At 71.8% G+C, this 90,179-nt stretch carries 76 protein-coding genes and 5 pseudogenes; 38 read left to right on the plus strand and 43 right to left on the minus strand.

Features of this window, described 5'->3' with window-relative positions:
• Window positions 1–178: 178 nt before the first annotated feature.
• The 10 genes from GTY47_RS32920 to GTY47_RS32965 all read right to left on the minus strand — a co-directional run bounded on the left by GTY47_RS32920 (window position 179) and on the right by GTY47_RS32965 (window position 9,699).
• Window positions 179–448, minus strand: a complete 270-nt coding sequence (locus GTY47_RS32920) for a hypothetical protein (RefSeq protein ID WP_029181376.1) — start codon at window positions 446–448, stop codon at window positions 179–181.
• A complete protein-coding gene (gene hpnD, locus GTY47_RS32925; RefSeq protein WP_010042801.1) occupies window positions 445–1,395 on the minus strand; it encodes a presqualene diphosphate synthase HpnD in 951 nt (316 codons plus the stop codon). The genes GTY47_RS32920 and hpnD overlap by 4 nt, the downstream gene beginning before the upstream one ends.
• A complete protein-coding gene (gene hpnC / locus GTY47_RS32930; RefSeq protein ID WP_010042802.1) occupies window positions 1,392–2,294 on the minus strand; it encodes a squalene synthase HpnC in 903 nt (300 codons plus the stop codon). Before hpnC ends, hpnD begins: the two co-directional genes overlap by 4 nt.
• A 359-nt stretch (window positions 2,295–2,653) precedes the next feature.
• Window positions 2,654–3,433: an ABC transporter ATP-binding protein gene (locus tag GTY47_RS32935; protein ID WP_010042803.1), complete on the minus strand. Its 780-nt coding sequence runs from the start codon at window positions 3,431–3,433 to the stop codon at window positions 2,654–2,656.
• Window positions 3,426–4,355: an ABC transporter permease gene (locus tag GTY47_RS32940; protein ID WP_010042804.1), complete on the minus strand. Its 930-nt coding sequence runs from the start codon at window positions 4,353–4,355 to the stop codon at window positions 3,426–3,428. The genes GTY47_RS32935 and GTY47_RS32940 overlap by 8 nt, the downstream gene beginning before the upstream one ends.
• Before the next feature lie 105 nt (window positions 4,356–4,460).
• Window positions 4,461–5,333: a glycosyltransferase gene (locus tag GTY47_RS32945; RefSeq protein WP_010042805.1), complete on the minus strand. Its 873-nt coding sequence runs from the start codon at window positions 5,331–5,333 to the stop codon at window positions 4,461–4,463.
• A 5-nt stretch (window positions 5,334–5,338) separates the two neighbouring features.
• A complete protein-coding gene (locus GTY47_RS32950; protein ID WP_078602895.1) occupies window positions 5,339–6,118 on the minus strand; it encodes a CDP-alcohol phosphatidyltransferase family protein in 780 nt (259 codons plus the stop codon).
• Window positions 6,096–7,157 carry an iron-containing alcohol dehydrogenase family protein gene (locus GTY47_RS32955; protein ID WP_010042808.1) on the minus strand — a complete coding sequence of 354 codons (1,062 nt, stop codon included), beginning with the start codon at window positions 7,155–7,157 and terminating at the stop codon, window positions 6,096–6,098. The genes GTY47_RS32950 and GTY47_RS32955 overlap by 23 nt, the downstream gene beginning before the upstream one ends.
• The gene (locus GTY47_RS32960; RefSeq protein WP_010042810.1) at window positions 7,145–7,897 is read right to left on the minus strand and encodes a phosphocholine cytidylyltransferase family protein; all 753 of its coding nucleotides are present in this window, start codon (window positions 7,895–7,897) and stop codon (window positions 7,145–7,147) included. The genes GTY47_RS32955 and GTY47_RS32960 overlap by 13 nt, the downstream gene beginning before the upstream one ends.
• Window positions 7,894–9,699: a DUF5941 domain-containing protein gene (locus GTY47_RS32965; RefSeq protein ID WP_010042812.1), complete on the minus strand. Its 1,806-nt coding sequence runs from the start codon at window positions 9,697–9,699 to the stop codon at window positions 7,894–7,896. The genes GTY47_RS32960 and GTY47_RS32965 overlap by 4 nt, the downstream gene beginning before the upstream one ends.
• A 278-nt stretch (window positions 9,700–9,977) precedes the next feature.
• Here GTY47_RS32965 and galE point away from each other — a divergent pair, with 278 nt between their 5' ends.
• The 3 genes from galE to idi all read left to right on the plus strand — a co-directional run bounded on the left by galE (window position 9,978) and on the right by idi (window position 12,951).
• Window positions 9,978–10,949, plus strand: a complete 972-nt coding sequence (gene galE / locus GTY47_RS32970) for a UDP-glucose 4-epimerase GalE (protein WP_010042815.1) — start codon at window positions 9,978–9,980, stop codon at window positions 10,947–10,949.
• A 158-nt stretch (window positions 10,950–11,107) separates the two neighbouring features.
• Window positions 11,108–12,046: a cation diffusion facilitator family transporter gene (locus GTY47_RS32975; RefSeq protein ID WP_010042816.1), complete on the plus strand. Its 939-nt coding sequence runs from the start codon at window positions 11,108–11,110 to the stop codon at window positions 12,044–12,046.
• A 311-nt stretch (window positions 12,047–12,357) separates the two neighbouring features.
• Window positions 12,358–12,951, plus strand: coding sequence for an isopentenyl-diphosphate Delta-isomerase (gene idi, locus GTY47_RS32980; RefSeq protein ID WP_010042819.1), 594 nt, complete (start codon window positions 12,358–12,360; stop codon window positions 12,949–12,951).
• 21 nt (window positions 12,952–12,972) lie between these two features.
• Here idi and GTY47_RS32985 read toward each other — a convergent pair whose 3' ends face one another.
• On the minus strand, window positions 12,973–13,479 hold the full coding sequence (locus tag GTY47_RS32985) for an ATP-binding protein (RefSeq protein WP_010042821.1): 507 nt from the start codon (window positions 13,477–13,479) through the stop codon (window positions 12,973–12,975).
• A 218-nt stretch (window positions 13,480–13,697) separates the two neighbouring features.
• Between GTY47_RS32985 and GTY47_RS32990 the strand changes: the two genes are divergently transcribed.
• Complete coding sequence (locus GTY47_RS32990) at window positions 13,698–14,456, plus strand: enoyl-CoA hydratase/isomerase family protein (protein ID WP_010042822.1); 759 nt, start codon at window positions 13,698–13,700, stop codon at window positions 14,454–14,456.
• A 147-nt stretch (window positions 14,457–14,603) separates the two neighbouring features.
• On the opposite strand, the pseudogene GTY47_RS41410 reads toward GTY47_RS32990, so the two are convergent.
• Window positions 14,604–14,771, minus strand: a pseudogene (locus GTY47_RS41410) (GlxA family transcriptional regulator); the annotation flags it as partial.
• A gap of 21 nt (window positions 14,772–14,792) precedes the next feature.
• Between GTY47_RS41410 and GTY47_RS32995 the strand changes: the two are divergent.
• From GTY47_RS32995 to GTY47_RS33005, 4 genes are all read left to right on the plus strand, one after another.
• Complete coding sequence (locus GTY47_RS32995) at window positions 14,793–15,662, plus strand: hypothetical protein (protein WP_029181380.1); 870 nt, start codon at window positions 14,793–14,795, stop codon at window positions 15,660–15,662.
• Between the two features lie 163 nt (window positions 15,663–15,825).
• Window positions 15,826–15,957, plus strand: coding sequence for an LPFR motif small protein (locus GTY47_RS41740; protein WP_010042827.1), 132 nt, complete (start codon window positions 15,826–15,828; stop codon window positions 15,955–15,957).
• Window positions 15,958–16,072: 115 nt separating this feature from the next.
• The gene (locus tag GTY47_RS33000; protein WP_010042829.1) at window positions 16,073–18,457 is read left to right on the plus strand and encodes a Tex family protein; all 2,385 of its coding nucleotides are present in this window, start codon (window positions 16,073–16,075) and stop codon (window positions 18,455–18,457) included.
• Between the two features lie 133 nt (window positions 18,458–18,590).
• Window positions 18,591–19,118: a putative glycolipid-binding domain-containing protein gene (locus GTY47_RS33005; protein ID WP_231911099.1), complete on the plus strand. Its 528-nt coding sequence runs from the start codon at window positions 18,591–18,593 to the stop codon at window positions 19,116–19,118.
• On the opposite strand, the gene GTY47_RS33010 is transcribed toward GTY47_RS33005, so the two are convergent.
• Window positions 19,115–20,755, minus strand: a complete 1,641-nt coding sequence (locus tag GTY47_RS33010) for an ABC-F family ATP-binding cassette domain-containing protein (protein ID WP_010042834.1) — start codon at window positions 20,753–20,755, stop codon at window positions 19,115–19,117. The two genes, GTY47_RS33005 and GTY47_RS33010, sit on opposite strands and share 4 nt — an antisense overlap.
• A 61-nt stretch (window positions 20,756–20,816) precedes the next feature.
• Window positions 20,817–21,839 carry a hypothetical protein gene (locus tag GTY47_RS33015; RefSeq protein ID WP_010042836.1) on the minus strand — a complete coding sequence of 341 codons (1,023 nt, stop codon included), beginning with the start codon at window positions 21,837–21,839 and terminating at the stop codon, window positions 20,817–20,819.
• Between the two features lie 66 nt (window positions 21,840–21,905).
• Between GTY47_RS33015 and GTY47_RS33020 the strand changes: the two genes are divergently transcribed.
• Window positions 21,906–22,853 (plus strand): FAD-dependent oxidoreductase, encoded by a 948-nt coding sequence (locus GTY47_RS33020; RefSeq protein WP_010042838.1) that lies wholly within the window; start codon window positions 21,906–21,908, stop codon window positions 22,851–22,853.
• 108 nt (window positions 22,854–22,961) lie between these two features.
• Here GTY47_RS33020 and GTY47_RS33025 read toward each other — a convergent pair whose 3' ends face one another.
• The 3 genes from GTY47_RS33025 to GTY47_RS33035 form a co-directional block, all read right to left on the minus strand.
• Window positions 22,962–24,686, minus strand: coding sequence for a BCCT family transporter (locus GTY47_RS33025; RefSeq protein ID WP_029181382.1), 1,725 nt, complete (start codon window positions 24,684–24,686; stop codon window positions 22,962–22,964).
• An 82-nt stretch (window positions 24,687–24,768) separates the two neighbouring features.
• Window positions 24,769–26,055, minus strand: a complete 1,287-nt coding sequence (locus GTY47_RS33030) for a M14 family metallocarboxypeptidase (protein ID WP_010042842.1) — start codon at window positions 26,053–26,055, stop codon at window positions 24,769–24,771.
• Complete coding sequence (locus GTY47_RS33035; RefSeq protein WP_010042845.1) at window positions 26,052–28,007, minus strand: Xaa-Pro dipeptidyl-peptidase; 1,956 nt, start codon at window positions 28,005–28,007, stop codon at window positions 26,052–26,054. Before GTY47_RS33035 ends, GTY47_RS33030 begins: the two co-directional genes overlap by 4 nt.
• A 202-nt stretch (window positions 28,008–28,209) precedes the next feature.
• On the opposite strand from GTY47_RS33035, the gene GTY47_RS33040 reads away from it, so the two are divergent.
• Both GTY47_RS33040 and GTY47_RS33045 read left to right on the plus strand, forming a co-directional pair.
• Window positions 28,210–29,733 carry a M1 family metallopeptidase gene (locus GTY47_RS33040; RefSeq protein WP_010042847.1) on the plus strand — a complete coding sequence of 508 codons (1,524 nt, stop codon included), beginning with the start codon at window positions 28,210–28,212 and terminating at the stop codon, window positions 29,731–29,733.
• 94 nt (window positions 29,734–29,827) lie between these two features.
• Window positions 29,828–30,721 (plus strand): arginase family protein, encoded by an 894-nt coding sequence (locus GTY47_RS33045; protein WP_010042848.1) that lies wholly within the window; start codon window positions 29,828–29,830, stop codon window positions 30,719–30,721.
• An 11-nt stretch (window positions 30,722–30,732) separates the two neighbouring features.
• Here the strand turns inward: GTY47_RS33045 and GTY47_RS33050 are convergent, their stop codons facing one another.
• On the minus strand, window positions 30,733–31,212 hold the full coding sequence (locus GTY47_RS33050) for a macro domain-containing protein (RefSeq protein ID WP_010042849.1): 480 nt from the start codon (window positions 31,210–31,212) through the stop codon (window positions 30,733–30,735).
• Window positions 31,213–31,254: 42 nt separating this feature from the next.
• The gene (locus tag GTY47_RS33055) at window positions 31,255–32,721 is read right to left on the minus strand and encodes an amino acid permease (RefSeq protein ID WP_010042850.1); all 1,467 of its coding nucleotides are present in this window, start codon (window positions 32,719–32,721) and stop codon (window positions 31,255–31,257) included.
• A 220-nt stretch (window positions 32,722–32,941) separates the two neighbouring features.
• Here GTY47_RS33055 and GTY47_RS33060 point away from each other — a divergent pair, with 220 nt between their 5' ends.
• Window positions 32,942–33,652: a MerR family transcriptional regulator gene (locus GTY47_RS33060; protein WP_010042851.1), complete on the plus strand. Its 711-nt coding sequence runs from the start codon at window positions 32,942–32,944 to the stop codon at window positions 33,650–33,652.
• Here the strand turns inward: GTY47_RS33060 and GTY47_RS33065 are convergent.
• Genes GTY47_RS33065 through GTY47_RS33075 form a run of 3 tightly spaced genes read right to left on the minus strand, consistent with a single transcriptional unit; the run spans window position 33,644 to window position 38,229 of the window.
• Window positions 33,644–35,824, minus strand: a complete 2,181-nt coding sequence (locus GTY47_RS33065) for a 3-hydroxyacyl-CoA dehydrogenase NAD-binding domain-containing protein (protein WP_010042852.1) — start codon at window positions 35,822–35,824, stop codon at window positions 33,644–33,646. The two genes, GTY47_RS33060 and GTY47_RS33065, sit on opposite strands and share 9 nt — an antisense overlap.
• A 33-nt stretch (window positions 35,825–35,857) precedes the next feature.
• On the minus strand, window positions 35,858–37,072 hold the full coding sequence (locus GTY47_RS33070; RefSeq protein WP_010042854.1) for an acetyl-CoA C-acetyltransferase: 1,215 nt from the start codon (window positions 37,070–37,072) through the stop codon (window positions 35,858–35,860).
• Window positions 37,073–37,083: 11 nt separating this feature from the next.
• On the minus strand, window positions 37,084–38,229 hold the full coding sequence (locus GTY47_RS33075) for a CaiB/BaiF CoA-transferase family protein (protein WP_029181383.1): 1,146 nt from the start codon (window positions 38,227–38,229) through the stop codon (window positions 37,084–37,086).
• 183 nt (window positions 38,230–38,412) lie between these two features.
• Between GTY47_RS33075 and GTY47_RS33080 the strand changes: the two genes are divergently transcribed.
• Window positions 38,413–39,591 (plus strand): saccharopine dehydrogenase NADP-binding domain-containing protein, encoded by a 1,179-nt coding sequence (locus tag GTY47_RS33080; protein ID WP_010042859.1) that lies wholly within the window; start codon window positions 38,413–38,415, stop codon window positions 39,589–39,591.
• Window positions 39,592–39,596: 5 nt separating this feature from the next.
• On the opposite strand, the gene GTY47_RS40500 is transcribed toward GTY47_RS33080, so the two are convergent.
• On the minus strand, window positions 39,597–39,743 hold the full coding sequence (locus GTY47_RS40500) for a hypothetical protein (protein WP_010042861.1): 147 nt from the start codon (window positions 39,741–39,743) through the stop codon (window positions 39,597–39,599).
• Between the two features lie 179 nt (window positions 39,744–39,922).
• On the opposite strand from GTY47_RS40500, the gene GTY47_RS33085 reads away from it, so the two are divergent.
• Entirely contained in the window at window positions 39,923–40,117 is a 195-nt protein-coding gene (locus GTY47_RS33085) for a hypothetical protein (protein WP_010042863.1), read from the plus strand.
• Here GTY47_RS33085 and GTY47_RS33090 read toward each other — a convergent pair.
• From GTY47_RS33090 to GTY47_RS33100, 3 genes are all read right to left on the minus strand, one after another.
• A complete protein-coding gene (locus GTY47_RS33090; RefSeq protein ID WP_010042865.1) occupies window positions 40,105–40,797 on the minus strand; it encodes an endonuclease V in 693 nt (230 codons plus the stop codon). The genes GTY47_RS33085 and GTY47_RS33090 overlap by 13 nt on opposite strands.
• A gap of 102 nt (window positions 40,798–40,899) precedes the next feature.
• A complete protein-coding gene (locus tag GTY47_RS33095; protein WP_010042867.1) occupies window positions 40,900–41,223 on the minus strand; it encodes a hypothetical protein in 324 nt (107 codons plus the stop codon).
• A gap of 70 nt (window positions 41,224–41,293) precedes the next feature.
• On the minus strand, window positions 41,294–42,406 hold the full coding sequence (locus tag GTY47_RS33100; protein ID WP_324604461.1) for an oxidoreductase: 1,113 nt from the start codon (window positions 42,404–42,406) through the stop codon (window positions 41,294–41,296).
• A gap of 251 nt (window positions 42,407–42,657) precedes the next feature.
• On the opposite strand from GTY47_RS33100, the gene GTY47_RS33105 reads away from it, so the two are divergent.
• Window positions 42,658–43,074, plus strand: a complete 417-nt coding sequence (locus tag GTY47_RS33105) for an SsgA family sporulation/cell division regulator (protein WP_010042872.1) — start codon at window positions 42,658–42,660, stop codon at window positions 43,072–43,074.
• Between the two features lie 15 nt (window positions 43,075–43,089).
• Here GTY47_RS33105 and GTY47_RS33110 read toward each other — a convergent pair whose 3' ends face one another.
• Both GTY47_RS33110 and GTY47_RS33115 read right to left on the minus strand, forming a co-directional pair.
• Window positions 43,090–43,920, minus strand: a complete 831-nt coding sequence (locus GTY47_RS33110; RefSeq protein ID WP_010042874.1) for an isocitrate lyase/phosphoenolpyruvate mutase family protein — start codon at window positions 43,918–43,920, stop codon at window positions 43,090–43,092.
• A gap of 61 nt (window positions 43,921–43,981) precedes the next feature.
• Window positions 43,982–44,635: a GPP34 family phosphoprotein gene (locus tag GTY47_RS33115; RefSeq protein ID WP_010042876.1), complete on the minus strand. Its 654-nt coding sequence runs from the start codon at window positions 44,633–44,635 to the stop codon at window positions 43,982–43,984.
• Between the two features lie 298 nt (window positions 44,636–44,933).
• Between GTY47_RS33115 and GTY47_RS33120 the strand changes: the two genes are divergently transcribed.
• Window positions 44,934–46,559 carry an ABC-F family ATP-binding cassette domain-containing protein gene (locus GTY47_RS33120; RefSeq protein WP_010042878.1) on the plus strand — a complete coding sequence of 542 codons (1,626 nt, stop codon included), beginning with the start codon at window positions 44,934–44,936 and terminating at the stop codon, window positions 46,557–46,559.
• Window positions 46,560–46,569: 10 nt separating this feature from the next.
• Window positions 46,570–48,876, plus strand: a complete 2,307-nt coding sequence (locus tag GTY47_RS33125; protein ID WP_010042880.1) for an excinuclease ABC subunit UvrA — start codon at window positions 46,570–46,572, stop codon at window positions 48,874–48,876.
• Here GTY47_RS33125 and GTY47_RS33130 read toward each other — a convergent pair.
• Together GTY47_RS33130 and GTY47_RS33135 are read right to left on the minus strand one after the other, a co-directional pair.
• Window positions 48,860–50,056, minus strand: a complete 1,197-nt coding sequence (locus tag GTY47_RS33130) for an ABC transporter substrate-binding protein (RefSeq protein WP_029181384.1) — start codon at window positions 50,054–50,056, stop codon at window positions 48,860–48,862. The genes GTY47_RS33125 and GTY47_RS33130 overlap by 17 nt on opposite strands.
• A gap of 34 nt (window positions 50,057–50,090) precedes the next feature.
• Window positions 50,091–50,468 carry a hypothetical protein gene (locus GTY47_RS33135; protein ID WP_010042885.1) on the minus strand — a complete coding sequence of 126 codons (378 nt, stop codon included), beginning with the start codon at window positions 50,466–50,468 and terminating at the stop codon, window positions 50,091–50,093.
• Window positions 50,469–50,752: 284 nt separating this feature from the next.
• On the opposite strand from GTY47_RS33135, the gene GTY47_RS33140 reads away from it, so the two are divergent.
• The 3 genes from GTY47_RS33140 (at window position 50,753) to GTY47_RS33150 (ending at window position 55,678) form a co-directional block, all read left to right on the plus strand.
• Complete coding sequence (locus tag GTY47_RS33140) at window positions 50,753–53,137, plus strand: Orn/Lys/Arg decarboxylase N-terminal domain-containing protein (protein WP_010042888.1); 2,385 nt, start codon at window positions 50,753–50,755, stop codon at window positions 53,135–53,137.
• A gap of 587 nt (window positions 53,138–53,724) precedes the next feature.
• Window positions 53,725–54,501 carry a dimethylargininase gene (ddaH, locus tag GTY47_RS33145; protein WP_010042890.1) on the plus strand — a complete coding sequence of 259 codons (777 nt, stop codon included), beginning with the start codon at window positions 53,725–53,727 and terminating at the stop codon, window positions 54,499–54,501.
• Window positions 54,502–54,691: 190 nt separating this feature from the next.
• On the plus strand, window positions 54,692–55,678 hold the full coding sequence (locus GTY47_RS33150) for an acyl-ACP desaturase (protein ID WP_010042891.1): 987 nt from the start codon (window positions 54,692–54,694) through the stop codon (window positions 55,676–55,678).
• 112 nt (window positions 55,679–55,790) lie between these two features.
• Here the strand turns inward: GTY47_RS33150 and GTY47_RS33155 are convergent, their stop codons facing one another.
• The gene (locus GTY47_RS33155; protein ID WP_010042893.1) at window positions 55,791–56,036 is read right to left on the minus strand and encodes a WhiB family transcriptional regulator; all 246 of its coding nucleotides are present in this window, start codon (window positions 56,034–56,036) and stop codon (window positions 55,791–55,793) included.
• A 222-nt stretch (window positions 56,037–56,258) separates the two neighbouring features.
• On the opposite strand from GTY47_RS33155, the gene GTY47_RS33160 reads away from it, so the two are divergent.
• Window positions 56,259–57,044: a VOC family protein gene (locus tag GTY47_RS33160; RefSeq protein ID WP_010042895.1), complete on the plus strand. Its 786-nt coding sequence runs from the start codon at window positions 56,259–56,261 to the stop codon at window positions 57,042–57,044.
• 23 nt (window positions 57,045–57,067) lie between these two features.
• Here the strand turns inward: GTY47_RS33160 and GTY47_RS33165 are convergent, their stop codons facing one another.
• Together GTY47_RS33165 and GTY47_RS33170 are read right to left on the minus strand one after the other, a co-directional pair.
• A complete protein-coding gene (locus tag GTY47_RS33165) occupies window positions 57,068–58,105 on the minus strand; it encodes a LacI family DNA-binding transcriptional regulator (RefSeq protein WP_010042903.1) in 1,038 nt (345 codons plus the stop codon).
• Window positions 58,106–58,189: 84 nt separating this feature from the next.
• On the minus strand, window positions 58,190–59,176 hold the full coding sequence (locus GTY47_RS33170) for a multicopper oxidase domain-containing protein (RefSeq protein WP_010042904.1): 987 nt from the start codon (window positions 59,174–59,176) through the stop codon (window positions 58,190–58,192).
• Window positions 59,177–59,366: 190 nt separating this feature from the next.
• Here GTY47_RS33170 and GTY47_RS33175 point away from each other — a divergent pair, with 190 nt between their 5' ends.
• Both GTY47_RS33175 and GTY47_RS33180 read left to right on the plus strand, forming a co-directional pair.
• Window positions 59,367–61,844, plus strand: a complete 2,478-nt coding sequence (locus tag GTY47_RS33175) for a ThuA domain-containing protein (RefSeq protein ID WP_173937225.1) — start codon at window positions 59,367–59,369, stop codon at window positions 61,842–61,844.
• Window positions 61,845–61,891: 47 nt separating this feature from the next.
• Window positions 61,892–64,033 carry a family 16 glycoside hydrolase gene (locus GTY47_RS33180; RefSeq protein ID WP_102514970.1) on the plus strand — a complete coding sequence of 714 codons (2,142 nt, stop codon included), beginning with the start codon at window positions 61,892–61,894 and terminating at the stop codon, window positions 64,031–64,033.
• Between the two features lie 3 nt (window positions 64,034–64,036).
• Here the strand turns inward: GTY47_RS33180 and ligD are convergent, their stop codons facing one another.
• Window positions 64,037–65,065, minus strand: a complete 1,029-nt coding sequence (gene ligD, locus GTY47_RS33185; protein WP_010042909.1) for a non-homologous end-joining DNA ligase — start codon at window positions 65,063–65,065, stop codon at window positions 64,037–64,039.
• A gap of 74 nt (window positions 65,066–65,139) precedes the next feature.
• Between ligD and GTY47_RS33190 the strand changes: the two genes are divergently transcribed.
• A complete protein-coding gene (locus GTY47_RS33190; RefSeq protein ID WP_010042910.1) occupies window positions 65,140–66,204 on the plus strand; it encodes an ATP-dependent DNA ligase in 1,065 nt (354 codons plus the stop codon).
• 6 nt (window positions 66,205–66,210) lie between these two features.
• On the opposite strand, the gene GTY47_RS33195 is transcribed toward GTY47_RS33190, so the two are convergent.
• Window positions 66,211–67,401, minus strand: coding sequence for a zinc-dependent alcohol dehydrogenase (locus GTY47_RS33195; protein WP_010042911.1), 1,191 nt, complete (start codon window positions 67,399–67,401; stop codon window positions 66,211–66,213).
• 180 nt (window positions 67,402–67,581) lie between these two features.
• Here GTY47_RS33195 and GTY47_RS33200 point away from each other — a divergent pair, with 180 nt between their 5' ends.
• A complete protein-coding gene (locus GTY47_RS33200; RefSeq protein ID WP_010042913.1) occupies window positions 67,582–68,586 on the plus strand; it encodes a DUF3048 domain-containing protein in 1,005 nt (334 codons plus the stop codon).
• Between the two features lie 17 nt (window positions 68,587–68,603).
• Here the strand turns inward: GTY47_RS33200 and GTY47_RS33205 are convergent, their stop codons facing one another.
• The gene (locus tag GTY47_RS33205) at window positions 68,604–69,068 is read right to left on the minus strand and encodes a MarR family transcriptional regulator (RefSeq protein ID WP_010042914.1); all 465 of its coding nucleotides are present in this window, start codon (window positions 69,066–69,068) and stop codon (window positions 68,604–68,606) included.
• Between the two features lie 207 nt (window positions 69,069–69,275).
• On the opposite strand from GTY47_RS33205, the gene GTY47_RS33210 reads away from it, so the two are divergent.
• The 8 genes from GTY47_RS33210 (at window position 69,276) to GTY47_RS33245 (ending at window position 76,638) form a co-directional block, all read left to right on the plus strand.
• Complete coding sequence (locus GTY47_RS33210; RefSeq protein WP_010042915.1) at window positions 69,276–70,031, plus strand: CoA transferase subunit A; 756 nt, start codon at window positions 69,276–69,278, stop codon at window positions 70,029–70,031.
• Window positions 70,031–70,675, plus strand: coding sequence for a CoA transferase subunit B (locus GTY47_RS33215; protein WP_010042916.1), 645 nt, complete (start codon window positions 70,031–70,033; stop codon window positions 70,673–70,675). The genes GTY47_RS33210 and GTY47_RS33215 overlap by 1 nt, the downstream gene beginning before the upstream one ends.
• Window positions 70,672–71,874 (plus strand): thiolase family protein, encoded by a 1,203-nt coding sequence (locus GTY47_RS33220; RefSeq protein WP_010042918.1) that lies wholly within the window; start codon window positions 70,672–70,674, stop codon window positions 71,872–71,874. The genes GTY47_RS33215 and GTY47_RS33220 overlap by 4 nt, the downstream gene beginning before the upstream one ends.
• 112 nt (window positions 71,875–71,986) lie before the next feature.
• On the plus strand, window positions 71,987–72,760 hold the full coding sequence (pcaH, locus tag GTY47_RS33225) for a protocatechuate 3,4-dioxygenase subunit beta (RefSeq protein ID WP_010042920.1): 774 nt from the start codon (window positions 71,987–71,989) through the stop codon (window positions 72,758–72,760).
• A gap of 6 nt (window positions 72,761–72,766) precedes the next feature.
• Window positions 72,767–73,372, plus strand: a complete 606-nt coding sequence (gene pcaG, locus GTY47_RS33230; RefSeq protein WP_010042922.1) for a protocatechuate 3,4-dioxygenase subunit alpha — start codon at window positions 72,767–72,769, stop codon at window positions 73,370–73,372.
• Window positions 73,369–74,664, plus strand: coding sequence for a 3-carboxy-cis,cis-muconate cycloisomerase (pcaB, locus tag GTY47_RS33235; protein WP_010042924.1), 1,296 nt, complete (start codon window positions 73,369–73,371; stop codon window positions 74,662–74,664). Before pcaG ends, pcaB begins: the two co-directional genes overlap by 4 nt.
• Complete coding sequence (gene pcaD, locus GTY47_RS33240) at window positions 74,661–75,782, plus strand: 3-oxoadipate enol-lactonase (protein WP_010042927.1); 1,122 nt, start codon at window positions 74,661–74,663, stop codon at window positions 75,780–75,782. The genes pcaB and pcaD overlap by 4 nt, the downstream gene beginning before the upstream one ends.
• A gap of 64 nt (window positions 75,783–75,846) precedes the next feature.
• Window positions 75,847–76,638 (plus strand): SDR family NAD(P)-dependent oxidoreductase, encoded by a 792-nt coding sequence (locus GTY47_RS33245; RefSeq protein WP_010042929.1) that lies wholly within the window; start codon window positions 75,847–75,849, stop codon window positions 76,636–76,638.
• Between the two features lies 1 nt (window position 76,639).
• On the opposite strand, the gene GTY47_RS33250 is transcribed toward GTY47_RS33245, so the two are convergent.
• A complete protein-coding gene (locus tag GTY47_RS33250; protein WP_010042931.1) occupies window positions 76,640–79,324 on the minus strand; it encodes an AAA family ATPase in 2,685 nt (894 codons plus the stop codon).
• 318 nt (window positions 79,325–79,642) lie between these two features.
• On the opposite strand from GTY47_RS33250, the pseudogene GTY47_RS41415 reads away from it, so the two are divergent.
• Window positions 79,643–79,759 (plus strand): annotated as a pseudogene (locus GTY47_RS41415) (DUF2510 domain-containing protein); the annotation flags it as partial.
• 579 nt (window positions 79,760–80,338) lie between these two features.
• Window positions 80,339–81,223: pseudogene (locus GTY47_RS33260) on the plus strand (hypothetical protein); the annotation flags it as partial.
• Window positions 81,224–81,392: 169 nt separating this feature from the next.
• On the opposite strand, the gene GTY47_RS33265 reads toward GTY47_RS33260, so the two are convergent.
• On the minus strand, window positions 81,393–82,007 hold the full coding sequence (locus GTY47_RS33265; protein ID WP_010042935.1) for a TetR/AcrR family transcriptional regulator: 615 nt from the start codon (window positions 82,005–82,007) through the stop codon (window positions 81,393–81,395).
• Between the two features lie 167 nt (window positions 82,008–82,174).
• On the opposite strand from GTY47_RS33265, the gene GTY47_RS33270 reads away from it, so the two are divergent.
• On the plus strand, window positions 82,175–83,029 hold the full coding sequence (locus GTY47_RS33270; RefSeq protein WP_010042937.1) for a phosphatase PAP2 family protein: 855 nt from the start codon (window positions 82,175–82,177) through the stop codon (window positions 83,027–83,029).
• Window positions 83,026–83,973 carry a hypothetical protein gene (locus tag GTY47_RS33275; RefSeq protein ID WP_010042939.1) on the plus strand — a complete coding sequence of 316 codons (948 nt, stop codon included), beginning with the start codon at window positions 83,026–83,028 and terminating at the stop codon, window positions 83,971–83,973. The genes GTY47_RS33270 and GTY47_RS33275 overlap by 4 nt, the downstream gene beginning before the upstream one ends.
• Here GTY47_RS33275 and GTY47_RS33280 read toward each other — a convergent pair.
• Window positions 83,963–86,014, minus strand: coding sequence for a phospholipase C, phosphocholine-specific (locus tag GTY47_RS33280; protein ID WP_010042943.1), 2,052 nt, complete (start codon window positions 86,012–86,014; stop codon window positions 83,963–83,965). The genes GTY47_RS33275 and GTY47_RS33280 overlap by 11 nt on opposite strands.
• Window positions 86,015–86,183: 169 nt before the next feature.
• Here GTY47_RS33280 and GTY47_RS33285 point away from each other — a divergent pair, with 169 nt between their 5' ends.
• A complete protein-coding gene (locus GTY47_RS33285) occupies window positions 86,184–87,467 on the plus strand; it encodes an MFS transporter (protein ID WP_010042945.1) in 1,284 nt (427 codons plus the stop codon).
• Between the two features lie 20 nt (window positions 87,468–87,487).
• Here GTY47_RS33285 and GTY47_RS33290 read toward each other — a convergent pair whose 3' ends face one another.
• The 4 genes and pseudogenes from GTY47_RS33290 to GTY47_RS33300 all read right to left on the minus strand — a co-directional run bounded on the left by GTY47_RS33290 (window position 87,488) and on the right by GTY47_RS33300 (window position 89,474).
• Entirely contained in the window at window positions 87,488–88,555 is a 1,068-nt protein-coding gene (locus tag GTY47_RS33290; RefSeq protein ID WP_010042947.1) for a hypothetical protein, read from the minus strand.
• A gap of 137 nt (window positions 88,556–88,692) precedes the next feature.
• Window positions 88,693–88,944, minus strand: a pseudogene (locus GTY47_RS41420) (peptidoglycan-binding protein); the annotation flags it as partial.
• A gap of 36 nt (window positions 88,945–88,980) precedes the next feature.
• Window positions 88,981–89,121: pseudogene (locus GTY47_RS41745) on the minus strand (LysM domain-containing protein); the annotation flags it as partial.
• Window positions 89,122–89,216: 95 nt separating this feature from the next.
• Complete coding sequence (locus tag GTY47_RS33300; RefSeq protein WP_010042951.1) at window positions 89,217–89,474, minus strand: SpoIIE family protein phosphatase; 258 nt, start codon at window positions 89,472–89,474, stop codon at window positions 89,217–89,219.
• Window positions 89,475–90,179 lie beyond the last annotated feature (705 nt).

The following is a 90,179-nucleotide window of genomic DNA, read 5'->3' on the forward strand; positions in this document are numbered from 1 at the left end:
GGACAACACCGGTTCACTCACGTGGCAAGCCTGCCAAGCGCCGCAGCCACGCTCCGACGGGGTCACGCAGGCGGAAGCGCCCGGCCCGCCGCCAGCGACCACGCCGCACCCCCGGCGGCGGGCCAGGGACAACAGCGGCTCGGCCTCATGACGAGCCTGCGAAGCGCCGTGGACGCACTCAGCCGGGGTCACGCACGCGCGACCGCCCGGCCCGGCGCCCACGACCGCGCCACGGGGTCACGCAGGCGGAAGCGCCCGGTCCGGCGCCGGCGGCCGCGACGCGCTCTCGGCGGCGGACCGGGGGCAGCACCCGTTCGTTCTCGCGGCGGGCCCGCGGGGCGCGCGGCGTCGCGCTCTCCGGCGCTGTCTGGCGGTGCAGGACCGTACCCGCGCGGCGGGCGTGAGCCCGGTCGCCGGTGGTCTCCGCTGGGACCGGTCCGTTCGTCACGCACGCCTCCTGACGGCCCGTCGGGTCACATGGCGGGCGTCGAGGCCGGACAGCCCGCGCACGGCGACAAAGGCCTTCTCCCGGCCGGGCAGGGAGACGCGGCCGCGCAACACGGCCTCCGGGTCGCGCTCGATGCGGTCGAGGAGGCGGCGGTAGATGCCGGCCATGGCCGCGACACAGGCGCCGCTGCGCCGGTCGAGCATGGGGAGCAGCCGGTAGCCCTCGGCGAAAAGAGCGCGGGCCCGTCGCACTTCGAAGTGCACGAGGCCCGCGAAGTCGGAGCCCTCCGGTGGCCTTGGCCCGCTGAAGCCGGCCGAGCAGCCGAATTTGGCGAGGTCGTCGGCGGGCAGATAGGTGCGCCCGCCCACGGCGTCCTCGCGGACGTCCCTGAGGATGTTGGTGAGCTGGAGCGCGAGCCCCAGCGTGTCGGCATACTCCGGCGCACGCTCGACGCCGCGCGCCCCCGGCTCGGTGCCGAACACACCCAGCGAGAGCCGCCCGATGGCCCCCGCCACACAGCGGCAGTACACCTTCAGGTCGTCCCAGGTCTCGTAGGTCTCGCCGCGTACGTCCATCAGGACGCCGTCGATGAGCTCGTCCAGGCCGCCGAGCGGGATCGGGAAGTGCCCGGCGGCGTGCGTGAGGGCGACGGCGACCGGGTCGATGTCGTCCTCCGCCACCTCGCCCTCGCGGATCCGGGTCAGCAGGGACCGGGTCTCCTCCAGCCTGGCCACCTTGACGTCGTCGGCGAGCGCACCGTCACCGATGTCGTCGACCCGCCGCGAGAACGCGTACAGCGCCGACATCGCACGGCGCTGGGGCGTCGGCAGCAGCCGGATGCCGTAGGCGAAGTTACGGGCCTGCCGCCCGGTGACGGCCTCGCAGTAGCTGTAGGCGGCGAGTACCGGTGGGGACGCGTGTGGTTCCGACTCCACGGTCCGGATCACCCCTCTCCTCGCAGAGTCACGCCCACCTCACGCAGCAACCGGATCTTGCCGGGCTTGGGCGGGCCGGGAAGTACGTCGTAGTCGGCGGCGGCGATCGCGCGGACGGCCGCCCTTCCCCCCGCCACGAACCCTGCGAGCAGCAGCTTCAACCTGCCGTGGACGCTACCCACCAGGGAGGCGCCTTCATTCAGGAGATCCCGGGCCCTTTGCGCTTCGTACGCAATCAACGCACGGACCGACGCTCCGGCGGATTTCGTGGCGAGGTCCGCCTCTTCGACGTGAAAGCGCTTCATGTCGGCGGCGGGCAGGTAGATGCGGTCGCGCCCGAGGTCCTCGGCCACGTCCTGGAGGTGCTCGACGATCTGGAGAGCCGTACAGATCATGTCGGAGCGGCGGATCCGCTCGGGCGTCGAGGTGCCGGTGACGGCGAGGACGAGACGGCCGACGGGGTTGGCGGAGAGCTCGCAGTAGGCGAGGAGGTCGTCGTAGGTCTCGTACCGGCCGACCAGCTGGTCCTGGCGGTTCGCGGCGATCAGGCCGAGGAACGGCTCGGGGGTCAGGGAGCGGCGGCGCACGGTCGGCTGGAGACGGCGCAGCAGGGGGTGACGCGGGGTGGAGTCGAAGACCCTGCGCAGGTCGGCCTCGAAGGCGTCCAGCAGGACCAGCCGGTCCTCGGCCTCCTGCGGGGAGACACCGAGCAGGCGGGCATCGGCGCCGCCGGGGGCCAGGTCGCCGTCGCCGATGTCGTCGACCAGGCGGGCGAAGCCGTAGACGGCCATGAGGTCGGTGCGCCAGGCCCGGGGCAGGAAGAACGGGGCCACCGGGAAGTTCTCGCCCGCGGCCTTGGCGAGGGTGTCGCGCTCCGGGTCGAGGACGCGCGCCGTGCCGGTTCCCGTCACCGCCGGCTGCCCGGCGCGAGGACGGCACGTGCTGCGTGGAGCTGGGGAGTTTCCGTAGCCATCGCCGTCACATCTCCCGTTCTACACTGCCGACCCAATACACACTATTTCGGACACGCCGCCCAGCCGTCCGCACGGCGGTCCGGCGAGCGATGTCGCGCATTATCGCCCTGATTGCCGTGTTTCGGGACCGGTACAGCTTACGTTGTACAACGCATCGAGGTTCGCCAGGGTGTCCTGCACATCACGAGAACACACCGATTGGCCCCAAGATTCCTAAGAAGGGCCGGAGTTGACGCTTCTTTTGCAGACGCAGGGCCCCGCCGGAACAGTTCCGGCGGGGCCCTGGCCGGGCCGGGCTACTTGCCGGTGAACTTCTCGTACTCCTTGAGCACCTCGTCGGTCGGGCCGTCCATGCGCAGCTCGCCGCGCTCCAGCCACAGGACGCGGTTGCAGGTGTCGCGGATGGACTTGTTGTTGTGGCTGACCAGAAACACCGTGCCGGCTTCCTTGCGCAGCTCCCGGATGCGGTCCTCGGAGCGCTTCTGGAACTTGCGGTCACCGGTGGCCAGGGCTTCGTCGATCATCAGGACGTCGTGGTCCTTGGCCGCGGCGATGGAGAAGCGGAGACGGGCCGCCATGCCGGAGGAGTAGGTGCGCATGGGCAGGGTGATGAAGTCGCCCTTCTCGTTGATGCCGGAGAAGTCGACGATGTCCTGGTAGCGCTCCTTGATCTCCTCCCGGGACATGCCCATGGCGAGCCCGCCCAATATGACGTTCCGCTCACCGGTGAGGTCGTTCATGAGGGCCGCGTTGACGCCGAGCAGCGAGGGCTGGCCGTCGGTGTAGACCTTGCCCTGCTCGGCGGGGAGCAGACCGGCGATGGCACGCAGCAGGGTCGACTTGCCGGAGCCGTTGGAGCCGATCAGGCCGATGGCCTCACCGCGGTAGGCGACGAAGGAGACGCCGCGCACCGCGTGCACCTTGCGCACCCCGCGCTCCTCGCCGCGCTTGAGGATGCGGCTGAGGGCGGCGGTGGCGCTCCCCTTGCCGCTCTTGGCGCCGTTGACGCGGTAGACGATGTGCAGATCGTCCGCGATGACCGTGGGGACCCGCGCGTCCTGCTTCTGCTCAGCCACGGCCGTACCTCTCCTCCGCCTTCCAGAAGTACACGAAGCCCCCCAGGGCGAACAGCACGGCCCAGCCGCCCGCGGCCGCCCACACGTGGTCGGGGAGGTACTCGGAGCCGTAGTCGTCGATGAGGGCGAAGCGCATCAGGTCCATGTAGATCGCGGCCGGGTTCCACTGCAGGACGTTCGCCATCCAGGCCGGCTTGTCCGCGAGGAAGATCGGGATGGAGAACATCACCCCGGACGCGTACATCCAGGTCCGCATCACGAACGGCATCAGCTGCGCGAGGTCCGGGGTCTTGGCACCCGCCCGGGCCATGATCAGCGCGAGGCCGGTGTTGAAGCAGAACTGGAGGACGAGCACCGGCACGATCAGCACCCAGGACAGGTCCGGGTAATGACCGAAACCGACCGCGACGGCGAACAGCACGATCATCGAGAACAGCAGCTGCTGGAGCTGCTGCAGCGCGAAGGAGACCGGCAGTGAGGCGCGCGGGAAGTGCAGGGCGCGGACCAGGCCGAGGTTGCCGGAGATCGCGCGCACGCCCGCCATCACCGAGCTCTGCGTGAAGGTGAACACGAACACGCCCGTGACCAGGAACGGGATGTACACCTCGCGGGACATGCCCCGGTCGGCCTCCAGGAGCAGGCCGAAGATGAAGAAGTACACGGCCGCGTTCAGCAGCGGTGTGGCCACCTGCCACAGCTGGCCGAGCTTGGCCTGGCTGTACTGGGCGGTCAGCTTCGCGCGGGAGAAGGCGAGGATGAAGTGCCGCCGGTCCCAGAGCTGACGGACGTACTCGATGAGGGACGGCCGGGCGCCGCTCACGCTCAGCCCGTACTTGGCGGCGAGCTCGCTCGCCGTGAGTCCCTCGTCGGGCGCCACGGCCGCGCTCACCGCGACCGTGGCGTCGTGCGTTGTCTCACTCACTAGTGGAAACTTTCGTCTTCGAGATGCGCGGCCTGTCCGGGCCTGCATGAGCCGGGGGCCAGGGTACGGCCCGGGTGCTCCCGGATGCTCACGGGTACGAGCTTGTCAGATGACGGGGGGCCGGCCCAGCCGGGTCAGCCGCCACACCGTACGCCACTTCATGGGACGGCGGGGCCCGCACGGGGTGGTCCAGCCCTCGCGGAATCCGCCGAACCAGGCCCGCAGGGCGGAGCCGGAGGGACGGCGCAGGAGGGTGAGCAGCAGCCACACCCCGAGGTAGACGGGGACGATCAGCGCCGGGAGGTTGCGGCGGGCGAGCCAGACGCGGTTGCGGGCGACCATGCGGTGGTAGACCGCGTGCCGCGAGGGAGCGGTCGTCGGGTGGTACAGCACCATGTCGGACCGGTAGTCGATCATCCAGCCCGCGTCGAGGGCCCGCCATGCCAGGTCGGTTTCCTCGTGGGCGTAGAAGAACTCGTCCGGGAGTCCGCCGACGTCGGCGAAGACCCGGGTGCGGACGGCGTTGGCGCCGCCGAGGAAGGTGGTGACCCGGGAGGAGCGCATCGGGTCGGCGGCGCGCAGCCGGGGCACGTGGCGGCGCTGGGTGACGCCGGTGTCGGGGTCGGCTATGCGGAAGCTGATGATGCCGAGCTTCGGGTCGGCCTCGAAGGCCTTCCGGCACAGCTCGGCGGTGTCGTGCCCGGCCAGCAGGCCGTCGTCGTCGAGGAACAGCAGGATGTCGACGTCCCGGCCGGCCGGGCCGAAGGCCTCGATGCCGACGTTGCGGCCGCCGGGGATGCCGAGGTTCTCGGGCAGTTCGATCGTGCGGACGCCCTCGGGGACGTCCGGGACGGGCGAGCCGTTGCCGACGACGACCACCTCGACCGGGTCGCCGTCCTGCTTGGCGACCGAGTCGAGCAGGGCGCGCAGCTCGTCGGGGCGGTTGCCCATGGTGATGATGACGGCGCCGACCTTCATACCGCTCACTTCAGCCTGCTCGAAGCGAGGATGGACACGAGGTGCAGCAGGGTCTGGACCAGCGCGATGCCGGCCAGCACGGCCACGCCGAGCCGGGAGAAGAACAGGTCGCCGCGGACCTGGTCGACGATGGCCAGGAGCAGGATCAGCAAGGACGCCTCGATGCCGAGGATGAGGCGGTGGAACTTGAGCGCGGCGGCGGCCTTGCGGGCCAGCGCCATGCCGGAGGAGCGCATCTCGGCGGCGGCCTCCTTGACCGGCGGCTTCCCGGCCTGGTGCCGTGCGACGCCGACGAGGTCGGTCTCGGCCTTGATCAGGATGGCGCCGAGGGCGGCCAGGGTGCCGAGGAAGGCCCACAGCCAGTCGATACGGCCGCTGCCCCACAGGTCGGCGGCGCGCAGGCCGAAACCGACGAGCACCGCGGCGTCGGTGAGGTAGGCGCCGACGCGGTCCAGGTAGACGCCGTTGAGTGAGTACTGCTTCTTCCAGCGCGCGATCTCGCCGTCGACGCAGTCCAGCAGGAGGTACATCTGGACCATGACGACGCCGAGCACGGCGCCCGGGATCCCCGGCACGAGGAGTGCCGGGGCCGCGAGCACACCGAAGACGGTCATCAGGTACGTGAGCTGGTTGGGCGTGACCCGGGTGTTGACCAGGTAACGGTCGACCCGCAGGGACACCTCACGCATGTAGAGGCGTCCCATCCAGTGCTCACCGCTGCGCCGGTCCTTCACCCCCGCGGGGTGAACGACGGGGCGTAGTTCAGCTACCGATGGCCTTGACATAGTCGGTGTAGGTGTCCTTGATCTGTTCGGTGTTCAGGTCGAGGTGTTCGAGGATGGTGTAACGGCCGGGCCGGGTCTCCGGGGCGAACTCGACGGCCTTGACGAACTCGTCCGTCGTGAAGCCGATCTCGTCCGGCAGCACGGGCAGCCCGTGCCGGCGCAGCACCTCGGCCATGTACGCCGACTCCTCGTGCGCCCCGCGCAGCCACATCGCGAAGGCCGCGCCGAGACCGCATTGCTCGCCGTGGGCGGCGGCCCGCTTCGGGTAGAGCAGGTCGAAGGCGTGGTTGATCTCGTGGCACGCCCCGGAGGACGGCCGCGAGTCGCCCGACACGGACATCGCGATGCCGCTGAGGACCAGCGCCTCGGCGAGCACCTGGAGGAAGCCGTTGTCCCCGATGCCGCCCGGGTGCCGCAGGACGGCCTCGCCGGCCTGCCGGGCCATGGCCGCGGCGAGTCCGTCGATCCGCTCGCCCTTGACGCGGTTGGCGAGCTCCCAGTCGGCGATCGCCGAGATGTTGGAGACGGCGTCGCCGATGCCGGCGCGGACGAAACGGACCGGGGCCTCGCGGATGACGTCCAGGTCGATGACGACCGCGATCGGGTTCGGCACGCCGTAGGAGCCGCGGCCCGCGTCGTTGTCGAGGGTGGCGACCGGGGAGCACAGGCCGTCGTGCGCGAGGTTCGTCGGCACGGCGACCAGGGGCAGGCCCACGCGGGCCGCGGCGAACTTGGCGCAGTCGATGATCTTGCCGCCGCCGAGGCCGACGACCGCGTCGTAGTGGCCGGCCTTTATGTCGCTCGCCAGCCGGACCGCGTCGTCGAGGGTGCCGCCGCCGACCTCGTACCAGGTGGCGCCGGGCATGCTCGGCGAGATGCGCTCGCGCAGCTTCGCGCCGGAGCCACCGCTGACGGCGACGGCGAGGCGGCCGGAGTGCGAGATGCGCTCGTCGGCGAGGACGCACGCCAGGTCGTCGAGGGCACCCGGGCGGATGTCCACGACCAGCGGCGAGGGGATGAGCCGGGTCAGTACTGGCATGCGATCTCCCGTCCACGGGCGAGATCGTCATGGTTGTCGATCTCCACCCACTTGACGTCGCCGATCGGCGCCACGTCGATACGGAAGCCGCGGTTCACCAGCTCCTGGTAGCCGTGCTCGTAGAACTGCTGGGGGTCGGTCTCCCACACGGTCTTGAGCGCGTCGGCCAGTTCGGGGGCCGCGTCGCCCTCGATGAGGGTGACGCCGATGTACTCGCCGGTGGCCTCGGCGGGGTCCATCAGCTTGGTGATCTTCGTCATGCCCTTCTCGGGGTCGACGACGACCTTCATCTCCTCGTCGGCCAGGTCCTTCACCGTGTCCAGGGCGAGGATGATCTTCTTGCCGTCGCCGCGGGCGGCGAGCAGCGTCTTCTCGACGGAGACCGGGTGGACGGTGTCGCCGTTGGCGAGGATCACACCGTCCTTGAGGGCGTCACGACCGCACCACAGGGAGTAGGCGTTGTTCCACTCCTCGGCCTTGTCGTTGTCGATGAGGGTGAGCTTGAGGCCGTACTTCGCCTCCAGCGCTTCCTTGCGCTCGTACACGGCTTCCTTGCGGTAGCCGACGATGATCGCGGCCTCGGTCAGGCCGACCTCGGCGAAGTTGGCGAGGGTCAGGTCGAGAACCGTCGGTTCGCCCTCTATGCCCGCGGGCCCCACCGGCACCAGCGCCTTGGGAAGGCTGTCGGTGTAGGGGCGCAGACGCCGTCCGGCGCCGGCCGCCAGCACGAGGCCGATCATGCGGGTTCTCCTTCATCGTGTACGGCGGGCGCCCCTGCGGACACCCAGAAGCGGATGCTCTCGACGAGCACCACCAGGGCCACGGCCACGGCGAGCACCATGAGCGCGACCTTGAACTGCGAGGCGGTGAGCAGCGCGGCGAGGACGGTGACGAGCAGCGTCCGTCCTTCGTGCCCCCCGATGGAACGCACCAGCCATGCCGGGGGCGCTCCGGCGTTGCCGCGGATGCGGTACACCGTGTCGTAGTGATGGTAGGCGACCGCGGACACCAGCCCGAAAGCCGCAGGAAGGGCTCCGTTCACGTCCGCTCGGGCCGCCAGGACCAGGACGGTGCCGTACTCGGCGGCGCGGAGGAACGGCGGGACCAGCCAGTCGAGGGCGCCCTTGAGGGGGCGGGCGACGGCCAGGCCCGAGGTCAGGGCGTACGCGAGAGCGGCGACGACCGGCCAGGGCCCGCCGAAGCCGGTGAGCGCGGCCACGGCGACGACGGTGGCACCGCCGAGGAGGGCGACGGCGGGGGCCGTGAAGCCCGGCAGCCCGCGGGCGGGGGTCTTGAGCGCCTGCGCCAAGCCCTGGGCGAGCGGGCCGCTGTCCGCGAGGTCGGCGAGCGCCCCGGCCGCCCGGTCGGTCCGCTTTGCCTTGCGGGTCAGTGAGCGCAGCACGCGGCCCGCCGTGGTGTACGTCGCCGCGAAGGCGCAGCCGATGAGCAGCGCGTAGAAGGTGATACGGGGAGTGGTGACCGCGGTGAGCACCGCGATCATGGCCCAGCGCTCGCCGATCGGCAGGACGATCATGCGGCGCACCCAGACCGTCCAGCCGACGCTGTCGAGCTTGTCGGAGAGGGCGGCGGTGGGGCTGGTGTTGGCGGTGGCGTCGTGGTTGGCCTCGTTGAAGGAGAAGTCCACGACGTGCCGGCAGGTCTGCAGGACCATGGCGCCGAGGGCGAGGGCCCAGACGTCGTCTCCGCCTCGGGCGGCTCCGAGGGCGAGACCGGCGTAGTAGGCGTACTCCTTGGCCCGGTCGAAGGTGGCGTCCAGCCAGGCGCCGAGCGTGGAGTACTGGAGGGAGTAGCGGGCGAGCTGGCCGTCGGTGCAGTCCAGCACGAAGGACGCGATCAGCAGGACGCCGGCCGCGACGAAGCCGCCGCGGGTGCCGGTGGCCGCGCAGGCGGCCGCTATGAGGGCGGTGAGCAGCGAGGCGGTGGTGACCTGGTTCGGGGTCAGGCCGCGGCGGGCGCACCAGCGGGCGATGTAGCGGGAGTACGGGCTGATGCAGTAGGTGGTGAAGAAGCCGTCGCGGGACTTCACGGCCGACTTCAGGCGTACCGCCTCTTCGTCGACGTTCGTCACCGCTTGCCGTGCCTCGTTGCGGGCCTGCGGGTCGGCGGGGACGGCGGCGACGAGGCTGCCCAGCTCGGGGCGGTGCACGTCGGCGCCGTCGGCGTCCAGGGCGGTGAGGATGCGGTCGGCGAGGCTGTCGACGAGGGTGGTGCCACCGCCCGCGGAGTTCTCGCGGGCCATCGCCCGGGTCAGGGCCTGGCGGCCGGCCGGCTGGGCCGTGACGGCGCCGGGGATCGCCGCGAGCGGGAAGCGGGGGTCGGTGAGGCCGAGGCGCAGCGCGTGCACGTGCCCCACGAACCGGGCGTCGACCAGGGCGACCCGCTCCTCGCCCGGCACCCCGGCGAGCAGGGTCTCGGCCTCGGCGGCGTCGGCCGCGACCCGCACGTCGAAGCCGAGGGACCGCAGATCGCCCTCGATCGACGATCCGGGGACCGGCTGACCGGTGAGGATGGCGGTCGACAACCGAATTCACTCCCTGGGTACCGACGCGTCCGCGCCAGTGCTGTACATGGTGGGGGCGCCCGCGCCGGAAGCTCCCGGGTGGCATGTCGGCAGAGGCTATCGGATGCCGGGAGGGCCGCGTTCACCGCCTGTTCGGCAGATCGATCGACGTGGTTCGCACAGGCCTTTGCCGCGATCATCATCATCGATCCGGGGCCCGCCCCACAAACCGCGCCCCCCAGACCGGACATCGAGGACATCGGGCGGGGTCCGGCCACGGCCGCATAGGGTGGGCGACCATGACTTGGCTGATCACCGGCGGGGCCGGCTACATCGGGGCCCACGTGGCCAGGGCCATGACCGGGGCCGGGGAGCGCGTCCTCGCCCTGGACGACCTCTCAGCCGGGGTGCCCGCGCGGCTCCCGGCGGACGTACCGCTCGTCGAGGGCTCGTCGCTCGACGGTGACCTGCTGAAACGGGTGTTCGCCGAGCACGGCGTGACGGGTGTGGTGCATCTCGCGGCGCGCAAGCAGGTCGCCGAGTCGGTCGCGCAGCCGACGCGGTACTACCGGGAGAACCTCGGAGGTCTGGTGACCCTCCTGGACGCGGTCGCCGAGGCCGGGATCGAGCGTTTCGTGTTCTCGTCGTCGGCGGCGGTGTACGGCGACCCGGGTGTGGACCTCATCACGGAGGACACGCCCTGCGCGCCGGTGAACCCGTACGGCGAGACCAAGCTCGCCGGGGAGTGGCTGGTGCGGGCGGCGGGCCGGGCGCACGGGATCTCCACCGTATGTCTGCGCTATTTCAACGTCGCGGGCGCGGCCGCGCCCGAACTGGCCGACACGGGCGTCTTCAACATCGTCCCGATGGTCTTCGACCGGCTGACGCGTGACGAGGCGCCGAGGATCTTCGGTGACGACCACCCGACCCCGGACGGCACCTGCATCCGTGACTACATTCACGTCGCCGATCTGGCCGAGGCGCATCTCGCGGCGGCCCGGCGGCTCGCCGGCGGGGGCGCCACGGGCGATCTGACCGTCAACATCGGCCGGGGCGAGGGCGTCTCGGTGCGCGAACTCATCACGGTCATCGGCGAGGTCACCGGCGACCGCCGGCCACCGCTCGTCGAGGGCCGCCGCCCCGGGGACGCCCCGCGGGCGGTCGCCTCTGCGGCCCGGGCGGCCCGGGAACTGGGATGGACCGCACGGCGCGGGGTGCGTGAGATGGCCGAGTCGGCCTGGCGGGGCTGGCTCCTGCACCACGGCTCCTGACCCGCTGAGGGTGCCTTGACCTGCGCATCGTTTCCGCAGGTCAGGGCACATGACAACGGTGTTCAGTGCCGCGTTGCGCATACCCCCTCCCCGTAGTTCACTGGGGTGCCCGAGCACGATCGGACCGACAATCGGACGAACACCGGAGGGCGACTTTCATGGGGGCTGGGCACGATCACGGGCACGCGCACGGCGCACCGTCCGGCGGTACGGCGACCTCGGCGTACCGCGGCAGGCTGCGGGTCGCGCTGGCGATCACGCTCGGCATCGTGGTCGTGCAGATCGTCGGCGGGCTGCTCGCCGACTCGCTCGCGCTCGTCGCGGACTCGGCGCACATGGCGACGGACGCGGTGGGCCTGGGCATGGCGCTGCTCGCGATCCACTTCGCGAACCGCCCGCCCAGCGACCAGGCGACCTTCGGCTACGCCCGCGCCGAGATACTCGCCGCCCTGGCCAACTGTCTGCTGCTGCTCGGGGTCGGCGGGTACGTCCTGTACGAGTCGGTCCAGCGCTTCGTCACTCCGGCGGACACCGAGGGCCACCTCGCTGTCGTGTTCGGTGTCATCGGCCTGGTCGCGAACATGGTGTCGTTGGCCCTGCTGATGCGCGGCCAGAAGGAGAGCCTGAACGTGCGCGGCGCCTTCCTGGAGGTGGCGGCGGACGCCCTGGGTTCGGTCACGGTGATCGTCTCGGCCCTGGTGATCATGCTGACCGGCTGGCAGGCAGCCGACCCGATCGCCTCGCTCGTCATCGCGCTGATGATCGTGCCGCGGACGGTGAAGCTGCTGCGCGAGACTCTGAACGTCCTGCTGGAGGCGGCGCCCAAGGGCGTCGACATGGCTCAGGTGCGGGCCCACATCCTGGCGACCGACGGGGTGGAGGACGTCCACGACCTGCACGCCTGGACCATCACCTCCGGCATGCCGGTGCTGTCGGCGCACGTGGTCGTCAGCTCGGACGTGCTGAGCGCGATAGGCCACGAGAAGATGCTCCACGAGCTCCAGGACTGTCTCGGCGGCCACTTCGACGTGGAGCACTGCACCTTCCAGCTGGAGCCGGGCGGGCACGCGGAGCACGAGGCGCACCTCTGTCACTGACGCGCCCGCTTCTGAGGCCTCCGGGGCGGATGGCATCGATGGCGCTGGTGGGGCGCGTTCGGCTGGGCGTGCGCCGGGGAACGCGGCCCTCCGGCGCGCGCCCGCGCCCTTGGCTCTCACCGCACAGGCGGGGACGATTTTCGGCCCACCGGGCCGGGCACGATCCCCTACTGGGTCCCTCTTCCGGTGCCCGAGCGGCGCCGTCCGCGCTCCGCGCCACCGCGCAGGACATGCGGGCACGTCGCGAAGTGCCGGGAGTGCCGGATTCGTACGGCAGACTTGGGGCGCGAAGACCGATGTGAAGGATGGGTATGCCGATCACACCTGCCACCGCGACGCACAACCCGTCGAACGGCACCGCAGACGCGATTTTGCTGGAACTGGTCGACGAGGACGGCGTGACGATCGGCACCGCGGAGAAGCTCGCCGCCCATCAGCCACCCGGGCAGCTGCACCGCGCGTTCTCCGTGTTCCTCTTCGACGAGTACGGCCGGCTGCTGCTCCAGCAGCGGGCGCTGGGCAAGTACCACTCCCCCGGCGTGTGGTCGAACACCTGCTGCGGCCACCCCTACCCCGGTGAGGCGCCCTTCGCGGCGGCGGCGCGGCGGACCTTCGAGGAGCTCGGCGCCTCCCCGTCCCTGCTGGCCGAGGCGGGCACGGTCCGCTACAACCACCCGGACCCGGAGTCCGGTCTGGTGGAGCAGGAGTACAACCACCTCTTCGTCGGGATGGTGCAGGCCGTGCTGCGGCCGGATCCGGAGGAGGTGGCGTCGACGGCGTTCGTGACCCCGCCCGAGCTGGCGGAGCGGCACGCCAAGGACACCTTCTCGTCCTGGTTCATGACCGTCCTGGACGCGGCCCGGCCGGCGATCAGGGAGCTGACCGGCACGTCGGCCGGCTGGTGACGACGGCCCTGAGGACCGGGCCTACGGGAAGCGCGCGGGTTTGAGCGGCAGGGTGACCCAGATCACCTTGCCGCCGCTCGCGGTGTAGTCGACCTCGCACACACCGCCCGCCTCCCGGGCGATCTCGCGCACCAGCAGCAGTCCGCGACCGCCGGTCCGGCCGTGGTCGGTCTCCAGTGCGGTCGGCCGGTACGGGTGGTTGTCCTCCACGGACACGCGCAGCCACTCGGCACCGACGGCCAGCTCGACGGCGATGGTCGGGGAGAGCACCGCCGCGTGCTTCACGGCGTTCGTCACCAGCTCCGAGACGATCAGCAGCAGCCCCTGGGCCAGGTCGTCGGAGACCGGCACCCCCTGACGCAGCAGCAGATCCCGTACGGCGTGCCGCGCCTGCGGCACCGAGGCGTCGACCGCCGGTGCGGTGAACCGCCAGACCCCTTCGTACGGCAGCGGATCCTCGGGCCCGGGCCCGAGGGGCGCCGCACCGCCCTCTGGACGTGGGCCGAACCCACGCCCGTCGTTGTCCATCGTCCGGTCGCCACCCTCGCGCTCGATTGTCGCCACACCTCGAGTGTTGGTAACGATGCGTTCCCCACCCCGGGGCTGAACAGAAGTCAGCAACTATCGAGCACTTATGACCGTTGGCGTATGACACGGTCAGTTGTGGGACTGGTCCTGTCCCTGTTGTACCGTCTCGGCGAACTATTCGGGTTGTACGGGTTTGACATCCGGATAGCATCCGGCGCATGGAGCCGCAGTTGCTGTACAGCGTGACCGACTCGGTCGCGACGGTCGTCATACGTCATCCCGAGAAGCGCAACGCCATGACGGCCGCCATGTGGCGCTCCCTGCCGCCGCTGCTGGAGCGGCTCGCGGGCGATCCGGCCGTGCGGGCGCTGGTGCTCACCGGCGAGGGCGGGACGTTCTGCGCCGGGGCCGACATCTCGACGCTGCGGGGCTCGCCGGAGGAGGCGCAGCGGCTGGCCGTGGCGGCCGAGGAGGCGCTCGCCGCGTTCCCCAAGCCGACGCTGGCGGCGGTGCGCGGGCATTGTGTGGGCGGCGGATCACAGTTGGCGGCGGCCTGCGATCTGCGGTTCGCCGAGGAGGGGGCGCTGTTCGGGGTGACGCCGGCGAAGCTCGGCATCGTGTATCCGGCGTCCTCGACCAGGCGGCTGGTGTCCCTGGTCGGGCCGGCCACCGCCAAGTACCTGCTGTTCTCCGGCGAACTGATCGACGCGGAGCGGGCGCTGCGCACCGGGCTGGCCGACGAGGTGCTGCCCGAGGGCGAACTGGGCAAGCGGGTCGCCGAGTTCACCCGGATCCTGGTGTCCCGTTCGCAGTTGACACAGGCCGCGGCCAAGGAGTTCGCGAACGGGCGCACGGACCGCGACGCCCACTGGGCCGCGCGGGCACGCGAGAGCGGCGACACCGCGGAGGGTGTCGCCGCGTTCCTGGAGCGCAGGCAGCCGCGGTTCGACTGGAGCGTGCCGAGGGGGTGTCCGTAAAGTCCCGTCGTCCGCCCGGAGGGCGTGCCGGGCGTCGCGGGGCAGGCGGGACTTTGCGGACATTCCCTACGTCAGGATGAGGCCGCGTGCCATCGGAGCAGTTCGGCCACGTACGCGGGGGCCTTCTCGGGTGATCCGGCGTCGTAGGGCGGCTGGCAGGGGCACGTCGGGCACGAGGGTCAGCCCGCTGGTGGTCCGTACGGGCGCGCCGTCCAGGCACGTCGTGCGGATCCGGTACGCGCCCGGAGTGCGGCCGCGATGACGAGTGCCCCACCCTTCCTGCCATGAGGCGCGCGGGCCTAGAGGGCATACCAAGCGGTTGGTAACCTGCCGGACATGACGACTGCCGCCCTTGAGCCGCGCGCCGGCCGACGCTGCCACAACGTGCTCAACTCCCTGCACTCCACGCACTACTTCTCGCCGGATCTGGGCCGGGAACTGGGTGCCGCCGGGGTCACCGACCCGCGGGCCGTGAACTTCGCCGTGCGCGCCGCCGCCCTCGGGCCGGTCGGGGCCGGAGCGGTGGCCGCGGCCTTCTACAACTACAAGTACGAGCTCGTGGCCCGGCACGTGCCGGCGGTGTGGGAGACCGCGACGCCCGGCCAGGTGCTGGCCGCACGCGCGCGTGCCGTCGACGCGACGCTGCGCCGCCTGCTGGGCGACGAGGCCCTGGCGTCCTCCGAGATGGCCGAGGCCGCCCGGCTCGCGCTGCGCGCCGCCGAGGCCTGTTCGCGCGGGGCGCGGCCGCTGTACGCCGCCCATGCCGACCTGCCCGTCCCCGAGGAGCCGCACCTCGCGTACTGGCATGCGGCGACCCTGCTGCGCGAGCACCGGGGCGACGGGCACCTGGCCGTGCTGATGTCCGCGGGGCTGGACGGGCTGGAGGCCATGGTGACCCACACGGCGACGGGCAAGGGCATGACACCGAAGTGGGTCCTCAGCACCCGGGGCTGGAGCCGGGAGGACTGGGACGCGGCCACGGGCCGGCTGCGGGAGCGCGGGCTGCTGGACGCGGCCGGCGAGCTCACTGAGCGGGGTGTCGCCCTGCGCGAGGAGATAGAGCAGGAGACGGACCGCCTGGACCGGGCCCCGTACGAGCACCTGGGGCCGGAGGGGGTGGCCCGGCTGACCGAGCTGGGGGCGGCGTTCACGCGGGCGGCGCTCACGGCCGGGGCGTATCCGGCGGATCTGCTCGGCAAGCGCTGACCGTGCTCGGGGAAGCGCGCTGCCGGGCCCCGGGAAACGGCCGTCCGTCCCGGTCGCACGCCGGGCCGCGCCCATGTGTTCGGCCGTGACGCATGGTGAGGCTTTGGTGAGGTACCCGGTCTTCCCCGGCCGCCGCGGTCGGGAGAGGAGAAAGGGGAATTACGTGTTCCGTGCCATTGCAGACGTGCTGCGCCAGATCGGCGGTGCCATCGCCACCGTCGTCACGCTGCCCTTCCGGGCCCTGGCCCGTCTCTTCGGCGGCGCTTCGTCCTCCACCCGCAGCCGCAGGGTCTGAGCCGCGGGGTCCGACGAGACCGTCCCGACCTGCCGGGTGCCGCCCTGACCCCCGAATGTCGGTGTCACCTGCCACAATTGCCGCGCAACCTCAGTGGAGAAGGCGGTACGGGATCGTGACGACACCCGGGTCCCTCGAAGTAGGGTCCATCGAAGGCAGGATCGCCGAGGAACTCGGCGTACGGGAGCGGCAGGTCAGGGCTGCCGTGGAGCTGCTCGACAGCGGTTCTACGGTGCCCTTCATCGCCCGCTACCGCAAGGAAGCGACCGAGATGCTCGACGATGCGCAGCTGCGCACCGTCGAGGAGCGGCTGCGCTATCTGCGGGAGCTGGAGGAGCGGCGGACGGCGATCCTGGAGTCGGTGCGCGAGCAGGGCAAGCTCACCGAAGAGCTTCAAGCACGGATCCGGGGCGCGGAGACCAAGGCGCGCCTGGAGGACATCTACCTCCCCTACAAGCCCAAGCGGCGCACCAAGGCGCAGATCGCGCGCGAGGCCGGTCTCGAGCCGCTGGCGGAGGGGCTGCTCGGCGATCCGTCCGTCGAGCCCCTCGCCGCGGCCGCCGCGTTCGTCGACGCCGACAAGGGCGTGGCCGATCCGCAGGCGGCCCTCGACGGCGCCCGGGCGATCCTCACCGAGCGGTTCTCGGAGGACGCCGACCTGATCGGCGAGCTGCGCGAGCGCATGTGGGTGCGCGGGCGGCTGGCCGCCAAGGTGCGGGAGGGCAAGGAGGAGGCGGGCGCGAAGTTCGCCGACTACTTCGACTTCGCCGAGCCGTTCACGGAGCTCCCCTCGCACCGCATCCTGGCGATGCTGCGCGGCGAGAAGGAGGAGGTCCTCGACCTCGTCCTGGAGCCCGAGGAGCCCACGGACGGCCCGTCGTCGTACGAGGGGATCGTCGCCCACCGCTTCGGGATCGCCGACCGGGGCCGCCCCGGCGACAAGTGGCTGGCGGACACGGTCCGCTGGGCCTGGCGCACCCGCATCCTCGTCCACCTCGGCATCGACCTGCGGCTGCGGCTGCGCACGGCCGCCGAGGACGAGGCGGTGCGGGTCTTCGCGGCGAACCTGCGCGACCTGCTGCTCGCCGCCCCGGCGGGCACGCGCGCGACGCTCGGCCTGGACCCCGGTTTCCGTACGGGCGTGAAGGTCGCCGTGGTCGACGCGACCGGCAAGGTCGTCGCCACGGACGTCATCCACCCCCACGTCCCGGCCAACCGGTGGGACGAGGCCATCGCCAAGCTGGCCCGGCTCGCCAAGGAGCACGCGGTCGAGCTGGTCGCCATCGGCAACGGCACGGCGTCCCGCGAGACCGACAAGCTCGCCGGGGAACTGATCGCCAGGCACCCGGAGCTGAATCTCACGAAGGTGATGGTGTCCGAGGCCGGCGCGTCCGTGTACTCGGCGTCCGCCTTCGCCTCCCAGGAGCTGCCCGACATGGACGTGTCGCTGCGCGGTGCCGTGTCGATCGCCCGCCGCCTCCAGGACCCGCTGGCCGAGCTGGTGAAGATCGACCCGAAGTCGATCGGTGTCGGCCAGTACCAGCACGACCTGTCCGAGGTGAAGCTGTCGCGTTCGCTGGACGCGGTGGTGGAGGACTGTGTGAACGGCGTGGGCGTGGACGTCAACACGGCGTCGGCGCCGCTGCTCGCCCGGGTCTCCGGCATCACCTCCGGGCTCGCCGAGAACATCGTGGCGCACCGGGACGCGAACGGGCCGTTCAAGTCCCGCAGCGAGCTGAAGAAGGTGGCGCGCCTCGGCCCGAAGGCGTACGAGCAGTGCGCGGGCTTCCTGCGGATCCGCGGCGGTGACGACCCGCTGGACGCGTCCAGTGTGCACCCGGAGGCGTACCCGGTGGTCCGGCGCATGGTGAAGACCACCGGGCAGGAGGTCGCCGGCCTCATCGGCAACACGGCGGTGCTGCGTTCGCTGAAGCCGCAGGAGTTCGTGGACGAGACGTTCGGTCTGCCGACCGTCACCGACATCCTCAAAGAGCTGGAGAAGCCCGGCCGCGACCCGCGTCCGGCGTTCAAGACGGCCGCCTTCAAGGAGGGCGTGGAGAAGATCTCCGACCTGTCGGCCGGGATGGTCCTGGAGGGCGTCGTGACGAACGTCGCCGCGTTCGGCGCGTTCGTGGACGTCGGGGTCCATCAGGACGGCCTGGTGCACGTGTCCGCGATGTCGAAGACGTTCGTCAAGGACCCGCGCGACGTGGTGAAGCCCGGGGACATCGTCAAGGTGAAGGTCCTCGACGTCGACATTCCGCGCAAGCGGATCTCGCTGACGCTGCGCCTGGACGACGAGGCCGCACCCCAGGGCCAGGGCGACGGCTCCGGCGAGCGCCGGCGCGGCGGGCGTCCGCCGCAGCAGCGGCAGGGCGGGGGCGCCGCGCGCCGTGGCGGTGGCGCCGGTTCGCGCCAGGCGGCTGCGCCGGCCAACAGCGCGATGGCGGATGCGCTGCGTCGCGCGGGCCTGGTCGATCCCAAGAACGGCAGGCGTTGACGGTTCGGCTCCGGGGAGCTGCGGGTCCGTCGTGGCTGGTCGCGCAGTTCCCCGCGCCCCTGACAGGGACACCTTGCTACCTGTCGGACATAGAGTGAGCGGTATGTCTGCTACGCGCACTATCACCTGGTCCGTGTCCGCGAGCCGAGGGTTCGAGACCGCCTGGGTCCAGCTCGCAGGCGGCGTGCTGCGGGCACACGGCCGGGCCGTCGGGACCGATCCGGAGCCGTACTGGGTCACGTACGAACTCGACACCACCGAGGGCGTCGTGACCCGCCGGCTGCGGGTGACGACCGAGTCCGCCGAGGGCAGCCGCACGCTCGATCTGCGGCACGACGGCGGCGGCGGATGGACCGCGAACGGCGAGCGGCTGCCGGACGTCGACGGCGCCCTCGACTGCGACCTGGGGCTGTGCCCGCTCACCAACACCATGCCGGTGCTCCGGCACGGGCTGCATCAGGCGCCCGGCGAACGGGAGTTCCTGATGGCCTGGGTGTCGGTGCCGGACCTGGCGGTGCGGCCGTCCCGGCAGACCTACACGCATCTCGGCCCCGGGCGGGTCCGGTTCGCCTCCGGCGACTTCCGCAGCGATCTGGAGTTCGACGAGGAGGGGTACGTCGTGGAGTACCCCTCGCTGGCCACTCGGCTGACGGCCCGTTAGCGCTCGGTCACCTTGCCGTCCGCCACCTCCAGGCGGCGTGTGACGCGTACGGCGTCGAGCATGCGGCGGTCGTGGGTGACCAGCAGGAGGGTTCCCGCGTAGGAGTCGAGGGCCGACTCCAACTGCTCGATGGCCGGCAGGTCGAGGTGGTTGGTCGGCTCGTCGAGGACCAGGAGGTTGACGCCCCGGCCCTGGAGCAGCGCCAGGGCGGCTCTGGTGCGCTCGCCCGGGGAGAGTGTCGCCGCGGGACGCAGGACGTGGTCCGACTTGAGGCCGAACTTGGCCAGGAGGGTGCGGACCTCGGCCGGTTCGGTGTCCGGGACGGCCGCGCGGAAGGCGTCGATCAGGGGCTCCCGGCCGTGGAACAGCTTGCGGGCCTGGTCGACCTCGCCGAGCAGGACGCCCGAGCCGAGAGCCGCGTGCCCGGCGTCGAGCGGGACACGGCCGAGCAGGGCGGCGAGCAGGGTGGACTTGCCGGCGCCGTTCGCGCCCGTCACCGCCACCCGGTCCGCCCAGTCGATCTGGAGGGACACCGGGCCGAGGACGAAACCGCCGCGGCGCACCTCGGCATCCCGCAGGGTCGCGACGACGGCGCCCGAGCGCGGGGCCGATGCGATCTCCATGCGCAGTTCCCACTCCTTGCGGGGCTCCTCGACGACGTCCAGCCGCTCGATCATGCGCTGGGTCTGCCGGGCCTTCGCGGCCTGCTTCTCGCTGGCCTCGCTGCGGAACTTGCGGCCGATCTTGTCGTTGTCGTTGCCCGCCTTGCGACGCGCGTTCTTCACGCCCTTGTCCATCCAGGAGCGCTGCATCTGCGCGCGGTCCTGGAGGGCCGCCTTCTTGTCGGCGTACTCCTCGAACTCGTCGCGGGCATGCCTGCGCGCGACCTCCCGCTCCTCCAGGTAGGCCTCGTAGCCACCGCCGTAGAGGTTGATCTGCCGCTGGGCGAGGTCGAGTTCGAGGACCTTGGTGACGGTGCGGGTGAGGAACTCGCGGTCGTGGCTGACGACCACCGTCCCGGCGCGCAGGCCGCTCACGAAGCGTTCGAGGCGCTCCAGGCCGTCCAGGTCGAGGTCGTTGGTGGGCTCGTCGAGGAGGAAGACGTCGTAGCGGGACAGGAGCAGGGAGGCGAGGCCGGCGCGTGCGGCCTGGCCGCCGGACAGGGACGTCATCAGCTGGTCCAGGCCGACCGCGAGGCCCAGGGAGTCGGCGACTTCCTCGGCGCGTTCGTCGAGGTCGGCGCCGCCGAGTCCGAGCCAGCGCTCCAGGCTCGTGGCATAGGCGTCGTCGGCGCCGGGCGCCCCGTCGACCAGGGCCCGGGTCGCCTCGTCCATGAGCCGCTGGGCCTCGGCGACGCCGGTGCGGCGGGCCAGGAACGCCCGTACGGTCTCGCCGGGGCGGCGGTCCGGCTCCTGGGGCAGGTGGCCGACGGTGGCGGTCGGCGGCGACAGGCGCAGCCCGCCCTGCTCGGGGGCGGTGAGTCCGGCGAGCATCCTGAGCAGGGTGGACTTGCCGGCGCCGTTGGCTCCGACCAGGCCGATCACGTCGCCGGGCGCGACGACGAGGTCGAGTCCGGCGAAGAGGGAGCGGTCGCCGTGGCCGGCGGCGAGGTTCTTGGCGACGAGGGTGGCAGTCATCAGGCCGCCGATCCTAATGGCCGTCGCGGGCGGTCCGCGTACCGGTTTCCCGTGCCGGTTCTCAGCGGGGTACGGCCGCCACCAGCACGCTCGTGGAGGTGCGCGCCACCAGGAAGGACTGCCCCTTCACCGCCTTGGTGTCGAGGGCGATGCGGTGGCGGCCCGGTTCCAGGACGCCGTCGAAGATCTCGTGGGTGTGGGTGCGGGAGAGCCGGTCGAGGCGGTACGCGGTGAGGGTGACCCGGCAGGCGGAGGTGACCTCGATGCCGGCCTCGCCGCCGGTGGCGGTCAGGCCGGTGAGGCGGCGCTGCTCCGACGGGCTGCGGTCCAGGGCGTGTTCGATCTGGGCGACGAGGAGGGGGACGATCGGGGCGAGGCCGTCGACGCAGGCGACGGGGACCTGGGCGCGTTCGAAGGCGCGGCGGACGGCGGCACGTTCCCGCTCGCCGGTTCCGTGGCCGAAGGCGACGGCGCCGTAGCCGCGCAGTTCGTCGGCGGGCACGCCGTCGGCGTCGTGGGCGATGTCGGCGCCCACGCCGATGGTGCGTAACGCCGCGGCGAGCTTGGCCAGGACGGCGACGCGGGCGCCGATCAGCAGGACGCGGCGGCGGCTGTCCGGGACGGAGTCGTTCAGCAGGGCGCTGAGCGCCGCGCCGTACTCGGCGCCGCGGAAGCGGAACGGGCCGATGCCGTGGTAGCCGTTGAGCTCCAGGTCGGCGTGTTCGTCGGTCTGCCAGGCGAAGTCCCGCCAGACGAAGTCCTCGCCGTCCCGCTGGATCACCGCGGTGACGGCGCCGCAGGCCAGGTCCTCGCACTCGGGGCAGCCGTAGACGACGTACCGGCCGCCGGGCAGCGGTGCCGGGCTCTCCAGCAGCAGGCTGCGGACCTGCGCGGTGAAGATCGCGGGTGGTACGTCGGAGGCGAGCGGGGAGACCGCGTCGAGGTCGGAGAGCCGGAACAGCAGCGGGCGTCCGTCGACGATGAAGTCCACGAAGTCCCGGTGGACCTGGTAACCACCGTCTGTGAGGACTCCGCCGGCCCGCATCGCGGGTGCCAGGCCGAAGGTCGTGTACTGGGCGCACATACGGTGAGTATCCCCACACCACGCGTGATGTGAGCACGGCATGGCACATTCCGCTACGGTCCGGGCATGGCTGGTGAGCGCAGTGACGAGATCGTGGTGGTCGGTGGCGGGGTGGTCGGGCTGACGACCGCGGTGGTTCTCGCCGAGCGGGGGCGGCGGGTGCGGGTGTGGACGCGGGACCGCGTGGAGGCGACCACCTCAGCGGTCGCGGGGGCGTTGTGGTGGCCGTACCGGATCGAGCCGCTCGCGCTGGCGCGGGTGTGGGCGCTGCGGTCGCTGGAGGTGTACGAGGAGCTGGCCTCGGGGTCCGGATCGAGCGGCGTACGCCTGGTCGAAGGGGTACTGGGCGAGACGCGCCTCGACGAGGTCGACGGGTGGCTGGCGGAGCGGGTGCCGGGACTGCGGGCGTCGACGCCCGAGGAGTACGCGGGGACGGGGATCCTGGCGCGGTTGCCGCTCATCGACATGCCGGTTCATCTGCCGTGGCTGCGGGAGCGGTTGGTGGCGGCGGGCGGTGTGGTCGAGGCCCGTGCGGTGTCCGGGTTCGCGGAGGCCGACGCGCCGGTCGTGATCAACTGCACGGGGCTCGCCGCGCGGGAGCTGGTGCCCGATCCGTCCGTGCGGCCCGTGCGCGGGCAGTTGGTCGTCGTGGAGAACCCGGGGATCGACACCTGGCTGGCCTCCACCGACGCGGCCGGGGAGCACGCGTACCTGTTCCCGCAGCCGGGCGGGCTCGTCCTCGGCGGTACGGCCGAGGAGGACGCGTGGTCGCTGGAACCCGACCCCGCGACGGCCGAGGCGATCATCCGCCGCTGCGCGGCGCTGCGGCCGGAGATCGCCGGGGCGCGCGTACTGGCACACCGGGTGGGACTGCGCCCCACCCGCTCCGCCGTCCGCCTGGAGCGCGACACCCTGCCGGACGGCCGCCTCCTGATCCACAACTACGGCCACGGCGGCGCGGGTGTGACGGTGGCGTGGGGGTGCGCGGAGGAGGCGGCCCGGCTGGTGGGCTGAGGAGGCCGGACTGAGAGCGCCCCCCTCCGACTCCGACGCCCCCGGCCGTTTCGTCGGCCGAGGGCGTCGAGGTCATGGGCCCGGCCGGCGGCAGCCGGGGCGGTCGGGTCAGTGTTTGCCGATGGGGTCGCCCTCGACGTCCGGGCCGCGGCCCGGGCCGACGCGGAACTCGAACTCGCCGTCGTACTTCTTGTGGCCTTCGATGACGGCCTGTTCCACCGCCTCGGAGCCCATCTGTTCGCGCACCATCACCGGGTCGCGGCGCAGGTCGCGCATGAGCGCCACGCACATGAAGGTCATCACGACGACGAAGGGGGCCGCCGCGAGGATCGTGAGGTTCTGCAGGCCCGTCAGCGCGTCGCCCTGGCCACTGCCGACCAGCAGCATGATCGCGGCCACCGCACCGGTGACGACGCCCCAGAACACCACGACCAGACGGCCCGGTTCGAGCGCGCCCTTCTGCGACAGGGTGCCCATGACGATAGACGCCGCGTCGGCGCCCGACACGAAGAAGATGCCGACGAGGATCATCACGAGCAGGCTCGTGGCGGTGGCGATGGGGAACTGCTGGAGCACGTCGAAGAGCTGACCCTCCGGGGTCGCCTCCTTGCCGAGCTTGCCCTGCTCCTGCATCTTCATCGCCGAGCCGCCGAAGACCGCGAACCAGATCAGGCTGACCGTGCTGGGCACGAGGATGACACCGCCGACGAACTGCCGGATCGTGCGGCCCCGGCTGATGCGGGCGATGAACATGCCCACGAACGGCGTCCAGGAGATCCACCACGCCCAGTAGAAGACGGTCCAGCTGCCCAGCCAGTCCGCGACACCCTCCCCGCCGCTGGCCTCCGTACGGCCGGCCAGCTGGGGCAGGTCGCCGAGGTAGGCGAACACGGACGTGGGCAGCAGGTCGAGGACGATGATGGTCGGACCCGCCACGAACACGAACAGGGCGAGCACCAGCGCCAGCACCATGTTCGTGTTGGACAGCCACTGGATGCCTCGCTCCACGCCCGAGACCGCGGACGCGACGAAGGCCAGGGTCAGCACCGCGATGATCGTGACGAGCAACCCGGTACTCACCTTGTCCATCCAGTCCAGCTCCTGCACACCGGAGCCGATCTGCAGCGCGCCGAGCCCCAGGGACGCGGCGGAACCGAAGACGGTCGCGACGATCGCGAGGATGTCGATGACACGGCCGACGGCGCCGTTCGCGTGCTTCTTGCCGATCAACGGCGTGAACACCGCGCTGATGGTCTGGCGGCGCCGCCTGCGGAAGGTGCTGTAGGCGATGGCGAGGCCCACCACGGCGTAGATCGCCCACGGGTGGAGCGTCCAGTGGAACAGGGTGGTGGCCATGGCCGTCTCCATGCGCTCACCGGAGTCGGCCGGGTCGGTGCCCGGCGGGGCCGTCGAGTAGTGCGACAACGGCTCGCTCACGCCGTAGAACATCAGGCCGATGCCCATGCCGGCGCTGAACATCATCGCGACCCAGGACACCGTGCGGAACTCGGGCTCCTCGCCCTCGGCCCCGAGGTGGATACGGCCGTAGCGGCTGGCCGCGAGCCACAGGGCGAACACGACGAAGGCGGAGGCCGCGAGCATGAACGCCCATCCGCCGTTGTGCATCAGCCCGCTGAGCATGCTGGTGGAGACGTCTTCGAGCGAGTCGGTCGCCGCCGCTCCCCAGACCACGAAGGCGAGGGTGAGCACGGCCGTGACCCCGAAGACAATACGGTCGGTTCCAGGACGTTCCTGACCGGGGAGGCCCGCTTCCGAACCCGGAAGCGCGGCCCCCTCTTGGTGGTCGCTCTCACTTGGTCGGTCGTGCGTCACAAGCGGCACCTTTCATCGGGACGTAGGGGGAACGTAAGTCCTCCGTAACGCCCCTACCACGTGTGGCGCAATTTCACCCCCCTCAACATTGCGTTTCCGGCTTCGCTGCTGTCAGGTGGTACGTTCCGCGCTCGTCGAGCAGCAGCGGCACGAGCGCCCGCAGGGGCTGGCGCAGGGGTACGAGCACGCCCTCCGCGTCCCGGCGTACGCGCACACCGTGCAGTGCGAGTTCGTCTCCCACCTCGGCGTACTGAGCGGCCGTGAGCCGGTAACCGCAGGGCGGGTTCTGAATCACCTCGGCGGGTTCGGGCGCGTCGTTGTCGGCGCCGCCGACGTAGACGGGGCCGGCGGTGGTGTAGCCCGCGAGCCGGGCCCTGCCCGTCGCTGCCTCGACCGCACCGCGGCGCTCGTCGGCATATCCGAACAGGCCCTTCAGCGCGTCGAGTTGAGAGGTGACACGGCGGCGGTTGTTCAGCGCCTCGTCCGCCTTCTCGGCATCGGTGAGCGGATCCACTCGGCTCTCGATGAGCAGTCCGATGCCATGTTTGATGCCGGACATATTGCGCAAAATGCGCTCCTGGCCGTCTCCCGCCACCTGTTTGACCGGCTCGCCGGTCCCGGGGTCGGTCCAGATGCCGTAGGTGCCGGTCGAGTGGCCGGCCCGCTGCGCCGCGGGGCGGAGGTAACGCTCGGAGAGGGTCTTCGCCTCGTCGTGGACCGCCTCGTGGGTGTTGAGGTTGCGCGGCCACAGGTCGAAGAGGTCCTTGTCGTAGTACGGGGGTGTGGCGCCGTACTCGTGCAGGTCGTAGACGAGGTCGGGGCGCTGGTCGCGGATGAGCCCGGCCAGCGCCCGGCCTTCGGCGGTCCGGAGCGCGAGGTGGTCGCGGTTGATGTCGACGCCGTCGCTGTTCCCCCGTGTGTCGGCGGCCCGGCCGTCGGGGTTGGCGGTGGGCACGACGAGGACCGTGGTGCGGTCCAGGAAGCGCCGGGTGCGGCTGTCGCGGGCGTACGCGAGGTCGCGGACGGTGGTCAGACAGGCCTCGCGGCCGGAGGGCTCGTCGCCGTGCTGGCTGCACACGAGCAGCACCTTGTTGGGGGTCGGGCGGGTGCCGATCCGCAGGAGTTGGAGCGGGCGGCCCTGTTTCGTCGTGCCGAAGCGGGTCATGGAGACGCGGCCGCTCGACCGGTCGACCGCGTTGAGGAAGTCCTGCTCCTCGGGCTGGGTGGTCCAGCGGGCACCGTTCGTCTGCTCGAAGCCGGTGCGGGGCGGGGCGCCGGTGGCGGCCTGGGCCGGGGCGGCGACCAGGGTCGCGGCGACGGCCGCGGCGGTCAGGGTCAGGGCGCCGGCTCGGGTCGTGCAGCGGGTCACTGGCTTCCCTCCGGGACGCGGTGAGCGGTGCGCGGATCCCGTACGCCGTCCAGCAGGGTGGCGTCGGGCGTGGCGGACGCGGCGCCCGTGGTGGCGCGGGCGAAGGCGGTTGCTCCGCCGACGAACGGGACGCGCGCCGAGGTGCGGGACAGGTCGACGGAGAGCTCGGGGGTGTCGGCGGGAGGGTCGATGAGGCCCTTGTCGGTGCCCGCGACGATCAGCGCCAGGCGGTGGCCCTCGGGGACGACGTGGTCGGTCGCCGCCAGGTCGAGGGTGATCGTGTACCGCTTGCCCGGGGTGAGCGGGGCGCCCGTCAGGCCGGAGGCGTGGTTGCCGAGGTCGGCCCAGCCGCGGCTGACGATCGTGTAGCCGACGTCGGCGGTCTTGGCCTTCGTCTCCTTGAAGCAGGAGCTGTCGCCGGCGGTGCTCGCACCCCAGCAGGTGCGGTCGGTGAGGGTGGTGATGCCCTCGCCCGCGTCGGCGTAGTCACGGATGGTGGCGGGGCCGATGTCCACGAGGACGGCGGAGAGGTGGGCCGTGGGGGTGGAGGGTGTCGCGGTGACGGTGACCTCGGAGGAGCCCGACAGGCGCAGGTCGCGGGTGAGCGGCCGGGTGACGAAACCGGCCTTCGCCGGTGTCGACTCGTCGATCTGCGCGGCCCAGTCGGTCTCGCTCAGCTGCGGGTCGTCCGTGAAGGTCTCGGTGCCGTGGCCGCGGTGCAGGCCGAGGGTGCCGACGCCCGCCTGGGTTCCCCGGCCGGGACGCAGGGTGGCGGCGCGGGTGCCGCTCGGCGGCCAGGTCTTCGAGGTGGTCCACTGGTCGGGGGCGCGTTCGATGTCGGCCACGGGCTCGCGGTCGATGCCGTTGTCGTAGCCCATGAGTTCGTGGTCGAACCAGCGGTGGAGGGTGTCGACCCATTCCGCACGCCGGAAGTCGAAGGGGTCGACGTGACCGGTCTGGGAGAGCCAGATCTTGCGCTCGACGCCGTTCTTCGCCAGGGCGTCCCACCACTGCCCTACGTGCTTCATCCGCACGTTGAGGTCCTGCATGCCGTGCACGAGGAAGACGCTGGCCTTGACCTTCCGCGCGGCCCTGACGTAGTCGCGCTCGGTCCACAGCGGGGTCCAGTCGCCGGTGCGCGGGGCGCCGTCGACGAGCTTCTGCTGGACGGCGGCGCACTTGGCGCGGGCGTCGGGGCTGTTGACGTAGTCGGACAGCCATTCGGGGCCGGAGTCGTACAGCGGGGCGCCCTGCTGGAAGTAGTAGTCGTACCAGGAGGAGATGGCGCTGATCGGAACGATGGTCTTCAGGCCCTCGACGCCGGTCGCGGCGACGCCGTTGGCGATGGTGCCGTCCCAGCTCTTGCCGATCATGCCGGTCCTGCCGTTGGTCCAGGCGGCCTTGGCGTGGGTGGTGCCGGTGCGGGTGGTGTAGGCCTTGGCACGCCCGTTCAGCCAGTCGACGACGGCCTTCGCGGACTGGATGTCGGAGCGGCCGCCGACGTCGACGCAACCGTCGGAGCGATTGGTTCCGGCCAGGTCGACGCCGACGAAGGCGTAGCCGCGCGGCACGAAGTAGTTGTCGTAGTACAGCGGCATCCGTGTGACGGCGCCGTTCGCGTCGTACGTCTTCTTCTGGCTCTCGTTGCCGCGCCCGCAGCAGGAGTAGTACGGGCTGGCGTCCATGATGACGGGGACCTTGCGGCCCTGTCGGGCGGGTTCGCGGGGGCGGACGATGTCCACGGCGACCCGGTCGGCCTTGCCGTCGCGGTCGCCGTCGAGTCCGGTGTCCACCCAGACGGCCTCGCGGATGGCGTTCTCGTACGAGTGGACGGGTTGGCTCTCACCCGGGGCGGCCTCCGCCGCTACCGGGGTGAGCAGTGTGGCCATCAGGGCGGCCGTGGCCGCCGTCGCGAGCGGTCTCCAGGTCGTGAAGCGCGTGCGTTTCGGCATGCGGCGGACGCTACATCGGTGAACTCCGGTTCAGAAGAGGGCAGCTGACGGACCGGCGTGTCCTGGATGGCCCCCTGGGGCCCGGTGTCGCATGTCGGCCGAATGGCGATCGTGTGACAGCAGGGGCCATGGACATGATCAGGGGCACAGGAGTCCCATAGGCTCCGGACAGACTTCGGGACCCTACGACTTGGAGTTTTGCGTGCACCGCAGAATCATCGCGCCGGGAGCCCTCGCCGCGGCCGTTCTCCTGCTGGCGATCCCGGCATCGGCCGCGCCCCGCTCCCCCGGCGCACCGGGTATCGGTGACCCCTACTACCCGGCCTACGGCAACGGCGGATACGACGTCTCCCACTACGACCTCAGGCTGAAGTACCAGCCGGCCACCGACGAACTCGAGGGCACGGCGACCCTCGTGGCCCGCACCACGCAGGACCTGTCCAGCTTCAACCTGGACTTCCTGCTGGACGTCGGCGAGGTGCGTGTCAACGGCGCGAAGGCGTCGTTCCGGACGTCGGGCGAGCACGAACTGGAGATCACGCCGAAGACCCCGCTGGCCAAGGGCGCGCCCGTCACGGTCGTCGTGCGCTACCGCGGCGTGCCGTCGTCGAAGAAGGCGTACGGCTTCACCAGCTGGCACCGCACACCGGACGGGGGCGTCGCGGCGAACGAGCCCGAGGCGGCGGCATGGTGGTTCCCGAGCAACGACCACCCGCTCGACAAGGCCACCTACGACGTGTCCGTGCAGGTCCCGGACGGCACGCAGGCCATCTCCAACGGCACGCTGCAGTCGACGAGTTCCCGCCTCGGCTGGACCCGCTGGAACTGGCGCTCCGACAAGCCGCAGACCACGTACCTCGCCACGCTCGCGGTCGGCAGGTTCGACATCACGACCGGCACGACCGAGAGCGGCATCCCGGTCCTCAACGCCTACAGCAAGGACCTGGGTGGCCACGCCGGCGCGGCGCGGGCGAGCATCGAACGGACCGGGGAGATCGCCGACTGGCTGACCGGCTACTTCGGGCCGTACCCCTACAACGCGCTCGGCGGATACGTGCCGAACACCACCACCGGGTACGCGCTGGAGACCCAGACCCGGCCGTACTACAGCCCGCGGCAGTTCGCGAACGGGTCGAACGTCTCCGTCGTCGTCCATGAGCTGGCGCACCAGTGGTACGGCGACGACGTGTCGCTCAAGCGCTGGAAGGACATCTGGATCAACGAGGGCTTCGCGCGGTACGCGCAGTGGCTGTGGTCCGAGCACGAGGGCGAGGGCACGGCACAGGAACTCGCCGACTACGTGTACGCCTCGCACCCCGCCGACGACCCGTTCTGGACGGTGAAACCCGGGGATCCGGGGCCGGAGAACCAGTTCGACATCGCGGTGTACGACCGGGGCGCGCTGGCCGTCCAGGCGCTGCGCAACGAGATCGGCGACGAGGCGTTCTTCGCGATCCTCAAAGGCTGGCCGCGGAAGTACGCCCACGGCAACGCGTCGGTGGCCGACTTCCAGCGGTACGCCGAGGAGGTGTCCGGCAAGCCCCTGGCGGCCCTGTTCGACACGTGGCTGTTCCAGCCGTCGAAGCCGGGGGCGCCGGCGGCCCGGGCCGCGGCGGTTGCGAAGGGCCCCCGGGCTGTCTCGCAGCCGAGGTCGTGGAAGAAGATCGCGGCGACCAACGGGGTGCACGGGCGTCCGGGTGCGGAGCACGGGGAGCACGGGCGCTGAGGTGCGTTGTCACGCTTGGCTGCGGGCAGTCGTGCCGGCCTGCTGAACGCCGTCCCTCGGTCTACGGTGGAGGCTGCTGACGAAGGAGCGGGACGTGCGGAACGTGGCCATAGTCGAGGCACCGTCCGTGCTCGGGCTGCGCCCGACCGGCGTCGAGGAACTGCCCGACGCGCTGCTCGACGCCGGTCTGGCTGAAGGTCTGCGCGCGGTACCGGCAGGCCGGATCGAGCCGCCCCCGTACGACCCGGAGCGGGACCCGGAGACCGGGGTCCTGAACCCCGACGGCATCGCCGCGTACTCCACCGCGCTGGCCGATGCCGTGGGCGGTGTCCTCGACGACGACCGGTTCCCCGTCGTGCTCGGCGGTGATTGCAGCGTGCTGCTGGGCAATCTGCTCGCGCTGCGCCGCCGCGGCCGGCACGGTCTGCTGTTCCTCGACGGGCACACCGACTTCTACCAGCCGTCGGCGGAACCGGCCGGTGAGGTGGCCTCCATGGAACTCGCCCTCGCCACCGGGCGCGGCCCGCGCGTGCTGGCCGACCTGGAGGGCCGGGGCCCACTGGTACGGGACGAGGACGTCGTCGCGCTGGGGTTCCGGGACGCGGAGGAGTCCGCGGCGTACGGGATGCAGCCGCTGCCGTCGGCGCTGCACGCGCTGGAGCTGGACACCGTGCGCGCCCTGGGGGCGGGCGAGGCGGCCCGGCGCGCGGTCGGGCTGCTGACCGGCGACGGCGCGGGCGCCGGCTTCTGGATCCACCTCGACGTCGACGTACTGGACGACGCGGTCATGCCCGCCGTCGACTACCGGCTGCCGGACGGGCTGACCTGGCAGGAGCTGGAGACCGTCCTGCGCACGGCCCTGGCCGGCGGCGGTGCCGTCGGTTTCACCGTCGCGATCTTCAATCCCCGTCTGGATCCCGGCGGGGGGATCGCGCGGCGCCTCGGCGACTGTCTGGTGCGGGCGTTCGACGGGGACGGCCAGGACTGAGCCTCGGCCGGTCAGTCCCCGTGGTCGTACACCGTCACCGGTATCCCCCGCCGTATCAGCCGCTCCTCGATCAGCGGCTCGACCCGGGACCACTTGCCGCCGGCGAGGCCGCAGCCGATGCGGGGCATGTGCACGGAAGCGCCCAGTTCACCGGCCCGCTCGGCCATGGCCTCCAGGGCCGTGTCGATCGCCTCGTAGCGGACGGGGACACCCTTGCTGCCGGTCCTGGTGCCGCGCTGGCCGATCATGTTGGCCACCCACACGTACGGCTCGACCTGCACGAACTGCGCCGCGCCCAGCCCGAAGTCGTTCGCCGCGCGGCCCCGGTGCCAGGCCCGGTACGCCGCCTCCGGTTCGGGCCAGCGGCGTGATATCGCCAGGACGAAGCCCTTGCCCCAGCCCCCGATGTCGTTGCAGACGTGGGCGATGACCTTGACGCCCTTCACCGACGGAACGGTGGCGTCACCCCGGACATACCTGATCCCCGACATGACGCCACCCTAGGTGCTGCCACTGACAGTGGCCCTGGCCTGCTACTTCGTGAGCTGCGACAGCTCCCGGTCGGCCGTCTGCGACACCCGGCGGCGGATGCCGAACCAGCCCGCGACCAGCATGGCCGCGATCACCGGGATGAGCAGGAGCGTCTTGCGGCCGACCTCGGGGTCGTTCCACATCATGCCGAGGCAGGCCAGCAGGAAGGCGATCGTGGTGATCTCCGTGACCGGGCTGCCGGGGAGGCGGAAGGAGGGCCGGGCGACCAGGCCCGCCCTGGCGCGGCGGACGAAGACCAGGTGGCAGATCATGATGATCACCCAGGTGCTGATGATGCCGAGCGAGGCGACGTTCAGCACGATCTCGAAGGCCTGGGCCGGCACGAGGAAGTTCAGGCCGACGCCGAGCACGCACACCGCGCAGGTCAGCAGGATGCCGCCGTAGGGGACCTGGCTGCGGTTCATGCGGGCGGTGAACTTGGGCGCGGAGCCGGCCATCGCCATCGAGCGCAGGATGCGGCCCGTGGAGTACAGGCCCGAGTTCAGCGAGGACATCGCGGCCGTCAGGACGACCAGGTTCATCACGTCGCCCGCCGCCGGGACGCCGATCTTCGACAGGACCGTGACGAAGGGGCTCTGGTCGGCCGAGTAGACCGAGCCGGGGAGCAGGAGGGCGAGGAGGACGACCGAACCGACGTAGAAGAGGCCGACCCGCCACATGATCGAGTTCACCGCGCGCGGGACGACCTTCTCCGGCTCGGCGGTCTCGCCCGCGGCGACACCGACCAGCTCCAGCGCGGCGTACGCGAAGATCACGCCCTGCATGACGAGGACGACGGGCATCATGCCGTGCGGGAAGACGCCGCCGTGGTCGGTGATCACGCCCAGGCCCGGGGTCTGGCCGCCCACCTCGGCTTGCGTGGCGAGCAGGAAGATGCCGATGAACATGAAGCCGACGAGCGTCGCGACCTTGATGATCGCGAACCAGAACTCCATCTCGCCGAAGATCTTCACGGAGATCAGGTTCACGGCCAGCACGACCGCGAGGGCGGCCAGCGCGAGCACCCACTGCGGGATGTCGGTGAACAGGCTCCAGTAGTGCGTGTAGAGCGCGATCGCGGTGATGTCGGCGATGCCGGTGGTCGACCAGTTCAGGAAGTACATCCAGCCGGCGACGTAGGCGCCCTTCTCGCCCAGGAACTCGCGCGCGTAGGACACGAAGGAACCCGACGAGGGGCGGTAGAGGACGAGCTCGCCGAGGGCTCTGACCACGAAGAAGGCGAAGATGCCGCAGACCAGGTAGGCGATCGCCAGCGCCGGGCCCGCGTTGTGGAGGCGGCCGCCGGCGCCGAGGAAGAGGCCGGTGCCGATGGCCCCGCCGATGGCGATCATGTTGACGTGGCGGGCCTTGAGGTCCTTGCTGTAGCCGGCGTCGCCCGCGTCCGCGGGCACCTGTGCCGCGTCGCTGCGGGATGCGGCTGCTGCCGTGTTCACGGCGTCCTTGCTCACGGGTGGATCCACTCTCTGGTGCGCCCGAGCGGGTCGCGCTCGGCTGTCCGGACGTACATAAGGTCTGCGCCCTCTGTAAAGGCACAGACCAAGGGCCCACCTTCCCCCGCCGTACGCGGCTCACGCGGTGGCGTACGTCACAGAGCGCTACTTCTCACACCGTCGTCCCCTCCGCCCCCGGAGGTTTCACAGCACTGGTGAGACAGCGATACTGCTGCACATGACGACCGACACCGGGGAACCGACCCTCACGATCGACGAACTGGCCGCCCGGGCCGGTGTCACGGTGCGTACGGTCCGTTTCTACGGCACGAAGGGGCTGCTGCCGCCGCCCGTGCTCGGTCCCCGGCGCGTGGGGCACTACGGGCGGGAGCACCTGGCCCGCCTGGCGCTGATCGAGGAGTTGCAGCAGCAGGGCATGACGCTGGCGGGCATCGAGCGCTATCTGCGCCGGTTGCCGCCGGACCTGAGCGCGCGCGACCTCGCCGTTCACCGGGCGGTGGTGGCCTCCTGGGCGCCGGACACCGTCGAGACGGTCACGCGGGAGGAGCTGGAGCGGCGCTCCGGGCGGCCGCTCGGCGACGAGGACGTCGAGCGGCTCGTGGCGATGGGTGTGGTCCGGCCCGCGGACGACGGGTACGAGGCCGACCTCGGTCTGCTCCGGCTGGGCGCCGGGCTGCTGGACGTGCCGCTCTCCCAGGAGGCGATCTTCGCGGCGCGCAAGGTCCTCATCGAACACGCGCGCGCCGCGGCCCGCGAACTCTCCCAGCTCTTCCGCGGCGAGGTGGCGGAGCGTGACGCGCGGGACGTGCGGTCCCTGTCGGCGCACATGCACCCCTTGGTGGTGCAGGCGCTCCTCACCGCCTTTCAGCGGTCGCTGAAGGAAGAGCTGGGCGAGTGGCTCACCGAGCCACCGCGAGAGTCAGGCTGAGTCGCTGAACCGCTCCCCCTGCGCCGCCTTCTCCACCAGCAGCGCGGGCGGCGTGAACCGGTCGCCGTAGCGCTCGGCGAGTTCCCGCGCGCGTGCCACGAAGCCGGGCAGTCCGCCCTCGTAGCCGTTGATGTACTGGAGCACACCACCGGTCCAGCCCGGGAAGCCGATGCCGAAGACGGAGCCGATGTTGGCGTCGGCGACGGAGGTCAGGACGCCCTCCTCCAGCAGCCGGACGGTGTCCAGCGCCTCGGAGAACAGCATTCGCTCCTGCATGTCCTCGAACGGGATCCGGTACCCGGGCTTCGTGAAGTGCTCGCGCAGGCCCGGCCACAGTCCGGTGCGCTTGCCGTCCTCCCCGTAGTCGTAGAAGCCGGCGCCGCCGCTGCGGCCCGTGCGGCCGAACTCGTCGACCATGCGGTCGACGACGGCCTCGGCGGGGTGGGCCGTCCAGGTGCCGCCCGCCTCCTCCACGGCGCGCTTCGTCTCGCTCCGGATCTTGCGGGGCAGCGTCAGCGTCAGCTCGTCCATCAGGGACAGCACCTTGGCCGGGTAGCCCGCCTGCGCGGCGGCCTGTTCGACGGACGCGGGCTCGATGCCCTCGCCGACCATGGCGACGCCCTCGTTGATGAAGTGTCCGATGACGCGGGAGGTGAAGAAGCCGCGCGAGTCGTTGACGACGATCGGCGTCTTGTTGATCTGCCGGACCAGGTCGAAGGCGCGGGCCAGGGCCTCCTGCCCCGTGCGCTCGCCCTTGATGATCTCGACGAGCGGCATCTTGTCGACCGGCGAGAAGAAGTGCAGTCCGATGAAGTCGGCCTGGCGCTCGACGCCCTCGGCGAGGGCGGTGATGGGCAGCGTGGAGGTGTTGGAGCACAGCAACGCGTCGGGGGCGACGACGTCCTGGATCTCCTGGAAGACCTTGTGCTTGAGGGACGTGTCCTCGAAGACGGCCTCGATGACGGCGTCGCAGCCGGCCAGGTCCTGCACCTCGGCGGTGGGCGTGATGCGGGCGAGCAGCGCGTCCGCCTTCTCCTGCGTCGTACGGCCCTTGGCCACGGCCTTGGCGCACAGCTTCTCGGAGTAGCCCTTGCCCTTGAGGGCCGCCTCCAGGGAGACGTCCTTCAGGACGACGTCGATGCCGGCGCGCGCACAGGAGTAGGCGATGCCGGCGCCCATCATCCCGGCGCCGAGGACGGCGACCTTGCGGACCTGGCGGGGCTCGATGCCCTGGGGGCGGTTGGCGCCGGAGTTGACGGCCTGGAGGTCGAAGAAGAAGGCCTGGATCATGTTCTTCGACGTCTGCCCGGCCGCGAGTTCCACGAAGTAGCGGGCCTCGATGACCTGGGCGGTCTCGAAGTCGACCTGGGAGCCCTCGACGGCCGCGGCGAGGATGCTCCGCGGGGCCGGGTAGGGGGCGCCGTTCGTCTGCTTGCGCAGGGTGGCCGGGAAGGCGGGCAGGTTCGCCGCGAACTTGGGGTTGGCCGGGGTGCCGCCCGGGATCTTGTACCCCGGCTTGTCCCAGGGCTGCTGCGACTCGGGGTTGGCGTCGATGAAGGCGCGGGCCTTTTCGAGGAGCTCCTCCTGGGTGGTGGCCACGTCGTCGACGAGGCCGTTCTCCAGGGCGCGGCGCGGGCTGTACTGGGTGCCCTGGAGGAGTACCTTCAGCAGGGCGTCGGCGATGCCGAGCAGACGGACGGTGCGCACGACGCCGCCGCCTCCGGGCAGCAGGCCGAGGGTGACCTCGGGGCAGCCGATCTTGGAGCCGGGCGCGTCGAGGGCGATGCGGTGGTGGCAGGCCAGGGCGATCTCGTAACCGCCTCCGAGGGCCGCGCCGTTGAGGGCGGCGACGACGGGCTTGCCGAGGGTCTCGATGCGGCGCAGGTTCCGCTTGATCGCCATGCCGCCGTCGAACAGCTCCTGGGCCGTCTCGGGGGTGACGCGGATCAGGTCGCGCAGGTCGCCGCCGGCGAAGAAGGTCTTCTTCGCGGAGGTGATGATGACGCCCCGGATGGAGTCCTGTTCGGCCTCCAGGCGGTCGGTGACGGCGGCGAGCGAGTCGCGGAACGCCTGGTTCATGGTGTTCGCGGACTGGTTCGGGTCGTCGATGACGAGGGTGACGAGGCCGGTGCGGTCCTGTTCCCAGCGGATGGTGGTGGACTCAGTGCTCATGTGGAGTGCTCCGTGTGATCCGTCGGGAGGGGGTCAGATGCGCTCGACGATGGTCGCGACGCCCATGCCGCCGCCGACGCACAGCGTGGCGAGGCCGTAGCGCTTGTCCTGGCGCTCGAGTTCGTCGACGAGGGTGCCGAGGATCATCGCGCCGGTCGCGCCGAGGGGGTGGCCGAGCGCGATCGCGCCGCCGTTGACGTTGACCTTGTCCAGGGACAGGCCCATGTCCCGCACGAAGCGCAGCACGACCGCCGCGAACGCCTCGTTGATCTCGACGAGGTCGATGTCGTCGATGGTCAGCTCGGCCTTGGCGAGGGCCTTGCGGGTGGCGGGGGCGGGGCCGGTGAGCATGATGGTGGGCTCGGAGCCGGACACGGCGGCGGCGACGATCCGCGCGCGGGGCGTGAGTCCGTAGCGTTCGCCGACCTCCTTGGAGCCGATCGCGACGAGCGAGGCGCCGTCGACGATGCCCGAGGAGTTGCCCGCGTGGTGGACGTGGTCGATCTTCTCCACCCAGTGGTACTGCTGGAGCGCGACCGCGTCGAAGCCGCCGAGTTCGCCGATGTCCGCGAAGGACGGCTTCAGCTTGGCCAGGGAGTCGGCGGTCGTGCCGGGGCGCATGTGCTCGTCGTGGTCGAGGACGACGAGGCCGCTGCGGTCCTTCACCGGGACGACGGACTTCTCGAAGCGGCCCTCCTTCCAGGCGGTGGCCGCTCGCTCCTGGGAGAGGGCCGCGTACTCGTCGACGTCCCGCCGTGAGAAGCCCTCGATGGTGGCGATCAGGTCGGCACCGATGCCCTGCGGCACGAAGTTGACCTGGAGGTTGGTCATCGGGTCGTTGAACCAGGCGCCGCCGTCGGAGGCCATCGGCACCCGGGACATCGACTCGACGCCGCCCGCGAGGACGAGGTCCTCCCAGCCGGAACGGACCTTGGCGGCGGCCAGGTTGACGGCCTCCAGACCCGAGGCACAGAAGCGGTTCTCCTGGACCCCGGCCACCGTGTCGGGCAGTCCCGCGGCGATGGCGGCGATCCGGGCGATGTCGGAGCCCTGGTCGCCGACCGGGCCGACGACGCCGAGCACGATGTCGTCGACGGCGGCCGGGTCGAGACCGGGGAAGCGGGCGCGGATCTCGTGGATGAGTCCGACGACCAGGTCGATGGGCTTGGTTCCGTGCAGGGCGCCATTGGCCTTGCCGCGCCCGCGCGGAGTGCGGATCGCGTCGTACACATACGCTTCGGTGCTCACGAGGAGGCCTTTCACTGAGGGTTGCGGGACGACGGTAGGAGCCCGGGGACGTCCCAGTCCCGGGCGACGTCCGCCGTGTCGGCGCCCGGCCGGGCCGGGCCGGTGCGGACGGAGGTCGGGGTCGCGGAGAAGCGGGGGGCCGGGGCGGGCTGGGTGATGCCGCCGTGGTCGGTGAAGGTGCCGCGGGCGGCCAGGTGCGGGTGGTGCGGGGCCTCGCGCAGTGACAGCACGGGCGCCACGCACGCGTCGGTGCCGTCGAAGACGGCCGTCCACTCGTCCCTGGTCCGGCTCTTGAAGCGGGCGGCGACCCGTTCGCGCAGCTCACCCCATCGGGTGACGTCCTTGCGGGCGGCGGCCTGGTCATCGATGCCGAGGAGGGCGAGGAACTCCTCGTAGAACCGGGGCTCCAGGGCGCCGACGGCGATGTACCTCCCGTCGGCCGTCTCGTACGTGCCGTAGTACGGGCAGCCGCCGTCCAGGAGGTTGACGCCGCGCCGGTCCTGCCAGCCGCCGGCGGCGAGCATGCCGTGGATCATCGTGGCGAGGTGGGACACGCCGTCGACGATGGCGGCGTCGACGACCTGGCCGGTGCCGGTCGCGCGCGCGTGGTGCAGGGCGGCGAGGACGCCCACGACGAGGTAGAGGGAGCCGCCCGCGTAGTCGCCGAGCAGGTTGGCCGGGACCGCCGGCGGCTCGTCGGGGCGGCCGATCATGCCGAGCGTGCCGGTGGGGGCGATGTACGCGATGTCGTGCCCGGCGCGGTCGGCGAGCGGGCCGTCCTGGCCCCAGCCGGTCATCCGGCCGTAGACGAGGGACGGATTGCGGGCGTGGCAGGGCTCGGGGCCGACGCCGAGCCGCTCGGCGACCCCGGGGCGGTAGCCCTCGACCAGGATGTCGGCGCGCGCGGCGAGGTCGAGCACACGGGCGGGGCCGTCCGGGGACTTCAGGTCGACGACCACCGAGCGCTTGTTGCGGTTGGTGACGTCGTACGCCGGGTCGATCGCGAGGCCGGGGCCGCCGGGGCGGTCCACGCGCACGACGTCGGCGCCGAGGTCGGCCAGGAGCATGGCGGCGAACGGGCCGGGCCCGATGCCGGCCAGCTCGACGACGCGCACGCCGGTGAGCGGGCCCTGTCCTGGCGTCCTTGCCGTGGCCATCCAGCCCCCAGTGCTGTGACACAACTGATGTAACACCAGCGATGCTAAGAACACGTTCCACTCGGCACAAGAGCTGAACGAGCAAGCGCTTAGCAATCTGCCGGGGCTCGTCGTCGGGTGCCGCACTCCTCACGCTAGCCTCGGCCACCGACAGCGGCACGGGCTGCACGACCGAGGGGTGTCATGAGCAGGCTGAAAACGACGGACCGTCCGTACGACATCGTGCTCTTCGGAGCCACGAGTTTCGCCGGGGCGCTCACCGCGGAGTACCTCGCCGCCCACGCGCCCGACGGGCTGCGGTGGGCGGTCGCGGGCCGCAGCGCGGAGAAGCTGGAGCGGCTGCGGGAGCGGCTGCCCGGCGGCGCGGAGGTCGGGGTGCTGCGGGCGGACGTCTCCGACCCGGCCTCGGTGCGCGCCCTCGCCGAGCACGCGCGCGTGGTGGCCACGACGGTCGGCCCGTACGTGACGTACGGCGAGGCACTCGTCGCCGCCTGCGCGGACACCGGGACCGACTACCTCGACCTCTGCGGCGAACCCGAGTTCGTGGACCTGACGTACGTGAAGCACGACGCCCGCGCGCGGGAGACCGGGGCCCGGCTGGTGCACGCCGCCGGCTTCGACTCGATCCCGCACGACCTGGGCGTGTACTTCACCGTGCAGCAGCTCCCGGAGGAGGTGCCGCTGACCGTGGAGGGCTTCGTGACCGCAGACGCGGCGTTCTCGGGCGGGACCTTCGCCTCCGCCCTCAACCAGTTCGCGCGGCAGCGGGAGATGGCGGCGGCCGCGCGGGACCGGCGGCGGCACGAGCCGCGGCTGGTGGGCCGGCGGGCGTCCGCGCCGGCGGGTGCGCCGCGGTTCGCCAAGGAGGTCGGCGCGTGGGCGCTGCCGATGCCGACGATCGACCCGCAGATCGTGCGGCGTTCGGCGTCGGCCCTCGACCGGTACGGACCCGACTTCCGCTACCGGCAGTACGCGGCCGTCCGGCACCTGCCCGTCGCGGTGGGCGGTGTCGCGGCCGTCGGCGCCCTGGTGGCGGCGGCCCAGGTGCCGCCGGCGCGGCGCTGGTTGTCCGGCCGGCTCAAGCCCGGGGACGGGCCGGGCCCCGAGAAGCGGGCGAAGAGCTGGTTCTCCCTGCGCTTCGTGGGCGAGGGCGGCGGCCGGCGGGTGTACACGGAGGTCTCGGGCGGCGATCCCGGCTACGACGAGACGGCGAAGATGCTCGCCGAGTCGGCACTGTGCCTGGCCTTCGACGACCTTCCGAAGACGGCGGGTCAGGTCACCACGGCAGTGGCGATGGGCGACGCGCTGATCGGCCGGCTGCGTGCGGCGGGCATCCGCTTCCGCGTCGCGTCGACCCGCTGAGGGTCCTACAGCGGCCACTCGGCGATGGTGTAGATCATCCCGGCGATCCAGCCGAGCCCCGCCAGCACGGCGAGGATCAGCCCTATGGTGACGGCCCGCTCGACGGTCTGGGTCGGGCCGGCAACAGGCTTGGGTGCGCGGTGCGTTGTCATGTGCCCCAGCCTGCCGACGGAGGCGGGGGCCAGGCATCCGTACAGGTACTCAGAGCCGGTACTCAGATCTGCCGCCCCGTTCCCCGCGGACCCGCCCCTCGGTTTGAGACTTTCCGCCCTCCGCTCCTGATGGCAGCTCGAAAAGTGCCAACAAGGAGTTCAATGAAACCATTGAAGGCATGAAATTCCTTCTCGAAGTCCGCATGGACGACGCGGCGTTGGCCGAGGACCCGGCGGGCGAGCTGGGCCGGATCCTCAGGTACTGGGGCGGCAATCTGCGCCACTACGCGCTCGGCCCCGGGGACGGGTCGGTGATCTACGACTCGGAGTACCGCGAGGTGGGCCGCTGGAGCGTGACCGATCAGGCGGAGTAGGTCTCCCGCAGCGCCTTCCGGCACAGCGCGTCCGCCCGGCGCGTGGTCTCCGGGAGGCGGTACTCGGGGGTCAGCGCGAGGGTGTGGGCGCAGGCGTTCGCGAGGGTCACACGGTGGCCGACGGAGACGAAGACCGGCTTGACGCCGTCGCGCGTGCGCAGGGCGCGGCCGACCTCCTCGGAGCCGGCGAGCAGCGCGGAGGTACTGCCGCGTGGGGCGTCCGGGTCGTCGTAGGTGAAGGTGAAGGGGTTCTTGGCGACGCCGATCGTGGGCAGGCCGGTCAGGACGCCGAGGTGGGCGGCGAGGCCGAAGCGGCGGGGGTGGGCGAGGCCGTAGCCGTCGCAGACCACCAGGCCGGGCGGGCAGGGCAGGGCGTCGAGGGCGGCGAGGACCGTGGGGAGCTCCCGGAAGGCGAGCAGCCCGGGCACGTAGGGGAAGGAGACCCGGCCCACCGCCGTGGCCTCGGCGACGATGTCGAGGGTCGCCGCGTCCAGGACGACCGCGGCCGCCGCGACGACATCGCGCTCGTCGTCGTAGGCGACGTCGACCCCCGTCACACGGCCCGTTCCGGGCGGCGGCCCCGGTTCGTCGAGGATCACGCGCTCGCGCAGTTCGTCCTGGACGGCGCGAGCCTGTTCCTCGGTGGCGGGCCAGTCCTCGGGGATGCGTACGGTCGTCATGGTGCCCCTGAGCCTATGGGCTGATCCTTTCGGATGCCGAGCCCGTGGGCAGCGCGAGGCCGGCGGGACTCGCGGGTCCCGCCGGCCTCGAGGGCGTGCCGCTCACTTGCCCAGCGCGCGCTGGAGCTGGCTCTTGTTCATGTTGGAACGGCCCTCGACGCCGCGGCGCTTGGCCTCCTGGTACAGCTGGTCGTAGGTGGGGCCCTGGGAGCCCTGGCCCGACCGCTGTCCGCCGCGCTTGCCGGACGACATGTCCTTGGTCGAGGTGCGGCTGGCCGTCTTCGACTCGCCGGAGCGGGCGCGTTCCTTGTTCACCGTCCGCGAGGCGATTTCCTTGGCGCGGCCGGTGCTCTCGCCCCGGTCCTGCGCGCTCTTCTTGATGTGCTCGTACTGGCGCTCCCGCTTGGAGCTCGAACCGCGTGGCATGACCGCTCACTTCCTTTCGCCTTCAGTGAACGAGTACCCACACTGCCAACAATCAGGGCATACCGCGCGCTCAATGCTCCAGGCGGGCAACCCGCCCCTTCTCGCCGGCCGCCCAGCACCCATGGTCCGGGGTGCAGTCGACGGTGTCGTAGGAGCCGGTGTCGACCGTGCGCCAGGTGCGGCCGCCGTCCGTGGTGAGGTCCGTGCCGGTGGGTCCGACGGCGAGGGCGGCGGTGCGGCTGTGCGGGAGCCAGGCGACGCCGGAGCGGTAGGCGGGCGGGGGCGTGGCGGCGGTGCGCCAGGTGCGGCCGCCGTCGCCGGTGTGCGCGGCGGCGTTCGGTGAGGGCCGGCCGGGGGTGAAGTCGCCGCCGACGGCGAGACCGTGGGTGCGGTCGCGGAAGGCCAGCGCGAAGACGCCGCGGGCCGGGTCGCCCGCCGGGAGGGGCGTGGCGGTGGCCGTCCAGGTGTGTCCCCGGTCGGCGGAGTGCAGCACGCGCGCGTGCGCGGCCCCGCCCGTGGCGAGCCAGACGTCCTTCGGCCCGGAGGCGACCAGGCACTGGCCGCTCGCGGCGAACCCGGCCTCGCCCTCCTGCGCGGCCGGCATGCCCTCGTCCGGCAGCACCTCCCAGGTGCTGCCGCCGTCGCGGGTCGACAGGATGCGGAACTTTCCGTCCACCGGGTCGCTCATCGCGAGGCCGTGGCGGTGGTCGAAGAAGGTCAGGCAGTCGTAGAAGGCCTTCGGGTCGGTGTTGCGGAAGGACTCCGTCCAGGTCATCCCGCCGTCGTCGGTGCGGTACACGCGGGACGCCTCGCCCTCGCCGATGGCCAGGACCACGGCCCGGCGCGCGTCGAACGCCTCGACGTCCCGGAACTGCAACTCCGCCGCGCCCGGGGGCGAGACGTTCCGCCAGGTGGCGCCGCCGTCGGTGGTGCGCAGGACGGTGCCGCCGGTCCCGGCGAGCCAGGCGGTGTTCCGGCTGACGGCGGCCAGGCCGCGGAACCGTACGTCCGGAGTGCCGGTGTCCTTGAGCTCCCAGTGCGGCATCCGGCGCTCCGGCTCGTGCGCCTGCGCCGGCACGGCGGTCAGGGCCGCGAGTGCGGCCAGTGCTGCCGCGCCCGCCGCCACTCCGGTCGCCCTGCTCCGTGTCCGTCCCGTCCGTCGCGTGCTCCCCAAGCGCCTCATGGCTGGCGAAGCTAGCCCGCCACCCCGGCGCCGTCCAGATGGCGTCGCCCGGGCCCGGGGGGTGTTCCGGTGGGCGCGACAAGTGCCGTGCGGGGCACACGAGGAGAGCCTCGTCACTCCCGTGCATGAACGCGGTGACAGAGGTCACTCGCACTTCGTGTGCACGGATTGGCTGATTCCGTCGTCTCTTCCAGTGCCCGGCCTCATCCGCCCGGAAGTGTCCCGTCCAGCCGTCACAAGGGAGCAAGGCGTTGTCCATCGTCATCGAGCAGCCCGTGGAGGCCCGCCTCGTCGCCGCCGCGCCGCGTATGCCGAGCATTCCCGCGACGCTCCACTACGACCGGCGTGATCCGTTCGCCGTCCGTATGACCTTCCCCGCCCCGGCCACGCTGGAGGGTGTCGAGGTCTGCTGGACCTTCTCCCGCGAGCTGCTCGCCGCGGGCCTCAGGAACGCCGAGGGCCACGGCGACGTGCGGGTGCGGCCGTACGGGTACGACCGCACGGTGCTGGAGTTCCACGCCCCCGAGGGCACCGCCGTGGTGCACGTCCGCTCCGGCGAGGTGCGCCGGTTCCTGGAGGCCACGAGCGAGCTGGTGCCGGTCGGCCTGGAGCACCTCCAGCTGGATCTGGACCACGACCTGGCGGAGCTGATGCGGGACGCGTGCTGAGCTGCGCGGGCCGGGCTAACGTTCCCGCTCCAGCAGGGCGTTGACCTCGCCGTAGTCGAGTCCGTCCGCCAGTGACCGGTACGTCCCCGTGTCCAGCAGCTCCCGCGCGGCCCGGCGGACCAGGGCGTGGGCGGCCTGGGCGATGCCCGAGCCCACGCTGACCCGGGCGGCGCCCAGGGCGGCCAGTTCGGCGACCGTCGGTGCGCCGGGTCCGGCCATGACGTTCAGCGGCCCGTCGACGCCGTCCGCCAGCTCCTTGACGATCCCCGGGTCGACGGCCCCGGGGACGAAGATCCCGTCGGCACCGGCGGCGCGGAAGGCGGCGGCCCGTTCCAGGGTGAGGTCGACTCCCCCGACGCCGCTCAGGAAGGTGTCCGTCCGGGCGTTGACGAACAACGGCACGCCCGCCGCGTCGGACGCCTCACGGACGGCGGCGATTCGCTCGGCCTGCTCGCCGACGTCCCGCAGCGGACCGCCCGTTCCGGCGCCGTAGCGCGCGTCCTCGATGTTCACGCCCACCGCTCCTGCGGCGATAACGGCGCGGACGGTGCCGGCGAGGCCCTCGGTGTCCTCGGCGTAGCCGCTTTCGATGTCCGCCGTCACGGGGACGGTCACGGCCTCGGCGATGCGGGCGACGGCGGCGAGGGCCGTGGGGCGGTCCACCCGCTCGCCGTCCGGCGCGCCGAGCGCCCAGACGAGCCCGGCGCTGGTCGTCGCCACCGCTGCGGCACCGGCGTCCTCGACGAGGCGGGCGCTCACCGCGTCCCAGGCATTGGGCAGGACCAGCGGGGATCCGGGGATGTGCAGGGCACGGAAGGCCAGGGCTCGGTCGGTCTGGTTCGTCATGCGGGCAACTCAACCAGCGGCTGACGGGCCGTGGCCGGCAGGAATCCGACGTGGACGTGGGTCAGGGCAGAGCGGTTGCCGTCACCGTCGCGGCCAGTGCCGTACGGATCTCGCGGACGATCTCCCCGAGCCCGGGCACCGACCACACCCCACGCTCCGCCAGCTCGCGCACGCGCTGCTCGTGGGCGCGGACGTCCTCTCCGGGGAGCAGTTCCGCCGAGGCGGCCAGCGTCGCCACGGCCGCGTCCCGCTCGGAGACGCCGGCGACCGGCAGCGGGCCCCGGAGGATCCCACGCGTCTCCTCCCGCAGCGCCTCCACGGCGGCGACGCGCTCCAGCGCGTACTCCACGGACGGGAACACCCCGAGGACCCGCTTCTTCTCCGCCCGCAGATACCCCTCGGCCACCAGCTGCGCCCGCACCGCGTCGAGGGTCACCCGCGACCGCAGCGTCACCCAGGTCCGCCAGGGGTGCGGGCACGACTCGCGGACGAGCTCCAGAAGCCCGTCGAGGACCGCGTCACCGGTGCGGGAGTCCAGGTCGACCGGCGTGGCGATGCCGTCCTCGTCGACGAGCAGGCCGTGCCGGGCCAACTCGGTGAGGGCACCGGCCCGCACCGGGCCGGACAGGTGGGCGCTGCCGGTGCCGGCCGGCCGCGCGGGGTCCCAGGCCAGCAGGCAGAGCCGGGCCGGCAGCGAGAGCGGGCCGTCGGGCACGGGGGGCCTCCTCGGGCGGGGAGATCGGGTCTCACGTTAATTCGTTGACAGCCCCGACGCCCCCTCGTACGTTGTACAGCGTCCTGTTGCCGCCGATTGGAGAAGGACGTTGCTCGTCTGAGGTCCTGAGACACCGCGTCACCCATGTCTGGTGTGTGCGCTGCGTGCGACCTCGGCGTTCGAGCCGTCCTCCGGTACAGGGCTTCATCTCTGCCCCCTGGAGCCCTCCTCCCTGGTCGCAGGTGTCTCGATACGCGTTTGCCCCTGACCGCATCAAGCAACCGCGAAAGAGGCCCGCATGCCTACTTCCATCACCGTCACCTCCCTCGCCTTCACCTGGCCCGACGGCACCCCCGTCTTCGAGGGCCTCGACGTGGCCTTCGGCCCGGGCCGGACCGGCCTGGTCGGCGTCAACGGGTCGGGGAAATCCACCCTGCTGAAGCTGATCGCCGGTGAACTCGCCCCGGCCGACGGCACCGTACGCGTGGCCGGCGAGGTCGGTTACCTCCCGCAGAACGTCACGCTCGACACCACCCTGCGCGTCGACGAGGCGCTCGGCATCGCCGACCGGCGGGCCGCCCTGCACGCCATCGAGGCGGGCGACGTCTCCGAGGCGCACTTCGAGACCGTCGGCGACGACTGGGACGTGGAGGAGCGCGCCCTGGCCACCCTCGGCGAACTCGGCCTGGGCCACGTCGGGTTGGACCGCACGATCGGCGAGGTGTCGGGCGGCGAGTCGGTGCTGCTGCGGCTGGCGTCGCTGCTGCTGCGCCGGCCCGACGTACTGCTGCTCGACGAGCCGACCAACAACCTCGACCTGTACGCCCGCAGGCGGCTGTACGCGGCCGTCGAGTCCTGGCCGGGCGTGATGGTCGTCGTCAGCCACGACCGGGAACTGCTGGACCTCGTCGACCAGATCGCGGATCTGCGCTCCGGCGAGATCACCTGGTACGGCGGCAACTACTCCGACTACGAGGAGGCCCTCGCGATCGAACAGGACGCGGCCGAGCGCATGGTGCGCGTCGCCGAGGCCGACTTCCGCAAGCAGAAGCGCGAACTGGCCGACGCCCAGATGAAGCTGGCCCGCCGCAAGAGGTACGGGCAGAAGATGTGGGACCAGAAGCGTGAGCCGAAGATCGTCATGGGGGCGCGCAAGCGCGCGGCGCAGGAGTCCGCGGGCAAGCACCGGATCATGCACGAGGAGAAGCTCGCCGAGGCCAGGGAGCGGCTGGACGAGGCGGCGGAGGCCGTACGGGACGACGACGAGATCCGTGTCGACCTGCCGTACACGGCCGTGCCGCCGGGCCGCAACGTCCTGACCCTCCTCGATCTCCGGCTCCGGTACGGCGCCCGCGTGGACGGCGGTTTCGACCTGCGCGGACCCGAGCGGGTCGCGCTGATCGGGCGCAACGGCGCGGGCAAGACGACACTGCTGCGCACGATCACCGGGGAGCTCGCTCCGGAGTCGGGGGAGGTGACGGCACACGTCCCGCTGCGGTTCCTGCCGCAGCGGCTCGACGTCCTCGACGGCGAGCTGACCGTGGCCGAGAACGTGGCCCGGTTCGCGCCCGGCGCCACCAACAACCGGGTGCGGGCGCGGCTGGCCCGCTTCCTGTTCCGGGGTGCCCGGGCCGACCAGAAGGCGGCGACGCTGTCCGGCGGCGAACGCTTCCGGGCGGCACTGGCCGCGCTGATGCTGGCCGAGCCCGCGCCGCAGCTGCTCATGCTGGACGAACCGACCAACAACCTGGACATGGCGAGCGTGCGGCAGCTGACCACGGCCCTGGAGTCGTACGAGGGGGCGCTGATCGTGGCCAGTCACGACCTGCCGTTCCTGGAGTCGATCGGCATCACGCGCTGGCTGCTGCTGGAGGACGGGGAACTGAAGGAAATCACGCCAGAGGCTGTCGGGTTTTCCGCCTAGCGTCGGTGGCATGACCGACTTCACGCACGATGTCACCCGCCACGATGTCATCACCCTGACCGGAGCCCGCGAGAACAACCTCAAGGACGTCACCCTCCGCATCCCGAAAGGCCGGCTGACCGTGTTCACCGGCGTTTCGGGGTCGGGGAAGTCGTCCGTCGTCTTCGACACGATCGCGGTGGAGTCGCAACGCCAGCTGAACGAGACGTACCCGTGGTTCGTCCGCAACCGGCTGCCCAAGTACGAGCGGCCGCACGCGGACGGCCTGGAGGACCTCTCCCCCGCGATCGTCGTCGACCAGCGGCCGGTCGGCGGCCACTCCCGGTCGACCGTCGGCACCATGACGGACATCTACTCGGTGATCCGGGTGCTGTTCTCCCGGCACGGCACCCCGAGCGCCGGACCGGCGACCGCGTACTCGTTCAACGACCCGTCGGGCATGTGCCCCGAGTGCGACGGCCTGGGCCGGACGGTACGGCCCGACTGGGACCGCATCCTGGATCCGGACCGCTCCCTCGCGGACGGGGCGGTCCGCTTCCCGCCGTTCGCCGCGAGCACCTGGCAGGGCCAGGCGTACACCAACAGCGCCGACCTGGACCCGGACAAGCCGGTGGGGCGGTTCACCGCCGCCGAGCGCGAGTTCCTGATGCGGGGACGGCCCGGCAGCAAGGTCACCGTCAACGGCAGCGGCGGCACCTGGACCACCGACTACGAGGGGCTGGCCGACCGCTTCGAGCGGCTTTACCTGAAGCGGGACCTGTCGGCCATGAGCCAGAAGACCCGCGACCTGGTGCGGGACTTCCTGGTGGAGGGCGCCTGCCCGGTCTGCCGGGGAGCCCGGCTCAACGCGGCGGCGCTCGCCACCCGGATCGGCGGCCGGAACATCGCCGACTGCACTCGGATGCAGATCACGGACCTGATCGCCGTACTGAAGGAGATCGACGACCCGGTGGCCGGGCCGATCGCGCGGGCGGCCGTGGCCGCGCTGGAGCGCGTCGAGGCGATCGGCCTCGGCTATCTCAGCCTCGACCGGGAGACGGCGACCCTCAGCGGCGGGGAGGGGCAGCGGCTGAAGACGGTGCGGCACCTCGGCTCCAGCCTGACCGGGATGACGTACATCTTCGACGAGCCGAGCGTCGGCCTGCACCCGCGCGACGTGGGCCGCCTCGGCGATCTGCTGCTGCGGCTGCGCGACAAGGGCAACACCGTGCTGGTCGTCGAGCACGACCCGGACGTCATCGCGCTGGCCGACCACGTCGTCGACATGGGGCCGGGCGCCGGCTCCGAGGGCGGCCGCGTGGTGTTCGAGGGCACACCGGCCGAACTGGCCGTCTCGGACACCCTCACCGGGCGCTGTCTGCGCCGCCGTACGGTGGTCAAGGAACAGGTACGGCAGGCCGACGGCGAGCTGTGGGTCAAGGGCGCCGACCGGCACAACCTGCGCGACGTGACCGTGCGGTTCCCGGCCGGTGTGCTCACCGCCGTGACCGGGGTGGCGGGGTCGGGGAAGAGCACCCTGGTCGGGGAGTTCACCGCCGCGCACCCCGACGCCGTGGTCGTCGACCAGTCGTCGATCGGGATCTCGGGACGGTCCACTCCGGCGACCTACCTGGGGATCATGGACACCGTACGGAAGATCTTCGCCCGCGAGACGGGGGCCGAGGCGGGCCTCTTCAGCTTCAACTCCGGCGGCGCCTGCGGCACCTGCGAGGGCCGGGGCATCATCTACACCGACCTCGCCTTCATGGACCCGGTGACGACGACCTGCCACGACTGCGAGGGGCGGCGCTTCAAGGAGGAGGTACTGCGGCTGACCGTGAACGGCAGCTCCATCGCCGACATCCTCGAGATGACGGCCGAGCAGGCCCTCGGCTTCTTCGACGACACGGGCGTACGGCGCCGGCTGCGCACCCTGCGGGACGTCGGACTGACGTATCTGACGCTCGGCCAGCCCCTCTCCACGCTCTCCGGCGGGGAGCGGCAGCGCATCAAGCTGGCCACGCGGCTGCACAGGACGGGCGCGGTCTACGTGCTCGACGAACCGACGACCGGGCTGCACATGGCGGACGTGGAGGGACTCGTCGCCCTGCTGGACCGGCTGGTCGACACGGGCAACACGGTCGTCGTCGTGGAGCACAACCTGGACGTGGTCGCCCGGGCCGACTGGGTGATCGACCTCGGCCCGGACGGCGGCCGGGACGGCGGCGAGATCGTGTTCGAGGGGACGCCGCGACAACTCCTGGACGCGCCGGGCTCGTTCACCGCGGAGCACCTGCGGCGGGCCGTGGCGGCATCGGCCGTCACCGTGCCGGGGTGAGCTCACCGGTGAGCGGGACGCCCGGGAGCGCCGTGTTGCTGACGACGGCGAGGAGCGGGCCGTCCGGGCCGTGCTGCCACTGCCCGCCGACCAGCGGCAGCAGGGCGATGTTCGGGGCCGGTCCGCGGGTCCAGTCGAGGGTGCCGGCGATGGTGTCGAGGCTCGTGCCGGCGAGGGCCTGCGCGACGGACGCCCGGTCGGTGGGATCGGCCGCGACGGTGAGGGCGTGGTGGGCGGTCTCCACCAGGGCGTGGGCGAGGCCGAGGGGCTGGAGCCAGCCGGCACCGGTGTCCTGCCGGTAGGCGTGGGCGAGTTCGGCGCAGGTGGTGCCGTCCAGGCCGGAGCGGTAGGGGTGGCCCGGACTCCAGTAGACGAGGGTGGCCACGCGCGCGTCGGCCAGTTCGCCGTGGACGTCGGGGGCGGGGGTGGTGTGCGTGTGCGGGTACGTCAGCCAGCGCGAGCAGGTGATCAGCCGCGGACGCAGCCCCGCCTTACGGGCCTGGCGGTGGAAGAGGGCGAGGTCGGTGGCGGTGGCGGCGCTGGTGACGAGGCCGGCACCGTGCTCCCGCAGCCGTCCGACCTGTGCGGGGAATCCGTCGGACGGTTCCCGGTAGGCGCCGAGGTCGACCAGGGTGTGCCCGCGCGGGGAGGTCACCGGCGCGAAGCCGTACCGGTCGTGCCGCAGCAGCCGCCCTTGCAGGTCGTCGTTCCACAGGCAGCCGACGGCGCCCGAGTCGTCGACGCGCTCCCACAGGTCGGCGAAGACGGCGGCGATGTCGTCCAGTCCCCAGGCGAAGTGGTACGTCCACCGGAAGCGGTGCCCCGGCTCGGCACCGCGCGCGTCGACGTACGCCTGCCAGGGGAACGTGGTCGACACACAGGGGACCCCGGCCTCCTCACAGGCGTCGGTGACGGCGGGCAGCACCCGGGTCCCGGCCATGGTGAGCACGAGGTTCGCGCCGTCGGCGCCGGCCAGGTCCCGAACGGCCTGCCGGGCCGCGTCGGGATCCGAGCGGCTGTCGCGCACGGCGACGGTCACCTCGTAGCGGCGGCCGCCGTTGCGGATGCGCGCGAGCCGGGGCGCCAGCCTGCGCAGCGCGTACGACAACGGTGACCCGAGAGGGGCCAGTCGACCCGTCAGCGGCGCCACCACGCCCACGCACAAGGAAGTCGACGACATCGAGGCCCCTCTCTTCACTGAGTCGGTGCGGCCGTCAGCGACCGGAGCGGTCCTTGGTCACGCAGGTGGTCTTGCTGAACACCGCCACCGTCACGTTGCCGCAGTTGTTGCTGTGGCCCGAGGCGTTCCGGGCGAAGAGCAGGTTGGACAGGACGCCGCCGCTGGGGCCGGCCTGGTCCCCGCCGCCCTTGCCGTCGTCCTCGGCCACACAGGTGCGCTCCTTGAACAGCGCCACCTTGCCCGTGCCGCAGAGGTTGGCGTGGCCGGAGGAGTTCCTGCCGGAGAGGTTGGACAGCACACCGCCCGCCCCCGCGTCGCCGTCCCCGGCATGGGCCGTGGCCATTCCGGCGGGAACAGCCATCAGCATCCCCACGATCGAGGCCACCACCGCGATACGCCGCGTGCCGTACATCTCTGTCGGTTTCCTTCCGCTGGTTCGGTCCTGGCCGGTTCGGCCGGGATCACTTCGTCCAACGACGCCTCGGGAGATCGGCACGGGCTGCGGCCAGGTGAATCATCTGCAAGACGGTTGATCAGGTACTCCGAAGGGACGCCGGTCGTGGGGGCGTTGACACGTCAAGGTCCGGCCCGGGTCATGGACCGATGGGGTGGTTTGACACCCCGTCGGCCGATCAGGCGTGCGGGCCCGCGAACACTGGGGTGCGGAGGTGGCGCGGGGCCACCGGAGGGGGCGAGATGACCGACAGCACGGTTCTGGTGGCGGTGGCGGAGCGTCCGGAGGACGGGGGTGCGGCCGCCGGGCAGCTGGCGAGGATCGCCGAGGCGATCCAGGGGCGCGGCTTACGGGTCCGGTGGGTGGTGAGCGTCGCCGACGCCGAGGCGGTGCTCAGGACCGAGGCCGGTCTCGCCGCCGCCGTGGTCGCCTGGGATCTTCCGCCGGGGCCGGGGGCCGACGGTGAACCGGGAGGTGCGGCGGTGCTGCGCAGGATCGGGCGCCGCTTCCAGAACCTGCCGGTGTTCCTGGTCATGGCGGACGAGGGGCTGCGCGATCTGCCGTTGTGGGTGTCGCAGTCGGTGGTGGGTTACGTGTGGCCGCTGGAGGACACGCCGGCGTTCATCGCGGGGCGGATCACCACCGCCGCTCGCGGCTACCAGGACGCCCTGCTGCCGCCGTTCTTCAAGGCGCTGCGCCGTTTCGACGACGCGCACGAGTACTCGTGGCACACCCCCGCGCACTCGGGCGGTGTCGCCTTCCTGAAGTCGCCCGTGGGCCGGGCGTTCCACGACTACTTCGGGGAGCGGCTGCTGCGCAGCGACCTGTCGATCTCGGTCGAGGAGCTCGGCTCACTGTTCGAGCACACCGGGCCCATCGGCGAGGCCGAGCGCAACGCCGCACGGGTCTTCGGCTCCGAGCACACGTATTTCGTGCTGCACGGCGACTCCACCTGCAACCGTCTGGTCGGCCACTTCAGCGTCACCCGCGACGAGATCGCCCTGGTGGACCGCAACTGCCACAAGTCGGTCCTGCACGGTCTGGTCGTCTCCGGCGCCCGGCCGGTGTACCTGGTCCCCACCCGCAACGGCTACGGCCTCGCCGGACCGCTGCCGCCGGCCGAGATCGCGGCGGACTCGGTGGCGGCACGGATCGCCGCGAGTCCGCTGACGAGGGACGCCGTGTCAGCGCGCGCGCAGTACGCGGTGTTCACCAACTCCACGTACGACGGGCTGTGTTGCGACGCGGTGGCGGCGGCCCGGGCCTTCTCCGCCGGCACGCCCCGGGTGCACTTCGACGAGGCGTGGTTCGCCTACGCCCGCTTCCACCCGTTGTACGCCGGGCGCTACGGCATGTCGGTGGACGAGGAGAGCTTCCCCGGGCCCGACCGGCCGACGGTCTTCGCGACGCAGTCCACGCACAAGCTGCTGGCGGCGCTGTCGCAGAGCGCGATGGTGCACGTCCGACCCGCGCCCAGGGCGCCGGTGGAGCACGAGCGGTTCAACGAGGCGCTGATGATGCACGGCACCACGTCGCCGCTGTACCCGATGATCGCCTCGCTGGACGTGGCCACGGCGATGATGGACGGTCCGCAGGGGCAGTGGCTGGTCGACGAGGCGGTGACCGAGGCGGTGCGGTTCCGCCAGGAGATGGTGCGCATCGGGCGGCGGATCGAGGCCGCCGGGGACCGGCCGCCCTGGTTCTTCGGCGTGTGGCAGCCGGCCGAGGTGACCGACCCGGAGAGCGGGGCGCGCCTGCCCTTCGACGAGGCCCCGGCTGATCTGCTGCGGACGGAACCGTCCTGCTGGCATCTCCGACCCGGGGCGGACTGGCACGGCTTCCCGGGGCTGACGGACGGCTACTGCATGCTCGACCCGATCAAGGTCACCCTGACCTGCCCGGGGATCAGCGCCGCGGGTGAGGTGTCCGACTGGGGCATTCCCGCGCGGGTGCTCACCGCGTATCTGGGGACGCGGAGCATCGTCGTGGAGAAGACCGACAGCTACACCACGCTGGTGCTGTTCTCCATGGGCATCACCAAGGGCAAGTGGGGCACGCTGCTGGACGCCCTGATGGACTTCAAGGACCTCTACGACGGTGGCGCGCCGCTGGACCGGGTGCTGCCCGCGCTGGTCGCCGAGCATCCGCGGCGCTACTCCGGGCGGAGCCTGCGCGAGCTGTGCCAGGAGATGCACGACCATCTGCGCGACCTCCGTCTGGTCGAGCTCCTCGACACCGCCTTCCGGGAGTTGCCGGAGCCCGTCGTCCCGCCCCAGCTGTGCTACCAGCGCCTGATCCGCGGCGGCACGGAGCGGATCCGTCTCACCGACGCGCCCGGCCGGGTCGCCGCGGCCATGGTCACGGTCACGCCGCCCGGCATCCCCGTCCTCATGCCGGGCGAGAGCGTCGGCGCCGCGGACGGTCCTCTGTTGCGGTACCTGACCGCGCTGGAGTCCTTCGACCGCCGCTTCCCCGGCTTCGGCAGCGAGACCCACGGGGTGGTCCGCGACCCCGACACCGGCGACTACCAGATCGAATGCCTCCGCCCGGACACGCCCGAGCGTGCCGACACCGCGACGACACCGGCCCAGCGAAGCGCCCCGGAGGGTGCCGAGCCGGTGGTGTGAGCCCGGGGCAGCGACGCCTTCACGCTCTGATACCCGGCCGGGCGCGAGTCTCGGCCGGGCCTGCCGACCCACGACGACTCTCATCGGACACGCCGGCGGCGCGGCGTACGGAGCGGCCGGGCACAGGCCCGGGCCGGGCCGGGCACAGGCGGCGTCGGCGGCGGACCGGGCTTGGAATCGGCGCTCGTCCGGATGCCCCCCTGAGGCACCGGTCGGACCACGTGCGGTCAGGCTCGCAGCGGACCGGCCTGGAATCGGCGTTCGCCCCCGAGTGTCCACTGAGGTGGCGGTCCGGAGCCGCCCGAGTCGGGAGCGGTGTCCGCCCCACTGATGCGCTGAGGCGCCGGGCCGGGGTGCAGGCCACGGCCAGGACACAGGCACTCACCCCCGCTGCCTGCCAAGGCCGGCCTCCCCCGCCCCCCTGCCCACTCACTCCCCTCCCCTCCCCTCCCCTCCCCTCCCCCAGGGGTGTCGTCTTCCGGGATCGCCCTGCATGATGGTCGGCCGACGCCCGATGGGTTCCGGTCGACCCCGGAGGCTCCGTCGGCGCCGTCCAGACACGTCCCATCCGATACGGAGTCACGCTCGTGCCCAGCAAGAAGGCCCTCGTCCGCCGCCCCAGCCCGCGTCTTGCCGAGGGGCTGGTGACCCACATCGAGCGGGAGAGGGTCGACGCCGACCTCGCGGTCGAGCAGTGGGAGGCGTACGTGGCGGCCCTGCGCACGCACGGCTGGGAGACCGTCGAGGTGGACCCGGCCGACGACTGCCCGGACTCGGTGTTCGTCGAGGACACGGTCGTGATGTACAAGAACGTGGCCCTGATCGCCCGCCCGGGCGCCGAGTCCCGGCGTGACGAGACCGCCGGGGTCGAGGAGGCCGTGGCCGGTCTGGGCTGCTCGGTGAACTGGATCTGGGAGCCGGGCACACTGGAGGGCGGCGACGTCCTGAAGATCGGCGACACGGTGTACGTGGGCCGGGGCGGACGCACCAACGCAGCCGGCGTCCAGCAGTTGCGGGCCGCTTTCGAACCGCTGGGCGCGCGGGTCGTCGCCGTACCGGTGACCAAGGTGCTGCACCTGAAGTCGGCCGTCACGGCGCTTCCCGACGGGACGGTCATCGGGCACATCCCGAAGATGGACGCGCCGTCGCTGTTCGCGCGCTTCCTGCCGGTGCCGGAGGAGGCCGGTTCGCACGTCGTGCTGCTCGGCGGTGACAAACTGCTGATGGCGGCCAGCGCGCCGAAGACCGCGGAGCTGTTCGCGGACCTCGGGTACGAACCGGTCGTCGTGGACATCAGCGAGTTCGAGAAGCTCGAGGGGTGTGTGACATGCCTCTCGGTGCGGCTGCGGGGGCTGTACGCCTGAGGAGGCGGGACGCCCCGTCCCAGCCTCTCGACCTGCGGCTCCCGGGGGCGGTGGGGCGCGGCTGAGCGCCCCCGCTGATCAGCGGCCTTTACAGCACCCTTAACCTACGGCATCGTAACCTACGGGAACGTAGCCTACGATGCCGTAGGTTACCGCTCACCGCTCGTACGCATGTCCCCCTGGAGAGTCCATGACGATCACCACTCCCCATCTCGGCAGCCCCGCCGGCGCCTGGACCGACGCTCAGCTGCTGTACGCACTGGAGGAAGTGGTCGAGCAGGAGCTCAACCGGCATCTGAAGGTCGCCAAGGACTGGATGCCGCACGAGTACGTGCCGTGGAGCGACGCGCGCAACTTCCCCGGCCTCTTCGAGGACGGCGAGGCCTGGGACAAGGAGCAGTCGAAGGTCACCGAGATCGGCCGCATCGCGCTCGTCGTGAACCTGCTGACCGAGGACAACCTGCCCAGCTACCACCACGAGATCGCCAGCCTCTTCGGCCGCGACGGCGCCTGGGGCACCTGGGTGCACCGCTGGACGGCCGAGGAGGGCCGGCACGGCATCGTGATGCGGGACTACCTGCTCGCCTCGCGCGCCGTGGACCCGGACAAGCTGGAGCAGTTCCGCATGTCGCACATGAGCGAGGGCTTCGAGTCGGACAACCGGCACTCGATGCTCCACTCGATCGCCTACGTCGCCTTCCAGGAGCTGGCCACCCGCATCTCGCACCGCAACACCGGCCACCAGTCCGGCGACCCGGTCTGCGACCGCATGCTGGCCCGCATCGCGACCGACGAGAACCTGCACATGGTCTTCTACCGCAACCTCCTGAAGTCGGCGTTCGAGCTCGCCCCCGACCTGACCATGCAGGCCGTACGGGACGTGGTCGTGAACTTCCGGATGCCCGGCCACGGCATCCCCGGCTTCGAGCGCGCCGCCGCGCAGATGGCGATCGGCGAGGTCTACAACCTGCGCATCCACCACGACGACGTACTCCAGCCGGTGCTGCGCTTCCTGAAGATCATGGAGATCGACGGCCTGGGTGCCGAGGGCCGCAAGGCACAGGAGGAACTCGGCCTGTACATGGGCGGCCTGGACAGCGAGGCGACGAAGTTCGACGAGAAGCTGGCCGCGCGCAAGGCCCGCATGGCGGCCCGGGCCGGCGCCACCGGCGCCTGACGGCCGACCCGGTCCGTCCGGCCGCACGACTCAAAGGCCCCGACCGCCACGAGCGGCCGGGGCCCCGGCGTTCCGCACGCCCTCCCGCCCCCCCCCGGGCAGGAGCACGCGGCTAGCGCGACGTACGCCGCAGTTCCAGCCGCTCCTTCTCCGACAGACCGCCCCAGACACCAAAGCGCTCGTCGTTGTCCATCGCGTACTCGAGGCAGGCGTCACGGATCGGGCACAGGCCGCAGATCCGCTTGGCCTCCCGTACCGAACTGCCGGGCTCGGGGAAGAAGAAGTCCGCCCCGGTCTGCGCGCACAACGCCTCCTGCTGCCAGGCGAGTTCGGGCGAGATCATGGTGTCGATGTGCATGGCCAGAAGCGTTCCGGACGGCGAAAAACGTTCGATCAACGCGGGATCAACACCGCATTGACGGGCCTCCGGCCACCTTGATGGTCGCCCGCCGGACGGGCCGACGCACGGCGGCGCGCGGAATCCCGGCATCACGCCCCGGCGGCGCTCCGGCGGCGCTTGTCAGTGGGCGGTGCGAGACTCGGCAGAGCAGACGACGGAACCTGTGCGAGGAGACCGACGATGCTCACCACCCGTTATGTGACCGGCGCTCCGAACTGGATCGATCTCGGCACCCCCGACATCGAGGGCGCCGCCGCCTTCTACGGCGCCCTGTTCGGCTGGCGGTTCCAGCCGGGTGGGCCCGAGGTCGGCGGATACGGCCTCTTCCAGCTCGACGGCAGGACCGCCGCCGGTGGCATGCAGACCACCCCGGAGCAGGGCCCGCCCTCCTGGACGGTGTACTTCCAGGCCCCGGACGCGGACGCCACGGCGCGGGCGGCCGGGCAGGCGCACGGCTCGGTGCGGATACAGCCGATGGACGTGCAGGACCTGGGCCGCATGGCGATCCTCGCCGACCAGGCCGGGGTGCCCTTCGGCCTGTGGCAGCCGGGCCGCAACAAGGGCCTGGACGTCGTCCGGGAGCCCGGCTCGCTGTGCTGGCTGGAGCTGTACACGGCGGACGTCCCGGCCGCTGCCGCCTTCTACCACTCGGTGCTCGGCCTGGAGACCTTCGGCGTCGACTTCCCCGGCGGTACCTACACCACCCTCGTCCCGGCCGGGGAGAGCGAGGACGCCATGTTCGGCGGCGTCGTCCCGCTGGCCGACGCCCCGGCCGAGGAGGAGGCGCACTGGCTGCCGTACTTCGAGGTCACCGACCCGGACACCACCGTCGCCCGGGCCCGGGAACTGGGCGGCGCGGTCCGGATGCCCGCCACGGACCTGCCGGACGTGGGCCGCATCGCCAAGCTCACGGATCCCTACGGGGCGCGTTTCGCGGTGATCCGCAGCGAGCCGCAGCCGGGCTGAGGCACATCCGCCGGACCAGAGGGCTACGCGGACGCCCGCCGGACCAGCGTGGTCGGCAGCACGACGCTGGAAGGTGCGCCGCCGACGCCCTCCTGAGGAGCACCGCGGTCGAGCCCCCGCAGCAGCAGGCGCGCCATCAGGCGGCCCATCTCCTCGATGTCCTGACGCACCGTCGTGAGGGGCGGATCGGTCTGTTCCGCGACGGGCAGCATGTCGTCGAAGCCGATCACGGCGACGTCGTCGGGGACCCGCCGTCCGGCCTCGCGCAGGACGCGCAGCGCCCCCGCGGCGGTGAGGTCGTTGGCGGCGAAGACAGCGTCCAGGTCCGGGCAGCGGCCGAGGAGCTCGCGCATCGCCCGCTCGCCCCCGGCGGGGGTGAAGTCGGCCTCGGCGATCAGCCGCGGGTCGGCGTCCACCATGACGTCCCGGTAGCCGTCCAGCCGGTCCACGGCGGACGTCTGGTCGAGGGCGCCGGTGATGTGCGCGATACGGGTGCGGCCGAGGCCGGCCAGGTGGCGGACGGCGTCACGGGCGCCGCCGCGGTTGTCGCTGTCGACGTACAGCACGCCGCGCCGGTCTCCGCTCCAGCCGGGCCGCCCGCCGAAGACGGTGGGGACGCCGGCCCGCTGGATCAGCTGCGGCAGCGGGTCGTCGAGGTGCAGGGAGAAGACGAGGGCCCCGTCGACATGCCCGCCGGCGAGGTACCGGCCGACCCGGGTGTGGTCGTCCCGGCCCTCCGTGAGCAGCAGGACGAGCTGGTTGTCGTGGGCCGTGAGTTCCTTGCTGATGCCGCGCAGCTGGAGCGCGAAGAACGGGTCGGCGAACACGCGGGTCTCCGGTTCGGCGACGACGACCGCGATCGCGTCGTGCCGCCGGGTCACCAGGCTGCGGGCCGCCTGGTTGGGCACGTACCCGAGCTCCTCCACCGCCTTGCGGACCCGCTCGACGAGGATGTCCCTGACTCCGTCACCGCCGTTGACCACGCGGGAGACGGTGGCCCGCGAGACACCGGCCCGGGCGGCCACGGCCTCCAGCGTGGGACGCGGCGCTGTGTCGGTCACTTCGGGGCTCCTCACCTGCGGTTGCGGATCAGGATAGCCCCGGCCGCACCGGGTGGTGAGAGCGCTCTCGTGGCCGCGCGACCGTCAGTGCTCGTGCTCCCGCCGATCGTGCCCGGAGTGATCACCCCCGTGCTCGTGCGGGTCGTAGCCGGGAATCGTGCCGTCCGGCTTCTTCACCAGGAACAGACCCACCATCCCCATGTCGGAGTGGCTCTGCACATGGCAGTGGTACATCCAGGCACCGGCGCCGACCCCCTCCCCCGCGATCACCTGGAAGCCGAACGAGTCGGCCGGGCCCGTGATCTTGTTGTCGATGACCTGGCTGGGGTCGTCGGGGCCGGTCAGCATGCCGGTGCGGTTGTCCGCCCAGCGGTGACCGTGCATGTGGAACGTGTGGTAGAACTCGCCGTGCGTGATCACGATGAACTCGACGCGATCACCCACCGTGGCCTCGAAGTCGGGCCCGGAGTGCGGCGGCCTGTTGTTGATGAGCATGTCGTTGAAGACGACCGTGTGCGTGCGGTCCGGCAGGACGTCACCCTTGCGGCGGACGATGACCGGGCCGAACAGGCCCTTCTGGAGCCCCTGCGTGCCGTGGTCCGTGCCGACGACGTGGTCGTGGTAGTGCCAGTAACCCGCGCTGCCCGCCCGCCAGGTGCCGTCCTTGCGGCGGCCGGGGGCATGGGTGCGCCAGGTGTAGGTGCGGGTGCCGCCCGGCTCGACATGGCTCCGGTTCAGCTTCGTGCCGTCGCTGGTGATCTCGTAGTCCAGGCCGTGAACGTGCAGGCTCACCGGCACGTCCATGGTGTTCTCGAACTCGATGTGCAGCGTGTCGCCCTCGTTGAGCTCGATGAGCGGGCCGGGGACGGTCGCCTTGCCCTTCTCCAGGCCGTAGCCCATCTGCCCGTCGGCGAGCTTCTCGGCGTACAGCTTGATGCGCTTCACCTCGCCCCCGGCCGGTGCCGTCCTGGCCGGCCGGTCCGCGCCGATGGCCTCGGGCGCCACGGACAACGATGTCGCGACGGCCGCGCCGCCCAGCAGGACCCGCCGGTTGAAGCTGCGTCTGTCCATGCGGAACTCCCCACCCTGGTAAGGCTTTTACGACAGACGTACCTGTGATGAACCTGTGAGACGGTACCGGCCGCGCTCCTGTTTATCCACACTCAAGACAAAGTTGGGGCCATCCCGGTCATAGGTATTGGCGAGCCGTGCAAAGGGGTTTAGCTTCCTTGGCGGTGTTGCTGTGACCGAGGAGGTGCCCATGCACTTACGAGGGTTGAGCAAGGGAAGACGTGTCCGGGCGGCCTCCGTGGCCGCCGGAGTCCTGACCGCCGGACTGCTGTCCGGGCCCGCGCACGCGGGCCCGCATCCGGAACCCCCGCTGACAACGATGTCGATCAAGTCGCCGCCGGGTGGCGCGAATGTACGGGTGCTGATCTTCCACGGTTCCGCGGCGGCCGGGGAGGAGTCGCCGGTCGTGAACGCCGGGATCGAGGCCATCGAGGAGATCGGGCTGTCGGGGCCGGCGAACCGGCGTTTCAAGGTCGAAGCCAGCGATGATCCCTCGGTGTTCACCAACGACAAGAGACTCGGCCGCTTCAACGCGATCGTGTTCCTCACCGGCGGGGGCGACGTCCTCGACGCGGAACAGGAGGCGGGCCTTGAGGCCTACATGGAGGCCGGCGGCGGGTTCGTCGGCATCCATGACGCGGCGCGCGCGGAGCCGTACTCGGACTGGTTCACCGGTCTGGTGGGGGCGCGGCCGGCCGCGTCGAACCCGGCGGCCGTCCAGCGGGCGACGGTGGAGGTCGGCGACCGCCGGCATCCGGCCACCCAGGAGCTTCCGGTGCAGTGGAAGCGCCCGGACAAGTGGCTGAACTGGGTGAAGAACCCGTCGGGTGAGGTCCACACGGTGGCCCGGGTCCGGGAGTCGAGCTACCAGCCGGGAGCGGGTGCCAACGGCTGGGATCACCCGGTCAGTTGGTGCCGGGACTACGACGGCGGCCGCTCCTTCTACACCGGCATGGGCGGCACGGTGTCGTCGTACGACGAGACCGACTTCCGGGCCCATCTGCGCGGCGCGCTGATGTGGACGACGCGCCTGGAGCAGGCCGACTGCAAGGCGACCATCAACGCCAACTACACGGCGGAGCGGCTGACCAAGCCCAACCAGCCGGGGCAGAACGACCAGATCGGCGAGCCGCACGGCCTGGTCACCGCGCCCGACGGCCGGGTGTTCTACATCGGCCGGGGCGGTGCCGACTCCTCGCAGCCCGTGGTCACCGACTGGAACAACCCCGACATCGGCAAGGGCAAGGGCGAGATCCACGTCTACGACCCGAAGACCAAGCAGGTCACGCTCGCGGGTGCGCTCACCGTCTTCGGCAACAAGGGCGGCGGCGACGAGCTGGTCAAGGTCGAGGAAGGGCTGCTCGGGATCGAGCTGGACCCGGAGTTCGAGCAGAACGGCTGGGTGTACCTGCACTACACGCCCCACTCGCAGATCAACCGGGACACGCGGATGGCCGAGCGGCGGGTCTCCCGCTTCACGCTCGACCGGGCGACCAACAAGCTGGACCTGGGCAGCGAGAAGGTACTGCTGAAGTGGCCGGTGCAGATCCACAGTTGCTGCCACTCGGGCGGCGGGATGGCCTGGGACTCCAAGGGCAACCTGTACATCGCCACCGGTGACAACAACTCCAGTGGCTTCAGCGGCGGTTACTCGGGCAACAACCCGCAGCCGAACTACAAGGGCGTCTCCTTCGCGGACGCGCGCCGCACGGCCGGCAACACCAACAACCTCAACGGCAAGATCCTGCGCATCCACCCGGAGCCGGACGGGACGTACACCCTCCCCGAGGGCAACCTCTTCACCGGGAGGGAGACCGACGAGGGCGGCGGCAAGACGCGCGGCGAGATCTATGTGATGGGGGTCAGGAACCCCGCCCGCATCTTCGTCGACAAGTCGACCGACGTGCTCTACGCGGGCTGGGTCGGCCCGGACGCGAGCGCGCCCTCGACGACCTGGGGCCCGGCCAAGTACGACACGTTCGCCGCCATCACGAGGGCGAGCAACCGGGGCTGGCCGTACTGCATGGGCAACAAGCAGCCCTACCGGGACCGCAATCTGCCGGATCCGTCCCAGCCGCTCGGCTGGTACGACTGCGACCACCCGAAGAACGAGTCGCCGAACAACGACGGTCTGGTCAACCTGCCGCCCGTCACCGGCAACAACATCTGGTACTCGCCGCAGGGCGGCGCGCCGGACTACCCGCGGGACGCGAACGGTGTCCCGTCGTACAAGCCGGAGCAGGCGACGTACCGGCTGCCCTGGCTGAAGGGCGGCGGGCAGGCCGCGATGAACGGTCCGGTCTACCGGTACGACACGGTCGCGGCGGACAGTGCCGTCAAGTGGCCGGCGTACTGGGACGGCAAGTGGTTCGTCGGCGACTTCTACGACGCCGACCAGCCGCGCAACGCGGTGCTCATGGACCCGAAGACGCAAGGGGACGGCGGTCTGCCGGTGCACTCGGAGTCGCTGAAGAAGATCGTGCCGGTCGGCAATGACGGCATCAAGAACCTCATGGACTGGAAGTTCGGTCCGGACGGCGCGCTGTACGTGCTCGACTACGGGCGCGGCTTCTTCACCTCGGACTCCAAGTCGGCCCTGTGGCGGGTCACCTACAAGGGCGGCGGGCCCACCCCGGCCGCCGGTCAGCTGGCGAGGGGGAGCGAGTGATCCGGCAACGAAGAATCTGGGCCGCCCTGCTGGCCGCCCTGCTCGTGATGCTCGGCGTGCAGGCGACGCCCGCGGCCGGGCAAACGAAGGCACCGGCCGCCGAACAGGTCCTCACCTGGACGGCCGGCAACGACATCGACAAGTACCTCTCGGCGCCGAAGACGGCGGTCGCCGGCAGCGCGACGATCGTGTTCGAGAACAGCGTGGCCACCGGCAACACCACGGGCATGCCGCACACGCTGACGTTCGTGACCAGCGACCCCGAGTTCAACAACGACGTGCAGCTGAACATCCTGGCCAACCCGAACGACGCCCAGGGCGGCAAGCACACCGCCCAGGTCACGCTCACGCCCGGCCGGTACTTCTACCACTGCACGATCCCGGGCCACGGCCAGATGCAGGGCATCCTCACGGTGACCGAGGGCACCGGCGAGGACACCACCGCGCCCGAGGCGTCGGCCCATGTGAGCGGGACGCAGAACACGCAGGGCCAGTACGTCGGTTCGGCGAGCGTGGCGATCCACGCCACCGACGTGGGCGGCTCCGGGCTCGACCGGATCGAGTACGCGATCGGTGACACGGGTGCCTGGCAGCCGTACACCGCGCCGGTCGTGATCGACCAGGTCGGCGACCACAAGGTCCGCTACCGTGCCTTCGACAAGGCGGGCAACGTCTCCGCCGAGAAGAGCACCGCCTTCACGGTCGTGGCGCCGCAGTCGGACGACACGACCGCGCCGGAGACCTCGGCGACGGTGAGCGGTGAGCGCAACCCGGACGGGGCGTACATCGACATGGCGACGGTCACCGTCTCCGCGTCCGACACGGGCTCCGGGGTCAACACGATCGAGTACGCCGTCGGCACCGGTGCCTGGCAGCCGTACACCGCGCCCGTGATGGTGCACCAGGTGGGCGCCCACACCGTCCGCTACCGTGCCACGGACAAGGCGGGCAACGTGGCGGCCGAGAAGAGCGTGCGGTTCACGGTCGTCGCGGCGCCGCCGCAGGACACCACCGCGCCGGTGACGGGCGTGACCGTGGAGGGCACGAAGAACTCCGACGGCGCGTACGTCAACAGCGCCCGGGTGACCGTCACGGCGACCGACGAGCACGGCTCGGGGGTCGAGAGGATCGAGTACTCGCTGGACGGCGGTCCGTACCTGGCGTACACGGCTCCGGTGGTGGTCGACCGGGCGGGCGCGCACACCGTGGCGTACCGGGCGACCGACAAGGCCGGCAACACGTCGGCGGCGCGTACGGTGACCTTCACGGTGGTCTCCGGGCAGGTCCCGGCGCCGGACTGCCCGGAGTACGACGAGCGGTTGACGGTGATCGTCGGCACGGTCGACTCCGGCGTGCGCAACCGGGTCACCGACAACCGGTGCCGGATCGGCGAGCTGATCGAGGACGAGAAGGAGTGGACGTCCCACGCGCTGTTCCTCAAGCACGTGACGTCCGTCCTCGACGCGCTGCTGAAGGAGGGCGTGATCGACCAGCGCGAGTACAACGCCATCCGCAAGGCCGCCCGCCAGTCCGGCATCGGCAAGCCGGGGCAGACCGAGGGCTATCGGGCGATCTTCGACGGCAGTGCCGAGTCGTTCGCCGAGTGGCAGCAGGTGGGGGGCGGTTCGTTCGCGCTGAACCCCGACAGGACGATCACCTCCAGCACCACGACGCCCGGCATGGGCATGCTGTGGTTCCCGCAGCGCAAGTACGGCGACTTCTCGTTGCGGCTCCAGTGGCGTGACGACGCTCCCGGCACCGGCAACGCCAACTCGGGCGTCTTCGTGCGCTTCCCCTGGGTCCACGACCACCCGGAGGAGTCACGGCCCGAGTGGGTCGCCATCAAGTACGGGCACGAGGTGCAGGTGCTCGACCGGCCCGACGGCGACATGTACAAGACGGGCTCGATCTACGGATTCGACCGGGTGGGCCTCGCCGGCGCCGGTGTGACGCAGAAGGGCACCTGGAACGACTACGAGATCCGCGTGGTCGGCCAGCACTACTCGGTGTACCGCAACGGGGTGCTGGTCAACGAGTTCGACAACACCGGCGGCCAGGAGTTCACCCCGCCCCGCTCGGACGACCCGGGCACGGACGGGCGGCGGTTCGCCTCCGGCTACATCGGGCTCCAGGTGCACGGCACGACGGACGTGGTCTCGTACCGGGACATCCGGATCAAGGAACTGTAGAGATCACGAAGCCGCAGGAGGCTTCTCCTTGCGGGCCCTGCTCGGCTGTACCCGCCTCGGTTCCCCGGGCATCTTCGGATACTCGGGCGGGTACGGCAGGTCTCCCAGCCCGTGGTCGTGTTCGTCGCGGCGGGCGAGGTCGAGCAGGGCCTCAAGGGAGTAGCGGTGGTCGTCCATGTCCGCGTGCACGTCGCCGAGTTCGGCGAAGCGCGCGGGCATGGTCGCGAGGTCGAAGTCCTGGGGGTGCGCGACCCCCACCTCGTCCCAGCGCAGGGGCGCGGAGACGGGGGCGTGCGGGCGGGGGCGTACGGAGTAGGCGGAGGCGATCGTGCGGTCGCGTGCCGTCTGGTTGTAGTCCAGGAAGATGCGCTTGCCCCGCTCCTCCTTCCACCACTTGATGGTCACCTGCTCCGGCATCCGCCGCTCCATCTCCCGGCCGACGGCGATGGCGGCGCGCCGGACCTGCGTGAAGGTCCAGCGCGGTTCGATGGGCACGAAGACGTGCAGGCCCCGGCCGCCGGAGGTCTTGGGGAAGCCGCGCAGTCCGCCGAACTCGTCGAGGACGGCGCGCAGTTCGTGGGCGGCGCGGACGGCGTCCTCGTAGTCGGTGCCGGGCTGCGGGTCGAGGTCGATGCGGAGTTCGTCCGGGCGGTCGACGTCGTCGCGGCGGACCGGCCAGGGGTGGAAGGTGAGCGTGCCGAACTGGGCGGCCCACACCACGGCACCGACCTCGGTGGGGCACATCTCGTCGGCGCTGCGGCCGCTGGGGAAGGTGATGTGCGCGGTCGGGATCCAGTCGGGCATGTTCTTCGGCGCCCGCTTCTGGAAGAAGTTCTCGCCGTTCACGCCCTCGGGGTAGCGCTCCAGGGTGGTGGGGCGGTCGCGCAGGGCGCGCAGGATGCCGGGGCCGACGGCCAGGTAGTAGCGGGCGAGGTCCAGCTTGGTGAAGCCGCGCTCGGGGAAGAACACCTTGTCCGGGCTGGACAGCCGTACGGTCCGGCCACCCGCCTCCAGCTCCACCGCGTCACCCATGCGAGCCACGGTAGGCGTACCCCGCACACCTCGCACATCGGGCGCACTCCGTCATATGGGCGCAGAATCGGACCATGGATCTGCCGGTGATGCCCCCTGTGCTGCCGATGCTCGCCAAGTCCGTGGCGGCGATCCCGGCGGGCATGCAGTACGAGGCGAAGTGGGACGGGTTCCGGGCGATCGTCTTTCGCGACGGGGACGAGGTCGAGCTCGGCAGCCGTACCGGCAAGCCTTTGACCAGGTATTTCCCCGAGCTGGTGACGGCCGTGCGGGAGCGGTTGCCCGAGCGCTCGGTGGTGGACGGGGAGATCGTGATCGCCCGGGAGGGGCGGCTGGACTTCGACGCGCTGACGGAGCGGATCCACCCCGCGGACTCGCGGGTGCGGATGCTGGCCGAGCGGACACCGGCCTCGTTCGTCGCCTTCGATCTGCTGGCGCTGGGGGACGAGTCGCTGATGGACGTCCCGCTGACCGAGCGGCGGGAACTGCTGGACAGGGAACTCTCGGGGGTGACCGCGCCGGTGCACCTGGCTCCGGCGACCACCGACATCGAGGTGGCGCGGAACTGGTTCGAGCAGTACGAGGGGGCGGGTCTGGACGGGGTCATCGCCAAGCCGCTGACCGTGCGCTACCGGCCGGACGAGCGCGCCATGTTCAAGATCAAGCACGAGCGGACGGCGGACGTGGTCGTCGCCGGGTACCGCCTGCACAAGAGCGGCCCCGTGGTGGGCTCGCTGCTGCTCGGCCTGTACGACGACCGGGGCACCCTCCAGCACGTGGGCGTGTCCGCCGCGTTCCCGATGAAGCGGCGCGCCGAGCTGGTGGAGGAGCTGGAGCCGCTGCGCATGGACGATGTCCGGGGGCATCCCTGGGCGGCCTGGTCCGAGGAGGCGGCGCACGAGACGGCACGGCTGCCCGGCGCGCCCAGCCGCTGGTCGGCCAAGAAGGACCTGTCGTGGGTGCCGCTGCGGCCGGAGCGGGTGGCCGAGGTGGCCTACGACCACATGGAGAACGGGCAGCGCTTCCGGCACACCGCCCGTTTCCGCCGCTGGCGCCCGGACCGGACGCCGGAGAGCTGCACCTACGCGCAGCTTCAGGAGCCGGTCCGCTACGACCTGGCGGAGATCCTCGGCGTCTAGGGTCGGTCAGGGCTGCATGAGGACCTTGACCGCGCCGTCCTGCTTGCGCTGGAACATCTCGTACGCGTGCGGGGCCTCCGACAGCGGCACCCGGTGGGTCGCGAAGTCCTCGACGCCGAGCGGGTCCTCGTCGGTCAGGTACGGGATGATGTCGTCACTCCAGCGGCGGACGTTGGCCTGGCCCATGCGCATCTGGATCTGCTTGTCGAACAGGGTGAGCATCGGCATCGGGTCGGCCATGCCGCCGTACACGCCGGACAGCGAGATGGTGCCGCCGCGGCGCACCAGATCGATGGCGGTGTAGAGGGCGGCGAGGCGGTCGATGCTGAAGCGTTCGGCGAACGGGCCGCTCAGCTTGCGGGGCATGATCGCCGTGGCCTGCTGGGCGAGCTTGGCCGCCGCGCTGCCGTGGGCCTCGGTGCCGACCGCGTCGATCACGGCGTCGGGCCCGCGGCCGTCGGTCTCGTCGCGGATCGCGGCCACGAGTTCCTTCTCATGATCGAATGACCTGAGGTCGTACGTCTCGACGCCCCGCTCGCGGGCCCGGCGCAGCCGCTCCGGGACCAGGTCAACACCGAACACCCGGCCCGCGCCCTTGACCTGGGCGACGCGGCAGGCCATGTCGCCGATGGGTCCGAGGCCGAGCACGGCGATGCTGCCGCCCTGCGGGACGTCGGCGTAGGCGACCGCCTGCCAGGCGGTGGGCAGGACGTCGGAGAGGTAGACGAAACGGTCGTCGGGCGGGCCCTCCGGCACCTTGATCGGGCCGTACTGCGCCTGCGGGACACGCAGGTACTCGGCCTGGGCGCCCGGCACCGCGCCGTACAGGCGGGTGTAGCCGAACAGGGCGGCGCCCATGCCCTCGCCGTGCACCTGGGTGGTCTCGCACTGGGTGGGCAGGCCGGTGAGGCACATCCAGCAGTTGCCGCAGGCGATCTGGAAGGGCACCACGACCCGGTCCCCGGCCTGGAGGTCCGGGACACCGGCGCCGACCTCCTCGACGATGCCGATGGGCTCGTGGCCGAGGATGTCCCCGGGGGTCATGAACGGCGTCAGCACCTCGTACAGGTGCAGGTCGGACCCGCACAGCCCGGTGGAGGTGACGCGGATGACCGCGTCCGTCGGTTCCTGGATCTCCGGATCGGGCACCGTCTCCACCCGGACGTCCCGCTTGCCCTGCCAGGTCACAGCCCTCATCGCCTCGCGCTCCCTCCGTCAGCGTGCGCGTCCGTCGGCCGGTCGGCGAGGCCCGGGTACCCGAGCCTCCCGCACCGAACCTTGGGCCGATCGACGGACGAAGCGGAGATCCTCCGTCAAAATCAGTCTGGTATGGCCATCGATGGACATATAAGTGCACAATCAAGACACATCGATGACATGGGGCCGGTGGCGACCGTGGGCAGGGAACGAGGGGCGCGCGGACGGCGCGCCACGACGACAGCGGCGCTGCTCGCCGCCACGGTGACGGCCGCCCTGGCGGCGGGCTGCACCAGCGGGGGCGGCCCCGTCGACGACGGACGGGGAACCTCCCGACAGCCGGAGCCGGGCACGTCGGCAGCGGCGACCGGCTCCTCCGTGCTCGCCGTCAAGCTCGACAACGCCCCCGCGGCCCGGCCGCACACCGGCGTCGACGCCGCGGACGTGGTGTACGCGGAGCAGGTCGAGGGCGGGCTGAGCCGCCTGATGGCGGTGTACGCGACGCGGTTGCCCGAGGCGGTCGGCCCGGTGCGCAGCGCACGCGAGTCGGATCTGGAGCTGTTGCGCCAGTTCGACCGGCCCACGCTCGCCTTCTCCGGCGCGCAGAAGAAGCTCCTGCCGCTGATCGACCGGGCACCACTGCGGGCAAAGACGCCGGGCAACGCCCCCGACGCCTTCTTCCGCGGCGGCGGCAAGCCCGCCCCGCACAACCTCTACCTGCGACCCGAGCGGATCGTGCCCGAGGACCCCGGCCAGGCCGCCCTGACCACCGGTTTCCACTACGGCTCGGCCCCGGCCGGCGGCACGGCGACGACCTCGCAGACGGTGCGCTACCCGGCGGCCCGTTTCACCTTCACCTGGTCGGATTCCCAGGACCGCTGGCTGGTCGGCATGGACGGCGCGCCCGCCACCACGGCCGACGGGAAGCGGATGGCCGCCGCGACGGTCGTCGTGCAGTACGTGAAGGTGCGCGAGTCCGCCTTCCGCGACTTCCTCGGCAACAACACGCCCTACACCGAGACGGTGGGCTCCGGAAAGGCCGAGGTGTTGCGCGACGGGCGGGCCTACGACGTGAACTGGAAGCGCGAGGGCGCCACGGACGGCACGGCGTTCACCACCGGTGACGGCACACCGGTGAACTTCGCGAAGGGCCAGGTGTGGGTGGTGTACGCCAAGGCGTCCTGACCTGCGTGCGGCGCCCGTCAGCGGGGCGCCGCCAGGGACTCCCCCGGGTTGCGCAGCCCCTCGGCCGCGTCCGCGACACGCCGGATGAGGTCGAAGAACAGCGTCCGCTCGTCGGAGGTCAGCGGGGCGAGGAACACCTGGTTCATCCGGGCGGTGCGCAGGGTCAGCTTGCGGTGGGTCCGCACGCCCTCGTCCGTGAGGCGCAGCAGGAAACGGCGGCCGTCCTCCGGGTCGCGGACCTTGTCGAGAAGTCCGCGCCGGCTGAGCCGGCTGATCACCTCGGCGATGGTCGACCGGTCCAGGCCCACCCGCTCCCCCACCGTGCGCTGGTCCAGCCCGGGCTCGTCGACGAGCGTGTTGAGGACCGCGTACTGGGGCGAGGTGATCTCCTCGGAGACCATCGTGTTCCACAGCAGGTAGTGCGCCTGCTGAAGCCGCCGGGCCAGGTGCCCGGGGTGGGTGGTGAGGTCCGCCGCCGCCATGTGCACCCCTCGCTCGTAATCGTAGGTGCACTGAACAATACCCGGCCGCTCCCGGACTGTCTGCCGTCCTCACCAAGGACCGGAGGTGGATACACCGAGGTCTTGACGCCCTGCCGTCCCGATGGCAGCGTGAGAGGAGCTTCGCGGAAATACTCAGTGCCCTGACTAAATCGGGTCGGGTCGCTCGGAAGAGATGGGGCTTCTCGGATGGACAAGGTGGTCGCCACAGCCCTGGAGGCGGTGGCCGACGTCCCGGACGGCGCGTCACTCGCGGTGGGCGGTTTCGGGCTGAGCGGTGTGCCGAACGTGCTGATCGGGGCGCTGTACGAGCGCGGGGTGGCCGGGTTGTCGGTGGTCTCCAACAACTGCGGGGCGATGGAGTCGGGCCTGGCGGTGCTGCTGGCCGCCGGCCGGATCGCCCGGGTGACGGGCTCCTACATCGGCGCCAACAAGGAGTTCGCCCGGCAGTACCTGGCCGGTGAGCTGGAGGTCGAGCTGATCCCGCAGGGCACGCTGGCCGAGCGGCTGCGGGCGGGCGGCGCCGGGATCCCCGCCTTCTACACCCCGGCCGGGGTGGGCACGCAGGTCGCCGAGGGAGGGCTGCCGTGGCGCTACGACGGCTCCGGGGGTGTCGCGGTGGCCTCGCCGGCCAAGGAGGTCCGGGAGTTCGACGGGACGGAGTACGTGCTGGAGCGGGGCATCCGCACCGACTTCGCCCTGGTCCGGGCCGCGAAGGGCGACCGGCACGGCAACCTGGTCTTCAACAAGTCCGCCCGGAACTTCAACCCGCTGGCCGCGATGGCCGGACGGGTCACGGTCGCCGAGGTGGAGGAGCTGGTGGAGCCCGGGGAGATCGACCCGGACGCGGTGCATCTGCCGGGGATCTTCGTGCAGCGGGTGCTCGCGCTCACCCCTGAGCAGGCGGCGGACAAGAAGATCGAGCAGCGGACGGTGAGTTCCTGATGGCCTGGAGTCGCGAGGAGATGGCCGCGCGGGCGGCCCGGGAGCTGAGGGACGGCCAGTACGTCAACCTCGGCATCGGCCTGCCGACCCTCATCCCCAACTACCTCCCCGAGGGGGTCGAGGTCGTCCTCGAATCCGAGAACGGCATCCTGGGCACGGGTCCGTACCCCACCGAGGACGCCGTCGACCCGGACCTGATCAACGCCGGGAAGGAGACGGTCACGGTCCTGCCGGGCGCGTCCTTCTTCGACTCGGCGCTGTCGTTCTCGATGATCCGGGGCGGGCACATCGACGTGGCGGTGCTCGGTGCCATGCAGGTGTCCGAGCGGGGCGACCTGGCCAACTGGGCGATCCCGGGCAAGCTGATCACCGGGATCGGCGGGGCCATGGACCTGGTGCACGGGGCCCGTACGGTCGTCGTCGTCATGACCCACACCGCCAAGGACGGCTCGCCGAAGATCCTCACCGAGTGCGCCCTGCCGCTGACCGGCAAGGGGTGCGTGAACCGGATCATCACCGACCTCGGCGTCCTGGACGTCACCGACGACGGACTCGTCCTGGTCGAGACCGCGCCGGGCGTGACCGCCGCCGAGATCGCCGCCAAGACCGACGCCGAACTGACCGTGCCGGAGGGCGTGAAGTGAAGGACGTCTACATCGTCGACGCGGTCCGCACGCCGATCGGCCGCTACAACGGCGCACTGGCCGGCGTGCGTCCGGACGACCTGGCCGCGCACGCCATCCGCCAACTCCTCGCCCGCACTCCCCGGTTGGACCCGGGACGGATCGAGGACGTGTACTTCGGCAACGCCAACGGCGCCGGTGAGGAGAACCGCAACGTCGGCCGGATGGCCGCCCTGCTCGCGGGCCTGCCCACCTCCGTGCCGGGCGTGACCGTCAACCGGCTGTGCGCGTCCGGCCTGGAGGCCGTGATCCAGGCGGCCCGCGCCATCGCGCTCGGCGACGCCTCGATCGCGCTGGCCGGCGGGGTCGAGTCGATGACCCGGGCGCCGTACGTCCTGCCGAAGAGCGACAAGCCCTTCCCGGCCGGGCACACCGAGCTGTACTCCACCACCCTCGGCTGGCGCATGGTCAACCCGCGCATGGAGCCGCAGTGGACCATCCCGCTGGGCGAGTCGGCCGAACTCATCGCCGACAAGCACAAGATCGGCCGCGATCAGCAGGACGAGTTCGCGCTGGCCTCCCATGAGAAGGCCGCACAGGCTCAGCGGGCCGGCTCATTCGATGGCGAGCTGGCGCCCGTGGCGATCCCTCAGCGCAAGGGCGACCCGGTGGTCTTCGCCGCCGACGAGTGTGTCCGTCCGGACGCGTCCCTGGCGGCGATGGCCAGGCTGAAGCCGTCGTTCCGCAAGGAGGGCGGCACGGTGACGGCGGGCAACGCGTCGCCACTCAACGACGGGGCGGCGGCGCTGCTGCTGGTCGACGAGGAGGGGTTGAGGGCGACTGGGCGTGAGCCGCTGGCCCGGGTGTCCGCCACCGGCGTCTCCGCGATCGACCCGCACTACTTCGGGCTGGCGCCCGTGGAGGCGGTGAACCGGGCTCTGTCCAAGGCGGGCAGGGGATTCGACGAGCTGTCCGTGCTGGAGCTGAACGAGGCCTTCGCGGCGCAGGTGCTGGGGTGTGTGGCCGAGTGGCCGGAGTTCGATCCCGCGATCCTCAACCCGCAGGGTGGTGCGATCGCGCTCGGGCATCCGCTGGGTGCGTCCGGGGCTCGGCTCGCCGGCACGGTTGCGCATCAGCTGGCCCGGCGTGGCGGCGGTGTGGGTGTGGCCACGCTGTGCATCGGAGTGGGCCAAGGACTCGCCCTCGTCCTGGAACGCTAGGCATCCCGCGCGGCTGCGGGCCGTCCGTAGCTGGTCGCGCAGTTCCCCGCGCCCCTTCGGGGCGCGATCCTCGCCCCCCTCGACGAGAACCGTACGAACCTCTGGGACCCCCATGACTCTCACTCAGCACGACATCGACCAGGAGATCGCGGCCGAGCGTGCCGCGTACGAGAAGCGGCTCGCGGACGGCGGGCCCGTGGAGCACAAGCCGCGCCGCGGCTACGCCCCGTACCGCTCCTCCGTGCTCCGCCACCCGAAACAGCCGCCGGTCACGATCGACGTCAGCAAGGACCCGGAGCTGGTGGAGCTGGCCTCCCCGGCCTTCGGGGAGCGGGACGTCACCGAGATCGACAACGACCTCACCCGGCAGCACAACGGTGAGCCGATCGGCGAGCGCATCACCGTCTCCGGGCGGCTGCTCGACCGCGACGGGCGCCCCGTGCGGGGCCAGCTCGTGGAGATCTGGCAGGCGAACTCGGCGGGCCGCTACGCCCATCAGCGCGAGCAGCACGACGCCCCGCTGGACCCGAACTTCACCGGCGTGGGCCGCACCCTCACCGACGACGAGGGCCGCTACCACTTCACCACCATCCAGCCGGGCCCGTACCCGTGGCGCCAGCACCTCAACGCCTGGCGGCCGGCGCACATCCACTTCTCGCTCTTCGGCACGGCGTTCACCCAGCGACTCGTGACGCAGATGTACTTCCCGAGCGATCCGCTGTTCCCGTACGACCCGATCATCCAGTCGGTGACGGACGACGCTGCCCGGCAGCGGCTGGTCGCCACGTACGACCACAGCCTGTCGGTGCCGGAGTTCTCGATGGGCTACCACTGGGACATCGTGCTGGACGGCCCGAACGCCACCTGGATCGAAGAAGGGCGCTGACCTGCCATGACGAAGATCGACACCAGCAGGCCGGAGAGCGTGCTGCCCACCCCGTCGCACACCGTCGGCCCGTTCTACGGCCACGCCCTGCCGTTCCGCGGCGGCGAGGACGTCGCGCCCCTCGGGCATCCGGACACGGTCACCCTGCACGGGTACGTCACCGACGGCGCGGGCGATCCGCTGCCGGACGCCCTGATCGAGCTGTGGGGCGCGGATCCGGACGGCAACGTGCCGACGGCGGACGGTTCGATGCGCCGCGACCCGGCGTCGGGCGGCTTCCTGGGGCGCAACGGCGTGGAGTTCACGGGCTGGGGACGGATCCAGACAGATGCGAACGGCCACTGGTACGCGCGCACGCTGCGACCCGGCGCGCGCGGGCGGAGCGCGCCGTACATCAGCGTGTGCGTCTTCGCGCGCGGGCTTCTCGTGCACCTGTACACCCGCATCTACCTGCCGGGCGACGATGCGGTGCTCGCCGCCGATCCGCTGCTGTCCCGGCTGGAGGACGGGCGCCGCGAGACGCTGATCGCCGTGGCGGAGGCGGCCGGCACGTACCGTTTCGACATCCGCCTTCAGGGCGAAGGCGAGACGGTCTTCCTGGAGTTCCAGTGACAACTGCCCATGGCGACACCGGCCTGCTCGCCCCGGGGTGGGCAGGCTCCGCGGCCGCGTCCGCCACGAGCGACCACGCGTATCTGCGGGCCCTGCTCGACGCGGAGGCCGCGCTGACCCGGGCCCAGGCGGCGCTGGGGCTGGCCCCCGCGGAGGCGGCGACGGCGGTGACCGAGGCGGCCGGCGCCGGCGCCTTGGACGTACGGTTGCTCGCCGAGCGGGCGCGCGCGGGCGGCAACCCCGTCATTCCCCTGGTCGCGGAGCTGACGAAGGCCGTCGGCGAGGAGTACGGCTCCTATGTCCACCGCGGCGCGACCAGCCAGGACATCATGGACACCGCGACGATGCTGGTCGCCGTGCGCACCCTGGACCTGATCCTGGCCGATCTCGGCCGCACCGAGCAGGCGCTCGCCCGGCTGGCCGCCGAGCACCGCGACACCGCGATGCCGGGGCGGACGCTCACCCAGCACGCCGTACCGACGACGTTCGGGCTGAAGGTGGCCGGCTGGCGGGCGCTCGTCCTGGACGCCCGGGACCGCATCGCCCGGGTACGCGGGGGCCTCCCCGTCCAACTGGGCGGCGCGGCGGGCACCCTGGCGGCCTTCGGGGCGTACGGGGCGGGCGATCCGGCCGCACTGCCGGTGGCCTACGCCCGTGAACTCGGCCTGCGTGCACCCGATCTGCCCTGGCACACCCTGCGGACGCCCGTCGCCGATCTCGCCGGGTGCCTCGCCTTCGCGGCGGGCGCGCTCGGCAAGCTCGCCGTGGACGTGCTGACCCTCTCGCGCACCGAGATCGCCGAGGTCGCGGAGGGCAGCGGCGGGGGTTCGTCGGCCATGCCGCACAAGTCCAATCCCGTACGGTCCACCCTCATCGCGTCCGCCGCGCGGCGGGCACCGCAGCTCGCGGCCACGCTGTACGGGTCGCTGGCGGCGGAGGACGAGCGGCCGGCCGGGGCCTGGCACGCGGAGTGGGAGCCGCTGCGGGACCTGCTGCGGCTGGCCGGCGGGGCCGCCCGGGACGCCGTCGAGCTGGCGGAAGGACTGCGGGTGAGGCCCGAGGCCATGCGCGCACACCTGGACCTCACCGACGGGTTGATCGTCTCCGAGCGGCTGTCGGCCGAGCTGGCCCCGCTGCTGGGCCGCGCCCGCGCCAAGGAACTCCTCACCCGGCTGGCCTCCGAGGGGCGTCCGCTGGCCCAGGCGCCGGAGCTGGCGGACGCCGACCTCGATCCCACCCACTACACCGGCTCCGCCGGAGCCCTCACCGACCGTGCCCTGGAGCGACGTTGACACTCCTCGACCACCGTGCCGAAGGGTCCCCTTCCGCACCCCCGCTGCTGCTCGGCCCCTCACTCGGCACGTCGAACGCCCTGTGGGACAAGGTGGCGCCCGAGCTGTCGATCACCCATCGGGTCGTCCGCTGGGACCTGCCGGGGCACGGCGGCTCGGCGGCCGGTCTCATCGGGGCGGGCGCGACGGTCGGTGACCTCGCCGACCTGGTGCTGGCGCTCGCCGACTCGCTCGGCATCGAACGGTTCGCGTACGCGGGGGTGTCGCTGGGCGGGGCCGTGGGACTGCACCTCGCGGTACACCGTCCCCAGCGGCTGTCGTCCCTCGCCGTGATCTGCTCCTCCGCGCACTTCAACGGGGCGAAGCCGTGGCAGGAGCGGGCCGCGCTGGTGCGGCGGGAAGGGCTGGCCGGGCTGGCGGAGAGCGCCGACGCGCGCTGGTTCACGTCCGGTTTCACCGTGCCGGAGCTGGTGGACGACCACCGTCGCGCCGACCCGGACGCGTACGCCGCCTGCTGTGACGCGCTCGCCGCGTTCGATCTGCGGGACCGGCTGCCCGAGATCGCCGTACCCACCCTGCTGGTCGCCGGACGGGACGATCCGGCGACGCCGCCCGCGCATCTGCGGGAGATCGCGGACGCGGTGCCGGGCGCGGCGCTCGTGGAGCTCCCGGGCGCCTCGCACCTGGCGCCCGCGCAGTGCCCGGAGGCGGTGCTGTCCGCGCTGCGGGCGCACTTCGGCGGGCCCGCCGGACGCGGTATGGAGATGCGGCGCGAGGTGCTCGGCGTCGCGCACGTCGACCGGGCGCAGGCCCGGCAGACCCCCTTCACCGCGCGCTTCCAGGACTTCATCTCGCGCTACGCCTGGGGCGAGATATGGACCGACCCGACGCTGTCGCGCCGCGAGCGCAGCATGATCACCCTCACCGCGCTGGTCGCGCACGGCCACTACGACGAACTGGCCATGCACGTCCGGGCGGCCCGCCGCAACGGGCTCACGCCGGAGGAGATCGGCGCCGTGCTGCTCCAGAGCGCGGTGTACTGCGGGGTGCCGGCGGCGAACTCGGCGTTCGCGACGGCCCAGCGGGTGCTGGCCGAAGAGGACGGAGCCGCAGGGTGACCCTGCCGGTCGTAGCCTCGGCGGTAGCTCGCCCGGGCACGGACGGCGTGCCTACGGTGGGGGCATGTCCACCATCCTGATCACCGGCGCCACCTCGGGGCTCGGCCGGTACGTCGCCTTCGAACTCGTCCGCTCCGGGCATGTCGTCCTCGTTCACGGCCGGGACGCGGACCGCACCGAGCGGCTGGCCGAGGAGCTGCGGACCGAGGGCGACGCCGAGGGGTTGGTCGCCGACCTCGCCTCGCTGGCGCAGGTGCGGGAGCTCGCCGCGCATGTCGGCGACGCGCACCCCGAGCTGGACGTGCTGATCAACAACGCGGGGGTGGGGGCCGGCCCGCCCGGCTCCGGGCGGGAGCTGAGCTCCGACGGGCACGAGTTGCGGCTGGCGGTGAACTACCTCGCGCCGGTCGTGCTGACCCGGGCCCTGCTGCCGGTGCTCCGGGCGAACGCGCCGACGCGGATCGTCAACGTCGGCTCGGCCGGTCAGGAACCCCTCGTCGTCGACGACCCCGAGTTCATCAGGGGCTACGACGGCGTGTCGGCGTACTGCCGCAGCAAGTTCGCTCTCGCCGCGCACACCTTCGCGCTCGCCGAGGAACTGGACGGCACCGGCGTCTCCGTGAACGTGCTGCACCCGGCGACCTACATGGACACGGCGATGGTCCGCGAGGCGGACGTCACGCCGTGGAACACGGTCGCCGACGGGGCGGCCGGTGTGCTGGCACTGGCCACGCGGCACCTGGGCAGCGGCCGGTACTACGACGGGACGAGCCCGGCACGAGCCCATGAGGCGGCGTACGACCCCGAGGTGCGCAAGCGACTCGCCGCGGTGACCGAGCAGTTGCTCGGCGCCTGAGCTACCCGGCCCCGGCGCCGGCCTTCAGCGCCGCCCGTGCCCGTGCCGCCAGTCCGTCCGCGCCGCAGGAGACCGCCAGGCCCAGGCCGCGGTCGAGGTCGGTGGCCGAGCGGGCGGCGATGCCGTACTCGATGCGGGCCGCCGCGTGTTCGTACTGGCAGGGTGAGGACTCCAGGTAGGTGACGGCCTGGGCGGCGAGGCGGACCGCGCGCTGACCGGTCTCCAGGGCGGCGGCGCAGCGCAGGGCCTCCCCTATGGCGGTGTCCGTGCCGAAGCGCTCGGCCTGGCGGCGGACGTCGACGGCGAGCCGGGCAGCACGGGCCGGGTCCTCGGTGGCCAGCGCCCTGGCGAGGTCGGCCGCCCAGGGGACGAGCACGGGGTTGTGGTGCCCGCGCGCTGCCGCCGCCTTCTCGGCTGCCTCCAGTTCGTTGACGCCGTCCTTGGTGCGGCCGACGGCCAGCAGCAGCCGGCCGCGCACCGAGCGCGGGTCCGGCAGCACGATGGTGGACGGGTAGGGCGGGGCGAAGCCGTACCGCTCGGCGACCTCCCAGGCCTCCTCGACATGGCCGCGGGCGAGCAGCGTGTCGACGAGGTTGCAGGTCGCGGACCAGTACAGGGGCAGTCGGCGGCCGACGCGCTCGGCGAGGCGCAGGGACTCGCGCAAGGACTTCTCGGCGTCCCTCAGCCGGCCCCGCCTGCGGTGGCCGAGACCGACGTAGGCGTGGGCCAGGGCCAGGTGGCCGCCGCTCCAGCCGGCCGTCTCGTAGGCGCGCAGGGCCTCGTTGTAGAGGGTCTCGGCGCGGTCGAGGCGGTCGGTGAAGGCGTACGCGTTGGCCAGCATCAGCAGCAGTTCGATGCCCCACTCGGTGTCGGTCCAGCCGAGCCCGGGGGCCAGGCGGCCGTTGACGAGGGCGCGGTCGCACAGTTCGACGACCTCCTCGGCGTTCTCGCCGTGCATCAGGGCGTCGAAGCCGCGCAGGATGAGCAGGGCACGTTCGGAGTTGTCCCGGCCGGTGCAGGTGCGGGCCAGGTCGGCGAGCCGCCGGGAGCGGTCGGGTGAGGTGGTCTCGCCGGCGTGGATGCCCTCCCACATGAAGTGCACGGCCTGGAGCCGCATCCGGGCGGGGCCGGGCTGGAGCCGGGCGGCCTCCGCCTCGACGGTGCGGACGGCCTCCTCCAGCTGGTCGTTGTGGAGCAGCGCCTGGGAGAGCCGGAAGACGGCGTCGACCCGCTTGTCGCCGTCGAGGCCGGGCATGCCGAGCGCGGCCCGCAGCTGGCTGATGGTGCGGGCGGGAGCGGTGAGGAAGGTGGCCTCGGCCAGTTCGTACAGCACGTGGGGGTGCGTCTCGGGCCGGGGCGGCTCCTTCAGGGCGCGCTCCAGGCAGCGGCGGGCGGCGTCGGGGGCGCCGACGGCGAGGTGCTCGCGGGCGGCCTCACGCAGTTGCCCGACGAGTTCCTCGTCGTCGTCCGGGTGGACTTCGATGAGGTGGCGGGCGGCGGCAGCGGCGCCGTGTCCCTCGTCGGTGACGATGCGGGCGGCGATGCCGTGCATGGCGGTGCGCAGGGCGTCGGGGATGGAGTTGTAGACGGCGGTGGCGATCAGCGGGTGGACGAACTCCAGGTCGCCTTCGGCGGTGCGGCCGGTCGTGGGGTCGGGGGCGGTGAGGATGCGGGCGGTGCGCAGCAGTTCGGCGCAGCGGCGGGCCTCGTCGGGCTTCAGGGTGGCGAGCTTGGCGACCAGGTCGAGGGAGATGCCGGTGCCGAGGATGGCGGCGGCCCAGGCGAACCTGGTGGCGTCGATGCCGAGTTCCTCCAGGCGGGCGACGAGACCGCCACCGCGGGCCGAGCGGTTCAGCTCGCGCAGGTCCCCGGCTCGGGCCTCGACCGGTTCGAGTTCGCTGTCCTGCACCTTGGCGAGGAGTTCGACCGTCTCGTAGGGGTTGCCGGCGGTGACGGCCCAGACCTCGCGGCAGAACGCGGCGTCGGCGTGCTCGCCCAGGGTGGCGCGGGTGAGTCCGGCCGTGGCGTCCGGGGTGAGGGCGCTCAGGGTCGTGACGGGGCCGTCCGCGGCGGCGGCGACGGTGTCGAGGTGCCGGGCGCTCGTGCCCGAGACCTCGCCCGGGCGGCGGGTGACCACGACCAGGACGGACATCTCTTCGCGGCGTTCGGCCAGCGCGGCGAGCCAGTGCAGGGTCTCCTGGTCGGCCCAGTGGGCGTCGTCGATGAGCAGCACCAGCGGCCAGTCCCGGCGGGAGAGCCGGCGCACGGCGGCGACCAGTCCGTCGCACACGCCCTGCGGGTCGGCCTGCCGGTCGCCGGGGTCGGCTATCCCGAGGGCGGGCCCGGCGATGTCGTACCAGTCACCGAGGTACTCGCGGGCCTCCTCCGGCAGCATCGACATCAGCGCGGGTTGCAGTAACTGCCGTACGACGTTGAAGGGGACCGACCTGAGGGTCTCGCCGCCGCGTGCCGACCAGACCTGGCAGCCGCGTGCCTCGGCGATGCGGCGTGTTTCGGCCAGCAGCGCGGTCTTGCCGAGCCCGGCCTCGCCGCGGAAGACCAGCAGTCCGCCGGACGAGGAGCGGTCCGCGCACAGGCTGTCGACCGCCCGCGCGACGGCGGCGACTTCCTCGTCGCGCTCCCACAGGGAAGCCGAGGCGGCGGCCGTGGGCCGTACCTCCGTCATCCCGCTACCTCCCCAAGTCGCCCGAACGACGTACAGACGTCGAGCGTAGCCCTCGGATCGCCTGAGCGGAGGGCGGACCGGGCACCTGTTGCCGTGACGGGTGACACGGGGTGCGGCCGGACGACGCGGCAGGCCCGCCAGCAGCCGCCTTCGCGTCAACGGCGAACGCGGGCACGGGAGGTGACGTTCATTCACCGGCAGGGGACAGACGGTGCGGCTTCCCCGCCCGGCCGGAGGCCGACGCGCCCGCTGCCGGACCGACGCGATCCGATCGGTTCCTCTCATGCCACTTTCACCGACGCCTCATACGGTGGGGGCATGACGCAGGAGACTCCTTCCGGGTGGTACCCCGACCCCGGGCAGAAAAGTGACGGGCCCGCCACCGAGCGCTGGTGGGACGGCAAGTCCTGGACGGACCGCATCCGCCCGGCTCAGCCGACCGCGACCTGGGGTCCCCCTCCGCAGCGGCCGACGGTGGAGTCCTCCACGGCGGATCCCGCCGGTGGCGGTGTGCCGTCGGCAGATCCGGCGCCCTCAGGTGAGGCGGCGCCCGCGGGGCATCCGGGTGCTGTCGGGCAGCCGGACGCGGGGCCGCGGGATGCCGCGGCACCGGGAGCCGCCGGGAACCCGGGCGGCGCCGGGCAGCCGACGGACGTTGACCGGCCGGAGGCTGGGCATCCGGTTGATGCCGGGGCACCGGGAGCTTCGGAGAATCCGGCCGACTCCGGAAATCCGACCGGCACCGGGAACCCAGGAGGCGCCGGAGCCCCAGGAGCCCCGGGGCATGCGGGGAGTGCCGGAGCCCCAGGAACCTCCCCGTACCCGGGCAGCACCGAACAAGCGGGAGCCGCCGGAAATCCGACCGGCACCGGGAACCCGGGAGGCGCCGGAGCCCCAGGAACCTCCCCGTACCCGGGCAGCACCGGACAACCGGGAGTCCCCGGGTATCCCGGCGGCGCTGGATATCCGCCCGGCGGCGCTGGATATCCGCCCGGCGCCGGGTATCCGCCCGGGCCCGGGTATCCGCCCGGCGCCGGGTATCCCGCCTACCCCGCCGCGCCTCCGGCCGCCGGCCGCGGGCGAGGGCTGCGGATCGGGATAGCCGTGGCGGCAGCCGTCGCCGTCCTCGCCAGCATCGGTGTCGGCGTGTACGCGCTGACCGACAACGGCGGCTCGGGCGGCGGCACCGCCACCTCGCAGGGACCGGGCGGCCCGGGCGGAGCCGGAGGCCAGGGCGGGCCGTTCGGCGGGCCGGGCGGATCCGGAGGTTCCGGCGGTGACGGCGGATCCGGGGGCGCCGGAGGGTCCGGCGGGGATGGCGGCCCCGGTGGGCCGAGTCCCTCGCCCGAGCAGTCCGAGCCGCCGAAGGTCAGGAGCGGGTCGGTGACCGACGCGGTCAGCGGGATCAGTCTGCCGATCCCCGAGGGCTGGTACGGCCAGGAGGCCAGGGTCGGCGCACAGGTGACGTCCGACGACTCCTACAAGTGCCCCGGCGACACCACCTCGACCTGCACGAAGGGCGGCGCCTACTCGGCCCCGGCCCTGGTCCTCGGCACCAAGGGCAGCACCGCCGAGGAGATCGCCAAGGCGGACATCGCGGCGAACGCGGAGGAGTCCTACGGCGGCAAGTCCTACGGTGGGATCACCTCCCACGACGTGCTGGACTCCAAGGCCGTGACCGTGGCCGGGCAGAAGGGCTACCTGGTCCGCTGGAAGGCCGTCACGAGCAAGGGCGCCGACGGCATCGTGGAGTCGCTCGCGTTCCCCTCCCCCGCGAACCAGAAGCAGATGGTCGTCGTGCGCTTCGGCGTCGACGCCGACCAGAAGGAGTCCGTCCTGGACGAGATCACGAAGGGCATCAAGGTGTCGACGGGCGGCGGCAACGGCCAGAACGTCTGACCGGTCCCGGCACGCCGGACGACGAGGTGCCCCGGTCACTGTCGGCCGGGTGGGGCGCCCCCGCCGCTCACAGGGGCACCCCACCCGGCCGGGGTGCGCGCCGCCCCCGTCCCCACGGGTCGGCGCGGTCGGGTCACCGTCCGGTCATCCCGGGACGGCGGCCCGGGTCTCAGGTGAGGCCGAGTGCCGGCAGCACGGCCGCCTCCACGAACCGGACCAGATAGTCCGGGTCCGGGTCCGCGTCCTCGCCCTCCAGGACGGGCCGGATGCGCAGGACGCCGAACATCTGCGCCGGGATGTACTCCAGCGCCGGATGATCGGCGGGCACCTCCCCCCGTTCGACCCCGCGCCGGATGATCTCCTTGAGCGCGGCGATCTCCGGTTCGACCAGCGCCTCGCGCAACGCGCGCTTCAGCTCGGGGTCCTGCGGCGCGGCATGGGCGAGCGCCTGGAGGAGCTTGGTGTCCCGGCCCGACAGCTCGCCCGCCGCCCGGGCGGCCTCGCGCAGGTCGTCCGCGAGTGAGCCGGTGTCGATGCAGCGCGTCCGCCGGTGGGAGCGCAGCGCCGCCGCCACGAACTGGGGCTTGGTCTTCCACTGACGGTAGAGCGTGGACTTGCTGCACCGCGTGCTGGCCGCGATCCCCTCCATGGTGACGGAGTCGTAGCCGCACTCGCGGAGCTGCTCCAGCACGGCGTCGTAGAACTCCTGCTCACGCTCCGGCGTGATCTTGGAGCGGCGCGAGGTGCCGACCGGCTCGGGTCGGTCCGCAGCCTGCGACGTCATGGGCTGTGCTCCTGGCTTTCCTCGGGCGGCCGGAAAATTCCCGGCCGGCGGTGTGTCGTTCGTCTATCGATACGCCAGTGTACCGGTACGCGATCGTATCGGTACACTGGCGTATCGGTACGCACTCGTACCGATAACAGCAGCACCGTCACCGAAGGGGCCGGGGGATGAATGCCCGCACCGAGCCTGCGCCGGCGGGGTCCGACGCGATAGCGCGACCGTCGCTCGTCCGGGAGCTCCTGCTCGTCGCAGGACTCTTCCTCGTCTACAAGCTCGGCCGGCAGCTGGCCACCGGCCACACCGGTGAGGCCCTCCGCAACGCGCACCGCGTGTGGAACCTCGAACGAGCGGTCCGCCTGCCCGGCGAGGGGACGGTGCAGTCCCTGCTGCTGCACGGCGACGGCCTGGTGCACATCGCGAACTCCTACTACGCGGCCGTCCACTTCCCGGCCACCGCCGCCTTCCTGGTCTGGCTCTACCTGCGCCGCCCGGCCCACTACGTGTGGGCCCGCCGGGTGCTGGCCGCCGTCACCGGCGCCGCCCTGGTCCTGCATCTGCTGTTCCCGCTCGCCCCGCCGCGCATGCTGGCCGAGACCGGCCTCGTGGACACGGCACGGGTGTACGGCCCGTCGGTGTACGGGGCCCCCGCGACCGACTCCCTGTCGAACCAGTTCGCGGCGATGCCGTCGCTGCACTTCGGCTGGGCGCTGATGGTCGCGGTCGGGCTGATCGTGGCGACCCGCTCGCGGTGGCGCTGGTTGTGGCTGCTGCACCCCCTGCTGACGCTGCTGGTGATCGTCGGCACCGCGAACCACTACTGGCTCGACGCGATCGTGGCGACGGGTCTGCTGGGTCTGGCCCTGGCAGCGATCCTCCCCCCGGGCTTCGTCCGGGGGACCCCCATCTCGCTTCGCTCGCCCCACCGCACGGCCACGACGGCGCGCCGCGCGCAGGGCAGGCTCGTACCGGTCCGGGCGCAGGCCCGGGCCGAGGAGCGGGTGCCGGCGGGGGCGGGCCGATGAGCGCCGTCCTCGTCGCCGTGGCCCTGTCCCTCGTCTCCGCCGTCGCCTACGCGGCCGCCGCGGTCGCCCAGGAGCGGCTCGCCTCCCGTTCGCCCGGCTCGGGCACGCTGCGGCTGCTCGCCCGGGGCGCCTGGTGGTGGTCGGTCGGGCTGAACGCGGCTGCCGCGCTGCTGCACGTGGTGGCGCTGAAGTACGGGCCGCTGACCGTGGTCCAGCCGCTCGGTGCCCTCACCCTGGTCGCGGCGGTGCCGATGGGGGCGCGGCTCGCGGGGCGGCGGGTGAGTGCCGTCGAGTGGCGGGGCACCGCGCTGACGTTGCTGGGCCTGGCCGCGATCCTGGTCACGGCGTCCGGTCCGGCGCCCGACGACGTGCTGAGCGTGCCCGAGGCCTTGACGGTCGCGGGCGCCACCGCCGCCCTCATCGGGCTGCTGTCCCGCCCGGGCGCCCGCCCCGGGCTGCGGCACGCGAGCGCGTCCGGCGTGGCCTCCGGGGTCGCCTCGGCCCTCACTCAGACCGTGACGGTGGCCGCGACGGACCGGTCCGGCCCGCTGCTGAGCGTCCAGGTGATCGGGGTGGCGCTGCTCGTGGCGGCGTTCGCGGCCGGCGGGCTGCTGCTGTCGCAGACGGCCTACCGCGGTGGTCTCGGCGGCCCGCTCGCGATGGTGACCCTGGCCAACCCGCTGGCCGCCGCGGTGATCGGTCTGGCGCTGCTGGGCGAACGGCTCCAGGGCGGCCCGGCGGGCGTGCTGCTCGCGCTCGCGGGGGCCGGACTGGCGTCCTGGGGCGTGGTGCTGCTCAGCCGGACGGCGCCCGCTGCCGTCCCGGCCGACGACGACCATCCGGTGGCCGCCGTCCTCGCCCTGGAACCCGGTTCGGCCGCGGCCGAACCGGCGCTGGTGCCCCGGCCGCACGATCCGGGGCACCTCACCACGGCTACCCGGTGATGATCGCCGGGTCGCTCACGCCCGGCTGCCCGTTCTCGACGTGTCCGGCGAACCGCCGCAGGAACGCCTTGTCGCCCTCGGCGGTGACGGTCAGGTCGTACCAGCGGCGACTGGCGGCGAGCCCGACGGTCCGGCGCACCTTCGCGCCGGGGCGGACGGTGACGGTCGAGGGCCGGCCGCCGTAACCGTCGGAGAGCTTCAGCCGTGCCGTGCCGGAGCCCTTGTTGGTGAAGGTCAGCTCGATGTCGTCACCGGTGTGGCGTGCGGTGACCTCGCAACCGGCGGTCGTGTTCGACCCCTTGAAGACCCGCACGAAGCCGTTGGGGCCGTGCACCGTCAGGTCGTAGGAGCCCGCCGAGTAGGCCGAGTTCCAGGTGTCGGAGAGCGTCTTGCCGGCCTCGGTGGTGTACGTCCAGGGGCCGTCGGTGCGGTTGCCGGAGGTGACGTGGAAGGCGGCGCCGGCCTTCGGCCCGGAGGCGAAGGCGAGGGTGAGCTTCCCGGCCGCCGCGTCGACCGAGGCGTCCACGTGCGGGGCGTACCTCAGCGGCCGGGCGCGGCGCAGACCGCGTTCCTGGCGGGGCATGCGCGGGTCGGCGGGCGGGGCCGGCTTGTAGTCGGGGTGGCGTTCGCGGTCCTGCGGTTCGTACCCGTCGGTGCCGGGCAGCGGGGCCGGGCGCGTGTCCTTGCGGGAGAAGTCGAACGCGGATGTCAGGTCACCGCAGATGGCACGGCGCCACGGCGAGATGTTGGTCTCGCGCACACCGAAGCGGCGCTCCATGAACCGCAGGATGGAGGTGTGGTCGAGGGTCTCGGAACAGACGTATCCGCCCTTGCTCCACGGCGAGACGACCAGCATCGGCACCCGCGGGCCGAGACCGTACGGACCGGCCGTGTTCTTGCTGTCCCCGGGGAAGAGGTCGAGGGAGACGTCGACGGTGGACTTGCCGCGGGAGGCGTCCTTCGGCGGCAGGGGCGGCACCACGTGGTCGAAGAAGCCGTCGTTCTCGTCGTAGGTGATGAACAGGGCCGTCTTCGCCCAGACCTCCGGGTTGGAGGTGAGGGCGTCCAGGACCTGGGCGATGTACCAGGCGCCGTAGTTCGAGGGCCAGTTGGAGTGCTCGGAGAAGGCCTCGGGGGCGGCGATCCAGGAGATCTGCGGCAGCCTGCCGGCCTTGACGTCGGCCCTCAGCAGGTCGAAGTACCCGTCGCCGGCCTTGGCGTTCGTGCCCGTGCGGGCCTTGTCGTACCAGGGGTCGCCGGGCTTGGCGTCGCGGTACTTGTCGAAGTAGAGCAGCGAGTTGTCGCCGTAGTTGCCGCGGTAGGCGTCCTCGATCCAGCCCCAGGAGCCCTTCGCGTCGAGGCCGTCGCCGATGTCCTGGTAGATCTTCCAGGAGATGCCGGCCCGCTCCAGGCGCTCGGGGTAGGTCGTCCAGCCGTAGCCGAGTTCGTCGTTGCCGAGGACGGGGCCGCCGCCGGTGCCGTCGTTGCCCGTGTACCCGGACCACATGTAGTAGCGGTTGGGGTCGGTGGAGCCGATGAACGAGCAGTGGTAGGCGTCGCAGACGGTGAAGGCGTCGGCGAGGGCGTAGTGGAAGGGGATGTCCTCGCGGGTCAGGTACGCCATGGTCGTGGTGCCCTTGGCGGGCACCCAGCGGTCGTACTTGCCGCCGTTGTAGGCCTGGTGGCCGTCGGGCCAGGAGTGTGGCAGGCCCTCCAGGAACTGCATGCCGAGGTCGTCGGCGTCCGGGTGGAACGGCAGGATCTCCTTGCCGTCCTTCTCCTGGTGCCAGACCGGTTTGCCGTTGTCGAGGGTGACCGGGCGCGGGTCGCCGAAGCCGCGAACGCCCCTCAGGGTGCCGAAGTAGTGGTCGAAGGAACGGTTCTCCTGCATCAGGACGACGATGTGCTCGACGTCCTCGATCGACCCGGTGCGGTGGTTGGCCGGGAGCGCGGCGGCGCGCTGGATGCTGGCGGACAACGCGCTGAAGGCCGTGGTGGCACCCGCGAGTTGGAGAAAGCGGCGCCGGTTGACTTCGGACATGAAGGACAGACCTCTCATCCTGAGGTGCGGGATGGCCGGAACGTGACGGAATCTGCGCGGAAGGAGTGTTTCAGGGACACCAAACGGCAAGGAAGGGGCTGGTGACACTCGTGTGAAAGTCGCCGGTACGCCAGGTGTGGCGGGGCGTTGTCAGGGGAGGGTGAGGGGCGTGACAGAGACGCAGACGGTTTCCCCGCCGACGAAACGGCCCGTTCGCCAGCTCCTCGCCGCCTCCGTGGGCAACGCGGTGGAGTGGTACGACTGGTACGCCTACACGTTTCTGGCCACGTACATCGCGTCCCAGGTCTTCCCGAAGAGCGCGGACAACTCGCTGGTGCCGCTGCTGTCCACGTTCGCGGTCTTCGCGGTGGGCTTCTTCATGCGGCCGGTCGGCGGGCTGCTGATGGGCGCGGTCGCGGACCGGCACGGGCGGCGGGCCGCGCTGACGGTCACGATCCTGCTGATGGGCGGCAGCAGCCTGCTGGTCGGGCTGACGCCGACGTACGCGTCGGTGGGCGTGCTCGCGCCGGTGGTCCTCGTCCTCGCGCGGCTGCTGCAGGGCCTGTCCGTGGGCGGCGAGTTCGCGGCCTCCACGACCTTCCTGGTCGAGTCGGCGGCCCCCGGCCGGCGCGGGCTGTTCTCCAGCTTCCAGTACGTGTCGACGACCGTGGGGCAACTGGTCGCCTCCGGCATCGCCACGCTGCTCGTGGACACGCTGAGCGACGGGCAGATGAACGGCTGGGGCTGGCGGGTGCCGTTCGTGCTCGGGGCGGTGCTGAGCCTGGTCGGCTTCTGGATCCGGCAGGGTGCGCAGGAGACCCGGAGCGCCGAGCAGCAGAAGGCCCCGCGCCCCGGCCTGTTCGAGGCGCTGCGGCGGCACCCGCGTGAGTCGCTCCTCATCGGCGGCATCACGGCGGGCGGCACCATCGCCTACTACACGTGGACGTCGTACCTGCCGACGTACGCCGAGCTCAACGCGGGCATCGACAAGTCGGACGCGCTGCTGGCGGGCACGGTCTCACTGGCCTTCTTCGCGCTGCTGCAACCGCTCGGCGGCCTCCTGTCTGACCGCTTCGGGCGCCGCCCGCTGCTCCTCTTCTTCGGCCTGGGCTTCGCCCTGCTCACCGTGCCCCTGCTGCACGCCCTGCGCGACTCGTTCGCGGTGCTGCTGCTCGTGCAGTGCGCCGGCATGGTGCTGCTGACCGGGTTCACCTCGATCAGCGCGGCCGTGAACGCGGAGATCTTCCCGCCCCGGGTCCGCGCGGCCGGTATCGGTTTCCCCTACTCGCTGACGGTGGCCCTGTTCGGCGGTACGGCTCCGTACGTGGGCACGCTGTTCAAGGAGGTGGGCCACGCGGGGCTGTTCCCCTGGTACGTCGCGGTGCTCTGCCTGCTGTCGTCGCTGGTGTACCTGCGGCTGCCGGAGACGGCCCACACGCCTCTCCGGCGGTGAACGGGCGGCCGGGCTGCGGGTCAGGGCCCGGCTCGCGGGCGAGCCCCCTCCGTTCCCTCGTCCACGGGCGCCCTCGCGCGCGTCCCCTCCTGTGCCCCCTCGTGCGGTCCCTCGCCGTCCTGGAAGGCGGCCGGCGGTCCGGGCGCCCCGGTCTCTCCCGGCACGTCGCTCTCCTTGACGGCGGCTCGCTCGGGGTCGACGACGGCCTCGGTCGTCCGGCCGACCTCCGCCAGCGTCATCTGGGCGCGGTCGTCGACCAGCCGGGTCACCAGGTGCTGGGCGGCACCGAAGGCCGCGGCCCAGCCGAGGACCTGCGCCCTGCTGTCGAGATCGCTCAGCCCGGGGACGAAGGCGCCCCGGATCAGCAGCAGTCCGAGGAAGGCGGACAGGGCGCCGGTGGGGAACTTCAGCACCGCCGACGCCAGGGGCAGCATGTAGGGCGAGTCGGTGCCCCGGATGCGGCGCAGCGAGGCGATGACGGTGAGTGCCGCGCCGGCCAGGCCGGCGATCTCGACGGTGAGAATGTCCCTCGACTCGGCCAGTTCACTGGCGGGAGTGCCCGCCGACACGTCGGTATGCTCCGCGGTGGGGCACACGACAGTGACCCCGCTCGCGCCCCCGGGGTCGACCTTGGGCGTGAAGCAGATGCTCAGCGACTGGGGAAAGAACCAGCCGTAGACGGCGAGGCCCGCCACGCCGAGCAGGACGAGGAACGTCGCGGTCCACAGGATGTTGCGCAGGCTGCGCACCCGGGCCAGTTCGTCGTCCAGCGCGTTGTACGCGGCGTCGAGCGCCCGGACCATGAGGTCACGGTCGCTCGGTGAGATCTCGCCGGAGATGATGGAACGGAGCCGCCGGCCCAGACGGACGCGTCGCGGATCGTCCGCTTCCAGATGATCCTTGACCAGGGCCATGACGTCGCTGGCACGGCCGGCGGCTTCCTCGTCGGAGACCAGCTGCAGGAGCATCACCTCCGCGCTGCGTATGTTCGACCAGACGCCCTCACGCGCGGCCGATCCGGACCAGGCACGCCGCCATCCGAAATCCTCGTCGGCAGCCGCGCCGGCCTTCTTCAGATGGCCCCGCATTCCCTCGACGAGCGTCTTGCGGTCTTCGGAGCACGGTTTGACACGTTCGCGTTCCAGCTGGGCTTCGAGATAGGCGATCCGGGTTTTCGCCCGTGCGCGCCAAGCGGTCCGCGGTGGCCGGCCCGGAGCTGTTCCGGTCACTCGTAGACGGCGGGTACGTGCAGCCTCTCCCACGACTTCCGGCCCGGTATGCCGTCAGCGTCCCGGCCACCGAATCCGAGTTTGCGCTGCCACTTCGCGTACGACTTCCGGTCTGCTTCGCTCCACTGCGAGTCGGGCCCGTCGGCGTACGCCGAGCAGCCCTCCTCGATGAGGCGGTAGCCCATGGCCTCGATGATCGGGCTGCTCACGGAGGGCTGGAAGAAGTCGGCCCCCGGGAAGGGTTCGTACTCACCCTCCATTTCCGGGGGAGCCACGCGGATCCGCTGTCCGGGATAAATGAGATCCGGATTAGTGATCTGGGGATTCCACTCCAGAATCTGGTCCAGCGTCACGCGGTGCATAACCGCGATCTTACTGAGCGTGTCGCCACGTTTCACTGTGTAAAACTCTACCGTTCTTTCCATGCATCCACACTAAAGGAGCCCTCCGGCACAGAAAAGTCGAGAATTCCGTTTCGATTTCACTTTTTGATACGGAAACGACTTCCGCGGAAATCGGCTCACAGGCGGACGACGACCAAGGCGCTGCCGTCGTCCTGACCACCGCCGGGGACGCCCATCCCGTCCCGCAGCCCGTCGGCGAGTTCCTCCAACGGCAGCGTGCCGTACGGGGCCAGAGCGTCGATCAGCCGGGCCAGGCCGACGTCGATGTCCTCGTCGCGGCGTTCGAAGAGGCCGTCGGTGTAGTACTGGCCCGCCGGCCGCTGCTGCCGGCACCACCCGCCGCCCGCACAAGGCCCCTTGACGGGCCAGCTCATGACTCCGCTTGCCACTCCGCTCGGCATACGTGTACGTCCGCTCCTTAACTCTGACGCGAAGGGCGCGCGCCCCTTCTTCCCGGGCCACCACACGCTTCGGGAGAGATCTGCAGGATCCCAGTCCACGCGCAGTTCACCTCTGACCAGGAGCGGTCGCCTGAGGTACCGAAGCCCGAGATAGGTGACGAGCGGCAAGCGCTCGCCGCTCACCGACACCTCGCATTACTCCGAGGGGTAGTCGCTGTGCTCAAGGAACTAACAGGCATAGCGGATGTTCTTGCAGCCGATGCAACCGACCTCGACGCCAACAGCAGATACATTCAATGCAGAGCCACATGGATTGTGGTGACCATGTGGTGGTGGGCAGGACATTCCCAGCATCTTCGGCAAGCCGCACACACCGGTACGCTCCCCCGCGTTGCCGTGGGTCAACTCGCGAGATACGGCACCAGCTGGCCGCCGCGCCGATGGGGTTCCCTTCGAAGGGCGGAACCCAGTCCTGGCGCGAAAACAGCGGCGTATGCCTCCCGGCTTGTCGATCACAGTCCACGTCGGCAGCGACGCACAGACCAGATTCAGCGCGAGCTGTGCGGGATCAAGGTGGCGACCTCACCCGCCGGGGTTATGTTCGGAACCCATCCCCGCAGTGCCCCGGAGAGGCACCGTGTTCTGCAAGAACAGGCACGTAGACGAACCTCCTATTCA

Source organism: Streptomyces sp. SID5464 (assembly GCF_009862985.1).
GTDB lineage: Bacteria > Actinomycetota > Actinomycetes > Streptomycetales > Streptomycetaceae > Streptomyces > Streptomyces chartreusis_D.

Coding starts and splice junctions, on each gene's coding strand:
- GTY47_RS33060 (WP_010042851.1), top strand. CDS start 32,942: ATGACGACCGACACCGGGGAACCGACCCTCACGATCGACGAACTGGCC.
- GTY47_RS32975 (WP_010042816.1), top strand. CDS start 11,108: ATGGGGGCTGGGCACGATCACGGGCACGCGCACGGCGCACCGTCCGGC.
- GTY47_RS33160 (WP_010042895.1), top strand. CDS start 56,259: ATGCTCACCACCCGTTATGTGACCGGCGCTCCGAACTGGATCGATCTC.
- GTY47_RS32990 (WP_010042822.1), top strand. CDS start 13,698: ATGGAGCCGCAGTTGCTGTACAGCGTGACCGACTCGGTCGCGACGGTC.
- GTY47_RS33195 (WP_010042911.1), bottom strand. CDS start 67,401: ATGAGGGCTGTGACCTGGCAGGGCAAGCGGGACGTCCGGGTGGAGACG.
- GTY47_RS33035 (WP_010042845.1), bottom strand. CDS start 28,007: ATGCCGAAACGCACGCGCTTCACGACCTGGAGACCGCTCGCGACGGCG.
- GTY47_RS33300 (WP_010042951.1), bottom strand. CDS start 89,474: ATGAGCTGGCCCGTCAAGGGGCCTTGTGCGGGCGGCGGGTGGTGCCGG.
- GTY47_RS33010 (WP_010042834.1), bottom strand. CDS start 20,755: ATGACTGCCACCCTCGTCGCCAAGAACCTCGCCGCCGGCCACGGCGAC.
- GTY47_RS33050 (WP_010042849.1), bottom strand. CDS start 31,212: ATGTCGGGGATCAGGTATGTCCGGGGTGACGCCACCGTTCCGTCGGTG.
- GTY47_RS33155 (WP_010042893.1), bottom strand. CDS start 56,036: ATGCACATCGACACCATGATCTCGCCCGAACTCGCCTGGCAGCAGGAG.
- GTY47_RS32950 (WP_078602895.1), bottom strand. CDS start 6,118: ATGTCAAGGCCATCGGTAGCTGAACTACGCCCCGTCGTTCACCCCGCG.
- GTY47_RS33140 (WP_010042888.1), top strand. CDS start 50,753: ATGACCGACAGCACGGTTCTGGTGGCGGTGGCGGAGCGTCCGGAGGAC.
- idi (WP_010042819.1), top strand. CDS start 12,358: ATGCCGATCACACCTGCCACCGCGACGCACAACCCGTCGAACGGCACC.
- GTY47_RS33170 (WP_010042904.1), bottom strand. CDS start 59,176: ATGGACAGACGCAGCTTCAACCGGCGGGTCCTGCTGGGCGGCGCGGCC.
- GTY47_RS33200 (WP_010042913.1), top strand. CDS start 67,582: ATGGGGCCGGTGGCGACCGTGGGCAGGGAACGAGGGGCGCGCGGACGG.
- GTY47_RS33015 (WP_010042836.1), bottom strand. CDS start 21,839: ATGTGCGCCCAGTACACGACCTTCGGCCTGGCACCCGCGATGCGGGCC.
- GTY47_RS33190 (WP_010042910.1), top strand. CDS start 65,140: ATGGATCTGCCGGTGATGCCCCCTGTGCTGCCGATGCTCGCCAAGTCC.
- GTY47_RS33090 (WP_010042865.1), bottom strand. CDS start 40,797: ATGACGACCGTACGCATCCCCGAGGACTGGCCCGCCACCGAGGAACAG.
- GTY47_RS33150 (WP_010042891.1), top strand. CDS start 54,692: ATGACGATCACCACTCCCCATCTCGGCAGCCCCGCCGGCGCCTGGACC.
- GTY47_RS33065 (WP_010042852.1), bottom strand. CDS start 35,824: ATGAGCACTGAGTCCACCACCATCCGCTGGGAACAGGACCGCACCGGC.
- GTY47_RS40500 (WP_010042861.1), bottom strand. CDS start 39,743: ATGACAACGCACCGCGCACCCAAGCCTGTTGCCGGCCCGACCCAGACC.
- GTY47_RS33075 (WP_029181383.1), bottom strand. CDS start 38,229: ATGGCCACGGCAAGGACGCCAGGACAGGGCCCGCTCACCGGCGTGCGC.
- GTY47_RS33180 (WP_102514970.1), top strand. CDS start 61,892: ATGCTCGGCGTGCAGGCGACGCCCGCGGCCGGGCAAACGAAGGCACCG.
- GTY47_RS33265 (WP_010042935.1), bottom strand. CDS start 82,007: ATGACGTCGCAGGCTGCGGACCGACCCGAGCCGGTCGGCACCTCGCGC.
- GTY47_RS33120 (WP_010042878.1), top strand. CDS start 44,934: ATGCCTACTTCCATCACCGTCACCTCCCTCGCCTTCACCTGGCCCGAC.
- GTY47_RS33110 (WP_010042874.1), bottom strand. CDS start 43,920: ATGACGAACCAGACCGACCGAGCCCTGGCCTTCCGTGCCCTGCACATC.
- pcaH (WP_010042920.1), top strand. CDS start 71,987: ATGACTCTCACTCAGCACGACATCGACCAGGAGATCGCGGCCGAGCGT.
- galE (WP_010042815.1), top strand. CDS start 9,978: ATGACTTGGCTGATCACCGGCGGGGCCGGCTACATCGGGGCCCACGTG.
- GTY47_RS33100 (WP_324604461.1), bottom strand. CDS start 42,406: ATGAGGCGCTTGGGGAGCACGCGACGGACGGGACGGACACGGAGCAGG.
- GTY47_RS33125 (WP_010042880.1), top strand. CDS start 46,570: ATGACCGACTTCACGCACGATGTCACCCGCCACGATGTCATCACCCTG.
- GTY47_RS33135 (WP_010042885.1), bottom strand. CDS start 50,468: ATGTACGGCACGCGGCGTATCGCGGTGGTGGCCTCGATCGTGGGGATG.
- GTY47_RS32945 (WP_010042805.1), bottom strand. CDS start 5,333: ATGAAGGTCGGCGCCGTCATCATCACCATGGGCAACCGCCCCGACGAG.
- GTY47_RS33280 (WP_010042943.1), bottom strand. CDS start 86,014: ATGTCCGAAGTCAACCGGCGCCGCTTTCTCCAACTCGCGGGTGCCACC.
- GTY47_RS33130 (WP_029181384.1), bottom strand. CDS start 50,056: ATGTCGTCGACTTCCTTGTGCGTGGGCGTGGTGGCGCCGCTGACGGGT.
- GTY47_RS32960 (WP_010042810.1), bottom strand. CDS start 7,897: ATGATCGGCCTCGTGCTGGCGGCCGGCGCCGGACGGCGTCTGCGCCCC.
- GTY47_RS33085 (WP_010042863.1), top strand. CDS start 39,923: ATGAAATTCCTTCTCGAAGTCCGCATGGACGACGCGGCGTTGGCCGAG.
- GTY47_RS33020 (WP_010042838.1), top strand. CDS start 21,906: ATGGCTGGTGAGCGCAGTGACGAGATCGTGGTGGTCGGTGGCGGGGTG.
- GTY47_RS33095 (WP_010042867.1), bottom strand. CDS start 41,223: ATGCCACGCGGTTCGAGCTCCAAGCGGGAGCGCCAGTACGAGCACATC.
- GTY47_RS33290 (WP_010042947.1), bottom strand. CDS start 88,555: ATGCGGGGCCATCTGAAGAAGGCCGGCGCGGCTGCCGACGAGGATTTC.
- GTY47_RS32985 (WP_010042821.1), bottom strand. CDS start 13,479: ATGGACAACGACGGGCGTGGGTTCGGCCCACGTCCAGAGGGCGGTGCG.
- GTY47_RS33080 (WP_010042859.1), top strand. CDS start 38,413: ATGAGCAGGCTGAAAACGACGGACCGTCCGTACGACATCGTGCTCTTC.
- GTY47_RS33205 (WP_010042914.1), bottom strand. CDS start 69,068: ATGGCGGCGGCGGACCTCACCACCCACCCCGGGCACCTGGCCCGGCGG.
- GTY47_RS33250 (WP_010042931.1), bottom strand. CDS start 79,324: ATGACGGAGGTACGGCCCACGGCCGCCGCCTCGGCTTCCCTGTGGGAG.
- GTY47_RS33275 (WP_010042939.1), top strand. CDS start 83,026: ATGAGCGCCGTCCTCGTCGCCGTGGCCCTGTCCCTCGTCTCCGCCGTC.
- GTY47_RS33270 (WP_010042937.1), top strand. CDS start 82,175: ATGAATGCCCGCACCGAGCCTGCGCCGGCGGGGTCCGACGCGATAGCG.
- GTY47_RS32955 (WP_010042808.1), bottom strand. CDS start 7,157: ATGCCAGTACTGACCCGGCTCATCCCCTCGCCGCTGGTCGTGGACATC.
- pcaG (WP_010042922.1), top strand. CDS start 72,767: ATGACGAAGATCGACACCAGCAGGCCGGAGAGCGTGCTGCCCACCCCG.
- GTY47_RS32995 (WP_029181380.1), top strand. CDS start 14,793: ATGACGACTGCCGCCCTTGAGCCGCGCGCCGGCCGACGCTGCCACAAC.
- GTY47_RS33215 (WP_010042916.1), top strand. CDS start 70,031: ATGGCCTGGAGTCGCGAGGAGATGGCCGCGCGGGCGGCCCGGGAGCTG.
- GTY47_RS33175 (WP_173937225.1), top strand. CDS start 59,367: ATGCACTTACGAGGGTTGAGCAAGGGAAGACGTGTCCGGGCGGCCTCC.
- GTY47_RS33245 (WP_010042929.1), top strand. CDS start 75,847: ATGTCCACCATCCTGATCACCGGCGCCACCTCGGGGCTCGGCCGGTAC.
- ligD (WP_010042909.1), bottom strand. CDS start 65,065: ATGGGTGACGCGGTGGAGCTGGAGGCGGGTGGCCGGACCGTACGGCTG.
- GTY47_RS33210 (WP_010042915.1), top strand. CDS start 69,276: ATGGACAAGGTGGTCGCCACAGCCCTGGAGGCGGTGGCCGACGTCCCG.